Annotated in this window: 72 protein-coding genes, 1 tRNA gene, 2 pseudogenes and 2 riboswitches (1 of these 77 running past the window's edge); of the genes and pseudogenes, 40 read left to right on the forward strand and 35 right to left on the reverse strand. The window is 72.0% G+C overall.

The features are described from left to right. The 4 genes in view from HN013_RS05795 to HN013_RS05810 are tightly spaced (at most 55 nt apart) and all read right to left on the reverse strand, a layout consistent with a single transcriptional unit that may run on beyond the window. Positions 1-1,217, reverse strand: the 5' portion of a protein-coding gene (locus HN013_RS05795) for an NAD(P)/FAD-dependent oxidoreductase (protein WP_171163646.1). Its footprint begins 349 nt before the window's first position; only the first 1,217 of its 1,566 coding nucleotides appear in the window; the start codon lies at positions 1,215-1,217; its stop codon lies off the left edge, out of view. Further along, positions 1,198-1,518, reverse strand: a complete 321-nt coding sequence (locus HN013_RS05800) for a (2Fe-2S)-binding protein (protein ID WP_171163648.1) — start codon at positions 1,516-1,518, stop codon at positions 1,198-1,200. The genes HN013_RS05795 and HN013_RS05800 overlap by 20 nt, the downstream gene beginning before the upstream one ends. A gap of 44 nt (positions 1,519-1,562) precedes the next feature. Further along, positions 1,563-2,711, reverse strand: coding sequence for an FAD-binding oxidoreductase (locus tag HN013_RS05805; RefSeq protein ID WP_171163650.1), 1,149 nt, complete (start codon positions 2,709-2,711; stop codon positions 1,563-1,565). A 55-nt stretch (positions 2,712-2,766) separates the two neighbouring features. After that, positions 2,767-4,107, reverse strand: coding sequence for an aminopeptidase P family protein (locus HN013_RS05810; protein ID WP_171163815.1), 1,341 nt, complete (start codon positions 4,105-4,107; stop codon positions 2,767-2,769). Between the two features lie 192 nt (positions 4,108-4,299). Between HN013_RS05810 and HN013_RS05815 the strand changes: the two genes are divergently transcribed. From HN013_RS05815 to HN013_RS05840, 6 genes are read left to right on the forward strand one after another with little or no spacing between them, the layout of a single operon-like run. Beyond that, positions 4,300-6,051 (forward strand): ABC transporter substrate-binding protein, encoded by a 1,752-nt coding sequence (locus HN013_RS05815; protein WP_171163652.1) that lies wholly within the window; start codon positions 4,300-4,302, stop codon positions 6,049-6,051. 13 nt (positions 6,052-6,064) lie between these two features. Beyond that, positions 6,065-7,009 carry an ABC transporter permease gene (locus HN013_RS05820; protein WP_171163654.1) on the forward strand — a complete coding sequence of 315 codons (945 nt, stop codon included), beginning with the start codon at positions 6,065-6,067 and terminating at the stop codon, positions 7,007-7,009. Next, on the forward strand, positions 7,006-7,992 hold the full coding sequence (locus tag HN013_RS05825) for an ABC transporter permease (RefSeq protein WP_171163655.1): 987 nt from the start codon (positions 7,006-7,008) through the stop codon (positions 7,990-7,992). Before HN013_RS05820 ends, HN013_RS05825 begins: the two co-directional genes overlap by 4 nt. After that, positions 7,992-9,032: an ABC transporter ATP-binding protein gene (locus HN013_RS05830; protein ID WP_171163657.1), complete on the forward strand. Its 1,041-nt coding sequence runs from the start codon at positions 7,992-7,994 to the stop codon at positions 9,030-9,032. Before HN013_RS05825 ends, HN013_RS05830 begins: the two co-directional genes overlap by 1 nt. Further along, a complete protein-coding gene (locus HN013_RS05835; protein ID WP_171163659.1) occupies positions 9,029-10,000 on the forward strand; it encodes an ABC transporter ATP-binding protein in 972 nt (323 codons plus the stop codon). Before HN013_RS05830 ends, HN013_RS05835 begins: the two co-directional genes overlap by 4 nt. A gap of 5 nt (positions 10,001-10,005) precedes the next feature. Then, entirely contained in the window at positions 10,006-10,971 is a 966-nt protein-coding gene (locus tag HN013_RS05840) for a LysR family transcriptional regulator (protein ID WP_171163661.1), read from the forward strand. A gap of 17 nt (positions 10,972-10,988) precedes the next feature. Here the strand turns inward: HN013_RS05840 and HN013_RS05845 are convergent, their stop codons facing one another. From HN013_RS05845 to HN013_RS05860, 4 genes are all read right to left on the reverse strand, one after another. Beyond that, on the reverse strand, positions 10,989-11,432 hold the full coding sequence (locus tag HN013_RS05845; protein ID WP_171163663.1) for a cupin domain-containing protein: 444 nt from the start codon (positions 11,430-11,432) through the stop codon (positions 10,989-10,991). Positions 11,433-11,607: 175 nt separating this feature from the next. After that, positions 11,608-13,053: a glyceraldehyde-3-phosphate dehydrogenase gene (locus HN013_RS05850; protein ID WP_171163665.1), complete on the reverse strand. Its 1,446-nt coding sequence runs from the start codon at positions 13,051-13,053 to the stop codon at positions 11,608-11,610. A 29-nt stretch (positions 13,054-13,082) separates the two neighbouring features. After that, positions 13,083-13,616: a DUF6314 family protein gene (locus HN013_RS05855; RefSeq protein WP_171163667.1), complete on the reverse strand. Its 534-nt coding sequence runs from the start codon at positions 13,614-13,616 to the stop codon at positions 13,083-13,085. A gap of 56 nt (positions 13,617-13,672) precedes the next feature. Then, positions 13,673-14,497 (reverse strand): alpha/beta fold hydrolase, encoded by an 825-nt coding sequence (locus tag HN013_RS05860; protein WP_171163669.1) that lies wholly within the window; start codon positions 14,495-14,497, stop codon positions 13,673-13,675. 425 nt (positions 14,498-14,922) lie between these two features. Here HN013_RS05860 and HN013_RS05865 point away from each other — a divergent pair, with 425 nt between their 5' ends. Both HN013_RS05865 and HN013_RS05870 read left to right on the forward strand, forming a co-directional pair. After that, on the forward strand, positions 14,923-16,047 hold the full coding sequence (locus HN013_RS05865) for an MFS transporter (protein WP_171163817.1): 1,125 nt from the start codon (positions 14,923-14,925) through the stop codon (positions 16,045-16,047). 43 nt (positions 16,048-16,090) lie between these two features. After that, the gene (locus tag HN013_RS05870; RefSeq protein ID WP_171163671.1) at positions 16,091-16,669 is read left to right on the forward strand and encodes a hypothetical protein; all 579 of its coding nucleotides are present in this window, start codon (positions 16,091-16,093) and stop codon (positions 16,667-16,669) included. A 91-nt stretch (positions 16,670-16,760) separates the two neighbouring features. Here the strand turns inward: HN013_RS05870 and HN013_RS05875 are convergent, their stop codons facing one another. Beyond that, the gene (locus HN013_RS05875; RefSeq protein WP_171163673.1) at positions 16,761-18,236 is read right to left on the reverse strand and encodes a pyridoxal phosphate-dependent aminotransferase; all 1,476 of its coding nucleotides are present in this window, start codon (positions 18,234-18,236) and stop codon (positions 16,761-16,763) included. Between the two features lie 448 nt (positions 18,237-18,684). Here HN013_RS05875 and HN013_RS05880 point away from each other — a divergent pair, with 448 nt between their 5' ends. The 4 genes from HN013_RS05880 (at position 18,685) to HN013_RS05895 (ending at position 22,838) form a co-directional block, all read left to right on the forward strand. Then, the gene (locus HN013_RS05880; protein ID WP_171163675.1) at positions 18,685-19,902 is read left to right on the forward strand and encodes a phosphatidylserine decarboxylase; all 1,218 of its coding nucleotides are present in this window, start codon (positions 18,685-18,687) and stop codon (positions 19,900-19,902) included. A gap of 27 nt (positions 19,903-19,929) precedes the next feature. Beyond that, positions 19,930-21,318: a S10 family serine carboxypeptidase-like protein gene (locus HN013_RS05885; protein ID WP_171163677.1), complete on the forward strand. Its 1,389-nt coding sequence runs from the start codon at positions 19,930-19,932 to the stop codon at positions 21,316-21,318. Positions 21,319-21,396: 78 nt separating this feature from the next. Beyond that, the gene (locus tag HN013_RS05890; protein ID WP_212763990.1) at positions 21,397-22,401 is read left to right on the forward strand and encodes an NAD-dependent epimerase/dehydratase family protein; all 1,005 of its coding nucleotides are present in this window, start codon (positions 21,397-21,399) and stop codon (positions 22,399-22,401) included. A 74-nt stretch (positions 22,402-22,475) separates the two neighbouring features. Further along, positions 22,476-22,838, forward strand: coding sequence for a DUF488 domain-containing protein (locus tag HN013_RS05895; protein ID WP_171163678.1), 363 nt, complete (start codon positions 22,476-22,478; stop codon positions 22,836-22,838). 14 nt (positions 22,839-22,852) lie between these two features. Here the strand turns inward: HN013_RS05895 and HN013_RS05900 are convergent, their stop codons facing one another. Both HN013_RS05900 and HN013_RS05905 read right to left on the reverse strand, forming a co-directional pair. Next, positions 22,853-23,449 (reverse strand): 2'-5' RNA ligase family protein, encoded by a 597-nt coding sequence (locus HN013_RS05900; RefSeq protein WP_171163680.1) that lies wholly within the window; start codon positions 23,447-23,449, stop codon positions 22,853-22,855. A gap of 51 nt (positions 23,450-23,500) precedes the next feature. Continuing rightward, complete coding sequence (locus HN013_RS05905; protein ID WP_212763991.1) at positions 23,501-24,784, reverse strand: MFS transporter; 1,284 nt, start codon at positions 24,782-24,784, stop codon at positions 23,501-23,503. Positions 24,785-25,180: 396 nt separating this feature from the next. On the opposite strand from HN013_RS05905, the gene HN013_RS05910 reads away from it, so the two are divergent. From HN013_RS05910 to HN013_RS05920, 3 genes are all read left to right on the forward strand, one after another. After that, positions 25,181-26,692: a DUF11 domain-containing protein gene (locus tag HN013_RS05910; RefSeq protein WP_171163682.1), complete on the forward strand. Its 1,512-nt coding sequence runs from the start codon at positions 25,181-25,183 to the stop codon at positions 26,690-26,692. A 131-nt stretch (positions 26,693-26,823) separates the two neighbouring features. Further along, positions 26,824-27,441 carry a hypothetical protein gene (locus HN013_RS05915; protein ID WP_171163684.1) on the forward strand — a complete coding sequence of 206 codons (618 nt, stop codon included), beginning with the start codon at positions 26,824-26,826 and terminating at the stop codon, positions 27,439-27,441. 29 nt (positions 27,442-27,470) lie between these two features. Then, the gene (locus HN013_RS05920) at positions 27,471-27,758 is read left to right on the forward strand and encodes a hypothetical protein (RefSeq protein WP_171163686.1); all 288 of its coding nucleotides are present in this window, start codon (positions 27,471-27,473) and stop codon (positions 27,756-27,758) included. Here the strand turns inward: HN013_RS05920 and HN013_RS05925 are convergent. Next, positions 27,736-28,893 carry a transposase gene (locus tag HN013_RS05925; RefSeq protein ID WP_312018511.1) on the reverse strand — a complete coding sequence of 386 codons (1,158 nt, stop codon included), beginning with the start codon at positions 28,891-28,893 and terminating at the stop codon, positions 27,736-27,738. The two genes, HN013_RS05920 and HN013_RS05925, sit on opposite strands and share 23 nt — an antisense overlap. A 258-nt stretch (positions 28,894-29,151) precedes the next feature. Here HN013_RS05925 and HN013_RS05930 point away from each other — a divergent pair, with 258 nt between their 5' ends. From HN013_RS05930 to metE, 3 genes and pseudogenes are all read left to right on the forward strand, one after another. Then, a complete protein-coding gene (locus tag HN013_RS05930; protein ID WP_171163696.1) occupies positions 29,152-30,207 on the forward strand; it encodes a hypothetical protein in 1,056 nt (351 codons plus the stop codon). A 27-nt stretch (positions 30,208-30,234) separates the two neighbouring features. Then, positions 30,235-31,040, forward strand: a pseudogene (locus HN013_RS05935) (3-hydroxybutyryl-CoA dehydrogenase); the annotation flags it as partial. Then, positions 31,038-31,262, forward strand: a riboswitch (cobalamin riboswitch). (Overlaps the previous pseudogene by 3 nt.) 161 nt (positions 31,263-31,423) lie before the next feature. Beyond that, a complete protein-coding gene (metE, locus tag HN013_RS05940) occupies positions 31,424-33,742 on the forward strand; it encodes a 5-methyltetrahydropteroyltriglutamate--homocysteine S-methyltransferase (RefSeq protein WP_171163698.1) in 2,319 nt (772 codons plus the stop codon). A 254-nt stretch (positions 33,743-33,996) separates the two neighbouring features. On the opposite strand, the gene HN013_RS05945 is transcribed toward metE, so the two are convergent. Genes HN013_RS05945 through HN013_RS05965 form a run of 5 tightly spaced genes read right to left on the reverse strand, consistent with a single transcriptional unit; the run spans position 33,997 to position 39,461 of the window. Further along, the gene (locus HN013_RS05945; RefSeq protein ID WP_398978549.1) at positions 33,997-34,779 is read right to left on the reverse strand and encodes an enoyl-CoA hydratase; all 783 of its coding nucleotides are present in this window, start codon (positions 34,777-34,779) and stop codon (positions 33,997-33,999) included. Positions 34,780-34,784: 5 nt separating this feature from the next. Then, positions 34,785-35,708, reverse strand: coding sequence for a 3-hydroxyisobutyrate dehydrogenase (gene mmsB, locus HN013_RS05950; RefSeq protein WP_171163702.1), 924 nt, complete (start codon positions 35,706-35,708; stop codon positions 34,785-34,787). Next, on the reverse strand, positions 35,705-36,811 hold the full coding sequence (locus HN013_RS05955) for an enoyl-CoA hydratase/isomerase family protein (protein ID WP_171163704.1): 1,107 nt from the start codon (positions 36,809-36,811) through the stop codon (positions 35,705-35,707). Before HN013_RS05955 ends, mmsB begins: the two co-directional genes overlap by 4 nt. Further along, positions 36,808-37,956 carry an acyl-CoA dehydrogenase family protein gene (locus HN013_RS05960; RefSeq protein ID WP_171163706.1) on the reverse strand — a complete coding sequence of 383 codons (1,149 nt, stop codon included), beginning with the start codon at positions 37,954-37,956 and terminating at the stop codon, positions 36,808-36,810. Before HN013_RS05960 ends, HN013_RS05955 begins: the two co-directional genes overlap by 4 nt. Before the next feature lie 5 nt (positions 37,957-37,961). After that, positions 37,962-39,461 carry a CoA-acylating methylmalonate-semialdehyde dehydrogenase gene (locus HN013_RS05965; RefSeq protein WP_171163708.1) on the reverse strand — a complete coding sequence of 500 codons (1,500 nt, stop codon included), beginning with the start codon at positions 39,459-39,461 and terminating at the stop codon, positions 37,962-37,964. A 218-nt stretch (positions 39,462-39,679) separates the two neighbouring features. Then, positions 39,680-39,870: riboswitch (cobalamin riboswitch) on the reverse strand. A gap of 298 nt (positions 39,871-40,168) precedes the next feature. Here HN013_RS05965 and HN013_RS05970 point away from each other — a divergent pair. Both HN013_RS05970 and HN013_RS05975 read left to right on the forward strand, forming a co-directional pair. Continuing rightward, positions 40,169-41,221, forward strand: coding sequence for a Gfo/Idh/MocA family protein (locus tag HN013_RS05970; protein ID WP_171163710.1), 1,053 nt, complete (start codon positions 40,169-40,171; stop codon positions 41,219-41,221). 224 nt (positions 41,222-41,445) lie between these two features. Further along, a complete protein-coding gene (locus tag HN013_RS05975) occupies positions 41,446-41,937 on the forward strand; it encodes a hypothetical protein (protein ID WP_171163712.1) in 492 nt (163 codons plus the stop codon). A 452-nt stretch (positions 41,938-42,389) separates the two neighbouring features. Here HN013_RS05975 and gap read toward each other — a convergent pair whose 3' ends face one another. The 3 genes from gap to HN013_RS05990 form a co-directional block, all read right to left on the reverse strand. Beyond that, positions 42,390-43,388, reverse strand: coding sequence for a type I glyceraldehyde-3-phosphate dehydrogenase (gap, locus tag HN013_RS05980; RefSeq protein WP_171163714.1), 999 nt, complete (start codon positions 43,386-43,388; stop codon positions 42,390-42,392). A 116-nt stretch (positions 43,389-43,504) separates the two neighbouring features. Further along, positions 43,505-44,461 carry a GlxA family transcriptional regulator gene (locus tag HN013_RS05985; RefSeq protein ID WP_171163716.1) on the reverse strand — a complete coding sequence of 319 codons (957 nt, stop codon included), beginning with the start codon at positions 44,459-44,461 and terminating at the stop codon, positions 43,505-43,507. Between the two features lie 180 nt (positions 44,462-44,641). After that, positions 44,642-45,460: a hypothetical protein gene (locus HN013_RS05990; protein WP_171163718.1), complete on the reverse strand. Its 819-nt coding sequence runs from the start codon at positions 45,458-45,460 to the stop codon at positions 44,642-44,644. A gap of 682 nt (positions 45,461-46,142) precedes the next feature. Between HN013_RS05990 and HN013_RS05995 the strand changes: the two genes are divergently transcribed. After that, positions 46,143-47,123 carry a hypothetical protein gene (locus HN013_RS05995; RefSeq protein WP_212763992.1) on the forward strand — a complete coding sequence of 327 codons (981 nt, stop codon included), beginning with the start codon at positions 46,143-46,145 and terminating at the stop codon, positions 47,121-47,123. 315 nt (positions 47,124-47,438) lie between these two features. Here the strand turns inward: HN013_RS05995 and HN013_RS06000 are convergent, their stop codons facing one another. The 3 genes from HN013_RS06000 to HN013_RS06010 all read right to left on the reverse strand — a co-directional run bounded on the left by HN013_RS06000 (position 47,439) and on the right by HN013_RS06010 (position 50,374). Beyond that, complete coding sequence (locus HN013_RS06000) at positions 47,439-48,056, reverse strand: HtaA domain-containing protein (RefSeq protein ID WP_171163722.1); 618 nt, start codon at positions 48,054-48,056, stop codon at positions 47,439-47,441. A 128-nt stretch (positions 48,057-48,184) separates the two neighbouring features. Beyond that, positions 48,185-49,156, reverse strand: coding sequence for an SDR family oxidoreductase (locus HN013_RS06005; RefSeq protein ID WP_171163724.1), 972 nt, complete (start codon positions 49,154-49,156; stop codon positions 48,185-48,187). 108 nt (positions 49,157-49,264) lie between these two features. Beyond that, positions 49,265-50,374 carry a wax ester/triacylglycerol synthase domain-containing protein gene (locus HN013_RS06010; RefSeq protein WP_171163726.1) on the reverse strand — a complete coding sequence of 370 codons (1,110 nt, stop codon included), beginning with the start codon at positions 50,372-50,374 and terminating at the stop codon, positions 49,265-49,267. Between the two features lie 511 nt (positions 50,375-50,885). Between HN013_RS06010 and HN013_RS06015 the strand changes: the two genes are divergently transcribed. The 9 genes from HN013_RS06015 to HN013_RS06055 all read left to right on the forward strand — a co-directional run bounded on the left by HN013_RS06015 (position 50,886) and on the right by HN013_RS06055 (position 68,253). Then, complete coding sequence (locus HN013_RS06015) at positions 50,886-51,128, forward strand: phosphopantetheine-binding protein (protein WP_171163728.1); 243 nt, start codon at positions 50,886-50,888, stop codon at positions 51,126-51,128. Between the two features lie 268 nt (positions 51,129-51,396). Beyond that, a complete protein-coding gene (locus HN013_RS06020) occupies positions 51,397-52,620 on the forward strand; it encodes a beta-ketoacyl synthase (protein WP_171163730.1) in 1,224 nt (407 codons plus the stop codon). An 894-nt stretch (positions 52,621-53,514) separates the two neighbouring features. After that, entirely contained in the window at positions 53,515-55,245 is a 1,731-nt protein-coding gene (locus HN013_RS06025) for a hemopexin repeat-containing protein (protein ID WP_171163731.1), read from the forward strand. A 53-nt stretch (positions 55,246-55,298) separates the two neighbouring features. Then, the gene (locus HN013_RS06030; RefSeq protein WP_171163733.1) at positions 55,299-56,954 is read left to right on the forward strand and encodes a hypothetical protein; all 1,656 of its coding nucleotides are present in this window, start codon (positions 55,299-55,301) and stop codon (positions 56,952-56,954) included. 143 nt (positions 56,955-57,097) lie between these two features. Next, the gene (locus HN013_RS06035; protein ID WP_312018512.1) at positions 57,098-59,848 is read left to right on the forward strand and encodes a DUF6603 domain-containing protein; all 2,751 of its coding nucleotides are present in this window, start codon (positions 57,098-57,100) and stop codon (positions 59,846-59,848) included. 74 nt (positions 59,849-59,922) lie between these two features. Beyond that, complete coding sequence (locus HN013_RS06040; protein ID WP_171163735.1) at positions 59,923-62,268, forward strand: hypothetical protein; 2,346 nt, start codon at positions 59,923-59,925, stop codon at positions 62,266-62,268. Continuing rightward, positions 62,265-65,996: a hypothetical protein gene (locus HN013_RS06045; RefSeq protein ID WP_171163737.1), complete on the forward strand. Its 3,732-nt coding sequence runs from the start codon at positions 62,265-62,267 to the stop codon at positions 65,994-65,996. Before HN013_RS06040 ends, HN013_RS06045 begins: the two co-directional genes overlap by 4 nt. Next, entirely contained in the window at positions 65,993-67,129 is a 1,137-nt protein-coding gene (locus HN013_RS06050; protein WP_171163739.1) for a hypothetical protein, read from the forward strand. The genes HN013_RS06045 and HN013_RS06050 overlap by 4 nt, the downstream gene beginning before the upstream one ends. Next, on the forward strand, positions 67,126-68,253 hold the full coding sequence (locus HN013_RS06055) for a hypothetical protein (protein WP_171163741.1): 1,128 nt from the start codon (positions 67,126-67,128) through the stop codon (positions 68,251-68,253). The genes HN013_RS06050 and HN013_RS06055 overlap by 4 nt, the downstream gene beginning before the upstream one ends. Positions 68,254-68,605: 352 nt before the next feature. Here HN013_RS06055 and HN013_RS06060 read toward each other — a convergent pair. Beyond that, a tRNA-Pro gene (locus tag HN013_RS06060) sits at positions 68,606-68,679 on the reverse strand. 217 nt (positions 68,680-68,896) lie between these two features. On the opposite strand from HN013_RS06060, the gene HN013_RS06065 reads away from it, so the two are divergent. After that, entirely contained in the window at positions 68,897-69,190 is a 294-nt protein-coding gene (locus tag HN013_RS06065; RefSeq protein WP_171163743.1) for a YiaA/YiaB family inner membrane protein, read from the forward strand. Here the strand turns inward: HN013_RS06065 and soxR are convergent. Then, positions 69,171-69,671 (reverse strand): redox-sensitive transcriptional activator SoxR, encoded by a 501-nt coding sequence (gene soxR, locus HN013_RS06070; protein ID WP_171163745.1) that lies wholly within the window; start codon positions 69,669-69,671, stop codon positions 69,171-69,173. The genes HN013_RS06065 and soxR overlap by 20 nt on opposite strands. Positions 69,672-69,760: 89 nt before the next feature. On the opposite strand from soxR, the gene HN013_RS06075 reads away from it, so the two are divergent. The 4 genes from HN013_RS06075 (at position 69,761) to HN013_RS32770 (ending at position 75,488) form a co-directional block, all read left to right on the forward strand. Beyond that, positions 69,761-70,468, forward strand: coding sequence for a transketolase (locus HN013_RS06075; RefSeq protein ID WP_171163747.1), 708 nt, complete (start codon positions 69,761-69,763; stop codon positions 70,466-70,468). A 56-nt stretch (positions 70,469-70,524) separates the two neighbouring features. After that, on the forward strand, positions 70,525-71,448 hold the full coding sequence (locus HN013_RS06080; protein ID WP_171163749.1) for a transketolase: 924 nt from the start codon (positions 70,525-70,527) through the stop codon (positions 71,446-71,448). A 139-nt stretch (positions 71,449-71,587) separates the two neighbouring features. After that, a complete protein-coding gene (locus HN013_RS06085; protein WP_249374751.1) occupies positions 71,588-74,809 on the forward strand; it encodes an amidohydrolase family protein in 3,222 nt (1,073 codons plus the stop codon). 325 nt (positions 74,810-75,134) lie between these two features. After that, the gene (locus tag HN013_RS32770) at positions 75,135-75,488 is read left to right on the forward strand and encodes a beta/gamma crystallin domain-containing protein (protein ID WP_171163753.1); all 354 of its coding nucleotides are present in this window, start codon (positions 75,135-75,137) and stop codon (positions 75,486-75,488) included. A gap of 383 nt (positions 75,489-75,871) precedes the next feature. Here HN013_RS32770 and HN013_RS06095 read toward each other — a convergent pair whose 3' ends face one another. Further along, the gene (locus tag HN013_RS06095; protein ID WP_312018513.1) at positions 75,872-77,050 is read right to left on the reverse strand and encodes an MBL fold metallo-hydrolase; all 1,179 of its coding nucleotides are present in this window, start codon (positions 77,048-77,050) and stop codon (positions 75,872-75,874) included. A 282-nt stretch (positions 77,051-77,332) separates the two neighbouring features. Between HN013_RS06095 and HN013_RS06100 the strand changes: the two genes are divergently transcribed. Next, positions 77,333-77,992: a TRADD-N-associated membrane domain-containing protein gene (locus HN013_RS06100; protein ID WP_171163757.1), complete on the forward strand. Its 660-nt coding sequence runs from the start codon at positions 77,333-77,335 to the stop codon at positions 77,990-77,992. 49 nt (positions 77,993-78,041) lie between these two features. On the opposite strand, the gene HN013_RS06105 is transcribed toward HN013_RS06100, so the two are convergent. Next, positions 78,042-78,689, reverse strand: coding sequence for an alpha-ketoglutarate-dependent dioxygenase AlkB (locus tag HN013_RS06105; RefSeq protein ID WP_171163759.1), 648 nt, complete (start codon positions 78,687-78,689; stop codon positions 78,042-78,044). Positions 78,690-78,829: 140 nt separating this feature from the next. Here HN013_RS06105 and HN013_RS06110 point away from each other — a divergent pair, with 140 nt between their 5' ends. Then, on the forward strand, positions 78,830-79,390 hold the full coding sequence (locus tag HN013_RS06110; RefSeq protein ID WP_171163761.1) for a carboxymuconolactone decarboxylase family protein: 561 nt from the start codon (positions 78,830-78,832) through the stop codon (positions 79,388-79,390). Between the two features lie 30 nt (positions 79,391-79,420). On the opposite strand, the gene HN013_RS06115 is transcribed toward HN013_RS06110, so the two are convergent. The 4 genes from HN013_RS06115 to HN013_RS06130 all read right to left on the reverse strand — a co-directional run bounded on the left by HN013_RS06115 (position 79,421) and on the right by HN013_RS06130 (position 82,303). Further along, positions 79,421-80,248 carry an SAM-dependent methyltransferase gene (locus HN013_RS06115; protein ID WP_171163764.1) on the reverse strand — a complete coding sequence of 276 codons (828 nt, stop codon included), beginning with the start codon at positions 80,246-80,248 and terminating at the stop codon, positions 79,421-79,423. An 88-nt stretch (positions 80,249-80,336) separates the two neighbouring features. Continuing rightward, entirely contained in the window at positions 80,337-81,176 is an 840-nt protein-coding gene (locus tag HN013_RS06120; protein ID WP_312018514.1) for an SAM-dependent methyltransferase, read from the reverse strand. After that, positions 81,173-81,433, reverse strand: coding sequence for a DUF397 domain-containing protein (locus tag HN013_RS06125; protein ID WP_171163766.1), 261 nt, complete (start codon positions 81,431-81,433; stop codon positions 81,173-81,175). Before HN013_RS06125 ends, HN013_RS06120 begins: the two co-directional genes overlap by 4 nt. A 3-nt stretch (positions 81,434-81,436) precedes the next feature. Then, complete coding sequence (locus HN013_RS06130; RefSeq protein ID WP_171163768.1) at positions 81,437-82,303, reverse strand: helix-turn-helix transcriptional regulator; 867 nt, start codon at positions 82,301-82,303, stop codon at positions 81,437-81,439. 145 nt (positions 82,304-82,448) lie between these two features. Here HN013_RS06130 and HN013_RS06135 point away from each other — a divergent pair, with 145 nt between their 5' ends. After that, positions 82,449-82,919 (forward strand): ATP-binding protein, encoded by a 471-nt coding sequence (locus HN013_RS06135; protein ID WP_312018515.1) that lies wholly within the window; start codon positions 82,449-82,451, stop codon positions 82,917-82,919. A 177-nt stretch (positions 82,920-83,096) separates the two neighbouring features. Here the strand turns inward: HN013_RS06135 and HN013_RS06140 are convergent, their stop codons facing one another. Then, complete coding sequence (locus tag HN013_RS06140) at positions 83,097-83,888, reverse strand: SGNH/GDSL hydrolase family protein (protein ID WP_171163770.1); 792 nt, start codon at positions 83,886-83,888, stop codon at positions 83,097-83,099. Positions 83,889-84,056: 168 nt separating this feature from the next. Between HN013_RS06140 and HN013_RS06145 the strand changes: the two genes are divergently transcribed. Beyond that, positions 84,057-84,851 carry a tyrosine-protein phosphatase gene (locus tag HN013_RS06145; RefSeq protein ID WP_171163772.1) on the forward strand — a complete coding sequence of 265 codons (795 nt, stop codon included), beginning with the start codon at positions 84,057-84,059 and terminating at the stop codon, positions 84,849-84,851. Between the two features lie 87 nt (positions 84,852-84,938). Then, on the forward strand, positions 84,939-87,275 hold the full coding sequence (locus tag HN013_RS06150) for an NACHT domain-containing protein (RefSeq protein WP_171163774.1): 2,337 nt from the start codon (positions 84,939-84,941) through the stop codon (positions 87,273-87,275). A 68-nt stretch (positions 87,276-87,343) separates the two neighbouring features. Here HN013_RS06150 and HN013_RS06155 read toward each other — a convergent pair whose 3' ends face one another. From HN013_RS06155 to HN013_RS06165, 3 genes and pseudogenes are all read right to left on the reverse strand, one after another. Next, positions 87,344-88,750 carry an aspartate aminotransferase family protein gene (locus tag HN013_RS06155; RefSeq protein ID WP_171163776.1) on the reverse strand — a complete coding sequence of 469 codons (1,407 nt, stop codon included), beginning with the start codon at positions 88,748-88,750 and terminating at the stop codon, positions 87,344-87,346. Then, complete coding sequence (dxs, locus tag HN013_RS06160; RefSeq protein ID WP_171163779.1) at positions 88,747-90,672, reverse strand: 1-deoxy-D-xylulose-5-phosphate synthase; 1,926 nt, start codon at positions 90,670-90,672, stop codon at positions 88,747-88,749. The genes HN013_RS06155 and dxs overlap by 4 nt, the downstream gene beginning before the upstream one ends. 94 nt (positions 90,673-90,766) lie before the next feature. Further along, positions 90,767-90,943: pseudogene (locus HN013_RS06165) on the reverse strand (4-hydroxy-3-methylbut-2-en-1-yl diphosphate synthase); the annotation flags it as partial.

Below are 90,943 nucleotides of genomic sequence, written 5' to 3' on the forward strand. Positions count from 1 at the left end.
GTCACCTCCTCGCAGCGGCATACGTCGGTGTCGTCGGCGAGCCAGCCGGTCCAGCCCGGCCCGGGGGCGTGGGCGGCGGCCATCGCGTCGGCGAAGGCGCGCATCCGGTCGCGGCGGCGGCGCAGGTCCCGTACCCGTCGGCCCGCGCCGGGCCGTGGCCGACCGGTCAGCCGGGCGGCGACCGCGACGGCCGCCAACTCGCCCTCCACGCGGGCGAGTTCCCAGCCTCCGGCTCCGCCGGTCTCCCCCGCGGCCCAGAGACCGGGGACCGAGGTCTCCTGGAGCCCGTCCAGGACGAGGGCGTGCGTGCCGTCCGGGGTGCGCCGGGTGGCGCAGCCGAGCCCGGTGGCGAGCTCGATCTGCGGCGCCAGCCCGTGTCCGACGGCGAGCGCGTCGCAGGCGATCCGGCGGCCGGTGCCCGGCACGGGCCGCCAGTCGCGGTCGAGCCGGGAGACCGTGACGGCCTCCACCCGTTCGGTGCCGTGCACCCGTGTCACCGCGCTACGGGTGCGCAGCGGGACCCGGTGGCGGAGCAACGCCGTACCGTGGACCGCGGCTTCGAGCAGCTTGTGCGGATTGACGGCGAGGGCGCGCGGACGGCGGGCGTAGCCGAGGTAGCCGGACGCCTCGACCACGGCCGGCACCCGCGCCCCGGCGGCGGCCAGCGAGGACGCGACGGCGAGCAGCAGCGGCCCGCTGCCCGCCAAGACGACGCGCGCCCCGGGCAGGACGAGCCCGGACTTGAGCATCGCCTGGGCGCCGCCGGCCCCCACGACGCCGGGCAGGGTCCAGCCGGGGAAGGGCAGTTGGCGTTCCCCGGCCCCGGTCGCCAGCAGCACCGCGCGGGCCCGGACGCGGGCCGGGCTGCCGCCGTCGCCGTCGGGTCCGGTGAGGGCGTGCACGCTCCACGCCTCCTCGCCGTCCCGGGTCACGGTCCAGACGTGGTGGGCGGCGAGGTGGTCGACGGCGCTCGCCTCCAGCCGGGCGCGCAGGGCCGTGAAGGCGGGCCAGTCGTGGTGCAGGGCCTGCGGCCGGATGGCGCCGAGCCCCGGCGCGGGGTGCCGGAAGAACTGGCCGCCGGTCCGTTCGGCCGCGTCGAGCAGCGCGACGTCCAGCCCGAGCCGGGACGCGGTGACGGCACCGGCCATCCCGGCGGGACCCGCGCCGATCACCGCGAGGTCGTACGGTGCGCGGGGCTCAGACGGCGAGGTCGGCATGGCCGTGTCCTTCCTGGGTCGTGACCGCGTCCCCGGGCCGGACAAACACCAGACAGGCCCTCCGGTTGGGCTCTCCGTTGACGGTGGCGAGGCAGTCGAAGCACTGCCCGATGCCGCAGAAGGCGCCGCGCGGGCGGCCGCCGTCGCGGGTGGTGCGCCAGGCGAGGATGCCGGCCCCCCACAGCGCGGCGGCGACGGTCTGCCCGGGCAGGGCGGTGACCGGACGGCCGTCGAAGGTGATCTCGAACGCGGCGTCGGGCACGGCGCCGACGAGGTCGGCGGGGGTGCGATGACGTGCCACGGCAGGGCTCCTCTCCGGTGGGGTGACGGCTTTGGGGACGGCGCTCACGCCGCCGCCCTGAAACGCTCGGGCGCGAACGGCCTTGCGTCGACAGGAGGTTGTTCCCCCGTCAGCATCGCGGCGATCAACGCCCCCGTGGCCGGGGCGAGTCCGATCCCCGCCCCCTCGTGCCCGCAGGCGTGCAGCAGCCCGGGCACCCGCGGGTCCGGCCCGATGGCCGGCAGGTGGTCGGGCAGGTACGGGCGGAACCCGGCGTACGTACGCATCGCCCGCACCCCCGCCAGCACCGGGAACAGGGCGGTCGCCCCGGCCGCGAGGCGGCGCAGCGCCTCCGTCGACAAGGTGCGGTCGAAGCCGACCCGTTCACGGCTCGCCCCGATCAGCACCGGCCCCGCCGGCGTCCCCTCCACCACCGCCGACGTCTGGAGCGCCGCCGACCCGCTCGCCACGTCCGCCACGTAGTCCGCCGCGTACACCTTGTGCCGCACCACGCGCGGCAGCGGTTCGGTGACGAGCACAAAGCCGCGACGCGGCAGCACGGGCAGCTCCACCCCGGCGAGCCGCGCCACCTCACCGCCCCAAGTCCCCGCGGCGTTCACCACATACGGCGCATACACCTCACCGGCGGACGTCCGCACCCCCCGCACCGCACCACCGCTCCCCGTGAGGACGGCGGTGACCCGCTCCCCGGTCCGCACCCGCGCACCCGAGGCACGCAGCAGGTGGGCCGCGGCGAGGGCCGGCTGGACCTGGGCGTCCTGCGGATAGTGGACACCCCCCGCGAGGTCCGGGGCGAGATGCGGCTCCAGGTCGTGCAGCCGGTCCGCCGGGACCTCGTCGGCCGTGACACCCGCCTTCCGCTGCGCCGCGGCGAAGTGCCGCAGCGCCTCCATCCCGACGGGCCCGGAGGCGACCACCAGCCCGCCCTTGCCCTCGTACTCGACGGCCCGCGGAAGCTCCCCGGCCAGCTCCCGCCACAACTCCGCGGACAGCAGCGCCAGATCGAGCTCGGGGCCCGGTTCCTTGTCGGAGACCAGGAGGTTGCCCTCACCGGCCCCCGTGGTCCCGCCCGCGACGGGACCGCGATCGATCACGGTGACGGAGAGGCCGGAGCGGGCGGCGTAGTGGGCACAGGCCGCACCGACGACGCCGGCTCCGACGACGATGACGTCCGAGGAGTTGCTCTGGGGCACGCACAGTAATATTTCACATTGCACTATGCGCTGCCAAGAGCCGGCAGGACCGGAATCAACGCCCCTCCAGCAACTCCCCCATCCACGCCTCGATCCCGTCCGCCGTCCGCGGCAGCGCTCCCGACATCAGCCGGGCGCCGTCCGCGGTGATGACGAGGTCGTCCTCGATGCGCACCCCGATGCCACGCAGTTCGGGCGGCAGGGTCTCGTCGTCCGGCTGGAGGTAGAGGCCGGGTTCGACGGTGAGGACCTGGCCCTCCTCCAGGATGCCGTCGAGGTAGGTGTCGGCTCGTGCCTGGGCGCAGTCGTGGACGTCGAGGCCGAGCATGTGGCCGCTGCTGCAGAGGGTGTAGCGGCGGTGGAGGTCGCCGTCGGGGGTGGGGAGGATGCCCCAGTCGGTGAGGCCCTCGGCGATGACGCGCATGCCGGCACGGTGGAAGTCGCGGAAACTGGCGCCGGGTTCGAGGGCGGCGATGCCGGCGTCCTGGGCGGCGAGGACGAGGTCGTAGACCTGGCGTTGGACGGGTGAGAAGCGTCCGGAGAGGGGGAGGGTGCGGGTGATGTCGGCGGTGTAGAGGGTGTCGGTCTCCACGCCGGCGTCGAGGAGGAGCAGGTCGCGGGGGTTCAGCCGGCCGTCGTTGCGTATCCAGTGCAGGACGCAGGCGTGGGCGCCGGAGGCGGCGATGGTCTCGTAGCCGGTGCCGTTGCCCTCGGCGCGGGCGCGGAGGCCGAAGACGCCCTCGATCCAGCGTTCGCCGCGCGGGTGCGCGAGGGCGTGCGGGAGGGCGCGGACGACGTCCTCGAAGCCGGCGGTGGTGTGGTCCACGGCCCGTTGCAGCTGGTCCACCTCCCAGGCGTCCTTGATCAGCCGCAACTCGCTCAGGACCGACGCCAGTTCACCGTCCACGGACGCGTCGCGCCCCGGGGGCACCGAGCCGTCCAGGGCGGCGCAGGCCAGGCCGGTCATGCGCTCGGTCTCGGCGAGGTCCGGGCGGCGGCCGACCCAGAACTCGCCGTGGCGGCGGTCGCGGTAGAACGCGGAGGATCCGCCGACGCGGGGCGGGCGCGGGCGGACGTACAGCACCGCCTGGTGCCGGTGCGGGCCGTCCGGTTCGAGGACGAGGACGTGGCCGGCCTGGTCCTCGCCGGTCAGACCGGTGAGCCAGGCGTAGGCGCTGTGCGGGCGGAAGCGGAAGTCGCAGTCGTTGGAGCGGACCTTCAGGTCGCCGGCGGGTATGAGCAGCCGCTCGCCGGGGAAGCGGGCGGACAGTCTCTCCCGGCGTGCGGCGGCCGCGTCCGCGACGGGCAGCCGGAGGTCGCCGGGCGGCGGAGCGGGCGTCCACCCCCGCGCCATGGACGCCGCCAACTCGTCGGACACGGGCAGGTCGTGACTCATCGTGCGGATGGGGGTGACTGCGGGTTCACGCACGGTCTTCCTCCTCGGGCTCGTCGGACACAGGTGGGTAACGGAGCTGCCGACACCTTGTCAGTGCAATTTCACATTACTATGTTACGGGTCACATTTCAGCCAGCACTTCGGCTACCGGCATGGCTGTTGGCTGTTCGACCGTTCTCGGAGTGACCACTGATGAACAAGCGCACCTCTGTCGCTCTCGCCGCCACGCTGGCGGCCTCCCTCGCTCTCGGTACGGCCGCCTGTTCGGGCGGGAAGGACTCGGTGGGAGGGGGCAGGGAAGGCGGCAAGAACCCCGCCACCGCCAACCTGGGCGCCGCGGTCGGCGGCACCCCGCACAAGGGCGGCACCCTCACCGTGCTGTCCCACCAGGACTTCACCCATCTCGACCCGGCGCGCAACTGGGTCGTCAGCGAGATGAACTTCGGGACCCGGCTCCTCTACCGCACCCTGGTCACGTACAAGGCCGCCCCCGGGACCGAGGGCGGCAAGCTGGTCCCGGATCTCGCCACCGACCTCGGCACCCCCTCCAACGGCGCCCGGACCTGGACGTTCCACCTCAAGCGGGGGGTGAAGTACGAGGACGGCTCGCCCGTCACCGCGCAGGACGTCAAGTACAACGTGGAGCGGTCCTTCTCCCCCGACCTCCCCGGCGGCGCCGACTACGCGGCCCGCTACCTCGCCGGCGCCGAGGGCTATCAGGGCCCGGCCCAGGGCAAGCACCTGGACTCCGTCAGGACGCCGGACGACCACACCATCGTCTTCGAACTGCGCAAGCCGTTCGCCGAGTTCCCCAACGCGGCGGTCATGCCGACCTTCGCGCCCGTCCCGCGGGCGAAGGACAAGGGCCCGCAGTACGACAACAGACCGTTCTCCTCCGGCCCGTACAAGATCGACTCCTTCGCCCGGGGCAAGAAGCTCGTCCTGGTCCGCAACGAGCACTGGAACCCGAAGACGGACGAGGTCCGCAAGGCGTACCCGGACAAGCTCGTCGTCACCATGGGGCTCAAGGCCAACCAGATCGACGACCGCATGGTCGCCGCCCGGGGCACCGACGCCTCCGCCGTGCCGTGGGGCGCGCTCCGGCCGGAGAGCGCGCCCAAGGTGCTGACCTCCGCCGAGGTGCGCAAGCGGCTGCTCGCCGAGTCGCAGAACTGCACCGACATGGTCCAGATGCACACCGGCCGGGCGCCCTTCGACAACGTCAAGGTGCGGCAGGCCGTGCAGTACGCCCTCGACCGGGACTCCGTCCTGACCTCCTCCGGCGGCCCCGCCTTCAACGACCCGTCGACCGCCTACATGCCCGCCGGGCTCTTCGACGGCAAGCAGCCCGACACCCTGAGGATCCCCGCCACCGGCGATGTGGCGAAGGCCAAGGAGCTGCTGAAGGAGGCCGGCAAGCCCGACGGCTTCTCCACCAAGATGACCGTCTCGTCCGGGGACAAGGGCCGGGCCGAGGCGATACAGCAGTCGCTGGGCAAGGCCGGCATCAAGGTCACCATCGAGACCGTGGACCCGTCCGCGTTCTACGCCACCATCGGCGACACCAAGAACCGCACCGACATGGTGTACACCGGCTGGTGCCCCGACTACCCGTCCGGCTCGACCTTCCTGCCCTTCGTCTTCGACGGCCGCTACATCAAGGAGAAGGGCAACTCCGGCAACCACTCGCTCTTCCGCGACGACGCCACCATGAAGCGGATGGACGAGATCGCCGCCATGACCGACGCGCGCCAGGCGGCCCGGGCCTGGCAGCAGCTGGACGGCGAGATCCTGGCCAAGGCCCCGGCCGTGCCGGTGCTGATCCGGCGGTGGCCGCTGGTCCTCGGCAGCAATGTGGCCGGGGCGTACGGGCACACCGTCTTCGGCGGTCAGCTCGACTACGCGACCGTCGGCCTCAAGGACCCGTCGAAGAGCCGGGACTGAGGTCCGTCACCCCATGACCACCACCCCCGCAACCACCGCGCAGGCCTCCAAGGCCCCCACCGGCAGCGGCCCCTGGCGGCTCGCCGTCGCGGAACTCCGCCGCCGCCCCTCCGTCACGGTCTCCCTCGCCGTCGTCGCCCTCTTCCTGCTCATGGCGGCCGGCGCCCCGCTGCTGAGCGCGCTCGGCGGCTGGTCCCCCGAGGAGTTCGACAAGACCGCCGTCGACCCGTACCTCGGCGGACGGCCCATCGGCCCGCTCGGCGGTGTCTCCGCCGACCACTGGCTCGGCGTGGAACCCGTCACCGGCCGCGACCTGTTCGCCCGTGTCGTGCACGGCGCCCAGGTCTCGCTGTTCATCGCGCTCACCGCCACGGCCATCGTCGTCGTCATCGGCACGGCGGCCGGCATCGCGGCGGGCTACTTCGGCGGCCGCACCGACACCGTGCTCTCCCGGCTGATGGACCTCACCATGTCCTTCCCCTCCCTCATCTTCATGATCGCGATGATGTCGGTGGCGAAGGACGTCAACCGGATCGTCCTGATGACCGCCGTCATCGGCCTGTTCGGCTGGCCGGGCGTCGCCCGCGTCGTCCGCGGCCAGACCCTCTCGCTCAAGCACCGCGAGTACGTCGACGCCGCCCGCGTCGGCGGCTCGGGACCCTGGCGCATCCTCACCCGCGACATCCTCCCCGGCGTCTCCGGGCCCGTCATCGCGTACACCACCCTGATCGTCCCCGGCATGATCGCCACCGAGGCGGCCCTGAGCTACCTGGGCGTCGGCGTCCGCCCGCCCACCCCCTCGTGGGGGCAGATGATCGCCGAGAGCGTCGCCTTCTACGACACGGACCCCATGTACTTCGTCGTCCCCAGCACCTGTCTGTTCCTGACCGTGCTCGCCTTCACCCTGCTCGGCGACGCGCTGCGCGACGTCCTCGACCCGAGGAGCCGCCGCACATGATCGTCTACCTCGGCCGCAGGCTCCTCGGCGTCGTCGGTGTGCTCGTCGCCGTCGCCGCCGTCACCTTCACCATCTTCTACGTCCTGCCCTCCGACCCCGCGGCCGCCGCCTGCGGCAAGTCGTGCAGCGTGGAGCGGCTGGAGGCGATCCGCGCCCACATGGGCCTCGACCGGCCGCTGTGGCGGCAGTTCGCGGACTTCGTCACCGGCGTCTTCACCGGCCGGACCATGGGCACCGGCCAGTACGCCCTGCACTGCGACTTCCCCTGCTTCGGCTACTCGTACGAGAACTCCGAGGCGGTCTGGGACCTGCTGATGGACCGCCTCCCCGTCTCCGCCTCGCTCGCCGTGGGCGCGGCCGTGCTCTGGCTGCTGCTCGGCCTGAGCACCGGGGTCGCCGCCGCCCTGCGCAAGGACACCCTCACCGACCGGGCCCTGATGATCGGGGCCGTCGCCGCCGCGTCGATGCCGGTCTACTTCACCTCGATGATGCTCATCTACGGGCTCATCCGGGTGGCCGGTCTGCTGCCCTACCCCGAGTACGTGCCGTTCGGCGACGACCCGGCCGAGTGGGCGTCCAACCTGCTCCTGCCGTGGCTCGCCCTGGCGGTGCTGTACGCCGCCATGTACGCGCGCCAGAGCCGCAGTTCGATGATCGAGACGATGGCGGAGCCGTACATCCGCACCGCCCGCGCCAAGGGACTGCCGCGCCGCACGGTCGTCGTCAAGCACGGGCTGCGGTCCGGCATGACGCCGATCCTGACGCTCTTCGGCATGGACCTGGGCGGGCTGCTCGCGGGCGCCGTCATCACCGAGTCCATCTTCGGCCTCCCGGGCATCGGACGGCTCTTCTACGGCGCGCTGTCCACCGGTGACCAGCCGGTCATCCTCGGCGTCACCCTGCTGGCCGCCGCCTTCATCGTCGTCGCCAACCTGGCCGTCGACCTGCTCTACGCCGTCGTCGACCCGCGAGTGAGGTACTGATGGCCGTCGAAACGCAGCAACCGCTGCTGTCCGTCGAGGACCTGACCGTCACCTTCCCCACCCGGCACGGTCCCGTACGGGCCGTGGACTCCCTCAACTTCACCGTGGACCGCGGGCAGACGCTCGGCATCGTCGGCGAGTCCGGCTCCGGCAAGTCCGTCACCTCGCTGGCCGTGATGGGCCTGCACACCGGCGCGGAGGTCACCGGTTCCATCGCCCTCGACGGCCGGGAGCTCACCGGACTGCCCGAGCGCGAGCTGAACCGGCTGCGCGGCCGCCGGATGGCGATGATCTTCCAGGACCCGCTCTCCAGCCTCCACCCCTCCTACACCGTCGGCGAGCAGATCGCCGAGCACCACCGCGTCCACTTCGGCTCCCGCCGCGCGGCGGCCCGCAGACGGGCCGTGGACATGCTCGGCGAGGTCGGCATCCCCGAACCCGCCCGCCGGGCCGGCGAGTACCCGCACCAGTTCTCCGGCGGAATGCGCCAGCGCGCGATGATCGCCATGGCGCTCGCCTGCGAACCGGACCTGCTCATCGCCGATGAACCGACCACCGCCCTCGACGTCACCGTCCAGGCCCAGATCCTGGAACTGCTCGCCCGCCTCCAGGAGGAACGCGGACTCGCCGTCGTCATGATCACGCACGACCTCGGGGTGGTGGCCCGGGTCGCCCGGGACGTCCTGGTGATGTACGGCGGCCGGGCGGCCGAACAGGCCCCGGTCGACGACCTGTTCGCCCGGCCCGCCCACCCGTACACCCGGGGCCTCCTCGACTCCCTCCCCCGGCTCGACGACACCGACGACGCGCCCCTGCGCGCCATTCCCGGCAGCCCGCCCTCGCTCCTGACGCCCGCCCCCGGCTGCGCGTTCGCCCCGCGCTGCCCGCGGGCCGCGGCCGCGGCGCCGGACGACCGCGCGCGCTGCGAGCGCACCGGACCCGAGCTCGTCCCGTCCCACGGACACCTGGTCGCCTGCCACCTCTCCCTGCACACCGACGACCTGCACACCGACGACCGCGTCCGCGGAGGCACCCGATGACCGCACCCCTGCTCTCCGTACGGGAGCTGACGATGAGCTTCCCCGGCAGGCGCGGCCGTTCCGCCCCCGTCCGGGCCGTCGACGGCGTCTCCTTCGAGGTGGCGGCGGGCGAGACCCTGGGCCTGGTCGGCGAGTCCGGCTGCGGCAAGTCCACCACCGGGCGCGTGATCGTACGGCTGCTGGAGCCCACCGCCGGCACGGTCGCCTACGACGGCCGGGACATCAGCCACCTTCGGCAGCGCGAACTCAAGCCGCTGCGCGGCGCGTTGCAGATGGTCTTCCAGGACCCGCACTCCTCCCTCAACCCGCGCCAGACCGTCGCCCGGATCATCGCCGATCCGCTGCTGGTGCGCGGCAGTTCGGCGGCGGACGCCCGCAGGCGGGCTGCGGAGCTGATGGACCTGGTCGGGCTCATCCCCGAACACCTCGACCGCTACCCGCACGAGTTCTCCGGCGGCCAGGCCCAGCGCATCGGCATCGCCCGCTCGCTCGCCACCGGCCCCCGGCTGATCGTCGCCGACGAGCCGGTCTCGGCCCTCGACGTCTCCGTACAGGCCCAGATCGTCAACCTGATGGAACGGCTCCAGCGCGAGCTCGGCCTCGCCTACCTCTTCATCGCCCACGACCTGTCGGTGGTGAAGCGGGTGTGCGACCGGGTCGCCGTGATGTACCTCGGCCGCATCGTCGAGATCGGCGACAAACGGACGGTCTACGACTCCCCCGCCCACCCCTACACCCGCGCCCTGCTCTCGGCCGTCCCGCTGCCCGACCCGGCGGCCGAGCGGGCCCGGGAACGGATCACCCTGCACGGCGACCCGCCGAGCCCGGCCGCGCCCCCGCCCGGCTGCACCTTCCACCCCCGCTGCCCCAAGGCCCAGGAGATCTGCCGCACCGAGGCCCCGCTGCTGCGGATCGCCCCGCCCGGCGGGACCCGCGAAGTGGCCTGCCACTTCCCGGAGGCGGCCTGATCGCCGTGGAACTGGAGCTCCGGCACCTGCGGGCGGTCTGCGCGATCGCCGAGGCGGGCAGCCTCACCCGCGCCGCCGCCGCGCTGCGCACCACCCAGCCCGCGCTCAGCGCCCAACTGCGGCGCGTCGAACGGATGCTGGGCGGCACGCTCTTCGAACGCCGGCCCGCCGGGGTCGTGCCCACCTCCCTCGGCGAGCTGGTCCTCCACCGGGCGCGCGCCGTGCTGCCCGGCATCGACGGCCTGCTCGCCGACACCGCGCGCGCCGCCCGCCGCCGGGCCGCGCCGGACCGCGTCAGGATCGGCTCGGTGGGCGCCCCACTGCTCGGCCGTCTGACGCTGGCGGTACGGGCGTCGCTGCCCAGTGCCGAGGTGACCGTCCGCTGCCGGAACTCCCCCGCGCCGCTCCTCGACGACCTGGCCGCGGAGCGCCTGGAGGCGGCGGTCCTCGGCGACCACCCCGGCCACGAGCTCGTCCCCCGGGGCGGCGCCGAGCTCCGCCCCCTGGTCACCGAGCCCGTCTTCGCCCTGCTGCCCTCCGGCCATCCGCTGGCCGCCGGGGAAGAGGTGGACCTCGACCGTCTCGTCGACGAGGACTGGGCCGTCCCCCGCCCCGACGACGACCGCACCCGCGAGTACTGGTCCCGCGCCCTCGCCCTCACGGGCCGCGACCCCCGCACCCCCTACGAGGCCGAGGGCCGCCAGCTCGTCGAACTCGTCCGCTGCGGCCTCGCCGTCAGCCTCTGCCAGGCCACCTTCACCGAGGTCCCCGGCGTCACCGTCCGCCCCCTCACCGGCAACCCGCTCCAGTACCGCCACATCCTCGCCTGGCACCGCGACGGCCCCCTGGCCCCGCACGGCGACGACATCGTCCGCCGCGTCGGCGAGGGGTACCTCGCCTCCTGCGCCGCGAGCCCCGTCTACGCCCGGTGGCGCGCCCGTCATCCGGGAGCGGCGCGGGTGGTGACCTGAGCACCCCGGCCCCGTCCCTACCGCGCCTCCGCCCCCCGAAGCTGGTACAGCTCGGGCACGGAGACCTTGATCGGCTCCTGCGTGGTCCGTGCGATCACGACGACCACGGGCTCGTCCGGGTCGGGGTTCTCCTCGCGGTGGGGGACGAACGGGGGGACGAGGAGGAAGTCGCCGGGGTGGGCGGTGATCCGCACCTCCTGGGTGCCGTCGTGGTAGACGAAGACCGGGTGGCCGCTGACCACGTAGATCCCGGCCTCCGACGCGCCGTGGTGGTGGTTGTCCGTCGCACTCAGCGGCGGGTTCTCCACCAGGCCCATCCAGAGCTTCTTCGAGCCCACCGTGCCGCCGCTGATGGCGGCGTAGCCGTCCAGCTCCCCGGACTTGACGTGGTGGACGCGGTTGTTCAGCGGCGCGTCGCCCTCGGTGCCCGTCGCGGTCCCGGTGTTTCCGTCGGTGGTCATGGTGTGCCCCTCCTGATCGTTTCCGCCGGCTGTCCCGCCGGGTCACCAGAGTGCGGCCGGCGTGCCCGAAGCGACAACGATCGTTGCCGAATCGGCAACACTGCGGGCAGCGACAGACGAAAGGCCGCCCCCTCGCGGACGAGGGAGCGGCCTTGTCGGGGCAGGGTGCCGGGTGTCAGACCACCGGGGCCGGGAACGTCGGGTACTCGACGCCGGAGACGTGCTGGACGACGCGGATGACCTGGCAGGAGTAGCCGAACTCGTTGTCGTACCAGAGGTAGAGGATGGCGTTGTCGCCCTCGACCTTGGTGGCGCCCGCGTCGACGATCGAGGCGTGGCGGGAGCCGATGAAGTCGCTGGAGACCGCGTCGGGGGCGGTGATGAAGTCGATCTGGCGCTTCAGCGGCGAGGTCAGCGAGACATTGCGGAGGTAGTCGAGGACGTCCTCGCGGGTGGTCTCGCGGGCGAGCTGCAGGTTGAGGATCGCGATCGAGACGTCCGGCACGGGGACGCGGATCGAGCTGCCGGTGATCTTCGCCTGGAGGTCGGGCAGCGCCTTGGCGACGGCCGAGGCCGCGCCGGTCTCGGTGATGACCATGTTGAGCGGCGCCGAGCGGCCGCGGCGCTCGGACTTGTGGTAATTGTCCAGCAGGTTCTGGTCGTTCGTGAACGAGTGGACGGTCTCGACGTGACCGCGCAGCACACCGTACTCGTCGGCCATCGCCTTCAGCGGCGGGACGATCGCGTTGGTGGTGCAGGACGCGCAGGAGATGATCTGCTCGTCCGGCTTGATCATGTCGTGGTTGACGCCATGGACGATGTTGGGGACGTCGCCCTTGCCCGGCGCGGTCAGGACGACCTTGTCGATCCCGGGGCGCAGGTGCTGGGACAGGCCCTCGCGGTCACGCCACTTGCCGGTGTTGTCGATGAGGATGGCGTCCTTGATGCCGTACGCCGTGTAGTCGACCTCGCCGGGGTCGTTGGCGTAGATCACCTTGATCTCGTTGCCGTTGGCGGTGATCGTGCTGTTCGCCTCGTCGACGGTGATCGTGCCCTGGAACTGGCCGTGGATCGAGTCACGGCGCAGCAGGGAGGCGCGCTTGATGATGTCCTCGCCGCCGCCCCCGCGGACGACGATGGCGCGCAGCCGCAGCCCGTTGCCGGAGCCGGACTTCTCGATGAGCAGGCGGGCGACGAGGCGGCCGATGCGGCCGAACCCGTAGAGGACGACGTCGCGGCCCTCGCCGCGCTCGATCTTGTTGGCGCCGGTGGCTCCGGCGACGGCCCGGGCGGTGAACTCCGCCACCGGGAGACCGCGCTCGTCGGTCCGGTAGGTCGCGGCGAGCATGCCGATGTCGATCTGGGAAGGACCGAGGTCGAGCGTGGTGAGAGCCTCCAGGAACGGCAGGGTCTCGGTGACCGAGAGCTCCTCACCGGCTATCTGGCGGGCGAACCGGTGGGTCTTGAGGATGCTGACCACCGACTTGTTCACCAGGGAGCGGCTGTGGACCAGGACGGTGACATCCCGCTCCCGGTGCAGCTTCCCGATGATCGGGATCATCGACTCCGCAATTTCCTCGCGGTTCTTCCAATTGGTGAACGTGTCCTCGTTGACAGTCACAGGAGCATCACTTTCGAGCTAGGCGGCGCTCACATGCTAACCCCCTGGCCATTTGATCCTTCAAGCGGTGCCCCCGCGGGGCCCCGCAGCCGCCGGTACACCGAGCGGTGGAGCTGGTCCTTGGCCGGTCCTGTGGTGCGCCAGGACAGGTGCCACTCGTCGGGCGAGACGACGGTGAAGGTCCCGTCGTAGCGGTCCTGGGCACAGGGGTGCCGGGTGGTCCAGTGGCCGGTCCGCAGGTCGAGGGGGTGGAAGGGCCGGCCGTCGGCGAAGGCGACGTCCGCGGTGCCGTCCGGGCGGGGGCGCAGCCGGAGCGTCCGGCCCGCCCGGTTGGTGGTGCCGTTCCAGGTCAGGACGCCGTCCTCGATGTGCAGGAGCTCCCCGTCCCCGGCGGCCGGCCGGAACTCGGCCGTGCCCCGGAACGTCCCGTCGGCGCCGGTGGCCAGGTCGCCGAGCGTCCGCTCGACCGACCACCGGCCGGTCAGGTAGGCGGCGGCGTCGGGGACCGGGTGCGTGACCGGCGCCACGGGCGGTTCGGGGGTGACGGGGGTGACGGAACTCATGGCCGCATTGTCGCGCGGCCCGGGCCGGCGGCGCCCCTGCCCGGCGGGCCCCGCCGTCAGGGCCGCTCCGCCACCAGGTCCTCCTGCCGGAGCCGGGCGACGAGGATGTCGTTCACCCGGTCGGGAGCCTCCAGGTACCCGTAGTGACCGGTCCCCTCGACGACGTCGAAGCCCGCGCCCGGGATGGCCTCGGCGACCTCCCGGCCGAAGGCGGGCGGGGTGATCACGTCGTCGGAGAAGGCGATGACGTGGCACGGACGTGTGATCCGGCGGTACGCGGCGCGCCGGTCGGGCATCGCGGAGAACTCCATGTGCACGCGCTCGCCCGCGCCGCGCGGTGCCGCCATGCCGAACAGTCCCAGCCAGTCACCGGCCCGGTCGGGATCCGCCAGGGTCCGCGGGGACAGGTACTTCAGGGCCCTCACCACGGCGGCGTACCGCGGGGGCAGGGCCAGGCCCGCGTCGTGGAGCTCGATCTCCGCCTCCGCCATGGCCCGGCGCATCTCGTCCGTCCGCGCCCGCGTCGCCATCAGCACGGCGGACCGGACGAGTTCGGGGCGGGCGAGCATCAGTTCCTGGCAGATCTGCGCTCCCATGGAGGTGCCGACCAGCCGGACCGGGCCGGCTCCCAGCTCCTCGACGAGGGCGGCCGTGTCCCGCACCATGTCGTCGATCGTGAAGCCCTCGGCGCACCGGTCGGTGGGCGGGATGCCGCGGTGGTCGAAGGTGATGACCCGGAATCCCGCCCGGGTGAGGGCGGGGACCTGGTACACGTCCCAGACGTGGCCCGCGCTGCCGCTGCCCATCACCATCAGCACGGGGTCTCCGGAGCCGTGCACCTCGTAGTGCAGCCGTATTCCGTTCACGTACGCCCAGGCCATACGACCCACCCCGCCGATGTTGCTCCGTGGCCCGTGCCATGGGTAACCGGCGTCCCACTCCGGTCACTTGGACACCAGGAAATCACCGGGATCGTACATCGACGTACCGTTCGCCGGGCTCGTACCGACCTCGGCCCCCGCCACCTGGCCGGAAATCGCGCGGATGTGGCCGGGCATCACCGTCCGGAACGGGCAGGACCGAACAGGACGGGACGAATTCCGCCGGGCGGGCGCGTCCCTTCGGCTCGTCCGGGCGGCGGCACGCGCCGCGTCGGCGGAGCGTACGGGTCCGTTGCCCCTACCGTGCCGGAGTGCGGCGATTCACGGACGGCGGGGCGACACGGGTCGGGACGGAAGCGGGAACCGGAACGGGCGCGAGGTGGCGGCCCGGGTACCCGGCGGCCGCCGCCGTGTTCGCGACCGGCATGGCCGGGACCACGCTGCCCACCCCCCTGTACGGGCTCTACCAGCAGCGGATCGGCTTCTCCGAGCTGACGGTGACGGTCGTGTTCGCCACGTACGCGGTCGCCGTCATCGCCGCCCTGCTGATCGCGGGCAACTACGCGGACGTCATGGGCCGCAGGCCCGTCATCCTGGCCGCCATGGCGTTCTCCGCCGCGAGCGCGGGCTGCTTCCTCCTCGCCCGCGACCTGCCCCCGCTCTTCGCCGGACGGCTGCTCTCGGGACTCGCCGCGGGCCTCCTCAGCGGCGCGGCGACGGCCGCCGTCATCGAACTGGCCGGTCCCGGCAGGAAGGCGCGGGCCGGGTTCGCGGCCACCGCCGCCAACATGGGCGGCCTCGGCTGCGGCCCCCTGCTGTCGGGGCTGCTCGCCCAGTACGCGCCCTGGCCCCTCCACCTGGTGTTCTGGGTCCATCTGGGACTCGTGGTGCTGGCCGGCGCGCTGACATGGCTGCTGCCGGAGACCGTCGAGGACCCGGAGCGATGGCCTCCGCCGAGGCCGCGGGGCATGGTGGTGCCGCCGGAGGTGAAGGGCGTGTTCGTCCCCGTGTCCGTGGCGGCCTTCGCCGGTTTCGCGCTGCTCGGCCTGTTCACCGCCGTCGCGCCGAGCTTCGTCGCGCAGACCCTCGACGTGCACAACCTGGCCGTGTCCGGCGCCGTCGTCTTCTCCGTCTTCCTCGCCTCGACGGCCGGCCAGTCCCTCACCCGGAAGGCCGGCGCCCGCCGCGCCCTCCCCGCCGGCTGCGCGACGCTGGTCGCGGGCCTCCTCCTGGTCGCCCTGTCCCTCGCCGTCCAGTCCCTCCCCGTGCTCGTCGCGGGGGCCCTCCTCGGCGGCACCGGCCAGGGCCTCGCCTTCCGCGCCGCCCTCGCCCTCCTCGACGCCGCCGCCCCGCCGCGCCATCGCGGCGGGACCATCTCCGCGTTCTTCGTCGTCGCCTACACCGGGATCTCCCTGCCGGTCGTCGGCGTCGGCGCCCTCGCCACCTGGCTGGGACTGCGCCCGGCCGGCCTCGTGTTCGCCGGCTGCGTCATCGCCGTCGCCGCCTCGGCGGGCACGTACGCGGCGCTGCGGCCGCCGAAGGCTGAGTAGGGGTACTCATGACGCCTCCCGTGACCCGGGGGAGGATCGGCCCATGACGGTCATCAGAATGACGCCGGTCCGGCGCGGCGTGCTGCCGATGGCGGTGCTCGCCGTACTGGCCACGGGGTGCGGAACGCAGCGGTCGGCGGACTCCGCCGACGCGGACCGGAGTTCGCATCCGACGTCGAGCGAGGCGCCGGCCCCGAACACACCGGTGGACTTCCCGTGCGCCGACGGGAGCGCGCCACCGGCGACCGCCGACGCCGCGCCCCCGGCCGAGCCCGGCGACCACTACGCGGAGAACCACCGGTTCAGGGTTCCCATCGCCCTGCACGGCCGGGCCCGCTGCGCCGGCCTCGCGGCCGTCGAGCGCGTCAACGGTGCGCTCGGACCACTGCGCAGGCGGGGCGACTTCGCCCCGGAACACACCCGCGACGCGCTCGCCCGTCTCTTCCCCGCGGGAAAGGTGCGGTCGGAGCGGCACGGCTCCAACGGAGTCGGTTTCCTCATCGTGACCGGCGCCTCTCCCCCGTGCGTCGAGGGCTCGATGACCCGTGAATCCCTCCAGGCGGAGGCCTTCGGCGGCTATCCCGACGGCTCCGACTGTGAGCCTCCCAGCGGCGGCCACTGACACACCCATCGGCCGGCGCTGTGGGACGGTACGGAAGCGGCGCCGCGGATTCGTGGCTCGCTGCCGCGACCGGCCCCCGGGAGGCTCCGCTCTAACGCTCCGCCAGCGCCCGGGAGATGCGCTGGATCGCCTCGCGGACCGTCGGTTCGTCGAAGGCAGTGAAGCACAGGCGGAAGAAGCCCTGGTCACGGGCGGAGAGGGTCTGCCCCGGGAGCAACTGGACGTGGGCCTTGTCCTTGATGTACTGGAACAGTTCGCTCTCGGCGCTGCCGATCTCCGAGAAGAGGACCGGCAGACGGAAGTCACCGCCGGGCCTGCTCGCCGTCCCGCCACCGTTGTTCGTCCCGTCGTCCGGGGCGCCGTTGTGCGCGTGCCCGTTGTGCGGAAAGTGCGGGCCGCGCTCGTACGGGATCTCCGGCGCGTCCATCCGCAGGTACTCCCGCAGGTCGAGCCAGAGGAACTGGGCGGAGTTCTGCCCTTCGCGGAAGACGTACGGGATGTTCTTGGCCTCGTCGAGGGCGGTCCGGGCCGACTCGAAGGCACCGGTGAGAGCCACCCGGTACTCCTCCATGAGTTCGGCGGCGTAGCTCCTGCCGGAGTCCCGGGTTTCGAGGAGGCTGCCGATGACGTAGTGCTTGAGGGAGTCGAAGGGGCTGAACCAGGAGTAGGTTTCGCCGCCGTCGTTGCCGCTGAGCACGTCCTGGACCGCGGAGTTGCGGGTGAGGGCGACGCCGGCCTTGAAGCCCGAGAGCCCGAAGTCCTTGGCGAAGCCCCAGACGACGTGCACCCGGTCCCGGGCGCCCGGGAGGTTGCGGTAGGCGTCGAGCTCGAAGGCGCTCACAAAGGGCAGCCGCGAGCTTTCGAGCTGGGAGTGCGCGTACATCTCGTCCGAGATGATGTGGAGGTCCGTCCTGGTCAGGGCCCAGGTGTAGATCTTCTCCAGCAGGTCCTTGTCGTAGTTGACGCCCAGCGGGTTGTTGGGGTTGGTGAGGACGAGCAGCCTGGGCCGGACCGGCTGCCCGTAGTAGGCCCGTTGCAGGATGTCGAGGGTGAGCTCGAAGTCGGGCCCGAGGTGGGCGGGGACGCACTCCAGGCCGGGCCGCTGCTGGAAGCACCAGGCGAAGCCCTGCCAGAAGGGGGCCGGGAGCAGCACCCGGTCGCCGGTGGCGAGCACGCCGGTCTTCTTCAGGGCGAAGGCCAGGCACTCCAGGGCCGCCGACACGCCCGACGTGCCGAAGACGTCCTCGGGGTCGAGGTCGGCACCGAACCGCGGGCGGAGCAGCTCCGCGAGGTCCTCGCGCAGCTTCTCCGTGCCGTAGACGGGCACGGGGTACCGGATGTCCTGCTCGGTCAGGCCCCGGAGCTTGCTGAAGACCTTGTCGTTCAACTGGGGGAACAGCAGGACGTTCTCGGCCGTGCCGAGGTTGAGGAGTTCGGGGAACAGCTGTTGCTCGACGGACAGGCGGCGTTCGGGGTCGGCGGTCCGGGCCAGCAGCGCGATCACTTCGGCGGGAGTGCGGCCGCTGATGTTGCGGAAGGGCATCATGGTCTCCTGTCGGGCCGGCATGACCCACCCCATCCTTCGCACTTCACCGCACACCGGCCAGAGCGCGCTTCGGCCATGGTCCCTCCGTCTCGTGACGGCCGCTCGGGCGGATCGCCGCTGCGCACGGGCGCAGCTCTCGCGGGGGAGGCGTCCGGGCACTGGCCTGTTTCGCCCGAGCGGGTCCCGGTCATTGTGCGCCGCTCCGGCGCGCAACCCCTGGTGTTTCGCGTGGGCTCATACAGCACTGTGGGGACGCACGGGAAAGCGACATCGAGCTCGCACGGTGCGCATGTGACGCACGTCGTCAGTTGATGCGGCGCTCGGCGAAGCAGCCCCATGGCAGGGACCGATCTTCGCGCCCCTCGTCCCCTTCCCCCGGTATCCGGATCCGCGCCAGCCTTGTCCGGCCCCGGAAACGCGGATATGCGGATATGGGGTCAACTGCCCTTGCAGGGAAGGAAACGGAAAAGTGACGCAGGACGACAACCAGTTCTCGCAGAACCTCGACGAGTTCCTGAACAGGATCAGGGAGTGGTACCGAACCGACCGCAAGGGCTTCAAGACCCTGTACGACGCGACGATCGAGCACGTGGTGCCGTGTCCGGTGAGCACGAAGGACAAGGTGTACTACGACTGGACGGGCAAGGACATCGAGGGCCTGTGCGCCTTCTTCACGGAGTGGTACGAGTGGGACTGGAAGTGCGGGGTCCCCGACGGGCTGGACTACATCGAGAAGTTCAGCTGGCTCAACTACGAGAACGACTACGGCATGGTCTTCGTCACCTCCGGCCCGGGGTACGAGATGACCGCCGACTTCACCCATCTGCAAGGAATGCAGATGGACGAGTCGGGGCCGAAGGCGAAGGAACTCATCAACAAGTGGATCGACGAGCTCGGGCCGAAGCGCATGGCCGACTACGAGCCCGAGGACTGGCAGACCTTCAACGAGTTCTTCATCCGGAAGCTCAAGCCGGGCAAGCGGCCGGTCACCGCCAAGGACGACAACACCGTGGTCGTCGCCCCTGCCGACTGCGTCATCAACATGATCGTCGATGAGCTCAAGGAGGACACACCGATCCCGGTCAAATCGGTGACCATGAACGTCAGGCAGCTGCTCGACGGCTCCGAGTACGCCGACAAGTTCCTCGACGGCACGGCGGTGTCCTGCATCCTGATGCCCGACAGCTACCACTGGTACCACGCCCCGGTGGCCGGCCGAGTGGTGGAGGCCCGCGACGACGTCGGCGGTGTCTACTACGGGATGCGGGACTTCCCCGGACTGCTCAACAAGGGGGACGTCGGCTACGGCTACGACTACTCGATGTTCGACGACTTCCGCCGCGGCTACCTCATCATCAAGACGGTGGCACCGAACGCCCTCGGGGAGCCGGTGGACGAGGGGTACGTCGCGCAGGTGCCCGTCGGCCTCAACTCCATCGCCTCCGTGAACTTCCTGGACAAGTTCAAGGGCGAGCTCCCGGTCATGGTGGAGAAGGGCGAGCAGATCGGGAACTTCCAGTACGGCGGATCGCTGAACATCCTGCTGTTCGAGAAGGGCCGGTTCCCCGCGCTGCAGTTGCTCCAGGGCCAGCGCATCGGGCTCCTCGAACCGCCGGAGCGGACCCAGGCGCTGTTCAGCCGCTCCCGCCCCACGCGCCCCCTGCGGCGGCGACCCCTGGCCCCCTGACCCCGCTGCCGAACCGGAAGGCGAACCATGTCCGCAGACCGCGTCGACTCGATCCCGGCGAACATCTTCGACTCCCAGCGCATCGACTTCTCCGGGAAAGCCCGCTCCTACGCCGGGCATGTGCACATCGACAGCACGGAACACCGGGGGAAGAAGAACCACCTGTTCTACTGGTTCTTCGAGAGCCAGACCTGCGACCCCCACGTCCCGGCCCACGACCAGCAGGCCCTGATCAGCCGGACACCGCTGCTGATCTGGCTCAACGGCGGGCCCGGCGCCTCCTCGCTGCTGGGACTGTTCCTGGAGAACGGGCCCCTGTCCATCGGCGACGACGCCGCCGGGACGATAGCGGTGGACCCCGCCACCTGGAACCAGGAGGCGCACGTCGTCTACTGGGACCAGCCCATCGGCACCGGATACAGCTACTCCGACGCCAAGGGCGAGTACGTCCACGACGAGGAAGCCCTCGCCCGGATGTTCTGTGAGGGCCTCCGGGAGTTCTTCTCCCTCCACCCGCAGTACCTGCAATGCCCGCTGTACGTCTGCGGCGAGAGCTACGCCGGGAAGTACGTACCGGCGATCGCCCTGGAGATCGACCGGCAGAACCGGGCGCGCGAGCCGCACCTCAACCTGCAGGGGATCGCCGTCGGCAACGGCTGGATCAAGCCCGAGCTGTCGCTGCGCGTGATGATCGACTACGTCTACACCACCGGGTTCCTCGGCATCGCGGAGAAGGACTCCCTGGAGACGTCCTACGCCGAGTTCATGCAGGTCCTCGGCAAGGGCGACATGGAGCGGGCCACCGAGCTCGGCAATGCCCTGGTGAACCGGGCCCTGGCGTACGGCGGGAACTTCGACCTGTACGACGTGCGGCGCTGGGACGACCTGTCCATGGGCGCGCTCCAGACGTACCTGAACAGCGCGTCCGTGAAGAAGTCCCTGCACGTTCCGCAGAACGTCACCTGGCAGTGCGCCGACAACGAGGGTCCGGTGGCCGAGGCGCTGGTGAACGACAACATGGCGGACCGCTCCGGGTGGTACGCCGAACTCATCGACAAGGGCTACCGAACCCTGCTCTACACCGGGAACTTCGACACCGCCTGCGGGTACCGGAGCACCGAGGAGATGCTGGACGACCTCATGCAGCTCAGGGGTGCGCACGAGCACGCGCAGTGGCGCGACGCTCCCCGGCTGATCTGGACGCGGGCGCAGGGGAACCCGAAGGGGTTCGTCCGCGGCCACGGGAACCTGACGCAGGTCAGCGTGCCCGACTCCGGGCACCAGGTGCCGGCGTTCCAGCCGGAGATCTGCCGGGAGATGCTCTACAACTGGCTCTTCGAGCGCCCCTTCCCCGGCTACGACCCCCTCCATCCGATCAAGCAGCGCAAGGGCGGCACCGGCCCGCGGAAGGGCTGAACCGCGCCTGTACCGGCCGCCCCGGGCGGCCGGTACGGTGCCCCCGAGACAATCGCCCTCACCCCGCGAGGAGAGAGCATGGCGTTGCGGGTCCTCGTCGTCGGCGGCACGGGATTCCTGGGCCACCACGTGGTGACGGAACTGCTCGAACGCGGCCACCGGGTGACCGTTCTGGCCCGTCGGCCGGGCCCCTCGGCGGGCCACGACGGGCGCGTCGAGATCCGTACCGCGGACATCCGGACCCACGGCGACCCGACGGAGCTGCTCCGGGGCCATGAGGGGCTGGTCTTCGCGGCGGGTGCCGACGACCGCGCGGTCCCGCCCGCCCCCGCCCACCGGTACTTCGAGGCCGGCAACGTCACGCCGGTGACGCGGCTGGTGACCGCCGCCGGGGCGGCGGGCTGCACCCGGGCCGTCGTCCTCGGCTCCTACTTCACGGCCCTGCACCGGCAGTGGCCCGAACTGGATCTGCCCGGCAGGCACCCCTACATCCGCAGCAGAGTCGAGCAGGCCCGCGCCGCCCAGCGGGCCGCCGGCACGGCGGTGGCCGCCACGATCCTCGAAGTCCCCTTCGTCTTCGGCTCCGCACCGGGCCGCACCCCGCTGTGGGCGCCCCTGGTCCGGTGGCTGCGTTCACCCCTGCCGCTGATGGCACCTCCCGGTGGAACGGCGGTCGTCACCGCCCGCACCGTGGCCCGCGCGACCGTGGGAGCGCTCGAACAGGGAACGACGGGCGAGCGCCCTGTGGTCGACGAAAACCTCTCCTGGGCGGCGCTGTTGAGCCGCTTCGCCCGGGCGGCGGGACGTCCCCGGCCGGTACACCGGCTGCCGCCCCCACTCCTCCGCGCCGGCCTGCGCGCCACCGGCGCGCTCCATACCGCGCGCCGCCGGGAACCAGGTCTCCACCCCGGTTCCCTGGCGGCCCTGCTCACCCGCGACCTCTTCCTCGACCCGGCCCCCTGCCTGGCACTGGCGGAGAGACCCGGCTCGGTGGCGGACGCCCTGGCCGAGACCGTACGCGGCTGCGACACGGCACTACCGGCCGTCCGGCGGCCCGGCTCCAGTGGAGCCCGTTCCCGATAAAATGGACGGTGCCGGGAGTGCCCTCCGCGGCGGCCCGGCGCCGGGCAATCGATCCGTTCCGGAGGGGTGCCGTCATGACCGCGCAGATCACTTACCGGCGGGTCTACGAGCAAACCTCGCCCCGGGAGGGCCGGCGCGTACTCGTCGACCGCGTCTGGCCGCGGGGCGTGCGCAAGGAGGACGCGCACCTGGACGCGTGGCTGCGCGACGTCGCGCCCTCCGGCGAACTGCGCCGCTGGTACGGCCACGAGCCCAGCCGTTTCCCCGAGTTCCGCCGCCGCTACCTGGCCGAACTCCGCGACGACGCGCACCGGGACGCGGCCGGGGAACTGCGCGACCTGGCCGCGCACGACGGGCTCACACTGCTGACCGCCACCAAGGACGTGGACCGCAGCCAGGCCGCCGTTCTCGCCGAGTGGCTGACGGGGAAGCCCTGATCCACGGGGCGGGCTCACGCCGGCGGCCGACGCACCTCCCCCGTGCCCAGCCTGATCACTGCCCGCGGCCGCATGGGCTCCTCTCCACGGCGGGAGAGCAGAACCACCTCTTCAACCACGGCCGACAGCGCGCCGAGCCGGGCGGCGCACTCGGCGGCCAGCTCCCGCGGCTCCCGCGTACGGCCGAGGGACAGGTGCGGGGTGAAGCGGCCGCCGCGCCCCCGGCAGAGCGGGAACCGCAGCCCCAGCTCCCGGTGGAGACGCGCCCACGGCACCTGGCCCGCCGCGGCCGGGTCGAGCCACACCGTCGCGAAGTGCCGGTGCCGGAAGTACCGCACGCCCGACAGCCGCGCCGTGAACGCCGCGCTCTCCGCCGCCCCGGCGGAGAGCAGCGGCACGGCCCGCGCGAACTCCTCCTCCGGTACAAATCCGAACAGCACGTTCACATGCGGCGGCCACCGTCGCACCTGCGGATCGTGCTCCCGGCGGATGTCCTGGATCGCGGGCCACAGCTCCCGCGGCGGCAGCCACGCCACCGCCGTCCGGGCCGTCGGCGCAGCATCGAGTACGCCCACCGGCCCGACCGTGCCGGCGTCCGGGTTCCCGTCCACACGTCCATGGTCCGCGCCGCGCCCGTATCGCACGAGTCGGGCACCGGACGATCAGACCGCGTCGGACGGGACGGCGGGGGCTGCGGGGGCGGCCGGAGCGGCTCCCGCAGCCCCTGCACCGCCCCGCGACACCGGCGCACGCCTCGCCCGACGGCGTTCGGCGAGCCACACCACCACCAGCGCCGCCGAGATCGCGCCGCCGAGCGCGCACACCCCGTCCCACCCCGCCCCGCCCCAGACGGCGGAGGTGAGGGCCGATCCCACGGCGCCGCCGGCGAAGTAGGAGGTCATGTAGGCGGAGTTGAGGCGGTTGCGGGCCTCGGGACGGAGCGCGTACACCAGGTTCTGGTTGCTGATGTGCACCCCCTGGACCGCGGCGTCGAGCACGACCACACCCGCGAGCAGCGAGACCAGCGCCAAGGCGCCTCCGGCGCCGCCGAGTTCGAGCAGCGCCCAGGACGCGAGCAGCAGGAACGCCGCGATGCCCGTCACCCGGTGCACCAGGCCGCGGTCCCCCAGCCGCCCGCCCACGGAGGCCGAGAGCGAGCCGGCGGCACCGACCAGGCCCAGCAGCCCGATGGCCGACCCGGACCAGCCGTAGGCGGGTCCGGAGAGCAGGAAGGCGAGGGCCGTCCACAGCACGCTGAACGCGGCGAAGGCCAGAGCTCCCAGCGCGGCCCGGTACCGCAGCACCGGCTCGTGGACGAACAATCCGGCGGTCGAGCCCAGGAGCCCCGGGTACGTCAGCCCCGCGTGGGTCCGCAGCCGGGGCAGCGTCAGGCGCAGCAGGAGCGCCATGACGGCTATGAGCGCCGCGTCGACCCAGTAGACCGTGCGCCAGCCGCCGAGGTCCGAGAGGAGTCCGGCCGCGGTGCGGGCCAGCAGGATGCCCAGCAGCAGTCCCGTCATCACCGTGCCGACCGTGCGCCCGCGCCTCTCCGGCGTGGCGAGGGTCGCCGCGAACGGCACGACGACCTGCGCCGCGACGGACGTCAGCCCGGTGAGCGCGGTACCCACCAGCAGCCCGGCGGAGTCGACCGCGCTCGCCGTCACGGCGAGGAAGACAGCGGTCGCGGCACACAGCCCGACCGCCAGCCGACGGCGCTCCACGAGGTCCCCCAGGGGGACGAGGAGTATCAGCCCGAGCGCGTACCCGACCTGCGCGACGGTCACCACCAGCGCCGAGGCCCCGGCACTCATGTGCAGGTCCCGGCCGATGACGTCCAGCAGCGGCTGCGCGAAGTAGTTGCCCGCGACGGACAGGCCGCAGGCCACAGCCATCAGCAGGAGCGTGCCCCGGCCCAGCCCGGGTGATGTATGGGGTGCTTTTGACATGCGACGAGTGTCAGTTCGAGCTCATTCATGAGTCCAATACATAGTTTTCATGGCATCAATCGCCGATGGCGATGGATACGTGGAGCTCCGCGACGGCGCGGGGCCAGTGCTTCCAGACGACCGCACCGCACGGTGCCGGGCTCGTCACAGGGGCGCACAACGGCGAACACCGGTGCTCCGGCCGCTCCCGGTCTGCGCCCTGCTGCGCCGCGTCGGCTCCCGCCAGTGTGGTTCGTGTCCTCGGCAGGAGCCGGTGGCAATGGCAGGCGGACGTCGTCCGTTCCGCCGGCGCGTCGGGCGACGGACCCGCAGGGGTCAGGTGGAGCTCGTGAACACAACGAATCGGCATGGCGCAACCACCCATCCATGGCACTTCCGGCCCAGGAGGACTCACCCATGACGACGCGCGTTCCCGACACCTCGCGGCAAGTGCAGTTCCCGATCGTGGAATCGTTCACGCAGGGCACCGTGACCAACCCGCACTGGAAGCTCCTGGGCAGCGCCCGGCTGAACGGCGGCAGCCTGGAGCTCACCCCCGACGCGCGCTCCCGGGCGGGGACCGCCTTCCTCGACGAGCCGTTCTCCTCGACGCTGGGCGTCACCATCGACTTCGACTACTCCTGTGAGGGCGGTAACCAACTGGGCGACGGCTTCAGCGTCTACGTGATCGACGGCGCGCGGACGACACAGCCGGGCGGCATCGGCGGAGCCCTCGGCTACTCCTTCACGAAGGACGGTTCGGACCAGATCGTCGCACCGGGAGTCACGGCCGGGTACGTGGGCATCGGCTTCGACAACTTCGGGAACTTCGCCACGGAGTACGCCGGTACGGGGGGAGGCCGGCGACCGCGGCCCGACACGGTCGGAGTGCGCGGCTCCGGGAGTCTGCGGGAGGGGTTCCGGTGGCTCACCGGCGTCGAGGTGCCCGGCGGATTCCGCGGGTCGTGGGAGAAGGGCGCCCACATCCAGATCTCCGTCATCGACGGCCGGCTGACCGTACGGCACGCCGACCGGGCCAACCCGAACGGCACGCTGGTGATCGACGACTTCGACCTCGCCGGGGCCGAAGGGCAGACGCGGATGCCCGAGACGTTCAAACTGGGCTTCGCGGCGGGAACGGGCGGCGCCACCGCCTCCCACCGGATCAGGAACCTCACGGTGGCCCTGCCGGTGAACATGCCGCTGGAGATGAGCGGCCCGCGGACGGCGAAGGCCGGGGACCGGGTCTCCTACAGCATCGGTGTGCAAAACCTCGGCCCCAACGACGCCCCCGACGCCGTGGTGGAGGCCACCGTGCCGGCGGAGCTGACCGATCCGGAGCTGACCTGCCAAGGTGAGAACGGGGCCGTCTGCGGTACCGGTTCGGCGCCGGCCGGGGTGAGCCTGCCGATCGATCTGCCCAGGGGCAGCAAGGCGATGGTCCACCTGACCGGCACCATCGACCCGCGGTACGAGGGCCGGCTCACCTGCTCCGGCCTGGTCAAGTCGCCGACGCGCGCCAACACGGCCGGGCAGTACGCGGACTCGGTCACCACCGAAGTCGAACTTCCCCCGGTCACCGTCACCCCTGTGATCAACCTCCCCGGATGGCCGGAGCAATGGCCCGGGACAGGATGGATCATCAGCTACGAGCTCACATTGGCCGCCAACGAACATCGCGTGGTGTGGTGGGAGATCTCCTTCGACGTACCGGAGGGCACCCGTATCAACCCGCACGAGCCCCACTGGTTCGCGGTGGTCAAGGACGGCACCGACGGATCCGTCGTCATCGCCACGCCGGACGACGGCCACACCATCGAGCCCGGCTCACCCCTCACCGTGGCCGTCCAGCTGCTCTACCCGTCCCAGCACGCCGCCGGCGACGGCACGCTGCGCAACCTCCGCTCCACCGAGGTGACCCGGCCGTAGGGCCGGCTGTCACCACAGTCCCGCCCACCTGCCCCGGGCCGCCCGGCGCCGCTGCCGCATGTCTGCCGGGGCGCGCCGCTCACGGCCGGGGCAGGTCCGGCCCCATCCGTTTCCCCCGAGAGGAGTACGCCGTGCCCGCTGCCACCATCGATCTGCCGCTGAGCTTCTCGGTCCCCGAGGAATTCCAGGACATCGACCTGACCGTCTCGGCGGAGGCCAACACCAACAAGCTCATCGGCGAACTCACCCGTCTCACACCGCGCCCGAGCGACGAGCAGATCGCCCACGCCGCCCTGGTGCAGCAGTCCATGTACGAGATGCTGACCGCCGCCGGCGCCGTCTACGCCGGGATCCTGCTGGCCGGGCCCACCGAGGACGAACCCGGCCGGCACCTCAGCTCGCTCATGCTGACGGTCACGGCCCGGCCGAGCGAGCTGTCCAACGACCGGACGGTGCACCGGCTCGCCCGCACCATGGGCGCCATCTACCCCGAGGCGGAGGTGGGGGTGGTGCGCCTGCCGAGCGGCCCGGCCGTCCTGCTCACCGAGGACAGCAAGGTCGAGCGGCCGGTGAACCTCCTGAGCGACGGAGGCGGCCCGACCGTCGTCCGCCAGTTGCACGTGTTCGTACCCATTCCCGGCCGGCTGGCGATGGCGGACTTCTCCATCGCGACGGAGAACCTCGCCGAGTGGGACGACTACGTCGACATCCTCGGCCAGGTCTGCACCACCATCGAGTTCACCGACTGACCCGCCGCACGGAAGGAAGGGCCGAAGCCATGGAGAAGCTCTACACCGTCAATGCCGGAAACGGCTATTTCCCCATGCCGCACCTCGACTACCAGGCGGGCTGGGACGACCGCATCGTGGCGGTCGTGCACGACAAACTCAATCAGTACACCAGCCCCGAAGAGCGGCGCCCATGGCGCTGGTCACGTCAACTTCTCGGCCCTGAAGGACCGAGCTTGTCACCCGATCCGCGAGAGGCCGTGATTGCAAGTGGAGTGCGACTGGCTGCCGCGTGGTCCCCTGCGTCCGGTACCGCTATGCCGTACTGGGGCGGTTGACTGCGCCCCGCTGCCACGCAGCATCGGCCCGGTGGGCGATGTTGCGGGAGCCGTTGTGGTCCGCGTGCAGGACGGTCCCGCAGGACCGGCACACGAACCGGGCTTGATCCACCCGGTTGGTCCGGTGGGTGTGCCAGCACTCGGAGCACTGACGGGAGGTGTTGCGCGGGTCCACGTGGACCACGGGCACACCCGCCCGCCGTGCCTTGTAGGCGATAAACGCGCCGAGCTGGGCGAAGGCCCAGGAGTGCAGTCGTGCCCGCTGGTCCTTCTTGGCCGTGACCCTCTGCCGGATGCCGCCCAGGTCTTCCAGGGCGACGCCACGGGAGGTGCGTTCAGCGGTGGCGACGATTCGCTTGGCGATGATGTGGTTGGTGTTCGCCGCGTGCCGGGCTTCCCGACGGCGGATACGCTTCAAGACCCTCTTGGCGGACTTGGTGCGCTTCTTCTGCAACTTAGCCCGCAGATCACGCTGTCGCTTGCGGTAGCGGTTCAGACCACGTCCGGCGAGGATGTCCCCGTCGCTGGTGGTGGCGATATTGACGATGCCGAGATCCACGCCGAGGAAGCCGTCCGGCTTGTACGGCTGGGGTTCGGGGATGTCGATGGTGGCGACAAGGAAGAACATCCCGTCGCGCATCACCAGGTCCGACTCACCCTTGCGGGACGCCAGCAGCTTCAGCGCCTCCGGAGAACCGACGAACGGGATGCCCTTGATCCGCCCGGCCACCGTCCAGACGGACACGGTCCGGACATCGAGGTTCCACGTCAGAATGCGGTCGTCGTAGGGCTGCGCCGCGTCCTCATGGAATGCGATCGGCTTGGACTCCGCCCGCATCCGGCGCTTGGAGCCTTCCGGGCCGAGGTTCCCGGCCTTGATGTTGCCCTTCAAAGTGGCGTACGCATCGCACACCTTCTTCACCACTCGCACCGCGGGCTGGGCCCCGAGATCGAAGTCGGCCTTGATGCGGTGGTATACGGCCTCTTGCAGCACATTGCGCCGCTTCAGGTCACGGGTGAACGCCACCTCGGACGCCGCGTTCGCGGCCCGATTGCAGGCGCGCAGGGTTGCCGCCAGCGCGTCCGCATCATGGGCGGACGCAGGCAGCAGCTTCACCTGCGCGACAATCTTCACACAGAACACCCTAGTAAGTCTGGTCATCCGAAGGCAAGTTGAGGTAACAACAGGTGTGCAGAGAACTCCGCCGCTTCGCGGCTCCGCCCCAAGGACCCATTCCTCCCGGGGCTGAAGCCCCGGGCTTCCTGGGAGAAATCACGTGAAGTCCTGCGGGACGAGGATCGCTACCGCATCGAGCAACTGATCCGCACCTTCCTCTACCAGGAAGGAAGGATCATCGCGGCGCTGCGGCGCCTCGACCGTGAGTTCGGCACCATGCGATGGTCCTCCGACGAAACCCGCGAGCAGATCGACCAATTCATCAACTCCCTCCAGCAGGCAGCCCGGGAACGCGCACGGGAGGACCACCGGATCCGGCCGTACGTGCGGAACAGGTCCAGGTCGGTCATCGACTTCACCGATCCCGAGATCGCCCACGAGAGCCACGTCCCCACTCTGGGAGCCGTCTGGCGGCTGAAGGACAACGGCTACGGACCCGACCGCATCGAGGACCCGGACCTGCGCGACCTGATCGACCTCGTCCTCGCCGTGCAGGCGGAGTACCAGCTGCAATGCCTGCTGCTGGACCGCGAGTTCGAGCGGATCGTCGAAACCCGAGGCCAGGAGTTCGAGTATCTGAGGGCGGCCGCCGCCGCCAAGGCCGCCGCGGAAGCCCAGCAGAGTTCCTTCTGGGGCGTCCTCGGAGACGTCCTCGGGGTCGCCTCCGCCGTCGCCGGAGTGCTGGCGCTGGTCCCGGTGCTGACGCCGCTGGCCGGGCCCATCGCCATCGCGACGGCGGTCGGCGCCCTGGCCGCGCACACGACGGACGCGGTCCTCCAGGGCGACTGGGACGCCTCCACATTCGCCGGCCTGGGCGCCGACGCGCTCGGCGCCCTGCCCGTCGTCGGCGCGCTGGGCAAGGCCGCGCGGGCCGGGAACCTCGCGATGCGCTCGGTCGGCAGGGCAGGCGTGGCCGTCCGCAGCGGCGGGCGGGCCTTCCTCGCCGCGACCGGCGGCGCCGCGGCGGCCGAGGCCGGGGCCATCGCCAACTACCTCGGTGCGACGGGCGCCAAGGTCGTCAGGGCGAGCGCCACCCAGGGCAGGCTCGTCGGGAAGGTGATCCAGGGAACGGTCGACCTGGCCACCCAGGTCCCCACGGTCGTCTCCCTGGCCGGCGCGGACGGCACCGGCACCGCGGAAGACGTCACCACCGCCGTCGACTTCACCCGAGGCATGGCCGACCGCGTCGGCGACTGGGCCGAAATGGGCTCCGCCGCCGCGAAGAAGGGCGGAGGCATCTCCCTCGCCCGCTTCGCCTCCGCCTTCGCCTGACCGCCGGCGGCATCACCGTCTCCTGGGTGCGCGCGGCCTGGGCTGGACACCGTGGTGTGCGAGGCGGACGCCCAGGCCGCCGCTGCCGCGCGGGAGCGGGTGGCAGCGTCCCTCGACCGCGCCGTGCGGCGGGGCAGGCCGGAGCCGGCGGCCGCACGGGACGCCCTCGCCCGCACGGCGTTCACGGGCAGCCTCCACGGCCTCGCCGACCGGCAGCTCGTCGTCGAGGCCGTCGTCGAGAACGCGGAGGCCGAGACCGAGGTGTTCGCCGCCCTCGACGAGATCGTCAAGGACCCGGAGGCGGTGCCGGCGACCAACATCTCCTCCCTCCCCGTCATGCGCCTGGGCATGGCCACACGCCGCGCCGACCGGGTCGTCGGGCTGCACTTCTTCAACCCTGTACCCGTGCTGCCGCTGGTGGAGATCGTCACCCCCCTGCACACGGCACCGCGGACGGCCGGCCGTCGTCGAGGACTTCGTCACCCGCGCCCTGGGCAAGACCGTCATCCGCTCCCCGGGACCGGGCGGGCTTCGTCGTCAACGCCCTGCTCGTCTCCTACCTGTTGTCGGCGATCCGCATGGAGGAGCCCGGTTTCGCCTCCCCCGCGGACGTGGACGCCGGCATGGAGCTCGGCTGCGCCCACCCCATGGGCCCGCTGAAGCTCGCCGACCTGATCGGCCCGGACACCGTCGCCTCGATCGCGGAGTCCCTGTACGACGAGTTCAAGGAACCTCTCTTCGCTCCTCCCCCGCTGCTCCGGCGGATGGTGCAGGCGGGGCTGCTGGGGCGCAAGACGGGCCGGGGGTTCCACACGTACGACCAGGTCCTCTAGGCTGACCGTGCAGCTGGTTCGCCCCGTCCGCCAGACGGGACGCGTCGTAAGAGGGAACCCGGTGGGAATCCGGGACTGCCCCGCAGCGGTGAGCGGGAACGACCGCCGTCATACGCACTGGGCCCGGCAGACAGGGCCTGGGAAGCGACGGCCAGTAGGTGTCTCGTACGACACGAGACGTGCCCGCGAGTCCGAAGACCTGCCCGCTGCCCGCGCACGAACCGATCGTGCACGGACATCCCGGTGACCTCGTGGGCGGGTCGGCGAACATACCAGGCGGACGACCGCGCCGTGCCGCGCGAGGTCGTCCCTCGGGTCCGTCACCCTTCGCGCCCCGTTCCGTCCCCGGGATCTCAGGGAAAGATCTCGCGAAGGAGATTTCCGTGACCACCAAGCCCGCAGCCGCGGCAGCACGGGCCACCGTGTACGGCTACCCCCGCCAGGGACAGAACCGGGAACTGAAGAAGGCCGTCGAGGGCTACTGGAAGGGCCGCGTCGGCGCCGGCGAACTCCGGTCCTCCGCCGCCGCACTGCGCCGGTCCACCTGGCAGGACCTGGCGGAGGCCGGCATCCACGAGGTGCCGACCGGCGACTTCTCGTACTACGACCACGTCCTCGACACGACCGTCATGGTCGGCGCGATCCCCGGCCGCCACCGGACCGCGGTCGAAGCGGACGCCCTGGACGGCTACTTCGCCATGGCCCGTGGCACCCAGGACGTGGCGCCGCTGGAGATGACCAAGTGGTTCGACACCAACTACCACTACCTGGTGCCGGAACTGGGACCGGACACGGTCTTCACGGCCGACTCGTCCAAGCAGGTGGCCGAGCTCAAGGAGGCCCTCGCCCTGGGCCTGGCGGCCCGGCCCGTCCTCGTCGGGCCCGTCACCTACCTCCTGCTGGCCAAGCCCGCGCCCGGCGTCGCACCGGACTTCGACCCGCTGACCCTGCTCGACCGGCTGCTGCCCGTCTACGCCGAGGTCCTCGCCGACCTGCGCGCGGCGGGCGCCGAGTGGGCGCAGCTGGACGAGCCGGCCCTCGTCCAGGACCGTACACCCGCCGAACTGAACGCCGCCGAACGCGCCTACCGCGACCTCGGCGCCCTCACCGACCGGCCGAAGCTGCTGGTGGCGTCCTACTTCGACCGGCTCGGCGACGCCCTGCCGGTCCTGGCCAAGGCACCGGTCGACGGGCTCGCCCTCGACTTCACCGAGGCGGCAGCCGCCAACCTGGACGCGCTGGCCGCCGTCGGCGGACTGCCCGGCAAACGGCTGGTCGCGGGCGTCGTCAACGGGCGCAACATCTGGGTCAACGACCTGGAGAATTCCCTGGCCACCCTCGGCACCCTGCTGGGCCTGGCCGGCCGGGTCGACGTGGCGGCCTCCTGCTCCCTGCTCCACGTCCCCCTCGACGCGGCGGTCGAGCGGGACATCGAGCCGCAGATCCTGCGCTGGCTCTCCTTCGCCCGGCAGAAGACCGCCGAGGTCGTCACCCTCGCCCGGGGCCTCGCCCACGGTACGGACGCCATCGCCGCCCGGCTCGCCGCCAACCGCGCCGACCTGGCCTCCCGCGCCGGTTCCCCGATCACCCACGACCCGGCCGTCCGGGCCCGGTCCGCCGCGGTCACCGCCGCCGACGCCCGCCGCTCCCTGCCGTACCCCGAGCGGGCCGCCGCCCAGCGCGCCCGGCTCGGCCTGCCGCTGCTGCCGACCACGACCATCGGTTCCTTCCCGCAGACCGGTGAACTGCGCGCGGCGCGCGCGGACCTGAGGTCCGGGCGGATCGACACGGCCGGCTACGAGGAGCGCATCAGGGCCGAGATCCAGGAGGTGATCTCCTTCCAGGAGAAGGCCGGCCTGGACGTCCTGGTGCACGGCGAGGCCGAGCGCAACGACATGGTGCAGTACTTCGCCGAGCAGCTCACCGGCTACCTCGCCACGCAGCACGGCTGGGTGCAGTCCTACGGCACCCGCTACGTCCGCCCGCCGGTCCTGGCCGGCGACATCTCCCGCCCCGCCCCGATGACGGTGCGCTGGACGACGTACGCCCAGTCCCTCACCGACCGGCCCGTCAAGGGCATGCTCACCGGCCCGGTCACGATGCTCGCCTGGTCGTTCGTCCGCGACGACCAGCCCGTCGCCGAGACGGCCCGCCAGGTCGCCCTCGCCCTCCGCGACGAGGTCGGCGACCTGGAGGCGGCCGGCACCTCCGTCATCCAGGTCGACGAGCCCGCGCTGCGCGAGACCCTGCCGCTGCGGGCCGGCGACCGTCCGGCCTATCTGGAGTGGGCCACGGAGGCGTTCCGGCTCACCACCGGCGGGGTGCGGCCGGACACCCAGATCCACACCCATATGTGCTACGCCGAGTTCGGCGACATCGTCCAGGCCATCGACGACCTCGACGCCGACGTCATCAGCCTGGAGGCCGCCCGCTCGCACATGCAGGTCGCCCGCGAACTGGCCGCCCACGGCTACCCGCGCGAGGCCGGGCCCGGCGTGTACGACATCCACTCCCCGCGCGTGCCCGGTGCGGAGGAGGCGGCCGGTCTCCTGCGCACCGGGCTGGAGGCCATCCCGGCCGAACGGCTGTGGGTCAACCCCGACTGCGGTCTGAAGACCCGCGGCTGGCCGGAGACCAGGGCGTCCCTGGAGAACCTGGTCGCCGCGGCCCGGACGGTCCGCGGGGAGCTGTCCGCGTCCTGACGCGCGGGCCGGGCCTGTCCGGGAGGAGGCGTACCCCTCCCGGACAGGCCGTCATCTGCCCGCGGGTGCCGCGCCGTTGCTCCGGCCTCGCTGACGAGGGGGCCGGAGCAGCGCGTTGCGGGCACCACCCTGGACGGCCATCGGGCCGCCACCCCGATCGGCCCGGGCTGCCGCCTCCGCGAGCGCCGCGACCGCACCCGGCCGGCCCGTCCGACGGGCTCCCGAAGCCGCTACGGGCAGCGGAACGCCACCGCTCAGCGGTGGTCGAACCGCGGCGACCGCTTCTCCACGAACGCCGTCATGCCCTCCTTCTGGTCGGCGGTCGCGAAGACCGCGTGGAACAGGCGGCGCTCGAAGCGGACGCCCTCGGCGAGGGTCGTCTCGAAGGCGCGGTTGACGCTCTCCTTGGCCATCATGGCGACCGGAGCCGACATGCCGGCCACGGTCTCGGCGACGGTCAGCGCCTCGGCGAGCAGGTCGGCGGCGGGGACGACGCGGGAGACGAGACCGGCGCGTTCGGCCTCGGTCGCGTCCATGGTGCGGCCGGTCAGGCACAGCTCCATGGCCTTGGCCTTGCCGATGGCACGGGTGAGCCGCTGTGATCCGCCGATGCCGGGGATGACCCCGAGTTTGATCTCGGGCTGGCCGAAGACCGCGGTGTCGGCGGCGAGCAGGATGTCGCAGAGCATGGCGAGCTCGCAGCCGCCGCCGAGGGCGTAGCCGGAGACGGCGGCGACGGTGGGTGTGCGCAGCTCCCCGAGCCGGTCCCAGGCGGTGAACCAGTCGCTGAGGTACATGTCCATGTAGCCCTGCGGCTGCATCTCCTTGATGTCCGCCCCGGCGGCGAACGCCTTCTCCGAGCCGGTGAGGACGATACAGCCGACCTCCGGGTCCCGGTCGAGGGCGGAGGTGGCGGCGACGACCTCGTTCATCACCTGGAGGTTCAGCGCGTTGAGGGCCTTGGGGCGGTTGAGGGTGAGCAGGGCGGTGCGGCCCTTGCGCTCGACGAGGATGGTCTCGTACGACGTGCTGTCCATGCCGGTCATATGGTCTTCCCGTCCTGTGGTGAGCCGTCCCTGATGGTGCGTATGATCCCGGAGAAGTCCTCCCCGGCACCCCGGCCCTCGGCGAATGACGCGAACAACTCGGCGGCGCGCAGCCCCATTTCCGCGCCGACGCCGCCCTCGCGGATGGCGTTCGCGGCGAGGGCGAGGTCCTTGGCCATCAGCGGGGCGGAGAAGCCGGGCCGGTAGTCGTGGTTGGCCGGGCTGGCCGGGACCGGTCCTGGCACCGGGCAGTTGGCGGTGAGGGCCCAGCACTGGCCGGAGGCGGTGGACGCCACGTCGAACAGCGCCTGGTGGGACAGGCCGAGGCTTTCGCCGAGGACGAAGGCCTCGCTGACGGCGATCATCGAGATGCCGAGGATCATGTTGTTGCAGATCTTCGCGGCCTGCCCGGCGCCGTCCGGCCCGCAGTGCACGACCTTGCGTCCCATCGCGGCCAGCACCGGCTCGGCCGCGGCGAACTCCGCCGCTCCCCCGCCGGCCATGAAGGTCAGCGTGGCGGCCTCGGCACCGGACACACCGCCCGAGACGGGGGCGTCCAGTCCCCGGTGGCCCGCCCTTCGCACCGCTTCGTGCGCGGCGCGGGCATCGGCCACGTCGATCGTCGAGCAGTCGACGAACAGGGTGCCGGGTCGGGCCGCGGCCAGCAGCCCCTGCTCCTCGTAGAGGGCGAGGACGTGGCGGCCGGCCGGCAGCATCGTGATCACCACGTCCGCTCCGGCGACCGCGTCCGCGGCCGACGCACCCGGGACGACGCCCGCCGCCCCGGCGGCCCGGACGGCCTCCGGCACCAGGTCGAAGCCGGTCACCCGGTGTCCTGCCCGGACGAGGTTGGCGGCCATCGGGCCGCCCATGTGGCCCAGGCCGATGAAGCCGATGGCCCTTCTCGTCACCGTGGTCACCAGGGCACCTCCTGCGGCGGGGTGTCGCCCGTGGCGAGGGACAGTTCCCGGTCGCCGAGCGGGGCGAAGAAGCGTTCGACGTCCCCGGCGGAGACCTCGTCGAGTGTGGCGGGCGTCCAGCGCGGCCTGCGGTCCTTGTCGATCACCTGGGCGCGGATGCCCTCCACCAGGTCCGGCGAGGACAGCGCGGCGCAGGAGACGCGGTACTCCTGTTCCAGCACCCGCTCCAGCGGGCCGAGGGCACGGGCGCGCCGCAGCGCGGCGAGGGTGACCTTGAGGGCGGTGGGCGACTTGGCGAGGATCGTCTCGGCGGCTTCCTTGGCGGCCGTCACTCCGCTGTCCCGGAGCCGGCCGAGGATGTCCTCGACCGTGTCGGCCGCGTAGCAGTGGTCGATCCACTCCCGGTGGGCCGCCAACTCACCCTCCGGGGCCGTCCCGACGAACGCGGGAAGGACGTCGTGGACGGCGCGGTGGGCCAGGGCCGCGGTGAGCTCGGGCAGCCGCGCGGAGGGGACGAAGTGGTCGGCGAGTCCGCAGAGCAGCGCGTCGGCGGGTCCCGCCGTCGTCGCGGTCAGGGCGAGGTGGGTGCCGAGTTCACCCGGCGCCAGCGCCAGCAGGTAGGTGCCGCCGACGTCGGGGACGAAGCCGATGCCCGTCTCCGGCATGGCCAGGCGCGAGCGTTCGGTGACGATCCGGACGCCGCCGTGGGCGGAGATCCCGATGCCGCCGCCCATGACGATGCCGTCCATGACGGCGACGTACGGCTTGGGGTACCGGGCGATCCGGGCGTTGAGCCGGTACTCGTCGCGCCAGAACGCCGCCGAGGCACCGCCCCCGGTGCGGGCGTCCGCGTGGATGGCCCGGATGTCGCCGCCCGCGCACAGGCCGCGCTCGCCCGCGCCGGTGATCACCACGGTCTCCACCGCCGGGTCCCGTTCCCAGGCGTCGAGTGCCTCGGCGACGCGGCCGACCATGGCGTGGGTGAGGGCGTTGAGCGCCTTCGGCCGGTTGAGGGTGAGGTAGCCCGCGCGGCCCTCGGTGCGCACGAGTACGGAGTCGTCGGTCGGGAGGGAGTCGTCCGTCAGGGCGGATCCGTCGGTCATGACCGGACTCCCGCCGTCAGACCGCGGGCGACGATGAGGCGCATGATCTCGTTCGTTCCTTCCAGGATCCGGTGCACACGGAGATCGCGGACGATCTTCTCGATACCGTATTCGCTCAGGTAGCCGTAACCGCCGTGCAGTTGCAGGGCGCGGTCGGCGACGGAGTAGCCGGTGTCGGTGGCGAACCGCTTGGCCATGGCGCACAGCTGGGGTGCCTTCGGGTCGCCGCGGTCCAGGGCCTCGGCGGCCTGGCGGACCAGGGCGCGGGCGGCGGCCAGTTCGGTCGCCATGTCGGCGAGGCGGAACTGCAGTGCCTGCGCGTTCAGCAGCGGGGCCCCGAACGCCTCGCGGTCCGCCAGGTACTCCAGGCTGCGGTGGAGCGCGCTCTGTGCGCCACCGAGGGAGCAGGCGGCGATCCCGAGCCGGCCGCCGTTCAGGCCGTTCATGGCGATGCGGAACCCGTCGCCCTCGGCGCCGAGGCGGCGGCCGGCGGGGACGCGGACGCCGTCGAGGACGACCTGGCGGGTGGGCTGGGCGTTCCAGCCCATCTTCCGCTCGTCGGGGCCGAAGGACAGGCCGGGGTCGTCGAGTTCGACGACGAACGCGGAGACGCCGCCGGGCCCGTCCTCGCCGGTCCGGGCCATCACCACGTACACCTCGGAGGCGCCGGCGCCGGAGATGAACTGCTTGACCCCGGTGAGGACGTAGTGGTCGCCGTCGCGCACGGCCCGGGTGCGGAGCGCCGCGGCGTCGGAGCCCGCGCCCGGCTCGGTCAGGCAGTAGCTGCCCAGCCGGTCCATCGAGCACAGGGCGGGCAGCCAGCGGGCGCGCTGGGCCGGGTCGCCGTACCGGTCGATCATCCAGGCGACCATGTTGTGGATGGACAGGTACCCCGCGATGGACGGGCAGCCGGTGGCCAGGACCTCGAAGATCAGCACCCCGTCGGAGCGGGTGAGGCCGGAGCCTCCTTCCTCCTCGGCCACGTACACGCCGCCGAGGCCGAGGCCGGCGGCCTTGCGCAGCACGTCGACGGGGAAGTGCTTGTCCCGGTCCCAGGCGACGGCGTGCGGGGCGAGGTGTTCCCGGGCGAAGTCCAGGGTCGTCCCGACGAGCGCGAGCTGGTCCTCGGTGAGGTCGGTGGTCATCGTGCTCACCCCATCGTCGGAATCGTGAAGCTCGCGCCCTCCTTGGCCCCGGAGGGCCAGCGCGAGGTGACGGTCTTGGTGCGGGTGTAGAAGCGGATCGCGTCCGGCCCGTGCTGGTTCAGGTCGCCGAAGCCGGACCGCTTCCAGCCGCCGAAGGTGTGGTACGCGACGGGCACCGGGATGGGGACGTTGACCCCGACCATGCCGGTCTCCACGCGCCGGGTGAAGTCGCGGGCGGTGTCGCCGTCCCGGGTGAAGACGGCCACGCCGTTGCCGTACGGGTGCTCGCTGGGCAGCCGCAGCGCCTCCTCGTAGTCGGCGGCGCGCACCACCGACAGCACCGGGCCGAAGATCTCCTCCTGGTAGATCCGCATGTCCGGGGTGACCCGGTCGAAGAGCGAGGCACCGGCGAAGAATCCGCCCTCGTGCCCCGGGAGGGTGAAGTCCCGCCCGTCGACGACCAGTTCCGCGCCCTCCCGGACGCCGAGGTCCACGTATCCGCGGACCCGGTCCAGGGCGTCGCGGCCGACCAGCGGGCCGAAGTCGGCCCCGGGGTCGTCCGAGCGGCCGATCCTGAGCTTGGCGATCCGCTCCACCAGGCGCTCCACCAGCGCGTCGGCGGTCTCCGCGCCGACGGGCACGGCCACCGAGATCGCCATGCACCGCTCCCCCGCCGAGCCGTAGCCGGCACCGGTCAGCGCGTCGACGGCCTGGTCGAGATCGGCGTCCGGCATCACGATCATGTGGTTCTTGGCCCCGCCGAAACACTGGGCCCGTTTGCCGTGCGCTGCCGCCGTGGCGTAGATGTGCGCGGCGACCGGCGTCGAGCCGACGAAGCCCAGCGCCCGCACCCTCGGGTCCTCCAGCAGCGTGTCCACGGCTTCCTTGCCGCCGTTGACGACGTTCAGCACGCCCGGCGGCAGTCCGGCCTCCAGGAACAGTTCGGCGAGCCGCAGCGGCACGGACGGATCGCGCTCGGACGGCTTCAGCACGAAGGAGTTGCCGCAGGCGATCGCCGGCGCGGCCTTCCACAGCGGGATCATCGCGGGGAAGTTGAACGGCGTGATCCCCGCGGTCACCCCGAGGGGCCGGCGCAGCGAGTGGACGTCGATGCCCGTCCCGGCGTTGTCGGTGAACTCGCCCTTGAGCAGGTGCGGGATGCCCGCGGCGAACTCGACGACCTCCAGCCCGCGCTGGATGTCGCCGTGCGCGTCGGCGACCGTCTTGCCGTGCTCGGACGACAACAGCCGGGCCAGCACGTCCTTCTCGCCCTCGACGAGCTGGAGGAAGCGCAGCAGCACACGGGCACGGCGCTGCGGATTCCACTCACCCCATTCCTTCTGCGCCTCGGCGGCGTCGGCGATGGCGCTCTCGGTCTCGAAGCGGTTCGCGAGGGGGACGCGGGCCTGCACCTCGCCGGTGTTGGGGTCGTACACGTCGCCGTGGGCACCCGATGTTCCCGGGGTGCGCCTGCCGCCGACGAAATGGGTCAGTTCACGGACCATGGAAGCCTGCTCTCGTTTCGCAACTCGTCAGGTGAGATCCGGGGATGGCACGGCGAACCGGAGCGGGACGGCGCGCGGTTGCGCGCAACCCGCCCGAGCGCCGTGGGACGCGAAGGGCGACGAACCGTCAGCCGGCGAATGCCGCGGCTCGCCGCGCCGGATCACCAGGGTCGTGGGTACGGACCGGTGCCATGCGTGTCTGCTCCATCCTCGTGGACAACACGGAACCACCGCGCGGCCGGTATCCTGACTCCCGGATCATCACGCGCCTTCTCGCCTTCCCGACGTCGCGTTCCGCTTCGTCAGTGGCGTGTCACCTGTCGCTGGTGAAGACGCACTTCCCGGTCACAGTGGCGGGACCGTGCCGGATTCACACCGGCTTCCCTGCACCGCGGGCTTGTTGTTCATGACCATATAGTTGGACGTCCTAGTAAGTCCAGGGTCGCCGGCGACGGGAGCGAGCGGTGGGGCGCGCGCACACCCGGAGACAGCCGCCCGCCGAGAGGCTTGACCCCGACCGCCCGCCGTCCCCTCCAGTCCAACCTCCGTGGAGGGGACGGCGGGCGGCTGTGCTTGGCCAGTGGCCCTGAGTGCCGTTCCGGTCGACGGAGTACAGGCCGAGCCTGCTCCCGGTGATGCCGGTGTTGTGAGGGGGCCGCCGGAAAAGGACTTGCCATGGGCAGCAGGCGCCAAGGGATCATGTGCACATGCGCATTGGTGTGATCGGGCTGAGGATGGGGCTGTTCCTGGCGGGCTGGTGCCGGCGAGTGGGCATGGAGGTGGTGGCCGCCTGCGATCTGGACGCCGCGCGGCGGGAGGCGGCGCGGGAGGAGTTGCCGGGAGCGGTGCTCACCGACCGGTGGGAGGACCTGCTGGACCTCCGCCTGGACGGGGTTGTCCTGGCCAACGACTTCGACGCGCACGCGCCGCTGGCCATCGCGTTCCTGGAGCGGGGCGTGCACGTGCTGTCCGAGTGCGCGGCCTGCGTGGACGCGGACGAGGGAAGGCGGCTGATCGCGGCGGCGGAGCGGTCCACCGCCACCTACTCCTTCGCCGAGAACTACGTCTGTCACCCGCACGTCCGCCTGGTCCGGCAGGCGGTCGAAGCCGGGGAGCTCGGCCGGGTTAGCCTGATCGAGGCCGACTACCTGCACGGCATGTCACCGGAGGACGTCACCGCACTGACCGGCGACCCCGACAGCTGGCGCGGCCGCATCGCCGCGACGGCCTATTGCACGCACACCGTTTCGCCGGTGCTGGCCGTCACGGGCGCCTGGCCGGTGGAGGTGACCGCGTTCCAGGCGCACGAGGCAGACCCGGACCAGGCTGTCGTCATGACCGTCCGGCTGTCCACCGGCGCACTGGCCGTGACCCGCCACGGCTTCCTCCAGGGCGAGCCCGACAGCCACTGGAGCTGGCTGTCCGTCCGCGGCACCCGGGCACTGGCCGAGTCCGTGCGCGCACCGGGCGAGCGGGCCTGGTCCGTCCGCGTCCGGGCAGAGGGCTGGACACGGTCCGACGGCGTCACGCACGAGGAGGAACGGGTCCCGCCACCCCTCACTCTGGACGGACGGCCGGTGGAGCGGCAGGCCGAGGGGACCGTGCGAGTCCTCCAGGGATTCCGTGCCACGGTGGAACACGGGGAGCCGCCGCTGGTCCCGGTGCGGCCCGCGGTGGCCGCGTCACTGGTCGGCGTGGCCGGTGCGGAGTCGCTGAAGAACGGTTCGCGGCCGGTGCGAGTGCCGGACATCTCCGGATGAAGGACGCCGATCGCGTCGCGAACTCCGTTGTCGGGCGTCCCCCCGTCCCTCCTTCTCCCCGTGAAGCCGCTCCGGGGGCGCGCCGCCATTTCGGAAGGTACCCACCAGTAGGCTTTCAAACGGACCTGGGTACAGTGCCTTTGACTGACTGCCAGCGACATTCGGGGTTGGCGGGGGAGCACGCGTGCGGCGGTGTGCCGTCGTGCGCGGGAACGAAGGAAATCATGGGTTCGATACACAAGCGCATCGGCGCGGTCCTCGGTTCGGCCGCCCTGTTCGCCGGCGTGGTGCTCACGGCCGGGGCCGGAACCGCCAGCGCCGACGAGACGGGTGACCTCGCGTCCGACATCGACGTCTCCGTGTCCACGACCGGGGTCTCGGATCGTGCCGCGGCGGGGTGGGACGGGTCGCTCACCGTCCACATCACCAGCCCCCGGGACGGCCACGACATGGGCTTCGTCCGGTGGAACGCGGACCCGCAGCCCGCGCCCGACATCCCGGGCGACTCCCTCATCGCCAAGGACATCAGCCCCGACGGCTGGGCGATCGAGGCCGAGCTGAGCAACGGCCGCGTCGCCTCCACGCGCGGCCACAAGGCGATCTACATGAAGGTCGTCTCCGGCAACCTGCCCGAGGGGCACCCGTACAAGCTGCGTGGGTGCGTCGTGAAGGGCAGCGAGCGCAAGTGCACCCAATGGCGCCCGGTCCACGCCTGATCCGCTGAAGGGCCGGGCCGCTCAGCGGCCCGGCCGCGCCCGTGCCGCGGCGTGGTTGAACGGCTCGCCCCCGGAGGGTCGGTGGCAGCCCGGCGAACCGGACGTCGTGATCGCCATGGATGCCGGATACGACGCGACCCGCCTGACCCGGGCCCGGGTCCTTCGGGATCTTCCCGTCGAGCTGGTCGGCGCATCCGCGGCGACCACGTGATGCGCCTGCCCAAGCCGCCCCGGGTCCACGACCCGAAGGGCGGCCGGGCGGCGCCTGCGTGTGGTGGGCCTGGCTGATCATCGCTGCCCGCACCCGGCCGCGGCTCTCCCGCCCGCTCACCCGGGACCTGCGACACCCCTGGGAGAAGCCGGCCGCACCAGGCCGGTTCACCCCGGCACGGGTCCGGCCGACCGGTCGACCAGAGCGGCCGGAGGCGGCGGGGTGCCACCCCGGTGTCCGGTCAGCGGGCGGCGAGGAGTTCGAGCGTGTCGATCACGCGGTTCGAGAAGCCCCACTCGTTGTCGTACCAGGCGACCACCTTGACGTGGCGGCCGTCGACGCGGGTGAGGGCCGAGTCGAAGATCGCCGAGGCGGGGTTGCCCGTGATGTCGGACGACACGAGCGGGTCGTCCGAGTACTCGAGGACGCCGGCGAGCGGCCCCTGCGCCGCGGCGCGGTACGCCGCCAGTACGTCGTCGCGTGTCACGTCGCGGGCGACGGTCGTGTTGAGTTCGACGATCGATCCCACCGGCACCGGTACGCGGATCGAGTCGCCGGACAGCTTGCCGTCGAGGTTCGGCAGCACCAGGCCGATCGCCTTGGCGGCGCCGGTCGTGGTCGGCACGATGTTGACAGCAGCGGCACGGGCGCGGCGGGCGTCGCGGTGCGGACCGTCCTGCAGGTTCTGCTCCTGCGTGTAGGCGTGCACCGTCGTCATGAACCCGTGCTCGATACCGGCGAGTTCGTCGAGCACCTTGGCCAGCGGCGCGAGCGCGTTGGTGGTGCAGGAGGCGTTCGAGACGATGGTGTGCACGGCCGGGTCGTAGGCGTCGGTGTTGACCCCGAACGCGAGCGTGACATCGGCGCCGTCCGACGGTGCGCTGACGAGGACCTTCCTCGCGCCCGCGTCGAGGTGGGCGCGGGCGGCCTTGGCCGAGGTGAAGCGGCCGGTGGCCTCCAGGACGATGTCGACGCCGAGTTCGGCCCACGGGAGCCGCGCCGGTTCGCGCTCGGCCGTCACCGTGATCCGACGGCCGTCGACGACGAGGGTGTCCCCGTCGACGTTCACCGGGCGCCCGAGCCGGCCGGCCGTGCTGTCGTAGGCGAGCAGCCGGGCGAGAGCGGCGGGCTCCGTCAGGTCGTTGACGGCGACGATCTCCAGGGTGCTGTCGCGCTCCAGCAGTGCGCGCAGCACATTGCGTCCGATGCGGCCGAATCCGTTGATGGCGATGCGAGTCATGAGTGAGGTCCCTTCCCTTCGCCACCAGGGTCGCCCTCGGCTCGCGCCGCTGACAGTGGCGGGATCGCCAGGGTTCAAAAGGATCCCGCCACCGCCCGCGACGCCGGCCGGGCCGGTCACTCGCCCCGTGTGAAGGTGCGCCGGTACTCGCTCGGTGTGGTGCCGAGGATGCGCTGGAAGTGCAGGCGCAGGTTCGCGCCGGTGCCGAGCCCGACGTCGGCGGCGATCTGTTCGACGCTGCGCTGCGAGCGTTCGAGCAGTTCGCGGGCCAGGTCGATGCGGGCGCGCATCACCCACTGCATCGGCGTGCAGCCGGTCTCCTCGACGAAGCGCCGGGAGAACGTGCGCGGCGAGACCTCGGCCTGCCGCGCCAGTATGTCGAGGGTGAGGGGCTCACCGAGCCGGTACAGCGCCCACTCGCGGGTGGCGGCGAACCGCTCGCCGAGCGGCTCGGGGACGCTGCGCGGCACGTACTGGGCCTGGCCGCCGCTGCGGTAGGGGGCGGCGACCAGACGCCGGGCCGCGTGGTTGGACGCGGCCACTCCGAGGTCACCGCGCAGGATGTGCAGGCACAGGTCGATGCCGGAGGCGGCCCCGGCCGAGGTGAGCACGCCGCCCTCGTCGACGAACAGCACGTTCTCGTCGACCCGGACGAGCGGATGCCTGGCCATGAGTGCCCGCGTGTAGTGCCAGTGCGTCGTGGCGCGCCTGCCGTCGAGCAGGCCCGTGGCGGCGAGCGCGAAGGCGCCCGTCGAGATGGCGGCGAGCCGCGCGCCCCGGCCGTGGGCGGCGATCAGTGCGTCGACGACGGCCCGCGGCGGGTCGTCGCGGTCCGGGAACCGGTAGCCGGGGACGAAGACGATGTCCGCCCACGCAACCGCGTCGAGGCCGTGGGCGACGTGGTACGTGAGGCCGTCGCCGCCGGTCACGGGACCGGGGGTCGCCCCGCACACCCGCACCTCGTACGGCATGCTCGCGCGGGTCGTGAACACCTGCGCGGGAATTCCGACATCGAGCGGCTTCGCCCCCTCGAGCACGAGGACGGCGACGCGATGCGGGCGGGAGGCTGGCACAGGAAGAGGTTACGTGGGGCGTGACGTCGATACGCCCACTGCGCGGGCCGGCAGCCGACACCGGCCGGGGCCTCCGGCCGAGCCGGGATCAGACCCGCGCTCGACCGACGGCACCCGACCGCACAGCACAGCTGTCCGTCCATCCGCGTCAGTACCGGCCGGCCCCTCGACGACGGCCGGTCAGCGGTCCAGGGGCAACTGATCGCCGGTGGCGCCGACTTCCAGACGCGTGTAGTCGGGGTGGTCCAGGCGATGGTGGATGTAGATCTGGTCGGCCCACGGTGGGTCGAAGGGCGTGAACGCCCGCAGACCCAGGACCCGGCCGATGGGCCGGCCGGGATGGGCCGCGTTGAAATCGGCGAGGGCCGCGGCTTCGCCGATCTGCTCGATGGTGCCCGGCAGATCGTCGAGATAGCAGGTGACCCTCGGCAGCAGGTGCTCGTGCGCCGGGCCGTGGAAGAGGCCCAGGGCGGTCGTCGTCGAGGAGCAGTAGTCCAGATCGAGGCAGACGAAGCCGACCGGATGATCGCGCAGCTCGTCCGCGTGGGTGACGAGGTAGTCGGGCAGCGTTTCGGCGAGGTCGCCGATCACCAGCTCGGCCGTGCCCAGGCGGGCACGCAACCGGTCGTGGTCCATGGTGTAGAAACCAGGGCCGAACAGGTAGGGCAGGTCCCGGGGATCCTTGGCGGCGGGCATGCCCGCACCGCTGTCGAAGCCGACCACCCGCACCGCCACACCCGTGGCGGCGGCGTAGTACCGGGCGTGCTCGGCAAGGGCCAGCAGCCCGTTGCCCCCGGCCACCCCGAACTCCACCACCGTGACACCTGGGCGCCCCAGCCGCGCGGCCAGCTCGGTGGCCCGGCGAACGCCATAGGCGTAGTGCGGCCGCTCGACCAGGCCGAACCGGTACGCCGCAGCGGAGCCGACACCGGGCAGCCGCCGTAACAGCCGGTTGCGGACAGCTTGCCGAGTACCGGACTTCGACCAGTCCCACACCATGTCCGACAGCCCACCGGTGGGCCGACGACCGAACGGATGCCCCTTTTGAGCGGTCGTACGTGACCCCTTGCGCACCACGCCACCCCTCCCCGAGGTCGCACCACGATCAGCGGCAGCCTTCCCACGTGTCACCCCACCCAACCGGCCGCCGAGCCGGGCCTGTGGCATCGATGGCCATGCCCGGCCCCCGGCATGCGCGCGTTCACCGGTAGGAACTGCGCCCACAAGTCGTCACCACGCCCCGAGTACGTGCTCCCGCATGCAGGGACCGCGACCGCAAGCCGGCACAACATCGGAAAGGCCGTTCCCTCATTACGAGGAAACGGCCTCTGACCTGCGAAAATCGCTGGTCGGGACGGCGGGATTCGAACCCACGACCCCTTGACCCCCAGTCAAGCAGGGGCCTGCCACATCATCCATATCCGGGACAAATCGCCGTCATATTTCGCGCGGTAGCGTCATGGTTGTCCGTTCGGGTGCACGACGTGTGTCCCCAAGTGGTCCCCAAGGCCCTTCCCCCGTTACTCACTCTCCTGCGCTCAGGGCTTTGTCAGCCGACCACAACGTAACGCCACCGCGTCCCGCGCGGCGACCGGTGACCGATGACCGGTGACGGGGGCTCTTGCCGCAGTACCACCGCAGGCCCCCTCCCCCATAACCGGCCGATCCGGGGGAAGGAACCATGCAAGGCGCATGGGGCCTGTTATTAGCGCCAGCACTGCAGCACACTCATCTCGTGTCACATCCATCCCTCGCAGCCCTCGATGACCTCCTCCGCAACCTGCCCGTCGGGCCGGCACGCCAGCGGCAGCTCGGCATGGTGCGCCAGGAGCTGGCCGTCGCCCTCGAGCAGCACCTCCTGCCCTGCAGTGCCCGAAGGGACCTGCCGCAGCTCCTCGACGAGGCGGTCACACGGCAGTACATCCGGGTGGCGAAGACCGGCGCATTGCGCAGTCGCCTGGTGAACGGTGAGAAACCGCCGACTTCGGAGCCGACGAACGCCGCCCGGCTGGCCTGCCTAGAGATCATCCGCCGGATGGCGGGACTACCGGTCATCGCCATGGAAACCGCCGGACCTGTCGCATTGAAGTCCGTTCCCGGGAGCGAGCGACTCAAATCCCTGCGACGCCGGCTGCGACGCGACCTGTCGAGAGTTCGGTCACCCGGTCATGCCAGGTTCATAGCGGTACTGGCCGTGATGCTCGACACCCGGGCCAGAGCCGGGGAGTTGGTGGCCCAGCGCATCGACCACCTCTCAGGGGACGGTCGAAGCATCGACGTCCTCCGCCGCCCCCAGCACGGCACGGACGCCCCGCCAGTTCGTGAAACCCTCCCCTTGTCCCCCCTCAGCCGCGATGCCTTCGACCGCTGGCTGCCCGTCCGCGCGGAACTGACCGAAACCCTCGAGGGCAAAGCCAATGCGCTGTGGGTCTCGCTCGCCCACAACCACGCCGGAACACTGCGCGACGACGGCTCGTCCACCCGGCGGCGCCAGGGCATGCCCCTGCAGCAGCGCGGTCTGATCCGCAGCTACAACAGCGGCCGCCACCGCTACGAGCTCACGGACCTCCTGCCCCCAAACCTCGAACAACTGCGTCGCGCCCTCGAACGGGAGGCATCAGCCGACGGAGCCCGGCTCGGGGCCGATGCCGCACCTCGGTGACACCCCGCCGACGGCCTGCGCTTCGTCGTCCCCACCAGAGCATGAACACCGGTCCTTCGCCCAAGTACTACGGCTGCAAACGCGGCGTGACCAAGACCCGGCGCGACAAGCTCACCGCCGACGAGCTCGCCGCCCTCGCGAAGCTGGGCTTGGACTGGCCTTGTCGTCGGCTGCGGCCTGGAACGGCGGGCGGCCTCCATCGGCAGGTACCCGGCCCATCATCTGGCCCGGGCTCCGCTCGGCTGCCGTGTCCGCACTCGGCTCCGGGCGGAGCTCTGCCCGGGCGCGGCACCCGATGCCTGCGCGTGGAGGTGGCTACGGCTTGGGCACACCCGCAAACGGGTTGGTGATCTGGGCGTGTCCGTCGAAGAGGAAGAGCGGGTCAAAGGCCGCTGTCGTGCCGGCACCGAAGGCGTTGGTGAAGGCAGCTGCTCCCGGCGCGGCGAGCTTGAGAGGGATGTTCTTGGTGTCCACGGTGGTTGGGGTGAAGGAAACGAGGTCGAGCGCGACCGGGTAGTGGAAGAAGTCGACGTTCGTGGCGGCTGCGCCGTCCTGGGCGACGTCCGCGCTGGTGGAGCCTTCACCGAGCTTGATGTGGATGTTGAGGTTGGTCACATCGAGACGGTGCTCGGAGTCGGCGAAGCGCATGCCTCCCTGGAAGGGGCCCCCGCCACTGGAGAGGTCGGAAGCCAGGGTGCCGGAGCCAGGCAGCGTAACGCAGTTGCCCGTGCGCGTGGCGGGGGCGATGGCTTCGAGCGTCACGTTCTGGGCTGCCAGGGTGTGTTCCGCGTTGGGCGACAGGCAGAAGGTGCCGCTACCGCTGATGGGGAGGTCGGCGCCGATGGCGCCTGCCTGAACAGCGATGATGCCAAGGGCTGTCGCGGTGAGGAGAGCGAGGACGACGGTGCGCTTCTTGGAAGTGAAGGCCTTCATGTCCAGTTAACGACTGCGTCCCGGGGCTGGACCTGCGGTATTGGTCATGATCACTCGTACGCGTCACCGGCCCCGGGAGCGGAGTCCGGGCGGTCGCCCGTCGGCTTGGCAGGATGGTTGTGCGGTGTCTACGGGATGCACAGACGGACGTTGCGTGCGAGGGCTTCGAGGGCTGCTTCTCGGGTGAGTCGGGAAGGCAGCAGGCGGTCCAAGTGGCTGGGGAGTGCCGGCTGCTCGGGGGGTTGGAAGCCGAGTTGGGCGATGCGGGCCATGCCGTGGCTGCGGCGGTGGGTGGCGCCGGGCGGGGCAAGGAGCGGCCGGGTGGGGCGGCCGGTTTCGGCGAGGTAGTCGAGGCAGGCGCGTTCCATGTCGGCGGCCGTCAGCCGGGCCTGGCCGGCGGTGACCCAGTGGAGGGCAGCCGCGGTGGTGTCGCCACGGAGCAGGGCGTCGGTCAGGGCCGTGAGGTAGTCGGTCAGCATTTCGATGGGCAGGACGTCGCACCAGTGGTCAGGGTTGACGGGCAGTCCTTCGGCACGGTCCTGCAGCAGGGCGGTGAGCAGGGCGTGGGGGAACTGGTGGCGGGGTGGGGTGGTGGCGTTGCGGGCGGCGAACAGGAGGGCGGGGCGGACGATGGCGACGGGCTGGGTGCAGTGGGCGGCGAGTTCTTCGGCGCGGCGTTTCGAGGTGCTGTAGGCGCGCATGGAGCGGGCGGCCAGGTCCTCGCCGGGAGTCTGGAACGCTGCTGCGGCGGAGGAGAGCAGCAGGACGGGTACGCCTGTCTCTTCGGCCAGGCGCAGGATGCGGCGGGTGCCCTCGGCGTTGATGGTGTCAAAGGCGGTGAGGTCGGGCGGAGCCATGGCCGTGAGGCCTGCGCAGTGCACGATCACGTCGATTTTCGCTGCCAGTTCTCGGCGCCGGCTGGTGCTCATGCCCAGGTCTTCGGCGGTGAGGTCGCCTTCCACGCACGCGACCGGGGCATCGGGCCGTCGATGGCGGACGAGTGCGGTGATGTGGTGGCGTGCGGCGAGGGCGGGCAGGAGGCTCGTCCCGATCACTCCTGTGGATCCGGTGAGCAGGACGGTGGGACGGGACGGGAGCATGCGGGCACCTCGGGTCGTGACTTTGTGGCGGCCTCTGCCGCCCGGCGGTGTGGCGGCCTCTGCCGCCCGGCGGTGTGGCGGCCTCTGCCGCCCGGCGGTCTGTGCGTGTCAGGGGCAGGTGGCGGCGGCCAGTTCAGCTACGGCGCGTTGCCACAGGTGGGGCAGGTCGCGCACGTGCTGGTGTTGCTCCTGCGCGGTGACGCAGAGGGTGGCGCCGCTGTGGAGGAAGAGCAGGACGCTGGAGAACAGGTGCCCGGCAGGCAGCGCGGGCATGGCGATGCCGGCGGTGACCGGTGAGCCGTTGAAGGCCATGGGTCTGGGGGCGCTGAGGAGGGTGGCGCCGGCGAGCGAGTCACCGGGGGTGAGGGAGGCTGCGATGTGTTGCCACAGCAGGTGGTGCGGCATGCGGTCCAGAAGCCTGCGGGTGCGCTCCCGGGGCCAGGCGGTCGTTCGTTGGACGACGAGGGCCAGCCGGTGCGCGGGCTTGGGTTCGTCGACGGGCAGGAGCATGCGTGTGTATCCCAGGCGGTTGCCACGGTCCTGGCGCTCATGGCGCAGGCGCACGCTGAAGGGGACGCGTACAGGGGCCGGCTGGTCACGTTCGGTGGGAGGCAGCCAGGCGCGCAGGGCTCCGGCCAAGGCGGCGAGGTAGACCTCGTTGAGGGAGGCGCCCGTGGTGCGGCCGATGGCGCGCATCGCGCCCAGGGGGGCATCTGCTGTTGCCAGCAGGCGGTTGCCGGTGGGGGCGGGCGCACTGGCCCCCTGGGCTGCGGCGTCGCCAGCTCCGCTGAGCGGGACAGGCGCGCGGGGGTCGAGCAGGCGCTTGATGGTGTGGGCGGTCGCCACGCCGTCCTGGGCAGCGTGGTGGACGCGGTAGGCCAGCAGGAACTCGCCGTCACGTTCGGTATCGCCGAGCCACAGGCCCCAGCGTGGTTGGTTCTCCCGGACGGGCTGGTTGGCGAGCATCTGCGCCCAGCGTGGCAGATCGGTGGACTGGTCAAGGATGTGGACGTGGCGGCCGGCGTCGAAGGCGCTGTCCGGGTGCCAGGCTTCCGCGCCGACCGGTCCATCCAGGCACTCCGCCAGTGCGGGCAGTTGAGGCAGTCGGGCATTGACGAGGGTGACGATCTGGGCGGCGGTGGGCTTCGGTCCTCTCAGCCGCAGCGTGAGGCCCACGACGAAGCCGTCATCGGGATACCGCCGCGACCATTCGAGCATCGCGCGGTCCTGGTGGGCAGGAAACTCTGCGCCCGCGGAGTCGGTATTCGCCCTCTGTGTCGTGGCCACGTCGGCGTCGGCGGGTGTGGGTCCCGGACCGGCGTCGCCGCTCCGGGCATGATCTTGCCGGTCTGCAGGCTGGGCCGGCGGCCCGGCCGTTGTTGCGGGTCCCTCGGGGTGATGACTGTCAGGGCCTGACGCCTGTGTTCCGCCTGATCCGATGCTGGTTGGCGCGCTCACACATACTCCGATCGCGAACGTGTACTCAAGGGGCCGGCCGTGACACCGAGGGAACGACCGCAGATGGGCCTTGGATGCGCCCGGATCGACGGCGGCCGGTGAGGCAGACGCGAGAGCGTGGGCGCTTCGGGGCGGCTCGGGGAGCCGTGACAGCTGCGCCAAAGGACTTCTTCAGGACGAATGCGCCTCACCGCGGTCGGGGCCCTGCGGCTCCGTGCCTTTCGCGCGTGGTGTCCGTTGGACCACTCGGCACCACTCGTTCAGTCCGGCGATGGAGACACTCCTCATGTTCGACAAGCTCGTCGCAATGTTGTTCGAGATCGGCATCGACACCTCGCACGTCACCGCACAGACCACCTTCCGCCAGCTGGAGATGGACTCGCTGTCCCTGACCGAGCTGGCCGTCATCGCAGCCGAAGGGGGCGGTGCCGGCGCCGACGGCATGACCCTCGACACCACCCTGGACGAGGCCGCGCAGCAACTCGCGCACGCCGCCCGGCCGCAGCAGGCGTAGACCATGACACCGCGCACCTTTGCGACCGCCCCCAGGCCGTTCACCGCTCGCCCAGGTCCGGGCGCAGGGGCCCGGACCGCGCGACATCACCAGTGTCAGGTGCTCTTCCACCCTCTCTCGCGGGCCGTCTCCGCAACCCCCCGTGGACCCGCGTACGCCGCGGGCACCGGGTTCAGCGCGATGCTGTTGCCGGCCGGCAGCCATGACCGGTCGGCGGGGACACCCCTGTCGCCCCTGGCCACCTGGCAGCAGGCGAAGGGGGTGTGCGATGAACATGCCTGAGATCGCCGTTACAGGACTGGGAATGCTCACTCCCGCCGGCATCGGCGCGGAAGCCACCTGGACAGGGGTCCTGGACGGTAAGTCGACGGCCGCCACCAGCGACCGGCTAGCCGGTCTGCCCGTCGAATTCTGCTGCTCCCTGCCCCCCTTCGACCCCGCCGACACGCTCGGCCGCCGTACCGCGCACCGCCTGGACCGCTCCAGCCAGCTCGCCGTCATCGCCGCCCAAGAAGCCCTGCGCGACGCAGGCCTCGACCCCGCCACCTGGGACGGTGCCCGTGTAGGGGTCGTTATCGGCTGCGGAGTGGGTGCTTCACACACCTGGGAGACTCAGGGCAGGCGGTTACAGGAGTTCGGGCCCCGTCGGGTCTCACCGCTGCTGCTGCCGATGATCGGTCCCAGCACCCCCGCGGGCGAGGTCGCCCTCGCGTACGGCGCCCAGGGGCCGAGCCTGACCACCGGGACCGCCTGCGCCTCCGGCGCGACAGCGATCGTGATCGCGCGCGACCTGCTCACTTCCCGGCAGTGCGATGTCGTCATCGCGGGCGGCACCGAAGCGTGCAACACGCCCCTGATCGTGACCGGTCTCGCCCAACTCGGCGCCCTCTCCGGCCGCTGCGACGATCCCGCATCCGCATCACGTCCCTTCGATGCGGCACGTGACGGATTCGTCCTCGGCGAAGCCGCCGCGGTTCTCATCCTCGAACGCGCCGAGGACTCGATCGCCCGTCGGCATCGTCCCCGAGCCCTGCTCGCCGGCTGCGGATCCTCTACCGACGCCTACCACCCCACCACACCCCACCCCGAAGGGCGCGGTATCGAAACGGCCATGCGCACCGCTCTGACTGACGCGGGGCTCCACGCAAGCGACATCGGCTACGTCAACGCGCACGGCACCTCGACCCGCCTCAACGACACCGTCGAAGCCCACACCCTGCACAACGTGCTGCCCCACGGCCCGTACGTGACGTCCACCAAAGGCGTACTCGGGCACTCCCTCGGCGCCACCGGCGCCGTCGAAGCCGCCCTTACCGTCCTGAGTATCCGGCACGCACTCATCCCGCCCACCGCCAACCTCGAAACCCCGGACCAGGACATCGAACTCAACCTCATCACCAGAACCGCGGTGAAGCAGCGCGTGAGCGCGGCCCTCAGCAACTCCTTCGGGTTCGGCGGTCACAACGTCGTCCTCGCCTTCCATAGCCCGTGAGCTTGGTCGTTTGACGCCCGGCTTCGGACAGGCGGGGCCCGGTGGTCAGTCGTTCGGGTGTTCCCGGGACGACGGAACGGCTCTCGCGTGATCCTGAACTCCACTATGAGGGAAGGAGTTGACGCGACAGCCGCAGCGATGAGTGTGTTCGAGCGAGCCGCTGCCGTGGACCCCGATATCGGTCACGTCACGGCTGAACCCCGCCTCCAAGGGGACGGACTCGGGGTCCACCCGTAAGAAAACCAGGAGCGCGTCCGCGGCCGACAGGACCCTCACACTGCGTGAGCAGCCCCACAAACCGCAAGCCATCGACTATCCGCACATGAATCCGCGAGAGGTCGACCGCGACGCCGGCTTCACCCGCGACCCGACCTGACCGGGGTAGGCCACGACGGCACCAGCTCCGTGGAAGTGCGCCTGCGCACGGGGAGAGACGAGACCTGGCGCGCACCGAGGAACCGTTCCAGCCCGACTACTCGGCTGAGTCGGCGTCGCCGGGACGCGCCGGCCGGCACCCCGTCGGGAACGTTCCACCGGCTCACGGCGAAGGCCCCTGTGTTCAGGCCAAGTTCAGGGCACGTCTGACCGGCGAGCCTCAGCTGTGGACCCGCCGTTGCCGCTCCGGTCACCGGAATGGCCGTCTGACCGGCGTGTGCCCTCTGATGCCGCGCCGTACGCCAGTGTCGAACACATCAGTGGGCACCGGGTGCAGGAATCATCCTGGCGCTTGCTTGGGAAGCGAGCCGTCGTGGGAGCGCTCGGTTCAGGGCCCGGCGGCCGTCGAGGGTAGATCGGTTTCCGGCCGACACAGGTCACAGCCGGCGCAGGGCGTCGTTGACGGTCTGCGCGCCGACTGGTGATGATTCGTGGCCGGACGGACGCGAGGAGTCACCCATGCCCGGGTCGTTGATCGACACGTTCTTCACGGTCACCACCGGAGAGGCGGGTCTCCGGATCGGCCACGCGGTGCAAGAAGGCCGGGTCGCCCGCTGGAACTGGACGGACAGCAGGATGTACGACGTCGACGCGGTCCCGCTGGCGCAGCGCTGGCCGCAGTTGCCGGAGGCGTTCCGGCAGGGCTTCGACGCGGCTCTGACCACCCCGGCGGACAACCCCTGGACGTGGGTGTTCCGCGGCGGTCAGTGTCTGCGGCTGCACCCGGTGGACGGCACGGTCAGTGAAGTGTCCACCATCGCCGCGCGCTTTCCCGGGCTGCCGGGAGCTTTCGCGCAAGGCATCGACGCGGCGCTGCCGGGTACCGGCGCCAATGAGGTGTATCTGTTCAGCGGCAACAAGTGTGCCCGCTACGACCTGCGCGTACCGGCTCCCGTCGAGGTGAAGCCGATAGCCGAGGTGTGGAGCGGACTGGCCGCCAAGGCGCCGGAGTTCATCCACGGGCTCGACGCTGCCACCTTCGACCCGGGCACGGGCAACTGCTACCTCTTCCGTGGTGGCTCGTACGTCCGGGGCAAGCTGGCCACCACCACCATCGAGCAGAGCGCGGCGCCGGTGGACAACGCGGCGTGGCCGGGGCTGGTGCCCGCGTTCACTCGGGGGCATGTGATCCTCTCAAGCGACTACCCATACGCCCTCGACCTGGAGACCGGGGAGGGCGTGCGTCTGGGGATCAATGCCTCCGGGTGGCCGACGGCCAGCCCCGACGGTCGCTACACACATTTCATCTACCCGCACACCCAAGGTAGCTGGACCTGTTACGACATGGTCACTGGGCAACCGGTCTGGACCTCCTACAAAGAGCCACCGATGCGCGGTGGGCGGGTGACCTTCAGCCGGGACGGCGGCCTGGTGTACTTCGTGACCCCGGAGGCTTACAGGAGGTATTCGCTCACCATCGCCGAACCCCTCGAACCGGCCCTCGTCGCCTCGATCCCTCTCCGCGACTACGACGCCACTGCGGTGGAGACGGCTGCGGTCCTTGGCCCTGAGGGCCCGGAAGAACAGTCCCCGCGGCTCCCGGACGAGACCCGGGAGGGTGAGAAGGACGCTCTCCGGTTCGACGAGCACTGGCCGGTCGCGCCTCCCGTGGCGCTCGGGCCGGCGGGTGACATGGCGTACATCGGTTACTTCCCGGTGGATCAGTACGGCCACCCCATCGGCGGTTACCGCATCCTCGAAGTGGATCTGACCGAGCGGAAGGTGCGGCAGACGTTCCGGCTTCCCGACGCCGGCGCGCCGCTCGACATCGCCGTCGACACGGGCGGGCGACTCGCCCACGTCGCCCAGGAGCGCGGCACCTGTGCGATCGACCTGTACACCGGCGCCATCGCGTGGGAGGGCGTCCTCCCGCCGTGCCGCGCGCTGAAATTCACCCCCGACGGCCGTGAACTGTGGTGTCTGCCCGCCGCGGACAACGGCGGGGTCCTGGTCGCCGAACCTGTCGGCCACGCGGTCGTACGGCGCATCCCGGTCGGCTTGGAGGGCGGCCTCGGTACTGGCACCAGCCTGGACTTCAATCACTACGGGACGTACGCCTACGTCCTGATGCAGACCGGCTCTTCAGCACGTGTCGCCGTGGTCGACGTGACCGCCCACCGGACGACCGTCATCCACTCTCTCGCGGTGGAATACAGCGAGGACTACCGGCTCGCCTACACCACCTACTGAGCCCTGCCCCGCCGGCCCACCTCGTCACCCCCGTCATCCGCAGGGAGCCGTATATGCCCGCCAACCCGCCCGTCCTCCATGCCTTCTTCACCGTCAGCGAACCGGGCGGCCGGGAAACCGGTTTCGCTGTCCAGGGCGGGCGCACCGCCCGGTTCGACTGGGGCACCGGCCGCATCACGGGCGGCGCCCGCCCCTTGGAGCGCCAATGGCCGGCACTGCCGGCCGCGTTCCGTACGGGCTTCGACGCGGCGCTGGTCACCGCCGACCCGTGGACGATGGTCTTCCGCGGTACGCAGTGCCTGCTGCTGAACCCACTGGACGGAGCGGTCGCCGAGGTCACCACCATCGCCGCCCGGCTGCCCGGACTGCCGGCGCCGTTCCCGCAGGGGATCGACGCGGCCCTGGCGGCCGGAACGGGCAACGAGGTGTACCTCTTCGCGGGCGGCCAGTGCGCCCGCTACGACCTGCGCGCCATGACCGTGGTGGAGACGGCGCCGCTGGAGCGGATATGGAGCGGACTCACCCAGCGCGCACCGGAGTTCACCGCCGGGATCGACGCCGCTGTGCGCCACCCCTCCCGGGGCACGTTCCACTTCTTCCGGGGTGGCGCCTTCACCCGGGGCACCCTCGCGACCCGTACCGTCACCGAAGATGCCCGGCCCGTCGACGACGCCACCTGGCCGGGGCTGGTGCCGACATTCGCCGCCGGATTCGCCTATGTGCAGGCGGGCCGGGGGATCGATGTGATCGACCTGGCCGCCGACCGGGTCGTCCGGACCCTGGACATCGAAGCGCACAGTGACTCCGCCGCTGCTCTGCAGACGAGTCCGGACGGCCGAATGCTGTACGTGTACCACCACTTGCGGCGGCAATGCGTCGACACCAACACTCGTCAAATCGTGGCCACCATCGACTACCCCGGAGGAGAGCAGCCGGACGGCGGCGTCTGCTTCAGCCCCGACGGTTCCCTGGTGCACGGCGCAGCCATCGACCGGGATCAGACCGCGCTTTTCCACCTGGACACCTTCCGGGCCGGTACTGCCCAGCGGACCCAGCGCGTCGAGCTGCGTGCCGGTGACCTTTTCGCCGTCCTCGGTGAGCCGTCGCCCGGTGCGGTCGAGGTGACCGGCTCATCCATCAGGAGCGCCTTTTGCCCGCCGGTCGCTTCACCCGACGGCCGGTTCGTGTACGTCGGTGCGGTCCTCGACCACCAGGGTGCTGTCGTCGAGGCCGACGTCCAGGCGGGACGGATGCGCCAGGCCTTCCGCATCCCGGGCAGCGGCGACGTGCGCACGCTCGCGCTCTCCCCGGACGGCATCCATCTGCACGCCGGCGGCGACAACGGCGTCGTCACGTTCGATGTCCGGAACGGGACGGTCGTCCGCCAGGGGGTGCTGCCGCGGTGCAAGGCCTTGGCCGTGCCGCCTGGCGAGGACGCTCTCTACTGCCTCCCCTGGGACAGCAAGGAAGGCGTCCTGATCGCCGATCCGCTCACCCACACCGTCCGCCGTCGCATCCCGGTCGGCGGCTCCGGTGGCCCCGGCACTCCGCACGCCATCGCCTTCGACTACGCCGGCACCTTCGCGTACGTCAGCGACGACCATGCCAACGCCGTGGCGGTGGTCGACACCGACACGTACGACATGGTCCGGGCCGTCCCGATGCGCGACGGCCTGCGCCCGATGAGCATCGCCGTCGGCCCGTACTGAGCCCGTACTGAGCCCATACAGAGGCCGTACCGAGCTCGTATCGATCCCGTACGCCCCAAGGCCCGCCCGTACACCCGCCCCACCCGCACACCGACCACACACACCCGGACCGGCCGAGGCAGGGCCAGGGGGGAACGACCGCCGTGACACAGGCTGAACGCGAGCGCACCACCCTCCTCCAGATTCTGGAGGAGATGGATTTACGGGGGCTGGAGCTCCCCGAGGAACTCGTGCCGTTCCTGGAGAACGTCCACCGGCACGAGGGCCTGCCCGGTAAGGACAAGTTGATCACCGGGCAGTTCCCCGGTTACACCGACGAGCCGGGCGATCCGAACCCCGTCGACGGCGTGTTCGTCTCGACCACCCGGCTCGGCGGCGACACGCTCACGGCGTTCGTGCTGAGCGTACGGGTCGGATTCGACGGCTCGACCCTGCCGCTGGTCGGCGACGGGATCCCCGAAGGGGCACTGACCTTTCCGCTGCTGCGGGTGATCTACGTCTCGCGCCCGCTGGACATGACCGCTACGGACCGGCTGACCGCTCTGCTCGCCGAGTACGGTCTCGCCGAACGGGTCTTCCCCCGCCCCAACGCGATGTCCGACAACGTCTGGGCCAAGGGCTTCACCGGAGTCCTCACCTGGAAGGTCAACGGCGGCGAGATGCCCGCCCTCGCGGTGCGCGTCGAAAAGGAGAAGGAGGACGAGCCTCCGGAGCCGGACAAGGAGATCCGCGTTCCGGGGCTGCCGGTGTCCTACGGGCCGCTGGAGATCGCCGCGCTCATGCGGGGCCGGGACAAGAAGTACCTCCGTATCTACTTCACCGGTGAACTGCGCATCGCCGGATCGGTGTTCGCCCTGGACGGCCTCGGACTGACCATCCCGCTCAAGCTGGGGAGGATTCCTCAGCCGCGGCTGGCCGGGGCTTCTCTCGCCCTGCGCCGCAGCGCACCGCCGATGGCCATCGACGCGGCGCTGCGCTGGACGGACAGCAAGGACGAGGCGGTCGCCGGCGGGCTGCTGGGCCTCGTCAGGGTGAGCACGCCCATGGTGGAGGTGATGGGCGCGGGCGGGTTCGCGCGGGCCTCGACGGGGTACTCCACGGTGTTCCTTTATGTGGAGGCGTTGCTGGCGGAGGGGCGATCGCTGTTCGGGCCGCCGCCGTTCACCGTCACCGGGGTGTCGGGCGGATTCGGCCTCAACAGCCGGGTGATCCCGCCTTCGGCCACCCAGCTGCCCGAGTTCCCCCTGATCGGCCGGCTGAACGACGCCCCCACCACCCCGGGCGAGCCCGCGCCTCAGCCACCGGAGCCGATGGACATGCTGGACCGGCTCGCCGGACGCGCGGGCTGGGTGCGGCCCGAGGAGGGCTCGTACTGGGCGGCGGTCGGGGTGCGGTTCACCTCCTTCCGCTTCATCGAGACGCAGGCGCTGGCGCTCGTCGAGTTCGGCAACCGGCTCAACCTGATGCTGCTGGGCCGCACTTCCCTCAGCCTGCCGAAGACCGTCGTCCCCGGCCGCAAGGAGCACGCGCGGCTCAACATCGACCTGCGGCTGGCGTTCCTGTCCGAGCAGCACCTGCTCGCGCTGGACGTCGCGGTGGGAGCGGGCTCGTACATCTTCGACCCGGCCTGCACGCTCAGCGGCGGGCTCGCCGTGTACATCTGGACCGGTGGTGACCGGGGCGGTGACTTCGTCATCAGCCTCGGCGGCTACCACCCGCAGTTCCCGCTGCCCCCGCACTACCCGAGGCCCGCCCGTCTCGGCCTGGAGTGGAACCCGTGCAGCCGGGTCAGCGTCCGCGCCTCCGGCTACACCGCGCTCACGCCGGGCGCGGTGATGTTCGGCGGAGCACTCGCCGCCCGCTATGAGAAGGGGCTGCTGAGCGCCTGGTTCACGGCGCATCTGGACGCGCTCATCCAGTGGAAGCCGTTCTATCTGGACATCGCGCTGGGCATCTCGATCGGCGTGGCCTTCACCATCAAGGTCTGGTTTGTGAAGGTGCGGGTCTCCATCGAGGTCGGCATCGACCTTCAGCTGTGGACTCCGCCGATGGGCGGCCGGGTCTCCGTCCGGGTGTGGTTCGTCTCGTTCTCGTTCGACTTCGGCTCCTCCCGGGCGGGCGCCCCGCCCGTGCCGTGGGGCGAGTTCCAGATGCAGCTGCCCGCGCCGGTGCGGACCAAGACGGAGAAGGGCCTGCTGCTGGACGCGGACTCCTCGGAGCGCGAAGCGCGCGCCGCTGCGGACGCGCCGCTGCTGGTGTCCCCGGACGGCTTCGCGTTCTCCACCGAGTCGGCGCTGCCCGCCTCCGAAGTGCGGATCAACGACAAGACGTACGCCACCGCGGACACCATCGACATCCGGCCGATGCGCAAGAGCGGTGTCACCTCGCGGCACCTGGTCCGCATCCGGAAGGGCGGTCTCGACTTCGACGCCGTGGACAACGGCTGGAGCATCACCGTGCAACGCCGCGGTCTTCCCCGCTCGCTGTGGGGCAGCCCGCTGGCCGACCCGGCCGAGGCGGCGCGGGAGGAGGGGCTGATCCCCGGGATGATCACCGGGCTGCACTTCGAGGTGCCCAAGCCCGAACTCGGCGTGGGGCTCGGCCCGGTCAGCTCACGCTCCCTCGGCTTCGATCCGCTGCCGGACGGTGCGACGCCGCTGCGGGACGCCGCTCCCGCCGGGCCCGCCCCGTGCCCGGGGGACGACCGCACCGTCGAGTTGATCACCACCACGCTTGCCGCGCAGGAGACCGTCATCCGGCGCACCGCCGTGTTCGCGGCCCTGGGGCGGCTGGACGCCGAACCCGCCAAGAACGCGGACTCCCCGCTGACGGCCTACGCGGACCTGGCGGGCCGCACTATGACCAACGCACCCATGACGGCGGACGCGGCCTGAGCGGTGGGGCGGCGCCCGGCGCGCCGCAGGACGCCGATCCGAACCGACCTCTCACTCATCCGGAGGTGACCACCGTGCGGGAGACCGACGGTCCCGAGCTCCATGTCTTCTTCCACGACCACTTGACCCCGCACGCGGGCGCGGGCGTCTACACCGTGACGGCCACCCACGAGCTGTATGACGCCGACGGCACCCGGCTGGACACCGCGCCCCCGCTGCCGGTCAGCGAACAGAGCTACGAGATCCGGCCGGCCCAGTTCGTCCTGGACGACGGCTCGGTGCACGCCCGGTACCCGGCGGCGGGCAGCGCCGGCTCCTACGACACGGTGCTGCCGCACGTCACCCTGACCCGCGCCGTGCTGCCGTGGGAGCGGGAACTGTCCGGCACCCGGGCGCCGCGCGCCCACGCGCCGTGGGTCGCCCTGCTGGTCTTCCGCCAGGACGAACTGCCCGATGATCCCGCCGCGCTCGGCGACACCGTGACCCGTACCGTCTCGGAGCTGGTGCACCCCGTCGAGCCCGGCGTCATCGGCCCCGCCCTGCCCGCCGCGTCGCTCCTCTCGGACGTACGGGCGAGCAAGTGCCAGACCATCGACGTGCCGGCCGCCGTGTTCCAGGCGGTGGCGCCCTGGCAGGACGAGATGTACTACCTCGCGCATGTGCGCGATGTACGCCGCCCCGTACGGCGCTCCGACGGTGAGGAGATCACCGAGGGCCGGTACGCGGTCGTCACCGCCAACCGCTTCCCCCGCACCGCCGGCCGCTACGCGGCTCATCTGGTGTCGCTGGAGGGGTACGAGCCGCTTCTGGTGCCCTCCCCGCCCACCGGGCACAGGGCGGTACGGCTGGTGTCGCTGCACGCGTGGTCCTTCCAGCACGACCCCGAAGGCTCGCTGGACACCGGCGCGCTGCTGCGCGGGCTCGTCGCCCCCAGCCGCCCGGACCCGGAGACCGGCCACCAGGACCCCGAGAACCTCGCCCTCCGGCTCACTCCGCCCCCGCCCGCCGGGGACGAGGACGCGGCCCAGACGTACGCGCGCCGACGGCTGGAACTGGGCCACGTCCCGGTGCCGTACCGCACCCTCTCCGGCGAACTCACCTACGCCTGGTACCGGGGCCCGGCTACTCCGGTCACCGCTCCCGAGGTCCCGGGGCAGGCCGTCGAACCGGGGCACACCACCGCCGACCACGCCCTGGTGTACGAGGCCGAGCACGGCCTGTTCGACGTCAGTTACGCGGCCGCGTGGACCCTCGGCCGTACCGCGGCACTCGCCGACCCCTCCTTCGCCTCCGAGATGACCCGCGCCCGCCGGGAGCTGGCCAACCAGGCCGCCGAGATCCGGGCGACCGCCGGGGACCCGGTGCGTTCGCGCACCGGCACCGGCCCCGGTGCCACGGGCGGCCGCGGGCTCGGCGGGCTGCGGGAACTCGCCGGCCCCGTCGGCACGTCGCTCGCCGAGGCGTTCGCCGCACCGCTCGCCGCCACCGACGAGCCCCCGCCCGCCGTGCCCCGGCGGCGGGCCCGGCCCGGCCGGGCCACCGCCCGCGCGGCGCTCACCGGCGGGCGTGCGGTGGAGCTGCTGTCGGCGACCGCGGCACGCTCCGCCCGTTCGCTCGCCGACTGGCTGGACCGGCTCGCCCTGCTGCACGGCATCCCCTTCAGCCATCTCGTACCGGACGAGCGGATGCTGCCGGCCGAGTCGCTGCGGATGTTCCGCATCGACGAGACCTGGCTGGCGGCCGTCGTCGCGGGCGCCGCCGACCTGGGATTGCACACCAGCGCCGACCGCGAACTCGACCCGCACCTGCGCACGGCGGTCGCCGCCCGGCGCACCCCGGGCAAGGTGCCCGCCGGTGGCCTGCTGATCCGCTCCGCCCTGGTGCGGGCCTGGCCGGACTTCCCGCTCGCCCCCTCCCTCGACGGGGCACCGGTGGCGGTGCTGCGGCACGACGTGATCGCCGAGGACACCCTGCTCGTGCTGTTCGACGCCGTCCCCGACACCGTGGAGATCCTGGAGCCGGGCCAGGGCATCCACTTCGGCATCGACGATGGGGACGTCATCTCGATGCGCAGCATCGGCGGCCCGGGCGCGCCCGCTCCGGGCGAACCTCTGGACGCCACCTACCCGTCCCTGGACGACCCCGGTGAAGGGACCGTCTTCACCCGCCACCTACGACGCCGTCCGACCGGCGACATCCGGGACGACGTGCTGAGGTTGCGCGGCGCCGACGGCCTGGTGCCGGCGCTCGCGGCCGCGTTCGGGCAGGAGGGCCTCGAAGACCTCACTCCCGCCCAGTTCGCCGTGAACCTGGTCAACGCCCCGCAGCTGCAACGGCTGAGGCCCCGCCCGGCCACCGGCTCCACTCCGGTCACCGCACCGGCCCCCACCCCCGCCGACCACGACCGGAGCATCGCATGACCGACTCCCCCGTCAGCGCTCCCGCCGCCGCGCCGGACCTGATCGTCCCCGTACAGCTGCACGCCCTCGTCGTCAACGAGCAGGTGCGCGGGCCGGGTTCGTTCCAGCGGTTCCGTCCGGACTTCCGCAAGATGCTGCGGGACAAGGAGCCCGCCGAGCCCGCTCCCGGCCAGAGCACCTCGCTCCCCGACAACGGCGTGTATCTGCAGTGGCAGCTGCCCGAGGCGCTGGCCACCGGGCACTACGACCCGGACACCGGGGAGACGACCTTCCCGCTGGTGCCCAACCGATGGCTGGTGGTACGCCACCACACCGTGCCGTCCGGGCGCCCCGGAGCCGGGTCGGTACGGGCCGCCGCCTGGGTGGTGCACAGCGACTACCTGGAGATCGGCCACTACGACAGCGCGCACGGCGCCGGCCACGCCCCCTTCCTGTCCGCCGACCCGGCGACCGGCAAGGCCCGCAGGGACTGGCTCGGCCGCGCCGTCGACCTGCGGGAACAGCCGTGGGAGGAGCCCGAGCCGGTCGAGCTGTTCCTGACCGCGGTGGGGCCGGGGCTGCCCGCCTTCGCGGCCTTCCAGCCCTACCACCCGAACGTGTTCTCCTTCCACGACACCCTCCAGGACCTGGCCGGGTCCGGCCACAACCAGCCCGCCGACACCACCCTCGGCTACGCCGTCGTCGGCTGGTACTCCGACGACGACAAGGACATCCTGCGACGGGCCGCCGACATCCCCGGCCTGCTCCCGCCGGACGTTGACGGTGCCGCCGGTGTGCTGCGGGCGCTGGGCTGGACGCTGCCCGGCTTCACCGACGTCGAGGACGACGGCGCGAACCCCGGGAATCCCGCCCCGGTACGGACCGTGTACAGCGGCACCGCGCTCGGCATCACCTGGGAGTACTACGGCAACGAACCCGAGTCGGACCGGCCCGACCACTACGTTCCCCGGGTCGCCGTCGGGCACAGCACCGCCGACGCGCTCGCCGCGCTCACCGCCGACCGGACCCGGTCGGCCCGTACCGCGGGCCTGGTCAAGGCGCTCTACCACGGCACCATCGACGCCTACGACCTCCCCGACGGCGAGGCCGAACTGGAACGCGCCGCGCACACCGCGACGTTCGGCGCCTCGGCAGGCGGCACCACCTGGACCATCGTGCCCCGGCCCGGCGGCGCCGACGGCAACGGGGACGGCCGTGGCAGTCCGGTGCCCGCGCGCGCCCGTCAGCTGCCGGGCTGGCTGGACCAGCTCAACGCCGACCAGCGGGAGTTCGACGCCACCACCATCGAACTGGCGGGGCTGCGCGAGCGACTGCGTACCCTGTGGTGGTTGCGGCAGTTGCCCGGCACCCACCCCGAAGGCTTCGACGCGGAAGCCGACGCCGAGCTCGAACCGCAGACAGCGGGCAGCCTCGCCCACCGGGCCGCCACCGCCGCCGGCCGCCTCGCCGAGCTCGCGAAGGCCATCCCCCAGGGCACCACCTCGGAAGAGGTCCAGGCCGCCATCGACGCCTACAGCGCGCGGCGTCGACTGCCCCGGGAACTGGAACTGCGTCGCACCTTCCACGACTCCTACCACCGCACCGGCGACCCCGTGGTGCTCGTCGAGGGCGCCGGCGTCAAGGCGCCACTGACCCGCGAGCCGGACGACCCGCTGCCCTGCCGGACCGTGGACAGGCTCCTTGAGGCGATGCTCGTGGACGGCGACCTGTGGGCGCCGCCCGCCGAGCTGCCCCCGCTGGACCTCCCCGAACCCCGGCCGCTCGACCTTCCGGTGCTGCCCACGCCGGGCCGGGCGCTGCTCGCCGAGTTCGCGCTGCTCGACCGGGCTGCCCGCACCCCCGGCCCGGACGATCCGCAGCGCAGCGCCCTGCACACCGCGCTCGCCACCCCCGAGCGGTACCTGCGCGGCACACCCGCCGAGTACCTGGCCGTGTGGCGCCAGCCGTGGCTGCCCATGTACCTCCAGTGGGACCTGCGCTACTGCCCCGCCCCCTTCGAAACGAGGGAGGGCCGCCACCGCCACTGGAGCTTCGACGGCGAGACGTACACCTGGCTGGGCACCGGCGCCGACCCCGGCAACGGCCAGGACGGACCCGAGTGGATCTCCTTCGCCAACCGCGCGTTCCTCACCCCCAGCGTGCCCTACGTGCTGGCCGCCCAGACGAAACGGCTGACCGGCACCTACGCACCCGCCGACGCGGCGGCGCTGACCGGGCTGCGCACCGCGGCCGGCGACCTCGACATGCTGTCCCAGACGCTCGACGGCTTCAATGATCACCTGCTGATGCAGGACACCGGCGTGCGTGAGGTGACCCCGAAGGACATCGCCCCGCTCATCGGCGAAGCCGGGCACGTCACCGCACCGGGGCCTCTCGACGACGACGCGGAGTTCCGGTTCCAGCCGGTCCGCGCCGGCCAGTTCTACTTCCGGGACCTGCGCATCATCGACCGGTTCGGCCGGTGTGCCGTCCTCACCGCCACCGACGGCGACCGGCACCTGCAATTCCGCCCCGTGGTCAGCGAGGACGCCACGCCGAGCGTCCCGCTCAAGCCGGACATCGACTCGCCCTCCCGCTTCGTACAGCTGCCGCCACGGCTTTTGCAGGAAGCCAGGACCCGGCTGCGCATCGAGTCCGGTGCGGACAGCGCGGCATCCACCCCGGACGCCGGCTCACCGCTGTCCGGCTGGCTGCTCGTCAACCACTTGGACGACACGCTGCTGGTGTACGGGCCCGGCGGCGATCCGCTCGGGGAACTGCGCGTGATCCTTCCCCCGCAAGGCCCACGGCAGACCGAGTGGACCCCGCTGCCGACCTCCCCTTACCCCCGGGCACAGGACATCGCCGACGACCACCCGCACCTGGCCGAGGTGATCCTGGAACTGCTCGGCCCCACCGGCCCGTTCACCGCGCTGATGGCCACCCTCGACGCCCGCCTCTCCGACACCACCGACGCCACCACCGGTGACGTCGCGACCCCGGCCCGGCTCATCGGCCGCCCTGTGGCGGTCTACCGGGCCCGGCTCGACCTGGAGCTCAAGGGCGCTCCCTTCACCAACCCCGGCTGGCATCACGCACTGAAACCCCTGCCGGAGAAGTACCCCGACTACACCTGGCAAGTACGGCTCGGCGACCCGTCCCTGCTGACCGACGGACTGGTCGGCTACTACGCGAGCCCCACCGGGCCGGGCGGCCCCACCGACTACCGCACCCTGTACGTCCACACGCCCGAGGTCGACGACCCGTACCTGGCCGACATCGGCAACGGCGCGTCGCTGACGCTGCCCGCGCGCCCGCCCGGGGAAGAGGTCACCCACCGCATCACCGTCCTCGCGGACCCGTACAACCCGGTGCACGCCACGACCGGGATCCTCCCGGTGACCGAACTGGCCCTGCCCGCCGAGCAGGTCGAGGCCGCGGTGCGCCGCATCCGGGCGGCCTTCCGGCTCGGCCCGCTCCTCGCCCCGGTCCGTACCCCCGCCGCTCCCGCGGAAGGCGGCGAGCCGAGCCGGACCGACGACGGCGAGGCCCTGGTGATGATCCGCCCGGCCGCCTGGCACGGGGAGTGGAGCTGGGCCGAGCCCGAAACCGACAACGGCGCCACGCGGTGGACGGAACGCCCGCTGCTCGCCGCGGACTCCGCCCCGCACCCCGACGACCCGTTGCCGCACGCCCGCGCCGGCTATCTGATGCTGCGCCCGGCCGCCTTTGGGGAGGACCCCTCGTGATCCGGTACGCCCGCTCCCAGGAGACCCTGCTCACCTACGGCCTGCGCACGGTCCCCGGTGTCGTGAACGTCAGCGCCGGGGACGACCGGCAGACGGTCCGGCTGGAACTGACCGTCGGCGGACGGGCCGACGCCCCCGCCGAGTGCGAGTGGATCCGGATCGCGCTGCCCTTCGGCGTGAAGCCCGAGGACCTCACCGTGACCGCGCCGGAGGACCTGTGGACCGGCACCGAGGGCGGATCGGCTCCTGGGCACGGCGGTGGCTGGGACTCCACGGTGAAGCGCGAGGGCGAGCAGCTCGTCGTCACCTTCGAGCCCGGTCGTGAGCCCGTCTTCGACGGCACTTTCCAGGTGACCTTCGTCGTCTCGTACATCGTGGTGAACGAGGCCGTCGGCACCGCCACGATCAGCGTTACCGAATCGACGGCGCCGGCCAGTGGGGGCGGCTACCAGGAGCGGGCGACCACGTTTCCGGTCAACAAATGGCCCGCGGACTTCCACGTCGGCAACTTCCGCCCGGACCAGGTCACCGTCGGCAACGGCGAAAGGGTCACCCTGACCTGGGAGCGCAGCCGCGGCCCGGCGTACGTGCTGCACTGGGGCGAGAACGAGTCCCAGGACGTCAGCCAGGACAGCAGCTGGGTGTCCCTGCCTCTGGAGCGCACCACCGGCTTCATGCTGGTCGCCACCGACGACAGCAACGGTGGCGCCCCGCTGGTCCACGCGCTGACCACCGCCGTCACGGTCGAGCGCCCCAACCTCCTCGTCGGCGACCTGGACGTGAACGGCACCACCCGGCTGCAGGGTGCCCGCCAACAGGTCGCCGTGCCCGCCGTGAGCACCTCCCAGTTCTACCGGGCCGGCACCGACGGCACCCTGCTCGGCTTTCTGCAGGCGGCCAGCGGAGCGGCGGGCTCCACACTGGCCGCCACCGTCTACCGGGCCGGGGCGAACGAGTACACGATGCGCTTCACCTCCGACAACAGCAGCGGGCCGCCCACGGAGACGCCCGTCAGCATTCCGGTGCCCGAAGGCGCCGAGGTGCTGCTGCACTTCGGCGGGCAGAACGGCGACACCCTGCAACTGGTGTGGCTGCCGCAGGGAGCCGGCACCTTCGAGGTGATCGACCGGTGAGCGCTTCCCGGACACCGGGCGACGACACGCTGCTGTCGTACGCCCTGGAGACCGACCCCGACCCGTTCCAGGTGGGCGGTACCGCCACCCTGCGGCTGACCGTGCGCGGGGGCGCCCGCCCCGCGCACTGCCGGCGGATCGTGGTGGCGGTGCCCACCGGCGCGGGCCCCGGCGAGCTCACTTCGGCGCCCGGCTCGCTCACCGCGGCGGTGACGGGAGGGGACGGCGAGGAGCAGGGTGGCGGCTGGAGCGCCACCGCGACGACACCGCCCGGGGAGGCGGCGTTCACGTTCACCCCGGCGCGCGGCCAGGGCTGGCTGGCCGGGGTGACCCCGCTGACCGTCACGCTCGGACAGATCCGGGTCAACACGGCGACCGGCACCTCGCGGATCCGGATCACCGAGGAGACCTCCGCCTCCGGCGACGGGACGGGCTGGGCCACGCGCGGCCGCGACCTCGCGCTGGCGAAGTTCCCCGAAGGGTTCGTCTTCCGCGACCTGCGGCCCGACCGGCTCCACGTGAAGAACGGAGAGAGCGTCGTCCTCACGTGGCGCGGTTCCCCCGCCACGTACACGATGGCCTGGAACCGCCGCAGGCCCGTACCGGTCACCGCCGACGGCACCTGGACCTCACCACCGCTGCACGACACCACCGTCTTCCGGCTCGCGGCGACACTTCCGGGATCCGGGGCCGAACGGGTCCTGACCACCCTTGTGACGGTGGCCAGGCCGCATCTACGGGTCACCGGCCTGCAAGCGGCGGGACGCGTACACCTCTTCGGTACGAGCCAGGAACTCGACGCCCCCACGCCGGGAACCCCGGCCCGCTACACCGCGACCGCCGACGGGGTACTGCTCGGCCACGTCCGCGCGCACACCGGTCGCACCCCGGCTTCGCTGCGGGTATCAGTCCTGGCGAGCGGCACGCCTGTCTACGGGCAGCAGTTCGTCTCGGACAACCAGGACAGCTCGCGTCTTCCCTCGGAAACCCCGTTCCATCTGCCGGTCGCGCACGGCTCCACGGTGGTGGTGACCGCGCAGGGCGCGGAGGGCGACGACTTCGGCCTGACGTGGCTGCCGTACGGCAGCGGCCCGCTTCTGCCGGAGCAGCCCCACGGCAGCTGAACAATCCCTCCACACTGCCCCGCACTCAGACGCCGAACCCCTGCTGCGCGGTGGGCGTCGGGCGTACCCGATCCGGATCGGCTTGCCCGGCGCCGTGGTCGGCACGGCGTCGACGGGCGGGCCCGGCTTCCGGCGCGGGACTCACCTCGTCCACCCCGCAGGCGCGGCGGAAGGCGTCGTACTCGGCCGCCGTGACGGTGGCGGTCGTCAGACGCTTCTACGAGCACCTGCGCCGCCACCGCCGGTCGACCCACCCGGCCGGCACCGCCCTCAGCCGGTATCTCGCCGAAGGCCGCATAAAAAAAGCCTCTGACCTGCGGTTTCCCGCTAGTCAGAGGCTTCTTTCACCGTGTCGGGACGGCGGGATTTGAACCCACGACCCCTTGACCCCCAGTCAAGTGCGCTACCAAGCTGCGCCACGTCCCGGTGCTCGTCCGGCTCGGGCTCGTGCCCCTGCCGACCGCGCAAGAGAACAATACCGCACCCCGTGGGGTGGTCGCGCACGGCTTTGTGGGAGCGGATCCCGGGGCGGAGAGGGGGCCGGGGAGGGGCGATGCGGGTGGGTACGGGGCCCGGGGTGCGGGGGTGGAGATGAGTAGGGGTACTCATGTGGGCGGTGCCCGGGGTCCGGGACGCTGCGGGCATGAGTACTCCATCGATACAGCGGCCCACGACCACGGCGTTCTACGTGCAGGCCGCCCTCTCCTTCGGACTGTCGCTGGTGGCGCTGGCGGTCGGGATCGTGAAGCTGCCCCTGGGCGCCTGGGAGCGGGGGTTCCTGGGGCTGGGGCTGGTCTTCGTGGTGTCGTCGGCGTTCACGCTGGCCAAGTGCGTACGGGACCGGCAGGAGGTGGACGAGATCACCAACCGGGTCGACAAGGCGCGGATCGACAACCTGCTGATCCAGCAGGACCCGTTCAAGGCCGAGGGTCTGTGACCTGCGGAGATCCGGGGGCAGGGGAGACGGGCGGCTCGTCGCCGAGCAGGTAGCGGGCGCCCGCGCCCTTGTCGGCGGCGCTGTCGTCGGGGTTGTAGATGGCGCATTTCCGCAGGGAGAGGCAGCCGCAGCCGATGCAGCCGGTGATCCTGCGCCGGAGCCGTTCCAGCTCGGCGATGCGCTCGTCGATGCGCTCGGTCCAGGCGCGGGCCACCCGGTTCCACTGGGCCGCCGTGGGGGCCCGGTCCTCGGGCAGGCGGCCCATGGCGGTGCGGGCCTCGTCGAGGGAGAGCCCGACGGCCTGGGCCGCGCGGACGAAGGCGACGCGGCGCAGGGTGGACCGCGGATATCGGCGGCGGCCGCCCGCGGTGCGCTCCGAGCGGATCAGACCGAGCTGTTCGTAGTAGCGCAGGGCGGAGGTGGCGAGTCCGCTCCGGGCGGCGAGTTCCCCGATGGTCATCAGCTGGCTGCGGTCCGTCATGCCTGCAGAGCGTAGCCCCGGGCGGGGGCCCGCGACCGGGGCGGGAGCGCATTGACATCAAGTGCGCTTCACGTAGCAGCCTGGGCGGTATGACCTCGACATCGGCGACGGCCGTGTACGGCTACGACGACCTGCCCGGTCTGATGGGCCGGATGAGCGGCGACGAGAAGCACGGGCCGGCCGCGACCTCGACCCTCGACGCCCTGTGGGTGCTCTACGACCGGGTCCTCCTCGTCTCGCCGGCGACCGCGGAGGCGGACGACCGGGACCGCTTCCTGCTCTCGAAGGGCCACGGGCCCATGGCCTACTACGCGGTACTCGCGGCCAAGGGCTTCTTCCCGGCCGACTGGCTGACCGGCTTCGGCTCCTACGACTCGCCCCTGGGCCACCACCCCGACCGGACGCTGGTGCCCGGGGCCGAGATCTCCAGCGGCTCGCTCGGGCACGGGCTGCCGCTGGGCGTCGGTATGGCGCACGGGCTGCGGGCCCAGGGCCGCACGGGCCCGCGGGTGTGGGTGCTGACCGGGGACGCGGAGCTCGACGAGGGCAGCAATCACGAGGCGATCGCCTACGCGGGGGCGGTGGGCCTGGACTCCCTGCACGTGGTGGTGATCGACAACGGTTCCGCCACCCATGGATGGCCCGGCGGCATCGCCTCCCGCTTCGCCCTCGCCGGCTGGTCGGCCGTGACCGTGGACGGCCGGGACCACGACGCCCTCCACGCGGCGTACACCGCGCCGCATCCGGGACGCCCGCACGCCGTGGTGGCCACGGTCGGGCGCGGGCACGGCACCTGAGCTCCCGGCCCCTCATCGGCGTCCGGACCCCTGAGCACCCGAGAAAGGACGACCCCATGGACACCATGCGCGAGCGCTTCACCGCCACCGTCACCGAGCTCCTCGACACCGACCCGCGCACCGCGCTCGTCCTGGCCGACATCGGGGCGGACGGCTTCGCGGCCGCCCGGCGGGCCCATCCGGACCGGGTGATCAACGTGGGGATCCGGGAGCAGCTGCTGGTGGGGCTGGGCGGTGGTCTGGCCCTCACCGGGATGCGGCCGGTCGTCCACACCTTCGCGAGCTTCCTCGTCGAGCGGGCGTTCGAGCAGATCAAGCTGGACTTCGGGCACCAGGGCGCGGGCGGGGTGCTGGTCAGCGCGGGCGGCTCGTACGACCGCCCCCCGGACGGCCGCACCCACATGGCGCCGGGCGATGTCGCGCTGCTGGACACGCTCGACGGCTGGACGCAGCACGTGCCCGGCCACCCGGACGAGGCCGAGGCGCTGCTGCGGCGGGCGGTGGCCGCCGATGACGAGCGGGTGTACGTCCGGCTCTCCGCGCAGTCCAACGCCGAGCCGCGGCCGGTCGCCGACGGGCGTTTCCTGCGGCTGCGGGAGGGGCGCGGCGGTGTGGTGGTCGCGGTGGGGCCGGTGCTGGACGACGTCCTGGAGGCCGTCACCGGCCTGGACGTCACCGTGCTGTACGCGACGACCGTCCGGCCCTTCGACGCCCCGGGCCTGCGGGCGGCCGCCGCGGGGACGGGCGGGGCGGCGGGGGCGGACGTCGTGCTGGTCGAGCCGTACGCCGCGGGGACCTCCACCGCCCTGGCGAACGACGCCCTGGTGGACGTGCCGCACCGCGTGCTCGGGCTGGGGGTGGGCCGCCGCGAGCTGCGGCGGTACGGGACGCTCCAGGAGCATCTGGCCGCGCACGGGCTGGACCCGCGTGCGCTGCGGGAGCGCGTCGGCGCCTTCCTGCACCTGGACGCGCCTTCCTGACGGCGACCGGCCCCCTCCCCTCCGGTGTGCCCCACCCGGCCCCGTGCGGTGTTGACCGAGGCCCCGGGCAGCGTGAACGATGATCCAATCGCGATCATCATCTCGCGCCCCGCACAACTCCCTCACCGCAGGAGGAAAGTTGGACGTCCAGGGCCCCCAGGGCACCCGCCCCTCTCCCCTCTCCCGGCGCAGATTCCTCCAGGCCACCGCCGGTACCGCCGCCGTGGCGGGTGTGACCGGGGTCGTCCCGGCGCAGGCGGGGGCGGCGCCGGTCGCCGACGCCGCAGCGGCCTCCCGGCCGCCCGTCCTCTCCTTCACCGCCGCCACCAACGGCGCCGCCTCGCTGTTCGGCGACCGGCTCGTCGCCGAGGTGCAGAACGTCCTGTGGTCCGTCCCCCGGAAGGGCGGTGACGCCGTCGCGATCACGCCCCCGGACCTGGAGCCGACCCGGCCGGTGCACTCCCCCGACGGCCGGCTGCTCGCCGTCTGCGCCTACCGGGGCGGTGGGTTCCACATCTGGACGCTGCGGCCCGACGGCTCGGGCCTGCGGCAGCTGACCGACGGCCCCTGGGACGACCGGGGCCCGTCCTGGTCGCCGGACGGCACCCGGATCGCCTTCGCCTCGGAGCGCGGCGGCGACCCCGTGACGGGCAGCCCGTACCGCGTCTGGACGGTGGACGTACGGACGGGCGCCCTCACCCGGGTGACCGGACTGCCGGGCCAGGACGGCCCGTTGCAGGACGGCGCGTGGGAGGACTTCGACCCGGTCTGGTCGCCGGACGGCAAGCGGCTGCTGTTCGTGCGCGGTCAGGCGACGAAGGACGCGCTGGTGTCGCGCACGGTGGCGTCGGTGCCCTCCGACGGCCGGGGCCCGGTCCGCACCGAACACACCGAGACCGAGAAGGCGCAGGTCATGACCCCCGCGGTGGGCCCGGGCGGACGGCTGGCCTACCTGCGGACGACCGCCGCCCCCGCCGCGTCCTGCACCCTGGTCGTCGACGGGGCGGCGGTGCCGGTCGAGGGCGACGTGGAGCCGGTGCCGCCGCGCTGGGTCTCCCGGGACGAGCTCCTGCTCACCGTGGAGGGGCAGTTCCGCGTCGTCCGGGTCGGCGGGGGCAAGGAACCGTCGGCGTCGGCCGTCGCGACCGTCCCGTTCACCGCGAAACTGCCGGTCGACCGGCCGCGGTACCGCGTCAAGCGGTACGACATGGCGGTCGGCGGAGTCGGCAGTGTGCGCTCCGTACACCTGCCCGCACTGTCCCCCGACGCCCGGAAAGTCGCGTTCGCCGCCCTCAACTCCCTCTGGATCGCCGACGTCTCCGGCGGTGCGGCCCCCCGCCGGGTGGTCCGGGCGGACGCCACCCGCTACCTGCTCGGCCCGGTCTGGACGCCCGACGGCAAGGCGCTGGTCTACGCCGACGACCGCTCGGGCCTGCTCGCCGTCCGCCGCCACGACCTCGCCTCCGGCGAGGACACCGAACTCGCGGGCGGCGGCCGGGTGAACCCCGCGCTCTCCCCGGACGGCAAGCGGCTCGCCTGCCTCGACCTCTCCGGCAACCTCCTCGTCCGCGACCTCGCGGCGGGTACGGACCGCGTGCTGGCCGCGCCCATGGGCGGGGGCGGCCTGCCGGGCAGGCCCAGCTGGTCGCCCGACGGGCGGTACGTCGCGTACTGCGACCGCAACCGGCTCAACCAGCGCTTCCGCGAGGGCTACAACCTCATCCGCGTCGTGGACACGTCCGACGGCACCTCGCGGCTGCACGCCATGGCCCCGCACGCCTCCGTCGCCGACCGGTACGACTCCGGGCCCGTCTGGTCGCCCGACGGGCGCTCCATGGCCGTGATCAGCGAGTCCGCGCTGTGGCTGCTGCCCGTACGCCCCGACGGGTCCCCGGCGGGCGCGCCGCGCCGGCTCACCGACGAGGCGGCCGACCACCCGTCCTGGTCGGCGGACTCGCGCCGGATCCTCTACCTCTCGGCCGGGAAGCTGCGCCTGCTGGAGGTGGCGGACGGGCGGACGCGCACGGTGCCGGTCTCCCTCGACTACCGCAGGCCGACGCCGTCCGACACGGTCGTGCGCGCGGGCCGCTTCTGGGACGGCACCGGGGACACCGTCCGCGAGGACGTCGACGTGCTCGTCCGCGACGGCCGGATCCACGCCGTCGAACCGCGCCGGGCGCGCCGCGCCGCGCGGCACACGGTCGACGCGTCCGGGCGGACGGTGATCCCCGGGCTGTGGGACGCCCATACCCACCCCTGGCAGATCACCTACGGCGGCCGGCAGACCGCCCTCCAGCTCGCCTACGGGATCACCACGGCCGTCTCGTTCGGTGGTGCCGCCTACGAACAGGCCCGCCTCCGCGAGGCGGTGGCGGCCGGTGACCTCGCCGGGCCGCGCCTGCTGACCTGCGGCGAACTCCTCGACGGCGCCCGCGTGGCGTACAGCATGGGCCGGGCCCACCGGACCCGCGAGGGTCTGCGCCGGTCCCTGTCCCGGGCCTCGGCCCTGGACTGGGACTTCGTGAAGACGTACGTCCGGGCGCCCGGCTGGGTGATGACGGAGGCCGCGCGGTACGCGCACGAGGAGCTGGGGGTGCGCACCGGCTCGCACCTGTGCTCCCCCGGCGTCCAGCTCGGTCAGGATCTGACGACCCATCTCCAGGCCACGCAGCGGATGGAGTTCGGGCACGCGACGTCGGCGAGCGGTCGGGCCTACCAGGACGTCCAGGAGGTCTACACCCGGACGGACTTCCACCTCATCGCCACCCTCTTCACGTCGGTGCCCCTGCTCGGCGCCGCCCCGGCCCTCGCGGAGGACCCGCGGGTGACCCGGCTGATGCCGCCGTGGGACGTGGCGCTGGTCCGCAAGACGGCCGCCGAACGCCCGACGGACGAGCAACTGGCCACGCTCCGGACCGAGGTGGACGTCTACCGGCGCGTCCTGTCCGGCGGCGGTCTCGTCGCCCTGGGCACGGACGCCCCGCTGGTCCCCGTCGGCCTCTCCCTCCACGTGGGCCTCCGGGCCCTGCACCGCTACGGCCTGTCGGCCGCGGAGGCGCTCCGCACCGCGACCGTGCTGCCGGCGCGGGTCTTCGGCGCGGACCGCGACCTGGGCACCCTGGAGGCGGGCAAGCTCGCCGACATGACCGTCGTCGACGGCGACCCCTTCGAGAACTTCGACACCCTCGTGCGAACCGAGTCGGTGCTCCGCGGCGGCATCCCCTTCGACCAGCGCACCCTGCTCGCCGCCTACGGCAGCGACGAGGCCCCGGCGGCAAGGAGCAAGAGCTCGACCCACGGGGACTGGCTGGAGGTCGGACGACGGCTGCGGCGGGATTCCTGCTGCGACTTGGGGCACTGAGGGGGGCCTGTGCCGGTACGCCGGGTGACGGCGGTCGGGGTGGGGCCGCTTGCCCCCCCCTGTGGCCCCCTGTGGCCCCCTGTGGCCACGGCAGCCCACACCCGGGCGCGAACGTGCCAACTCCCTCCACATGACACCGATCCGGACATTTGGGGGGTACATTCCAGCCGAGGATCACGGAGAAGATTGCCCCATACAGCCGCTTTATAGGACCGTTGTTATCGCAATCACGGGACGAGACAACACGACGGCCCTGTTGCAGGTGCCATCCAGAGTCTTGCCCAGGAAGTGAGCTCCCGGTTCGACATTCGCATGAGGAGAACTTGTGATCTCGAAAACGAAGAAATCCCTCTGCTCCTTAGCGGCAGCGTTCGCCGCGGCCGCCACCCTCACCGTGGCCGTGCCGACCGGCAACGCATTCGCCATCGACCACGTCACCTGCCGCGGCGGGGAAAACTTCCTGAAGATCTGGTCGCACAGCGGCGGCCGCCAGAGCGTGGACTGCTACGCGAACCGCGGAAAGACCAACTTCGGCGGATGGTGGGTCGACAAGATCTCCACCGGGAACAACGACCTGATCTACTACGACGCCAACGGCGACTCGGTGAAAATCGAGCGGTGGCACGAAATCACCTTCCCCAACCGCCCGCCGAAGGTCAACGCCATCGAAATCCTGTGACGAGTTGACGAGTCGGCGATAAAGCGCTCCCGGGCAGCGCACGAAGTGCGCCTCTGTGCCCAGGTATGCCGAAACGCGCTCTCCCCTGACCCACTCCACTCCCCTTAGCCTCACCGAGGCTTGGGCGTACGTTCGGCAAAGCCACCCAGGAGTGCGGGAAAGCCCAGGAAAATGGCGTGCGAGCTCGTCGACGCGATCAACTCGATGGGGCCATAGCTCTCTTCCCGGAGATCTGTGGCCTCATCGCCGGTTCCGCGTTCACGGCGGTGACCTTCACCTACGCCGGTGCGGCCGTCGGCTTCGACTCTCTCCCGCTCGCCGCGTTCTCCGTCTGGACGTTCTTGGCCACGCCCCCGCCCCTGAGGGCGGCACCCGCCCGGGCATCACCGGTCGGCCGCCAGGCCGAGCCGTACCGCGGGCGCGGGGGCACCCGTAGCGCGCCGCTGTTTCCCGTCCACGGCGACGGTCTGCCACCACGCGTCCGGTGCCAGCCCGTCCGCCGGCTCGAAGGGCTGGCCGGGGCGGGGGACGGCGTACCGTACGCCGGCGCGGGAGGCCGCCGTGACGGTGCGTTCGGCGGGTTCGTCCCACGGGTGGGGAGCGAGGTTGAAGGTGCCCCAGTGGATGGGGAGGAGGATGCCGCGGTCGCCGGGGGCGGAGCCCTGGAGGTCGAGGTGGGCGCGCAGGCCCTCCTCCGGTTCCATGTGAATGTCGGGCCAGAACTCGGAGTAGGCGCCGACCTGCATCAGGGTGGCGTCGAACGGCCCGTAGCGCTCGCCGATTCCGGCGAAGCCGGGGAAGTAGCCGGTGTCGCCGCTGTGGAAGACGCGGTGCCGGGGGCCGGCGACCACCCAGGATGCCCACAGGGTGTGCTGGGTGTTGCGGAGCGCCCGGCCGCAGAAGTGACGGGCGGGGGTGGCGGTCAGGGTGAGGTCACCGAGGAGAGTGGACTCGTGCCAGTCGAGTTCGGTGATCCGCCCGGCCGGGATCCCCCAGTGCTCCAGGTGCGCGCCGACGCCGAGCGGCACCACGAAGGCCGTTCCCGTGCGGGCCAGGGCGCGCACGGTGGGCATGTCCAAGTGGTCGTAGTGGTCATGGGAGATGACGACGGCGTCCACGTGCCCGGTCTCGGCGAGCGGCACCGGTACGGGGTGCAGCCGTCTGGGACCCGCGAAGGCGGACGGGGAGCAGCGTTCGGACCAGACGGGGTCGAACAGCACCCGGTGGCCGTCGATCTCGGCCAGCACGCTGGAGTGCCCCATCCAGGTGATCCGCAGCCCCGACGCGGGGGCCGCGGCCAGGTCGGCGACGGTCGTGGGGTGCACCGGGACGGCGTGCGCGGGGGCGCGGCGGACGCGCTCCTCCTTGCGGAAGTACGTGGGCAGGAAGGCCAGCATCGAACGGGACGGCGCCCGTTCGGGCCCGGCCGGGTTGACGAAGACCCCGCCGGCGAAGTGCGGCGACCGCCTGATGCGGGCCATCCGTTCCCCCGACGGGTCGGCGCCGAACGCGGCCGGGCGCAGCGCGTCGAGCGGTGATCGGGGAGCGCGGGAGCCGGGCACGGCACCTCCAGGGCGTGGGGAAACGATCCGTCCCATTATCGGCCGGTCCCACCCGCCCGCGCCATCCTTGATCGTTTCCGCGGGTCCTGCGGCCGGGTCCGCCGGGAGGGCACACACCCCCTCCCGGCTCAGGGAATTCCACCCCCGACAATCGAACAAACACCACAGCGAATACCCGTACGGGAATTCCCTGTTCCCCCACTATTTCCCGGACACCTCACACTTCCAACACCCCCACGCCAGTAACGTCAGAAGCCACTGCCAAATCGGGGGTGGATCATCATGGATCCAATATCAGCACTCGTGGCCGCGGTCTCCGCCATGGCCACGACCACCGGGCCCGACGCCTGGACCCAGGCCGTGGCCCGGCTCCGGGCGAGAACCCAGGCGGAGGCGGGAGGCCCCGCCCCGGCGGAGCCACTGGTCACCCAACCACTGGCCACCGAGGCCGCGGAGGCCGCACCGAGCCCGGCGCAGGCGACGCTCTCCCGCCTCCTGGAGGGGTACTACGCCAAGGTCGGGCGCCGGGCCGACGTCAGCTTTTTCGCGGCCATCGCAGCGGCCGTACTCGGATACGCCATCATCGCCGCGGGAATTCTGGTCGGCGTCTACCGGTCCGACGACCTGGTACTCGCCGTGGTCATGACCGCGGCCGGCCTTTTCTCCCAGGTGCTGTCGTTCTTCTTCTTCCGCAACCGGGCGGAAGAACGCAAACTCATGATTCAAGTGCTCGGCGACCTCCGCGAGGACGCCGAACGCAACGCCCGCGCCGTACGGGCCCTGAACCTCATCGAACAGGTCCAGCAGCCGCTCCTCCGCGACAACCTCGCCGCAGCGGTCGCCCTCGAACTCAGCGGGGCCACCGTGGACCTGAAGAACGTCCACGGCGCCCTCAAGCTCTTCGACACCAGCACCGAACGCCTGCGGAACGGCTCGTCCTGAGCCTTCGCGGTCAGCCCCGCACCGGCGCCGCCTCCGGCCCCCCGACCCGTCAGAACCCGCTGACGCGCAGCGTGACGTTCAGCCGCCCGGTCAGCCCCAGGCCGGCCGGTGCGGTGCCCGGGAAGGTGCGGGGTACGCCGTGGTACGCGTGGCGGGAGGGGCCGCCGAAGACGAAGAGGTCGCCGCTGCGGAGCTCGACGTCCGTCCAGGGGCGGGTCCTGGTCTCGGTGTTGCCGAAGCGGAAGACGCAGGAGTCACCGAGGCTGAGTGAGACGACGGGGGCGTCGGACGTCTCGTCGGCGTCGCGGTGGAGGCCCATCTTCGCGTCGGAGTCGTAGAAGTTCACCAGGGCGATGTCGTAGGGCTCGGCGCCGGGCGCCGTGCCGTAGGCGCGGGCGACACCGTCCCGGGCGAGGTCGCCGAGCCAGTCGGGGAACGGCTTGACGGGGGTGCCGTCGCCGTCGACGGTGGTCCGGGCGTAGCCGTACGGGTACCAGTGCCAGCCCAGGCACACCGTGCGGACGGACATCTCGCCGCCGCTCGGCATGCGCACGGTCCGCAGCCCGGCGGGGGGCCTGGACCACTCGCGGCAGGCGTCGAGCAGCCGGCGCTGGGCGGCGGGGTCCAGCCAGCCGGGAACGTGCACGGCCCCCGGCGCCACCTCGGCCGGCGGCCGCGGGAACAGCTCGTCGTGCATGTGTTCAGCCTAGGCGCGCGAGGCGACGAAGGCATCGGGAAAGATTTTCCCGGAAAGTGCCTGGAAGGTGTCACGTCCGCGCCGGGTCGCCCGTCGTACCCCTGCAAGCGACCCCACGACCCGAGAGGACCGGTCCCGTCATGGCCCGTATCCCGCTGAACCCGCCCCCGACGATCCTGAACCGCCTCACCGCCCGGTACTGCCGCCGCGCGTACGGGCAGGTGCTCGAGCCGCTGCTCGCCCTGGCCCACCACCGGGGGGTGCTGCTGTCCACCTCGCTCTTCGAGCTGTCGGTGGGGCGGTGGAAGCGGCTGGACCCGGGGCTCAAGGCGCTGGCCGTGATGGCGTCGTCGGCCGCCATCGGCTGCTCGTGGTGCATGGACTTCGGCTACTGGGAGAACCGCCAGCACGGCATGGCGCACGAGAAGCTGCGCGATGTGCCGCGCTGGCGCGACAGTGAGGTCTACACCCCGCTGGAGCGCGACGTCATGGAGTACGCGGAGGCGATGACCGCGACCCCGCCGACGGTGGACGACGCGCTCGTCGAGCGGCTGCGGAAGCACCTGGACGACGACCGGCTGGTCGAACTGACCCAGATGATCTCGGTCGAGAACCTCCGCTCGCGCACCAACGCCGCACTGGGACTGACCAGTCAGGGCTTCAAGGACAGCTGCGACATCCCGGCCCGCGCCGCGGTGTGACCACCGCCGGCGCGGCGCCGGGGCCGCCCGTCAGCGGCCGGTCTTGAAGCCGAGGCCGCCGTAGAACCCCACGCGGGCCAGCTCCGCGGGGGTCGGCGGCTCGCCGTCCGGGTGCCACAGCGGCACCTGGACGACGCCCGGGTCCAGCAGCTCGAAGCCGTCGAAGAACGGCACGATGTCCGCGTACGTCCGCAGGGTCACCGGGGCCGTCGCGTTCCTGTACGCGTCGGCCGCGGCCCGGGCGGCCTCGCTGTGGAAGTCGGTGGTGCCGTGGCTGAGGACGAGGCAGCTGCCCTCGGGCAGCGCCTCGGCCAGGGTGGCGACGATGCCGGCGGGGTTCTCCTCGTCCGTGACGAAGTGCAGGAGGGCGACGAGCAGCAGCGCCACCGGCTGGTCGAAGTCGATCAGTTCGCGCAGCACGGGATGGTCGAGGATCTTCTCGGGCTCGCGCACGTCGGCCAGCAGGAAGCCCGCGTTCCCCGTGTTCGTCAGCTTGGCCCCCGCGTGCGTCGCCACGATCGGGTCGTTGTCGACGTAGACCACGCGGATGTCGGGGTCGGTCTCCTGGGCCACCTCATGGGTGTTGGGCGAGGTCGGGATGCCCGTACCGATGTCGATGATCTGGCGCACACCGCTCTCGACGACCTTCCGCACCGCGCGCAGCATGAAGTCGCGGTTGGCCCGGGCGCCGGGGCGTATATCGGGTATGACCTGGATGAATCTTTCCGCCGCCGCGCGGTCGACCTCGTAGTTGTCCCAGCCACCGAGGTAGTAGTCGTACATCCGGGCCGGGTGCGGCCGGCTCGTGTCGATCTCCTCGGCCGCGAATCCCCCGCCGCCCGTGCCCTGCTCGGTCACGCCCTGCCCCTTTCATCACGCTTGACGGTCCTGTCCGACGACACCGCCGGGGTCCCCCTCCCCGGGCCGGCTGCCGGAACGGACCGGATTACTTTTTGAGCCCCACTCCGCCGTACAGACCGATCCCCGCCAGCACCCCCGTGGCCGGCGGTTCACCGTCCGGGCGCCACAGCGGCACCTGGACGACGCCGGGGTCCAGCACGTCGAACCCCTCGAAGAACGACACGATCTCCCGGTGGCTCCGCAGGGTCACCTGGGCCGTGGCGTTCCGGTACGCGGTGGCGGCGGAGCGGGACGCCTCACTGTTGAAGTCGGCGGTGCCGTGCGTCAGCACCAGGCAACTGCCCTCGGGCAGCGCCCCGGTGAGCGCCCGGACGATGCCCGCCGGATCCTCCTCGTCCTGGATGAAGTGCAGGACCGCGACCAGCAGCAGCGCCACCGGCCGGGTGAAGTCCACGAGTTCCCGGACGACGGGGTGCTCCAGGATGCTGTCCGGCTCGCGCACATCGGCGAGGACGAACCCGGCGCTGCCGTCGTCGGTCAGCTTCGCCCCGGCGTGGGTCGCCACGATCGGGTCGTTGTCGACGTACGCCACCCGCACCCCGGCGGCCGTCTCCCGGGCCACCTCATGGGTGTTGGGGGACGTGGGGATGCCCGTCCCGACGTCGATGATCTGCCGGATGCCGCCCCGCACCACCTCGCGCACCGCCCGGCGCAGGAAGGCGCGGTTGGCGCGGGCGGCCTGCCGGGTCTCGGGGGCCAGCGTGAGCAGCTGCTCGGCGGCCTCCCGGTCGACCTCGTAGTTGTCCCAGCCGCCGAGGTAGTAGTCGTACATCCGGGCCGGGTGCGGCCGGCTCGTGTCGATCCGGGCGACGGGGAAACCCCCGTCCTCCCCGTCGCCCCGTCCTTGTGCGGCCGTCCCGCTCACGTCCACTGCCCTTCGGCCGCTCCGGCGAGCAGGAAGTCGGCCTCTCCGGCCTTCGCGCCTCTGATGAAGGTCTCCATCTCGCTGTGCGTGTAGATCAGCGCGGGCCCCTCCGGGTCCGTGGACTGGCGCAGCGCGACCCGGCCGTCTCTCAGACGCATGACCTCGACGCAGCTTCCCCCGTTGCCGCCGCTCCACGGCTTGCGCCAGCCCTCGGTGCCGAGGTCGGTGGCGGGCATGCCGTTGTATATGCGATCCATGGTTCAGATCTCCTTACGAATGCCACCCAGGAATGCCTTGGTGGTGTGTGCGGGCGCGGCCTGCGCGCACATCCGGTCCAGTGCCTCCAGGAAGGCCGAGACGTCCTCGCGCTGGTCGAAATAGGAAGCGCCGATGAGGTTTTCGGCGTACGCGATGTCCGGGAGCTCCTCGATGGGGAACCGGAAGATGTGGAACGGTCCGTACATCGCCGGGTGCGGCCCGGCGGCGAACGGGATGATCTGGAGCCTCACGTTCGGCATGGCGGTGGCCTCGACGAGCCGGGCGACCTGGCCCCGCATGACCTCGGGGCCGCCGATGGGGCGGCGCAGCACGGTCTCGTCCATCACCACCCACAGCAGGGGCGCGTTCTCCCGGGTGAGCAGGTTCTGCCGCTCGCGGCGGACGGCGACGGCGCGCTCGATCTCCGCGTCCGGCGCGTGCGGCTGTCCCGCGCGGAGGACCGCCCGGGCGTAGTCCTCGGTCTGCAACAGGCCGGGGACGTAGTGCGGTTCGTAGGCGCGGATGAGGTTGGCCTCCCCCTCCAGGCTGACGAACGCGCTGAACCACTCGGGCAGGACATCACGGAAGCGGTGCCACCAGCCGGGGCGGTTGGCCTCCCGGGTGAGGGCGAGGAAGCCCTCGATCTCCGCCGGGTCGTCCACGCCGTAGATCCGCAGCAGCTTCTCCACGTACGGGACCTTCAGGCCGACCTCGGCCTTCTCCATCCTGCGGATGGTGGCATGCGTGACGTCGAGCGCCCGCCCCGCCTCCTGGAAGGTGAGCCCCGCCTGCTCCCGCAGGTCGTGCAGCCGCTTGCCGAGTACGACACGCAGCACGGTCGGAGCGCCTGCCGCCCGCGCGTCCCCCACTGTCCCCTCCTCCTGCCCCGCCAACTCCCGTCATATGCCCAGCAGTGTGCCATGCAGTCCGCAAAGCCGACAGGCTGCGCTTTCAATTCTGCAATTTACAGACTGAAGCTTGCCACACCTGACTCACATCGCACATAGTTGCGGAGTGGTCCCCTCCCAAGACGCACCTTTGCTGGGGCGCCGCGGCGGCTGCTTCGGCGGGCGCCCGCAGGTCGCCTACGCCTACGGGTTCAACTTCCCGGCCCTCAACGCCTCGGTCGCGGAGGCGCGAAGACAAGTCCTCGCCCGGCTGCGGGAGTGGGGCATCGACGAAACGGCCTGTGACGACGCCCGGTTGGTGGTGTCGGAGCTCTTCACCAACGCCGTGCGGCACACGGACAGCGACAAGGTCAGCTGCCAACTGCGGGTGAACGAGGTCCTGGTGCACATCGAGGTCGCGGACCACGGCTGTGCCCCCACGGAACCGCGGGCGCGCTTCAGCGGGACGGACGAGGAGAGCGGGCGGGGGCTGCTGCTCGTCGGCGCCCTGTCGCAGGCCTGGGGAGTACGGCCGGACGAGGCCGGCCGCGGCCGGGTCGTCTGGGCGGAACTGCCGCACCGGCGGCTCGGTCCCTAGGCTCGGCCCCTGGGCGTCCCCGGGCGGGGCCCGCCCCGCCCGCATCACCGACGTTCCGCCCGCACCACCGGCGCGGGGACCGCGGCTCCGCCGTCCGACGGTCTGTGCCCCGGCACCTCCCCGCGAAGGGAGGTGCCGGGGCACAGACCGTCGTTCCCCCAAGCCTTCCGCAGCCCTCTACAGCGGCAGCAGGTCCGGCCGCTTGGGCTCCACGTGGTCGCCCGACGACTCCCCGCGCAGCCGCCGCCCGATCCACGGGACCAGGTGCTCCCGCGCCCAGTGGATGTTGTCCCGCCGCACCTCGGCCGGCGTCCGCTGCCCCTCCGCCGGCCACGGCTGGTCCGGGTCGGCCGGCACCGAGAGGCCGAGGACCTGGGCCGCGCGCAGCGCCACCCGGGTGTGCCCGTCGGGCGAGAGGTGGAGCCGGTCGTCGCTCCAGGCCCGCCGGTCCTGCACCGAGCGCAGCGACCACAGGTCGAGCACCGGACAGTCGTGCCGGTCCGCGATGGCGCGGACGTGGGCGGTGTAGGTGGCGATCTTGCCCCGCAGATGCTTCAGGACCGGTACGTCGCGTGTGTCGAAGCCGGTGCACACCAGCACCGTGCCGACGGAGGCCCGGAGGTCGGCCACGGCCGCCTCGTAGCGCTCGGCCACGTCGTCCGGGTCGGACCCCGGCCGCAGGATGTCGTTGCCCCCCGCGCAGAACGTGACCAGGCCGGGTGCGAGCTCCTTCGCCCGCGGCACCTGTTCCTCGACGATCTGGTCGAGGAGCCTGCCGCGCACCGCCAGGTTGGCGTAGCGGAAGGTGTGCTCCTCCTGTTGGTCGGCCAGGAGTACGGCCAGTCGGTCGGCCCAGCCGATGAACGAGTCGCCGGGACCCGGGTCGCCGACGCCCTCGGTGAAGCTGTCCCCGACGGCTGCGTACGACCCGATCGCGCTCTTGCTCATTGAATTCGAATCGTCTGCCACGTCAGCACATCATTCCTCCTCCCAAGTGACCTACGCCACCGTAACCAGGGGTTGACGTGCAGTGATGTATCCCACCCCAATTGAGTCACCTCTCGCGGAATACGCGGACGTAGGGTCGTACCGGCGCCGCATGCCGACCGGTGCCGCCGGCCGACCAGAGGAGCGCCCGTGACCCAGACGCCACACGTCCCCGCCACCGAGCCCCTGCTGGCGGGGGTCCTCAACTTCCGCGACCTGGGCGGGCTCCCGGCCGCCGGCGGGCGGCGGGTACGGCCCGGCGTCCTCTTCCGCAGCGGCCACCTCGCCCGGGCCACCGAGGCGGACACGGCGTTCCTCGGCTCGCTGGGCCTGCACACCGTCTTCGACTTCCGCAACTCCGCCGACATCGCGGACCAGGGCCCGGACGTCACCCTGCCCGGCGTGCGGAACGTCAACCTCCCCATGAGCGACCCCGCGGACGGCACCGAGTTCTGGCGGATGGTCCACGGGGGCGGCCCGGAGCAGCTGCGCTCCCTCCTCGCCGAGGGCCGGGCGGCCGCCCGGATGACCGGCTCCTACCGGGCGATCATCACCCACCGGACCGCCGAACACAGCCGTATGCTCCACTCCCTCGCCGACGGCGACCTCCCCGCCCTCATGCACTGCGCCGCCGGCAAGGACCGCGCCGGCCTCGCCGTCGCCGTCACCCTGCTCGCCCTCGGCGTCCCCCGCGACGCCGTCGAGGCGGACTACCTGCTGTCCGACGCGCCCCACCGGCGGTTCCCCGTACGACGGGACGTCGAGTCCTCGCCCGAGGCGATGGAGCTGCTCTCGCCGCTGTTCGCGGCGCGGACGGAGTACCTGGCGGAGGCGTTCGCGACCATCGACGGCACATGGGGGTCGGTGGACCGGTACCTCGCCGAGGGCCTGGGCTTCACCCCGGAGAGCCGGGAACGGCTGCGGGAGCGCATGCTGACCGGCTGAGGCGCCGCCCCGGGGAGCGTCCCCCGGGAACAGAGAACCGACTGCCGCCGCTGTAACTACGGCCGCCGACACGTCGTTTCACTCGGTATGCGCTGGCGATGGACGGTGACCTGGGCGCTGTGCGCCGCGGTCACGTGCGGTTTGCTGTGGGTGTGGCCGCTGCGGGATCCGGCCCGGATCTCCGCCGCCGCAGCGGTGGTGAGCGCTGTCGTCGCCCTGTTCGGCGTGGTGTCCGTGTGGGCCCGGCGCGCGGAGCGCAGCCGTGCGCACTCCAGCGGCGGGCAAGTCGCGGACGCGGCCGAGGTGCTGGCCCGTACGGTCCGCCGGCAGTGGGAGGAGGAGGCGGTTCTCCGGCAGCTGTACGACCCGGAGCCGCTGCGCCTGGTCTGGTCGGACTGTTCCCACCCGGGAGTGTCCGACCACCGTCAGCTGGTGGGCACGCAGGTGGTCTGCCGGGCCGGTGGACCGGAGGAGGAACTGGCCGGGGCGTTCAGGTCGCTGGCGCGCCGGCGCCTGGTGGTGCTGGGTCCGGGAGAGTCGGGGAAGACGACCTTCGCCGTCCTCCTCCTGCTCGCCCTGCTGCGCACGCGCGCCACCGGCGACCCGGTTCCCGTGCTCTTCTCGCTTTCCTCCTTCGACCCCGCGCGCGAGAGCGCCGGGGACTGGCTGCGCCGCCGGATCGGTGCGGACTATCCGGCGATGACCGACACCGAGCACTACGGGGCCAGCGTCATCGAGGACCTCCTCACCGACCGCCTCCTGATCCCCGTGCTCGACGGTCTCGACGAACTCCCCGAGCGGAGCCGGGCGGCAGCCCTGGCCTCCCTCAACGACACCCTGCCCTCCGACACTCCCCTCGTCCTCACCTGCCGCACCGACGACTATGTGCGAGCGGTGGCGGAGAGCGGCGTCCTGACCGGAGCGGCGGTCCTGGAATCCGCGCCCGTACGCGCCGACGACGCCCTCGCCCTCCTGCGGCTGGCCACGCCGCCGGGGCCCCGTCAGCAGGGCTGGGACGCCCTGGCCGACCACCTCGTTCACCACCCGCGGGCCCCTGCGGCCCAAGCCCTGGCGAGCCCGCTGATGGTGGCTCTCACCCGGTCCGTCTACGCCGACGACGACAACGATCCCGCCGAACTCCTCGACACCCGGCGCTTCTCCGCACCCTCCGATATCGAACGCCACCTCCTCGACGCGCTCGTCCCGGCTCTCTACCGACGCGCCCGAAGGCAGCGCCCCGACCGCGGCTGGGACCCCCGCCGGGCCCAGGAGCACCTCGCCCGTATCGCGACGGGGATGCATGCCCAGGGCACCTACGACCTGGCGTGGTGGCAGCTCTACCGGTGGACCCCGGCCCTCGCCGGAGCGTGGCGGCGCGCGGGAACGTGGGCCCTCGTCACATGCGCCGGGTTCATGCTGGCCACAGCGTTCCAGGTGGCCGTCCTGACTGTGCCCTCGTGGTCGGAGGCCCTGCGGTGGTTCCCCCAGTCGCTGTTGGAAAGCCTCATCTGCCTCGCGGTACTCGCTCTCGGCGGCCTGATCACCGTGCGGAGAAGCAGCCTGGCGCACACTTCCGCCACCGCTGCCGTCGTCTCCTTGTGCGGTGGCCTCGCGGCCCTGCCGTCGTCGTGGTCCTACTACCGCGGAGGCGTTCCCGGAACAGTGCCCGCGGCCGCCGTCGGCTTCTTCTGTTTCAGCATGTGGCTCGTCATGCTGGGCGCGGGGCTGCCGTCCCCTCCCCGCACCCCGAGCCGGAGCCGCCCCGCCCGGAGGCACTGGCGCAGACAACTGATCCGCGCGCTCGTCCTCGTCATCGGCATCGCCACCATCAGCGAAACCGTCTTCACCGGCTACACCATGGCCGGGTTCGATGACGTCGTCCCGCCCGGGACCGTGCCCTGGGGACTGGTGATCGGCATCGTGGCGGGCATCAGCCTGGCCGCCCTGGACTGGATCCGGGACCCGTCCACCGCCGACGACGTGGCGACAGCCGCGTCCTCCGTCCGGGCGGACCGCCTGGTCTCACTGATCAGTGGAGCGGCCTGCGCGGTCGTCTTCCTCATCCCGGACGGCGCCATACGGGCCCTGCCCTGGGTCCCGTCCGACCCGCTGCGCACCACCACGTTCGCCGCCGTCGCCGGCCTCCTCCACGGCGGCCTCTGGGGTTCGGTCCTCGCCCTGACCGCCCACTCCTGGCCCCACTACACCCTCGCCCGCCTCCTCCTCGCCGCCCGCGACGAACTCCCCTGGCGGCTCCAGGCGTTCCTCGCCGACGCGCACCGGCTCGGCATCCTCCGCCAGGTCGGGCCCGTCTACCAATTCCGCCACGCCCGGCTGCAACACCACCTGGCCACCCGCCCCGCCCTCCCCACCCCCCGCACGGACCGTACCGACCCCGTACGGCCGCCCGCACCCCGCGGCTAGCGGTCGTCCAGTCGACCCGATATCGGCGACAACGAAGGGGCGTCATCATCGCGGTCATTCCGGCCGGTCTATTTACTCTGCAACGCCTGCTTCACCAACGTCCGTCCGAAGTCCCACATCAATGACCCGCCGCCGTGCGCCTCGTCCATCACCGCGGTGAACGCCGCCACGAAGCGGTCCACTTCGGCCTCCCCGATGATCAGCGGCGGGATCAGCTTGATGACTTCCAGGTGGTCGCCCGACACCTGGGTGAGGATGCGGTGCTTCTGGAGCAGTGGTACGACCACCATCTGGGCGAAGAGGCCCTTGCGGGCGGCCTGGAGCATGGTCCAGCGGCCGCGCAGGGCGAGGGACTTGGGGCGGCCGAACTCGATGCCGATCATCAGGCCACGGCCGCGGACGTCGTGCAGCAGCTCGTACTTGTCGACCAGCGCGGCCAGCCGGGAGCGGAGCAGGTCGCCGGTGGTGCGGGCGTTGTCGACGACGCGCTCGTCCTCCATGACGGACAGCACCGCGAGGCCGGCGGCCATGGCCTGGGCGTTGGAGCCGAAACTGGCGGAGTGGACGAGGACGCGGTCCATGGAGGAGTAGACCTTTTTGAAGATCCACTCCTTGCCGAGGGTGGCGCCGACCGGGACGTAGCCGCCGGACAGGGACTTGGCCACGCACACCAGGTCCGGTTCGACACCGGGCTCGTGCTGGTGGGCGTAGAACATCCCCGTGCGCCCGAGCCCCGTCTGCACCTCGTCGGCGATGAGCAGCGCCTTGTGCCGGTGCAGCAGTTCCTGGGCGGCGCGCAGGAAGCCGGGCGGGGTCATGTGGACGCCCTTGCCCTGGATGGGCTCGACGACGAAGGCGGCGACGTCGCCGCGCCGCAGCTCCCGTTCCAGCGCGTCGAGGTCGCCCAGCTCGATCGCGGTGTCGGGGAGCAGCGGCGCGAAGCCGTCGCGGAATCCGTTCTCGCCGTTGACCGACAGCGATCCGGTGGTCAGCCCGTGGAAGGCGTGCGCGCAGTACAGGATCCGCGGCTTGCCGGTGGCGTAGCGGGCGAACTTGAGGGCGGTCTCGACCGCCTCGGTGCCGCTGTTGCCGAAGAACACCCGGTCCAGGTGGGGCGAGTACGCGAGCAGCTTCTCGGCGAGCAGGCCGGGCAGCGGCGGGCAGTCGAAGCGGGTGAGGTCGGCGAGCGAGGCGTCCAGGACGTCGTGCAGGGCCTTGCGGACGACGGGGTGGTGGCGGCCGAGGCCCATCACCCCGAAGCCGGCGAGCATATCGAGGTAGTCGTTGCCGTCGGCGTCCCAGAAGTGGGCGCCCTCGGCCCGCTCGTAGACCTTGTCGAAGCCGATGGTGTGGAGCATCCGGGGCAGCTGGTGGTTGAGGTGCCGCGTGTGCAGCTCATACCGTTCCCCGCCGCGCTCGGCGAGCAGCCGGGCGAGGTCGAAGCCCTTGGCGTCCTCGGTGGGTCCGACGGTCATACGCTCTCCTTACGCGCCGGGGCGGCGGCCCGGCCCGGGTCCCTCCCGACGTCCTTGCGGGCCAGGACCGCGCTGATCCGGCCGGCGATCTCGGCGGGGGTGAGCCCCAGGTCGGCGAGGACCTCGGAGCGCTTGGCGTGGGCGAGGAACTGCTCGGGAACGCCGATGGTCTCCAGGGGCAGGTCCACGTCCGCGTCGCGCAGCGCCTGGGCGACGGCCCAGCCCACCCCTCCGGTCCGGCTGTTGTCCTCGACGACCGCCACCATCCGGTGGCCGGCGGCAAGGGCGGGCATTTCCGGGTCGACCGGTTTGACCCAGCAGGGGTCGACGACGGTGCAGCCGGTGCCACGCGCGGCCAGCAGGTCGGCGGCCTCCAGCGCCACCTCGGCCATCGTGCCCACGGAGACGAGCAGGACGTCGGGGGTCTCGGGGCGGGTCAGTACGTCCATGCCGCCGACGCGGTCCACGGCCGGGATGTCCGGGCCGACGGTCGCCTTGGGGAAGCGCACGACGGTGGGGGCGTCCGAGATGTCGACGGCCTCGCGGAGCTGGGTGCGCAGCCGGGTCGCGTCGCGCGGGGCGGCGATCCGCAGGCCGGGGACGACCTGGAGAACCGACATGTCCCACATGCCGTTGTGGCTGGGCCCGTCGGTGCCGGTGATCCCGGCCCGGTCGAGGACGAAGGTGACACCGCACTTGTGCAGGGCCACGTCCATGAGCACCTGGTCGAAGGCGCGGTTGAGGAACGTCGCGTAGACGGCGAAGACGGGGTGCAGGCCGCCGGTCGCCAGCCCGGCCGCCGACGTCGCGGCGTGCTGTTCGGCGATGCCCACGTCCCAGACCCGGTCCGGGTACGCCGCGGCGAACCCGGTGAGGCCGACGGGGTGGAGCATCGCCGCGGTGAGCGCCACCACGTCCGGCCGCTCGGCGCCGATGCGGACCATCTCGTCGCCGAAGACCGAGGTCCACGACGTGCCGGTGGCGGGGGTCAGCGGCTCGCCGGTGAGCGAGTTCATCACCCCGACGGTGTGGAAGCGGTCCGCCTCGTCCTCCAGCGCGGGCCGGTAGCCGCGGCCCTTCTCGGTGCGGCAGTGCACGAGGACGGGACCGTGGAAGCGCTTGGCGCGGCGCAGCGCGGACTCCACCGCGGCGACGTCGTGCCCGTCTATCGGGCCGAGGTATTTCAGGCCCAGGTCCTCGAACATGCCCTGCGGCGCGAAGGCGTCCTTGAAGCCCTTCTTCGCGCCGTGCAGCGACTCGTAGAGGGGCTTGCCGATCAGGGGCAGCCCCTGGATCGTCTCCTTGCCGCGGGCGAGGAAACGCTCGTAGCCGTCGGTGGTGCGCAGGGTGGCCAGGTGGTCGGCGAGGCCGCCGATGGTGGGCGCGTAGGAGCGCTCGTTGTCGTTGACGACGATGATCAGCTGCCGGTCCTTGGCGGCGGCGATGTTGTTGAGCGCCTCCCAGGCCATGCCGCCGGTGAGCGCGCCGTCCCCGATGACGGCGACGACGTGCCGGTTCCAGTGGCCGAGCACCTGGTTGGCCTTGGCGAGGCCGTCGGCCCAGCTCAGGACGGTCGAGGCGTGGCTGTTCTCGATGACGTCGTGCTCGGACTCCTCGCGCGAGGGATAGCCGGAGAGGCCGCCCTTGCTGCGCAGCTTGGAGAAGTCCTGACGTCCCGTCAGGAGCTTGTGGACGTACGACTGGTGCCCGGTGTCCCAGAGGACGCGGTCGGAGGGCGAGTCGAAGGAGCGGTGCAGGGCGATGGTGAGCTCCACCACGCCGAGGTTCGGCCCGAGGTGGCCGCCCGTCCTGGCCACGGCGTGCACCAGGAAGTGGCGGATCTCCTCCGCGAGTTCGTTCAGGTCCTCCGTGCCCAGTGCTTTCAGGTCCCGCGGACCGCGGATGTTCTCCAGCAGCGACACGCCGGCCCCCTCCTTCGCTCAGTCGGCTCGTCTTCCCGGGTCTCCCCGGGCCCGCCCGGCCCCGTCCGTGCCGGGTCTCTCCCGTCGGTGCTCGTCAGCCGGCCACGGTGACGGCGGGCGGCCCGGAGGGGGCGCCCGCCGCTTCCATACGGCCGGCCAGCTTCATCGCCTCTTCGATGAGGGTCTCGACGATCTTGGACTCGGGCACGGTCTTGATGACCTCGCCCTTGACGAAGATCTGCCCCTTGCCGTTGCCGGACGCCACACCCAG

It is taken from the genome of Streptomyces sp. I05A-00742 (assembly GCF_013055795.1).
GTDB lineage: Bacteria > Actinomycetota > Actinomycetes > Streptomycetales > Streptomycetaceae > Streptomyces.

What these genes read in the sequence shown, in the direction of transcription:
- HN013_RS05965 (WP_171163708.1), bottom strand. Translation starts at nt 39,461, where the DNA reads ATGGTCCGTGAACTGACCCATTTCGTCGGCGGCAGGCGCACCCCGGGA.
- HN013_RS05815 (WP_171163652.1), top strand. Translation starts at nt 4,300, where the DNA reads ATGAACAAGCGCACCTCTGTCGCTCTCGCCGCCACGCTGGCGGCCTCC.
- HN013_RS05995 (WP_212763992.1), top strand. Translation starts at nt 46,143, where the DNA reads ATGCAAGGCGCATGGGGCCTGTTATTAGCGCCAGCACTGCAGCACACT.
- soxR (WP_171163745.1), bottom strand. Translation starts at nt 69,671, where the DNA reads ATGACGGACCGCAGCCAGCTGATGACCATCGGGGAACTCGCCGCCCGG.
- HN013_RS05930 (WP_171163696.1), top strand. Translation starts at nt 29,152, where the DNA reads ATGCGATGGTCCTCCGACGAAACCCGCGAGCAGATCGACCAATTCATC.
- HN013_RS06150 (WP_171163774.1), top strand. Translation starts at nt 84,939, where the DNA reads ATGCGCTGGCGATGGACGGTGACCTGGGCGCTGTGCGCCGCGGTCACG.
- HN013_RS06100 (WP_171163757.1), top strand. Translation starts at nt 77,333, where the DNA reads ATGGATCCAATATCAGCACTCGTGGCCGCGGTCTCCGCCATGGCCACG.
- HN013_RS06155 (WP_171163776.1), bottom strand. Translation starts at nt 88,750, where the DNA reads ATGACCGTCGGACCCACCGAGGACGCCAAGGGCTTCGACCTCGCCCGG.
- HN013_RS05945 (WP_398978549.1), bottom strand. Translation starts at nt 34,779, where the DNA reads ATGGACAGCACGTCGTACGAGACCATCCTCGTCGAGCGCAAGGGCCGC.
- HN013_RS05975 (WP_171163712.1), top strand. Translation starts at nt 41,446, where the DNA reads ATGGGTTCGATACACAAGCGCATCGGCGCGGTCCTCGGTTCGGCCGCC.
- HN013_RS05835 (WP_171163659.1), top strand. Translation starts at nt 9,029, where the DNA reads ATGACCGCACCCCTGCTCTCCGTACGGGAGCTGACGATGAGCTTCCCC.
- HN013_RS05890 (WP_212763990.1), top strand. Translation starts at nt 21,397, where the DNA reads ATGGCGTTGCGGGTCCTCGTCGTCGGCGGCACGGGATTCCTGGGCCAC.
- HN013_RS05830 (WP_171163657.1), top strand. Translation starts at nt 7,992, where the DNA reads ATGGCCGTCGAAACGCAGCAACCGCTGCTGTCCGTCGAGGACCTGACC.
- HN013_RS05960 (WP_171163706.1), bottom strand. Translation starts at nt 37,956, where the DNA reads ATGACCACCGACCTCACCGAGGACCAGCTCGCGCTCGTCGGGACGACC.
- HN013_RS06065 (WP_171163743.1), top strand. Translation starts at nt 68,897, where the DNA reads ATGAGTACTCCATCGATACAGCGGCCCACGACCACGGCGTTCTACGTG.
- HN013_RS06025 (WP_171163731.1), top strand. Translation starts at nt 53,515, where the DNA reads ATGCCCGGGTCGTTGATCGACACGTTCTTCACGGTCACCACCGGAGAG.
- HN013_RS05865 (WP_171163817.1), top strand. Translation starts at nt 14,923, where the DNA reads ATGGCCGGGACCACGCTGCCCACCCCCCTGTACGGGCTCTACCAGCAG.
- HN013_RS05860 (WP_171163669.1), bottom strand. Translation starts at nt 14,497, where the DNA reads ATGGCCTGGGCGTACGTGAACGGAATACGGCTGCACTACGAGGTGCAC.
- HN013_RS05810 (WP_171163815.1), bottom strand. Translation starts at nt 4,107, where the DNA reads ATGAGTCACGACCTGCCCGTGTCCGACGAGTTGGCGGCGTCCATGGCG.
- gap (WP_171163714.1), bottom strand. Translation starts at nt 43,388, where the DNA reads ATGACTCGCATCGCCATCAACGGATTCGGCCGCATCGGACGCAATGTG.
- HN013_RS06020 (WP_171163730.1), top strand. Translation starts at nt 51,397, where the DNA reads ATGAACATGCCTGAGATCGCCGTTACAGGACTGGGAATGCTCACTCCC.
- HN013_RS06015 (WP_171163728.1), top strand. Translation starts at nt 50,886, where the DNA reads ATGGAGACACTCCTCATGTTCGACAAGCTCGTCGCAATGTTGTTCGAG.
- HN013_RS05825 (WP_171163655.1), top strand. Translation starts at nt 7,006, where the DNA reads ATGATCGTCTACCTCGGCCGCAGGCTCCTCGGCGTCGTCGGTGTGCTC.
- HN013_RS05855 (WP_171163667.1), bottom strand. Translation starts at nt 13,616, where the DNA reads ATGAGTTCCGTCACCCCCGTCACCCCCGAACCGCCCGTGGCGCCGGTC.
- HN013_RS05820 (WP_171163654.1), top strand. Translation starts at nt 6,065, where the DNA reads ATGACCACCACCCCCGCAACCACCGCGCAGGCCTCCAAGGCCCCCACC.
- HN013_RS05990 (WP_171163718.1), bottom strand. Translation starts at nt 45,460, where the DNA reads ATGGTGTGGGACTGGTCGAAGTCCGGTACTCGGCAAGCTGTCCGCAAC.
- HN013_RS05875 (WP_171163673.1), bottom strand. Translation starts at nt 18,236, where the DNA reads ATGCCGGCCCGACAGGAGACCATGATGCCCTTCCGCAACATCAGCGGC.
- HN013_RS06000 (WP_171163722.1), bottom strand. Translation starts at nt 48,056, where the DNA reads ATGAAGGCCTTCACTTCCAAGAAGCGCACCGTCGTCCTCGCTCTCCTC.
- HN013_RS05885 (WP_171163677.1), top strand. Translation starts at nt 19,930, where the DNA reads ATGTCCGCAGACCGCGTCGACTCGATCCCGGCGAACATCTTCGACTCC.
- HN013_RS05870 (WP_171163671.1), top strand. Translation starts at nt 16,091, where the DNA reads ATGACGGTCATCAGAATGACGCCGGTCCGGCGCGGCGTGCTGCCGATG.
- HN013_RS06105 (WP_171163759.1), bottom strand. Translation starts at nt 78,689, where the DNA reads ATGCACGACGAGCTGTTCCCGCGGCCGCCGGCCGAGGTGGCGCCGGGG.
- HN013_RS05895 (WP_171163678.1), top strand. Translation starts at nt 22,476, where the DNA reads ATGACCGCGCAGATCACTTACCGGCGGGTCTACGAGCAAACCTCGCCC.
- HN013_RS05920 (WP_171163686.1), top strand. Translation starts at nt 27,471, where the DNA reads ATGGAGAAGCTCTACACCGTCAATGCCGGAAACGGCTATTTCCCCATG.
- HN013_RS05970 (WP_171163710.1), top strand. Translation starts at nt 40,169, where the DNA reads ATGCGCATTGGTGTGATCGGGCTGAGGATGGGGCTGTTCCTGGCGGGC.
- HN013_RS06010 (WP_171163726.1), bottom strand. Translation starts at nt 50,374, where the DNA reads ATGCTCGAATGGTCGCGGCGGTATCCCGATGACGGCTTCGTCGTGGGC.
- HN013_RS06045 (WP_171163737.1), top strand. Translation starts at nt 62,265, where the DNA reads ATGACCGACTCCCCCGTCAGCGCTCCCGCCGCCGCGCCGGACCTGATC.
- HN013_RS06005 (WP_171163724.1), bottom strand. Translation starts at nt 49,156, where the DNA reads ATGCTCCCGTCCCGTCCCACCGTCCTGCTCACCGGATCCACAGGAGTG.
- HN013_RS06125 (WP_171163766.1), bottom strand. Translation starts at nt 81,433, where the DNA reads ATGGATCGCATATACAACGGCATGCCCGCCACCGACCTCGGCACCGAG.
- HN013_RS05905 (WP_212763991.1), bottom strand. Translation starts at nt 24,784, where the DNA reads ATGTCAAAAGCACCCCATACATCACCCGGGCTGGGCCGGGGCACGCTC.
- HN013_RS05910 (WP_171163682.1), top strand. Translation starts at nt 25,181, where the DNA reads ATGACGACGCGCGTTCCCGACACCTCGCGGCAAGTGCAGTTCCCGATC.
- HN013_RS06030 (WP_171163733.1), top strand. Translation starts at nt 55,299, where the DNA reads ATGCCCGCCAACCCGCCCGTCCTCCATGCCTTCTTCACCGTCAGCGAA.
- HN013_RS06080 (WP_171163749.1), top strand. Translation starts at nt 70,525, where the DNA reads ATGGACACCATGCGCGAGCGCTTCACCGCCACCGTCACCGAGCTCCTC.
- HN013_RS06110 (WP_171163761.1), top strand. Translation starts at nt 78,830, where the DNA reads ATGGCCCGTATCCCGCTGAACCCGCCCCCGACGATCCTGAACCGCCTC.
- HN013_RS06075 (WP_171163747.1), top strand. Translation starts at nt 69,761, where the DNA reads ATGACCTCGACATCGGCGACGGCCGTGTACGGCTACGACGACCTGCCC.
- HN013_RS05845 (WP_171163663.1), bottom strand. Translation starts at nt 11,432, where the DNA reads ATGACCACCGACGGAAACACCGGGACCGCGACGGGCACCGAGGGCGAC.
- HN013_RS05955 (WP_171163704.1), bottom strand. Translation starts at nt 36,811, where the DNA reads ATGACCGACGGATCCGCCCTGACGGACGACTCCCTCCCGACCGACGAC.